The organism is Prauserella cavernicola (assembly GCF_016595675.1).
GTDB classification, from domain to species: Bacteria; Actinomycetota; Actinomycetes; order Mycobacteriales; family Pseudonocardiaceae; genus Prauserella_A; species Prauserella_A cavernicola.
In genome coordinates, this window is record NZ_JAENJH010000001.1 from 55896 (window position 1) to 170340 (window position 114445).

General features: G+C 72.0%; 99 protein-coding genes and 1 pseudogene (2 of these 100 only partly in view). 62 read left to right on the forward strand and 38 right to left on the reverse strand.

What is annotated here, in order from left to right:
- The 9 genes from JHE00_RS00280 to ssuE all read left to right on the forward strand — a co-directional run.
- Positions 1 to 127: the 3' portion of a MarR family winged helix-turn-helix transcriptional regulator gene (locus JHE00_RS00280; protein ID WP_372440332.1), read on the forward strand. It extends 413 nt beyond the left edge of the window; 127 of the gene's 540 nt are visible here — the last part of the coding sequence; its start codon lies off the left edge, out of view; it ends in the stop codon at positions 125 to 127.
- 96 nt (positions 128 to 223) lie between these two features.
- Positions 224 to 1423: a homogentisate 1,2-dioxygenase gene (locus tag JHE00_RS00285; protein WP_200313529.1), complete on the forward strand. Its 1200-nt coding sequence runs from the start codon at positions 224 to 226 to the stop codon at positions 1421 to 1423.
- Complete coding sequence (locus JHE00_RS00290) at positions 1396 to 2298, forward strand: hypothetical protein (protein WP_200313531.1); 903 nt, start codon at positions 1396 to 1398, stop codon at positions 2296 to 2298. Before JHE00_RS00285 ends, JHE00_RS00290 begins: the two co-directional genes overlap by 28 nt.
- Complete coding sequence (gene fahA, locus JHE00_RS00295) at positions 2295 to 3473, forward strand: fumarylacetoacetase (protein WP_200313533.1); 1179 nt, start codon at positions 2295 to 2297, stop codon at positions 3471 to 3473. Before JHE00_RS00290 ends, fahA begins: the two co-directional genes overlap by 4 nt.
- Before the next feature lie 416 nt (positions 3474 to 3889).
- Positions 3890 to 5884, forward strand: a complete 1995-nt coding sequence (locus JHE00_RS00300) for an acyltransferase family protein (RefSeq protein ID WP_200313535.1) — start codon at positions 3890 to 3892, stop codon at positions 5882 to 5884.
- 163 nt (positions 5885 to 6047) lie between these two features.
- Positions 6048 to 6839 carry a DUF1684 domain-containing protein gene (locus JHE00_RS00305; protein ID WP_200313537.1) on the forward strand — a complete coding sequence of 264 codons (792 nt, stop codon included), beginning with the start codon at positions 6048 to 6050 and terminating at the stop codon, positions 6837 to 6839.
- A gap of 230 nt (positions 6840 to 7069) precedes the next feature.
- Complete coding sequence (locus JHE00_RS00310; protein WP_200313539.1) at positions 7070 to 7648, forward strand: cysteine dioxygenase; 579 nt, start codon at positions 7070 to 7072, stop codon at positions 7646 to 7648.
- The gene (locus JHE00_RS00315; protein WP_200313541.1) at positions 7645 to 8037 is read left to right on the forward strand and encodes a rhodanese-like domain-containing protein; all 393 of its coding nucleotides are present in this window, start codon (positions 7645 to 7647) and stop codon (positions 8035 to 8037) included. Before JHE00_RS00310 ends, JHE00_RS00315 begins: the two co-directional genes overlap by 4 nt.
- An 87-nt stretch (positions 8038 to 8124) precedes the next feature.
- Positions 8125 to 8676, forward strand: coding sequence for an NADPH-dependent FMN reductase (gene ssuE, locus JHE00_RS00320; protein WP_200313543.1), 552 nt, complete (start codon positions 8125 to 8127; stop codon positions 8674 to 8676).
- 19 nt (positions 8677 to 8695) lie between these two features.
- Here ssuE and JHE00_RS00325 read toward each other — a convergent pair whose 3' ends face one another.
- From JHE00_RS00325 to JHE00_RS00335, 3 genes and pseudogenes are all read right to left on the reverse strand, one after another.
- Positions 8696 to 9265, reverse strand: a complete 570-nt coding sequence (locus tag JHE00_RS00325; protein WP_200313545.1) for a helix-turn-helix domain-containing protein — start codon at positions 9263 to 9265, stop codon at positions 8696 to 8698.
- A 57-nt stretch (positions 9266 to 9322) separates the two neighbouring features.
- Positions 9323 to 10051 carry an SDR family oxidoreductase gene (locus JHE00_RS00330; protein ID WP_200313547.1) on the reverse strand — a complete coding sequence of 243 codons (729 nt, stop codon included), beginning with the start codon at positions 10049 to 10051 and terminating at the stop codon, positions 9323 to 9325.
- Positions 10052 to 10055: 4 nt separating this feature from the next.
- Positions 10056 to 10299: pseudogene (locus JHE00_RS00335) on the reverse strand (Atu4866 domain-containing protein).
- Between the two features lie 101 nt (positions 10300 to 10400).
- Here JHE00_RS00335 and JHE00_RS00340 point away from each other — a divergent pair.
- Positions 10401 to 11237 (forward strand): helix-turn-helix transcriptional regulator, encoded by an 837-nt coding sequence (locus JHE00_RS00340; protein ID WP_200313549.1) that lies wholly within the window; start codon positions 10401 to 10403, stop codon positions 11235 to 11237.
- On the opposite strand, the gene JHE00_RS00345 is transcribed toward JHE00_RS00340, so the two are convergent.
- From JHE00_RS00345 to JHE00_RS00365, 5 genes are read right to left on the reverse strand one after another with little or no spacing between them, the layout of a single operon-like run.
- Complete coding sequence (locus JHE00_RS00345) at positions 11234 to 11437, reverse strand: twin-arginine translocation signal domain-containing protein (RefSeq protein ID WP_200313551.1); 204 nt, start codon at positions 11435 to 11437, stop codon at positions 11234 to 11236. The genes JHE00_RS00340 and JHE00_RS00345 overlap by 4 nt on opposite strands.
- A gap of 48 nt (positions 11438 to 11485) precedes the next feature.
- The gene (locus JHE00_RS00350) at positions 11486 to 12280 is read right to left on the reverse strand and encodes an enoyl-CoA hydratase-related protein (protein ID WP_200313553.1); all 795 of its coding nucleotides are present in this window, start codon (positions 12278 to 12280) and stop codon (positions 11486 to 11488) included.
- Complete coding sequence (locus tag JHE00_RS00355; protein ID WP_200313555.1) at positions 12277 to 13371, reverse strand: CaiB/BaiF CoA transferase family protein; 1095 nt, start codon at positions 13369 to 13371, stop codon at positions 12277 to 12279. The genes JHE00_RS00350 and JHE00_RS00355 overlap by 4 nt, the downstream gene beginning before the upstream one ends.
- A 59-nt stretch (positions 13372 to 13430) precedes the next feature.
- A complete protein-coding gene (locus JHE00_RS00360; protein ID WP_200313557.1) occupies positions 13431 to 14591 on the reverse strand; it encodes an acyl-CoA dehydrogenase family protein in 1161 nt (386 codons plus the stop codon).
- Between the two features lie 2 nt (positions 14592 to 14593).
- Positions 14594 to 15460 (reverse strand): HTD2 family dehydratase, encoded by an 867-nt coding sequence (locus tag JHE00_RS00365; protein ID WP_200313559.1) that lies wholly within the window; start codon positions 15458 to 15460, stop codon positions 14594 to 14596.
- Positions 15461 to 15566: 106 nt separating this feature from the next.
- Between JHE00_RS00365 and JHE00_RS00370 the strand changes: the two genes are divergently transcribed.
- The 3 genes from JHE00_RS00370 (at position 15567) to JHE00_RS00380 (ending at position 22875) form a co-directional block, all read left to right on the forward strand.
- Positions 15567 to 16280 (forward strand): GntR family transcriptional regulator, encoded by a 714-nt coding sequence (locus JHE00_RS00370; protein ID WP_200313561.1) that lies wholly within the window; start codon positions 15567 to 15569, stop codon positions 16278 to 16280.
- Positions 16281 to 16474: 194 nt separating this feature from the next.
- Positions 16475 to 21994, forward strand: coding sequence for an ATP-binding protein (locus tag JHE00_RS00375; protein WP_200315693.1), 5520 nt, complete (start codon positions 16475 to 16477; stop codon positions 21992 to 21994).
- Complete coding sequence (locus JHE00_RS00380; protein ID WP_200313563.1) at positions 21991 to 22875, forward strand: MurR/RpiR family transcriptional regulator; 885 nt, start codon at positions 21991 to 21993, stop codon at positions 22873 to 22875. Before JHE00_RS00375 ends, JHE00_RS00380 begins: the two co-directional genes overlap by 4 nt.
- A gap of 56 nt (positions 22876 to 22931) precedes the next feature.
- Here JHE00_RS00380 and JHE00_RS00385 read toward each other — a convergent pair whose 3' ends face one another.
- On the reverse strand, positions 22932 to 23852 hold the full coding sequence (locus tag JHE00_RS00385) for a sulfite exporter TauE/SafE family protein (protein WP_200313565.1): 921 nt from the start codon (positions 23850 to 23852) through the stop codon (positions 22932 to 22934).
- Between the two features lie 328 nt (positions 23853 to 24180).
- Between JHE00_RS00385 and JHE00_RS00390 the strand changes: the two genes are divergently transcribed.
- The gene (locus tag JHE00_RS00390; RefSeq protein WP_200313567.1) at positions 24181 to 25368 is read left to right on the forward strand and encodes an ROK family transcriptional regulator; all 1188 of its coding nucleotides are present in this window, start codon (positions 24181 to 24183) and stop codon (positions 25366 to 25368) included.
- Positions 25369 to 25809: 441 nt separating this feature from the next.
- Here the strand turns inward: JHE00_RS00390 and JHE00_RS00395 are convergent, their stop codons facing one another.
- Entirely contained in the window at positions 25810 to 26928 is a 1119-nt protein-coding gene (locus JHE00_RS00395; protein ID WP_200313569.1) for an acyl-CoA dehydrogenase family protein, read from the reverse strand.
- Positions 26925 to 28757 (reverse strand): AMP-dependent synthetase/ligase, encoded by a 1833-nt coding sequence (locus tag JHE00_RS00400; RefSeq protein WP_307831755.1) that lies wholly within the window; start codon positions 28755 to 28757, stop codon positions 26925 to 26927. The genes JHE00_RS00395 and JHE00_RS00400 overlap by 4 nt, the downstream gene beginning before the upstream one ends.
- A 492-nt stretch (positions 28758 to 29249) precedes the next feature.
- Between JHE00_RS00400 and JHE00_RS00405 the strand changes: the two genes are divergently transcribed.
- Positions 29250 to 30443, forward strand: coding sequence for a TetR/AcrR family transcriptional regulator (locus JHE00_RS00405; protein ID WP_200313573.1), 1194 nt, complete (start codon positions 29250 to 29252; stop codon positions 30441 to 30443).
- On the opposite strand, the gene JHE00_RS00410 is transcribed toward JHE00_RS00405, so the two are convergent.
- The 4 genes from JHE00_RS00410 to JHE00_RS00425 all read right to left on the reverse strand — a co-directional run bounded on the left by JHE00_RS00410 (position 30440) and on the right by JHE00_RS00425 (position 33148).
- Entirely contained in the window at positions 30440 to 31024 is a 585-nt protein-coding gene (locus JHE00_RS00410) for a TetR/AcrR family transcriptional regulator (RefSeq protein ID WP_200313575.1), read from the reverse strand. The genes JHE00_RS00405 and JHE00_RS00410 overlap by 4 nt on opposite strands.
- Before the next feature lie 53 nt (positions 31025 to 31077).
- Positions 31078 to 31971: an esterase/lipase family protein gene (locus JHE00_RS00415; protein WP_200313577.1), complete on the reverse strand. Its 894-nt coding sequence runs from the start codon at positions 31969 to 31971 to the stop codon at positions 31078 to 31080.
- Between the two features lie 96 nt (positions 31972 to 32067).
- Complete coding sequence (locus JHE00_RS00420) at positions 32068 to 32319, reverse strand: hypothetical protein (RefSeq protein ID WP_200313580.1); 252 nt, start codon at positions 32317 to 32319, stop codon at positions 32068 to 32070.
- Between the two features lie 76 nt (positions 32320 to 32395).
- Positions 32396 to 33148 carry a TetR/AcrR family transcriptional regulator gene (locus tag JHE00_RS00425; protein ID WP_200313582.1) on the reverse strand — a complete coding sequence of 251 codons (753 nt, stop codon included), beginning with the start codon at positions 33146 to 33148 and terminating at the stop codon, positions 32396 to 32398.
- A gap of 97 nt (positions 33149 to 33245) precedes the next feature.
- Here JHE00_RS00425 and JHE00_RS00430 point away from each other — a divergent pair, with 97 nt between their 5' ends.
- The 9 genes from JHE00_RS00430 to JHE00_RS00470 all read left to right on the forward strand — a co-directional run bounded on the left by JHE00_RS00430 (position 33246) and on the right by JHE00_RS00470 (position 42421).
- On the forward strand, positions 33246 to 34190 hold the full coding sequence (locus tag JHE00_RS00430; RefSeq protein WP_200313585.1) for an ATP-binding cassette domain-containing protein: 945 nt from the start codon (positions 33246 to 33248) through the stop codon (positions 34188 to 34190).
- A complete protein-coding gene (locus JHE00_RS00435; RefSeq protein ID WP_200313587.1) occupies positions 34187 to 34987 on the forward strand; it encodes an ABC transporter permease in 801 nt (266 codons plus the stop codon). Before JHE00_RS00430 ends, JHE00_RS00435 begins: the two co-directional genes overlap by 4 nt.
- Positions 34988 to 35066: 79 nt before the next feature.
- Entirely contained in the window at positions 35067 to 35579 is a 513-nt protein-coding gene (locus JHE00_RS00440) for a DinB family protein (RefSeq protein WP_200313589.1), read from the forward strand.
- A gap of 133 nt (positions 35580 to 35712) precedes the next feature.
- Complete coding sequence (locus JHE00_RS00445) at positions 35713 to 36897, forward strand: MalY/PatB family protein (protein ID WP_200313591.1); 1185 nt, start codon at positions 35713 to 35715, stop codon at positions 36895 to 36897.
- Positions 36894 to 38132 (forward strand): MFS transporter, encoded by a 1239-nt coding sequence (locus JHE00_RS00450; RefSeq protein WP_200313593.1) that lies wholly within the window; start codon positions 36894 to 36896, stop codon positions 38130 to 38132. Before JHE00_RS00445 ends, JHE00_RS00450 begins: the two co-directional genes overlap by 4 nt.
- The gene (locus JHE00_RS00455) at positions 38129 to 38707 is read left to right on the forward strand and encodes an ASCH domain-containing protein (protein WP_200313595.1); all 579 of its coding nucleotides are present in this window, start codon (positions 38129 to 38131) and stop codon (positions 38705 to 38707) included. Before JHE00_RS00450 ends, JHE00_RS00455 begins: the two co-directional genes overlap by 4 nt.
- A gap of 72 nt (positions 38708 to 38779) precedes the next feature.
- A complete protein-coding gene (locus JHE00_RS00460) occupies positions 38780 to 39574 on the forward strand; it encodes a PPOX class F420-dependent oxidoreductase (RefSeq protein ID WP_230422767.1) in 795 nt (264 codons plus the stop codon).
- A gap of 77 nt (positions 39575 to 39651) precedes the next feature.
- Positions 39652 to 41070, forward strand: a complete 1419-nt coding sequence (locus JHE00_RS00465; protein ID WP_200313597.1) for an APC family permease — start codon at positions 39652 to 39654, stop codon at positions 41068 to 41070.
- Positions 41071 to 41422: 352 nt separating this feature from the next.
- The gene (locus tag JHE00_RS00470; protein ID WP_200313599.1) at positions 41423 to 42421 is read left to right on the forward strand and encodes a chitinase; all 999 of its coding nucleotides are present in this window, start codon (positions 41423 to 41425) and stop codon (positions 42419 to 42421) included.
- Here the strand turns inward: JHE00_RS00470 and JHE00_RS00475 are convergent.
- Positions 42410 to 42916, reverse strand: a complete 507-nt coding sequence (locus JHE00_RS00475) for a hypothetical protein (RefSeq protein ID WP_200313601.1) — start codon at positions 42914 to 42916, stop codon at positions 42410 to 42412. The two genes, JHE00_RS00470 and JHE00_RS00475, sit on opposite strands and share 12 nt — an antisense overlap.
- Before the next feature lie 151 nt (positions 42917 to 43067).
- Between JHE00_RS00475 and JHE00_RS00480 the strand changes: the two genes are divergently transcribed.
- Positions 43068 to 45095: a PQQ-dependent sugar dehydrogenase gene (locus JHE00_RS00480; RefSeq protein WP_307831756.1), complete on the forward strand. Its 2028-nt coding sequence runs from the start codon at positions 43068 to 43070 to the stop codon at positions 45093 to 45095.
- 38 nt (positions 45096 to 45133) lie between these two features.
- Here JHE00_RS00480 and JHE00_RS00485 read toward each other — a convergent pair whose 3' ends face one another.
- The gene (locus JHE00_RS00485) at positions 45134 to 46285 is read right to left on the reverse strand and encodes an MFS transporter (protein WP_200313605.1); all 1152 of its coding nucleotides are present in this window, start codon (positions 46283 to 46285) and stop codon (positions 45134 to 45136) included.
- Between the two features lie 89 nt (positions 46286 to 46374).
- Between JHE00_RS00485 and JHE00_RS00490 the strand changes: the two genes are divergently transcribed.
- Positions 46375 to 47211, forward strand: a complete 837-nt coding sequence (locus JHE00_RS00490) for an ArsR/SmtB family transcription factor (RefSeq protein WP_200315697.1) — start codon at positions 46375 to 46377, stop codon at positions 47209 to 47211.
- A 59-nt stretch (positions 47212 to 47270) separates the two neighbouring features.
- Here the strand turns inward: JHE00_RS00490 and JHE00_RS00495 are convergent, their stop codons facing one another.
- Positions 47271 to 48278 carry an ABC transporter substrate-binding protein gene (locus JHE00_RS00495; protein ID WP_200313606.1) on the reverse strand — a complete coding sequence of 336 codons (1008 nt, stop codon included), beginning with the start codon at positions 48276 to 48278 and terminating at the stop codon, positions 47271 to 47273.
- Positions 48279 to 48715: 437 nt separating this feature from the next.
- On the reverse strand, positions 48716 to 49387 hold the full coding sequence (locus tag JHE00_RS00500; RefSeq protein ID WP_200313608.1) for a phosphoribosyltransferase: 672 nt from the start codon (positions 49385 to 49387) through the stop codon (positions 48716 to 48718).
- 157 nt (positions 49388 to 49544) lie between these two features.
- Between JHE00_RS00500 and JHE00_RS00505 the strand changes: the two genes are divergently transcribed.
- Together JHE00_RS00505 and JHE00_RS00510 are read left to right on the forward strand one after the other, a co-directional pair.
- On the forward strand, positions 49545 to 50603 hold the full coding sequence (locus JHE00_RS00505; protein WP_200313610.1) for an NAD(P)-dependent alcohol dehydrogenase: 1059 nt from the start codon (positions 49545 to 49547) through the stop codon (positions 50601 to 50603).
- Positions 50604 to 50727: 124 nt separating this feature from the next.
- Positions 50728 to 51324, forward strand: a complete 597-nt coding sequence (locus JHE00_RS00510) for an Rv1733c family protein (RefSeq protein WP_200313612.1) — start codon at positions 50728 to 50730, stop codon at positions 51322 to 51324.
- 23 nt (positions 51325 to 51347) lie between these two features.
- On the opposite strand, the gene JHE00_RS00515 is transcribed toward JHE00_RS00510, so the two are convergent.
- Positions 51348 to 51653 (reverse strand): dsRBD fold-containing protein, encoded by a 306-nt coding sequence (locus JHE00_RS00515; RefSeq protein WP_200313614.1) that lies wholly within the window; start codon positions 51651 to 51653, stop codon positions 51348 to 51350.
- 702 nt (positions 51654 to 52355) lie between these two features.
- Here JHE00_RS00515 and hpnC point away from each other — a divergent pair.
- From hpnC to hpnH, 7 genes are read left to right on the forward strand one after another with little or no spacing between them, the layout of a single operon-like run.
- Positions 52356 to 53219, forward strand: a complete 864-nt coding sequence (gene hpnC / locus JHE00_RS00520) for a squalene synthase HpnC (RefSeq protein WP_230422768.1) — start codon at positions 52356 to 52358, stop codon at positions 53217 to 53219.
- Positions 53216 to 54073 (forward strand): presqualene diphosphate synthase HpnD, encoded by an 858-nt coding sequence (hpnD, locus tag JHE00_RS00525; protein ID WP_200313618.1) that lies wholly within the window; start codon positions 53216 to 53218, stop codon positions 54071 to 54073. The genes hpnC and hpnD overlap by 4 nt, the downstream gene beginning before the upstream one ends.
- Positions 54070 to 55407 carry a hydroxysqualene dehydroxylase HpnE gene (gene hpnE, locus JHE00_RS00530; RefSeq protein WP_200313620.1) on the forward strand — a complete coding sequence of 446 codons (1338 nt, stop codon included), beginning with the start codon at positions 54070 to 54072 and terminating at the stop codon, positions 55405 to 55407. Before hpnD ends, hpnE begins: the two co-directional genes overlap by 4 nt.
- Positions 55404 to 56414 carry a polyprenyl synthetase family protein gene (locus JHE00_RS00535; RefSeq protein ID WP_200313622.1) on the forward strand — a complete coding sequence of 337 codons (1011 nt, stop codon included), beginning with the start codon at positions 55404 to 55406 and terminating at the stop codon, positions 56412 to 56414. The genes hpnE and JHE00_RS00535 overlap by 4 nt, the downstream gene beginning before the upstream one ends.
- Positions 56411 to 58321 carry a squalene--hopene cyclase gene (gene shc, locus JHE00_RS00540; RefSeq protein ID WP_200313624.1) on the forward strand — a complete coding sequence of 637 codons (1911 nt, stop codon included), beginning with the start codon at positions 56411 to 56413 and terminating at the stop codon, positions 58319 to 58321. The genes JHE00_RS00535 and shc overlap by 4 nt, the downstream gene beginning before the upstream one ends.
- Positions 58305 to 59816, forward strand: a complete 1512-nt coding sequence (locus tag JHE00_RS00545) for a 4-hydroxy-3-methylbut-2-enyl diphosphate reductase (protein ID WP_200313626.1) — start codon at positions 58305 to 58307, stop codon at positions 59814 to 59816. Before shc ends, JHE00_RS00545 begins: the two co-directional genes overlap by 17 nt.
- Positions 59813 to 60823, forward strand: coding sequence for an adenosyl-hopene transferase HpnH (gene hpnH / locus JHE00_RS00550; protein WP_200313628.1), 1011 nt, complete (start codon positions 59813 to 59815; stop codon positions 60821 to 60823). The genes JHE00_RS00545 and hpnH overlap by 4 nt, the downstream gene beginning before the upstream one ends.
- A gap of 635 nt (positions 60824 to 61458) precedes the next feature.
- On the opposite strand, the gene JHE00_RS00555 is transcribed toward hpnH, so the two are convergent.
- The 4 genes from JHE00_RS00555 to JHE00_RS00570 all read right to left on the reverse strand — a co-directional run bounded on the left by JHE00_RS00555 (position 61459) and on the right by JHE00_RS00570 (position 66825).
- On the reverse strand, positions 61459 to 62199 hold the full coding sequence (locus JHE00_RS00555) for an SDR family NAD(P)-dependent oxidoreductase (protein WP_200313630.1): 741 nt from the start codon (positions 62197 to 62199) through the stop codon (positions 61459 to 61461).
- Complete coding sequence (locus JHE00_RS00560; RefSeq protein ID WP_200313632.1) at positions 62169 to 63131, reverse strand: DMT family transporter; 963 nt, start codon at positions 63129 to 63131, stop codon at positions 62169 to 62171. The genes JHE00_RS00555 and JHE00_RS00560 overlap by 31 nt, the downstream gene beginning before the upstream one ends.
- A complete protein-coding gene (locus tag JHE00_RS00565; protein WP_200313634.1) occupies positions 63128 to 65512 on the reverse strand; it encodes a wax ester/triacylglycerol synthase domain-containing protein in 2385 nt (794 codons plus the stop codon). Before JHE00_RS00565 ends, JHE00_RS00560 begins: the two co-directional genes overlap by 4 nt.
- Before the next feature lie 89 nt (positions 65513 to 65601).
- Positions 65602 to 66825: a PucR family transcriptional regulator gene (locus tag JHE00_RS00570; RefSeq protein ID WP_200313636.1), complete on the reverse strand. Its 1224-nt coding sequence runs from the start codon at positions 66823 to 66825 to the stop codon at positions 65602 to 65604.
- 157 nt (positions 66826 to 66982) lie between these two features.
- Between JHE00_RS00570 and JHE00_RS00575 the strand changes: the two genes are divergently transcribed.
- Genes JHE00_RS00575 through JHE00_RS00595 form a run of 5 tightly spaced genes read left to right on the forward strand, consistent with a single transcriptional unit; the run spans position 66983 to position 71828 of the window.
- Positions 66983 to 67816, forward strand: coding sequence for an ABC transporter ATP-binding protein (locus tag JHE00_RS00575; protein WP_200313639.1), 834 nt, complete (start codon positions 66983 to 66985; stop codon positions 67814 to 67816).
- Positions 67809 to 68540 carry an ABC transporter ATP-binding protein gene (locus JHE00_RS00580; RefSeq protein ID WP_200313641.1) on the forward strand — a complete coding sequence of 244 codons (732 nt, stop codon included), beginning with the start codon at positions 67809 to 67811 and terminating at the stop codon, positions 68538 to 68540. Before JHE00_RS00575 ends, JHE00_RS00580 begins: the two co-directional genes overlap by 8 nt.
- 26 nt (positions 68541 to 68566) lie before the next feature.
- A complete protein-coding gene (locus JHE00_RS00585) occupies positions 68567 to 69445 on the forward strand; it encodes a branched-chain amino acid ABC transporter permease (RefSeq protein WP_200313643.1) in 879 nt (292 codons plus the stop codon).
- Positions 69445 to 70494: a branched-chain amino acid ABC transporter permease gene (locus tag JHE00_RS00590; protein WP_200313645.1), complete on the forward strand. Its 1050-nt coding sequence runs from the start codon at positions 69445 to 69447 to the stop codon at positions 70492 to 70494. The genes JHE00_RS00585 and JHE00_RS00590 overlap by 1 nt, the downstream gene beginning before the upstream one ends.
- Positions 70491 to 71828, forward strand: coding sequence for an ABC transporter substrate-binding protein (locus tag JHE00_RS00595; protein WP_200313647.1), 1338 nt, complete (start codon positions 70491 to 70493; stop codon positions 71826 to 71828). Before JHE00_RS00590 ends, JHE00_RS00595 begins: the two co-directional genes overlap by 4 nt.
- A gap of 354 nt (positions 71829 to 72182) precedes the next feature.
- On the opposite strand, the gene JHE00_RS00600 is transcribed toward JHE00_RS00595, so the two are convergent.
- The gene (locus JHE00_RS00600) at positions 72183 to 73328 is read right to left on the reverse strand and encodes a class I tRNA ligase family protein (protein WP_200313649.1); all 1146 of its coding nucleotides are present in this window, start codon (positions 73326 to 73328) and stop codon (positions 72183 to 72185) included.
- Positions 73329 to 73450: 122 nt separating this feature from the next.
- On the opposite strand from JHE00_RS00600, the gene JHE00_RS00605 reads away from it, so the two are divergent.
- Positions 73451 to 74644: a CaiB/BaiF CoA transferase family protein gene (locus JHE00_RS00605; RefSeq protein ID WP_200313651.1), complete on the forward strand. Its 1194-nt coding sequence runs from the start codon at positions 73451 to 73453 to the stop codon at positions 74642 to 74644.
- Positions 74641 to 75414, forward strand: coding sequence for an enoyl-CoA hydratase/isomerase family protein (locus JHE00_RS00610; RefSeq protein ID WP_200313653.1), 774 nt, complete (start codon positions 74641 to 74643; stop codon positions 75412 to 75414). The genes JHE00_RS00605 and JHE00_RS00610 overlap by 4 nt, the downstream gene beginning before the upstream one ends.
- 15 nt (positions 75415 to 75429) lie before the next feature.
- On the opposite strand, the gene JHE00_RS00615 is transcribed toward JHE00_RS00610, so the two are convergent.
- Together JHE00_RS00615 and JHE00_RS00620 are read right to left on the reverse strand one after the other, a co-directional pair.
- A complete protein-coding gene (locus JHE00_RS00615; RefSeq protein ID WP_200313654.1) occupies positions 75430 to 76194 on the reverse strand; it encodes an IclR family transcriptional regulator in 765 nt (254 codons plus the stop codon).
- 78 nt (positions 76195 to 76272) lie between these two features.
- Entirely contained in the window at positions 76273 to 77622 is a 1350-nt protein-coding gene (locus tag JHE00_RS00620) for an SLC13 family permease (RefSeq protein ID WP_200313656.1), read from the reverse strand.
- 144 nt (positions 77623 to 77766) lie between these two features.
- On the opposite strand from JHE00_RS00620, the gene JHE00_RS00625 reads away from it, so the two are divergent.
- Both JHE00_RS00625 and JHE00_RS00630 read left to right on the forward strand, forming a co-directional pair.
- The gene (locus JHE00_RS00625; protein WP_200313658.1) at positions 77767 to 78942 is read left to right on the forward strand and encodes a pyridoxal-phosphate-dependent aminotransferase family protein; all 1176 of its coding nucleotides are present in this window, start codon (positions 77767 to 77769) and stop codon (positions 78940 to 78942) included.
- Positions 78939 to 81812 (forward strand): FAD-binding and (Fe-S)-binding domain-containing protein, encoded by a 2874-nt coding sequence (locus JHE00_RS00630; RefSeq protein ID WP_200313660.1) that lies wholly within the window; start codon positions 78939 to 78941, stop codon positions 81810 to 81812. The genes JHE00_RS00625 and JHE00_RS00630 overlap by 4 nt, the downstream gene beginning before the upstream one ends.
- Before the next feature lie 9 nt (positions 81813 to 81821).
- Here the strand turns inward: JHE00_RS00630 and JHE00_RS00635 are convergent, their stop codons facing one another.
- The gene (locus JHE00_RS00635; RefSeq protein WP_200313661.1) at positions 81822 to 82673 is read right to left on the reverse strand and encodes a LysR family transcriptional regulator; all 852 of its coding nucleotides are present in this window, start codon (positions 82671 to 82673) and stop codon (positions 81822 to 81824) included.
- A 69-nt stretch (positions 82674 to 82742) separates the two neighbouring features.
- Here JHE00_RS00635 and JHE00_RS00640 point away from each other — a divergent pair, with 69 nt between their 5' ends.
- Together JHE00_RS00640 and JHE00_RS00645 are read left to right on the forward strand one after the other, a co-directional pair.
- Positions 82743 to 83681 carry an EamA family transporter gene (locus tag JHE00_RS00640; RefSeq protein ID WP_307831757.1) on the forward strand — a complete coding sequence of 313 codons (939 nt, stop codon included), beginning with the start codon at positions 82743 to 82745 and terminating at the stop codon, positions 83679 to 83681.
- A complete protein-coding gene (locus JHE00_RS00645) occupies positions 83587 to 84954 on the forward strand; it encodes a pyridoxal phosphate-dependent decarboxylase family protein (protein WP_200313663.1) in 1368 nt (455 codons plus the stop codon). Before JHE00_RS00640 ends, JHE00_RS00645 begins: the two co-directional genes overlap by 95 nt.
- Here the strand turns inward: JHE00_RS00645 and bluB are convergent.
- Both bluB and JHE00_RS00655 read right to left on the reverse strand, forming a co-directional pair.
- Positions 84861 to 85589 carry a 5,6-dimethylbenzimidazole synthase gene (gene bluB, locus JHE00_RS00650; RefSeq protein WP_372440333.1) on the reverse strand — a complete coding sequence of 243 codons (729 nt, stop codon included), beginning with the start codon at positions 85587 to 85589 and terminating at the stop codon, positions 84861 to 84863. The two genes, JHE00_RS00645 and bluB, sit on opposite strands and share 94 nt — an antisense overlap.
- Positions 85586 to 86098 carry an ATP-binding protein gene (locus JHE00_RS00655; RefSeq protein ID WP_200313665.1) on the reverse strand — a complete coding sequence of 171 codons (513 nt, stop codon included), beginning with the start codon at positions 86096 to 86098 and terminating at the stop codon, positions 85586 to 85588. The genes bluB and JHE00_RS00655 overlap by 4 nt, the downstream gene beginning before the upstream one ends.
- Positions 86099 to 86435: 337 nt before the next feature.
- Between JHE00_RS00655 and JHE00_RS00660 the strand changes: the two genes are divergently transcribed.
- From JHE00_RS00660 to JHE00_RS00685, 6 genes are read left to right on the forward strand one after another with little or no spacing between them, the layout of a single operon-like run.
- Positions 86436 to 87731, forward strand: a complete 1296-nt coding sequence (locus JHE00_RS00660) for a sensor histidine kinase (protein WP_200313667.1) — start codon at positions 86436 to 86438, stop codon at positions 87729 to 87731.
- Positions 87728 to 88171, forward strand: a complete 444-nt coding sequence (locus JHE00_RS00665; RefSeq protein ID WP_200313669.1) for a roadblock/LC7 domain-containing protein — start codon at positions 87728 to 87730, stop codon at positions 88169 to 88171. The genes JHE00_RS00660 and JHE00_RS00665 overlap by 4 nt, the downstream gene beginning before the upstream one ends.
- A 55-nt stretch (positions 88172 to 88226) precedes the next feature.
- A complete protein-coding gene (locus JHE00_RS00670; RefSeq protein WP_200315703.1) occupies positions 88227 to 88568 on the forward strand; it encodes a DUF742 domain-containing protein in 342 nt (113 codons plus the stop codon).
- A complete protein-coding gene (locus tag JHE00_RS00675) occupies positions 88543 to 89190 on the forward strand; it encodes a GTP-binding protein (protein ID WP_200313671.1) in 648 nt (215 codons plus the stop codon). Before JHE00_RS00670 ends, JHE00_RS00675 begins: the two co-directional genes overlap by 26 nt.
- Positions 89183 to 90415, forward strand: coding sequence for a styrene monooxygenase/indole monooxygenase family protein (locus JHE00_RS00680; protein ID WP_200313673.1), 1233 nt, complete (start codon positions 89183 to 89185; stop codon positions 90413 to 90415). Before JHE00_RS00675 ends, JHE00_RS00680 begins: the two co-directional genes overlap by 8 nt.
- A gap of 34 nt (positions 90416 to 90449) precedes the next feature.
- A complete protein-coding gene (locus JHE00_RS00685; protein WP_200313675.1) occupies positions 90450 to 91682 on the forward strand; it encodes a styrene monooxygenase/indole monooxygenase family protein in 1233 nt (410 codons plus the stop codon).
- Positions 91683 to 91824: 142 nt separating this feature from the next.
- On the opposite strand, the gene JHE00_RS00690 is transcribed toward JHE00_RS00685, so the two are convergent.
- Entirely contained in the window at positions 91825 to 94923 is a 3099-nt protein-coding gene (locus JHE00_RS00690) for an AfsR/SARP family transcriptional regulator (RefSeq protein ID WP_200313677.1), read from the reverse strand.
- Positions 94924 to 94948: 25 nt separating this feature from the next.
- A complete protein-coding gene (locus JHE00_RS00695) occupies positions 94949 to 97780 on the reverse strand; it encodes a patatin-like phospholipase family protein (RefSeq protein ID WP_307831758.1) in 2832 nt (943 codons plus the stop codon).
- A gap of 189 nt (positions 97781 to 97969) precedes the next feature.
- Here JHE00_RS00695 and JHE00_RS00700 point away from each other — a divergent pair, with 189 nt between their 5' ends.
- The 7 genes from JHE00_RS00700 to JHE00_RS00730 all read left to right on the forward strand — a co-directional run bounded on the left by JHE00_RS00700 (position 97970) and on the right by JHE00_RS00730 (position 105767).
- Positions 97970 to 98878, forward strand: a complete 909-nt coding sequence (locus JHE00_RS00700) for a universal stress protein (RefSeq protein WP_200313679.1) — start codon at positions 97970 to 97972, stop codon at positions 98876 to 98878.
- 224 nt (positions 98879 to 99102) lie between these two features.
- On the forward strand, positions 99103 to 99690 hold the full coding sequence (locus JHE00_RS00705; RefSeq protein ID WP_200313681.1) for an Rv1733c family protein: 588 nt from the start codon (positions 99103 to 99105) through the stop codon (positions 99688 to 99690).
- A 79-nt stretch (positions 99691 to 99769) separates the two neighbouring features.
- On the forward strand, positions 99770 to 100822 hold the full coding sequence (locus JHE00_RS00710; RefSeq protein WP_200315707.1) for a zinc-binding alcohol dehydrogenase family protein: 1053 nt from the start codon (positions 99770 to 99772) through the stop codon (positions 100820 to 100822).
- Positions 100823 to 100846: 24 nt separating this feature from the next.
- Positions 100847 to 101824 (forward strand): DUF3048 domain-containing protein, encoded by a 978-nt coding sequence (locus JHE00_RS00715; protein WP_200313683.1) that lies wholly within the window; start codon positions 100847 to 100849, stop codon positions 101822 to 101824.
- A 13-nt stretch (positions 101825 to 101837) separates the two neighbouring features.
- Positions 101838 to 104471 carry an ABC transporter permease gene (locus tag JHE00_RS00720; RefSeq protein WP_307831759.1) on the forward strand — a complete coding sequence of 878 codons (2634 nt, stop codon included), beginning with the start codon at positions 101838 to 101840 and terminating at the stop codon, positions 104469 to 104471.
- Positions 104458 to 105144, forward strand: a complete 687-nt coding sequence (locus tag JHE00_RS00725) for an ABC transporter ATP-binding protein (protein ID WP_200313685.1) — start codon at positions 104458 to 104460, stop codon at positions 105142 to 105144. The genes JHE00_RS00720 and JHE00_RS00725 overlap by 14 nt, the downstream gene beginning before the upstream one ends.
- Positions 105141 to 105767 (forward strand): ATP-binding cassette domain-containing protein, encoded by a 627-nt coding sequence (locus JHE00_RS00730; protein WP_200313687.1) that lies wholly within the window; start codon positions 105141 to 105143, stop codon positions 105765 to 105767. The genes JHE00_RS00725 and JHE00_RS00730 overlap by 4 nt, the downstream gene beginning before the upstream one ends.
- A gap of 4 nt (positions 105768 to 105771) precedes the next feature.
- Here the strand turns inward: JHE00_RS00730 and JHE00_RS00735 are convergent, their stop codons facing one another.
- The 3 genes from JHE00_RS00735 to JHE00_RS00745 are packed head-to-tail and all read right to left on the reverse strand — an operon-like array spanning position 105772 to position 108542.
- Positions 105772 to 106263, reverse strand: a complete 492-nt coding sequence (locus tag JHE00_RS00735; RefSeq protein WP_200313689.1) for a MarR family winged helix-turn-helix transcriptional regulator — start codon at positions 106261 to 106263, stop codon at positions 105772 to 105774.
- A 42-nt stretch (positions 106264 to 106305) separates the two neighbouring features.
- On the reverse strand, positions 106306 to 107205 hold the full coding sequence (locus JHE00_RS00740; protein WP_307831760.1) for a universal stress protein: 900 nt from the start codon (positions 107203 to 107205) through the stop codon (positions 106306 to 106308).
- Positions 107202 to 108542, reverse strand: a complete 1341-nt coding sequence (locus tag JHE00_RS00745) for a wax ester/triacylglycerol synthase domain-containing protein (RefSeq protein WP_200313691.1) — start codon at positions 108540 to 108542, stop codon at positions 107202 to 107204. The genes JHE00_RS00740 and JHE00_RS00745 overlap by 4 nt, the downstream gene beginning before the upstream one ends.
- Before the next feature lie 226 nt (positions 108543 to 108768).
- Here JHE00_RS00745 and JHE00_RS00750 point away from each other — a divergent pair, with 226 nt between their 5' ends.
- Both JHE00_RS00750 and JHE00_RS00755 read left to right on the forward strand, forming a co-directional pair.
- Positions 108769 to 109521 carry a hypothetical protein gene (locus JHE00_RS00750; RefSeq protein ID WP_200313693.1) on the forward strand — a complete coding sequence of 251 codons (753 nt, stop codon included), beginning with the start codon at positions 108769 to 108771 and terminating at the stop codon, positions 109519 to 109521.
- Between the two features lie 88 nt (positions 109522 to 109609).
- Complete coding sequence (locus tag JHE00_RS00755; RefSeq protein WP_200313695.1) at positions 109610 to 111352, forward strand: GAF domain-containing sensor histidine kinase; 1743 nt, start codon at positions 109610 to 109612, stop codon at positions 111350 to 111352.
- A 14-nt stretch (positions 111353 to 111366) separates the two neighbouring features.
- Here the strand turns inward: JHE00_RS00755 and JHE00_RS00760 are convergent, their stop codons facing one another.
- Positions 111367 to 112026 (reverse strand): response regulator transcription factor, encoded by a 660-nt coding sequence (locus JHE00_RS00760; RefSeq protein WP_307831761.1) that lies wholly within the window; start codon positions 112024 to 112026, stop codon positions 111367 to 111369.
- A gap of 136 nt (positions 112027 to 112162) precedes the next feature.
- Here JHE00_RS00760 and JHE00_RS00765 point away from each other — a divergent pair, with 136 nt between their 5' ends.
- The gene (locus JHE00_RS00765; RefSeq protein ID WP_200313699.1) at positions 112163 to 113188 is read left to right on the forward strand and encodes an Acg family FMN-binding oxidoreductase; all 1026 of its coding nucleotides are present in this window, start codon (positions 112163 to 112165) and stop codon (positions 113186 to 113188) included.
- Here JHE00_RS00765 and JHE00_RS00770 read toward each other — a convergent pair.
- Positions 113170 to 113817 carry a response regulator gene (locus JHE00_RS00770; protein ID WP_200313701.1) on the reverse strand — a complete coding sequence of 216 codons (648 nt, stop codon included), beginning with the start codon at positions 113815 to 113817 and terminating at the stop codon, positions 113170 to 113172. The two genes, JHE00_RS00765 and JHE00_RS00770, sit on opposite strands and share 19 nt — an antisense overlap.
- Positions 113818 to 114063: 246 nt before the next feature.
- Positions 114064 to 114445: the 3' portion of a pyridoxamine 5'-phosphate oxidase family protein gene (locus JHE00_RS00775; RefSeq protein WP_200313703.1), read on the reverse strand. It continues 8 nt past the right edge of the window; the window shows 382 of its 390 coding nt (coding positions 9–390); its start codon lies beyond the right edge, outside the window — the gene reads right to left on this strand; its stop codon occupies positions 114064 to 114066.

Genomic DNA, 114445 nt, shown 5'->3' on the forward strand with positions numbered 1-114445 from the left:
TGAGCAGAACGAGCGGGAGCACGAGTGGGTCAGCGTGCTCACCGAGGCCGAGCAGCGAATTCTCGTGCTCCTGCTCGACAAGCTCGTCAGCAACCGGGACCAGTTCGACGTCCGCGGCCGGAACTGACGGCCGACACCGCTGCCTCTTGACGCGAGGTAGTAAAGACATGAACTATATGAACGGGTGCAGCTCTGCCCGTTCGTCGACAGCGAGGAGGCAGTCATGGCGTACTACCGACAGGTCGGCACCGTGCCCCCGAAACGTCACACCCAGCACCACACCGACGAGGGCGGCCTCTACTACGAGGAGCTGATGGGGGAGGAGGGCTTCTCGTCGGACTCGTCGCTGCTCTACCACCGCGGCCTGCCCTCGGCGATCGTCGACTCGCAGGTCTGGGAGCTGCCCGACCAGACGACCACACCGAACCACCCGCTCAAGCCCCGGCACCTCAAGCTGCACGAGCTGTTCCCCAAGGAGGTCTGGGCCGAGACCGACGTGGTCACCGGGCGCAGGCTGGTCCTCGGCAACGGCGACGTCCGGATCTCCTACGTGGTGTCCACACAGGACTCGCCGCTGTACCGCAACGCGGTGGGCGACGAGATCGTCTACGTCGAGTCCGGTCAGGCCACCGTGGAGACGGTGTTCGGCGCGCTGGAGGCGAAGCCGGGCGACTACGTGATCATCCCGACCTCGACGACGCACCGCTGGCTGCCACACGGCGAGGGCCCGCTGCGGGCCTACGCGATCGAGGCCAACAGTCACGTCGCGCCGCCCAAGCGCTATCTCTCCCGCTATGGCCAGCTCCTGGAGCACTCGCCCTACTGCGAGCGCGACCTGCACGGTCCCACCGCGCCGGTCAGCGGCGAGGGCACGGACGTCGCCGTGCTCGTCAAGCACCGGGCGGGAGGCGCGATCGTCGGCACGCGCATGGTGTACCCGACGCATCCGTTCGACGTGGTCGGCTGGGACGGCTGTCTGTATCCCTACACGTTCAGCATCCACGACTACGAGCCCATCACCGGGCGGGTGCACCAGCCGCCGCCGGTGCACCAGGTGTTCGAGGGCAACAACTTCGTCGTGTGCAACTTCGTGCCGCGCAAGGTGGACTACCACCCGCTGTCGATCCCGGTGCCGTACTACCACTCCAATGTGGACTCTGACGAGATCATGTTCTACTGCGGCGGCGACTACGAGGCCCGCAAGGGCTCGGGCATCGGTCAGGGCTCGATCTCCGTGCACCCGGGCGGCTACGCACACGGCCCGCAGCCCGGCGCGTACGAGCGCAGCATCGGCGCCGAGTTCTTCGACGAGCTGGCCGTCATGGTCGACACCTTCCGCCCGCTCGAACTGGGCGAGGGAGGCCTGGCCTGCGAAGACCCGAACTACGCGTGGACATGGGCGGGCCGGGGACCGGCGCAGTGATCGCCCCGGACTCGCCGAACGCACTGCCCGCCTTCGCGCGTGGCCTGTGCGACGACGCGGCGGTGTTCCCGCCCGGGCTCGTGCCGCTGGAGCGCGCGGTGCCCGCCCATGTGCGGCATCGCGCGGCGGACTACGGCGAGCTGGTGGGCCCGTTGGTGCTCGCCGAGCCCGCGCTGGCCTCGCTCGGCCCGCTGCTGCCCGCCGGGCGGCGGCTCGCGCTCTCGGTCACCGCGCCCGAGGGACCCGCCCAGGTCTCCACCGCGCTGGCCACGGCGAACGGACTGGCCGTGGACGTGGTCGCGGTCGAGGTGGCCGTGCCCGCGGGCGTCCCGGAGTTCCTGGCGGCGCTCGACACGGCACTCGCGGGCGCGCACGACGTCACGGTCTACGTCGAGGTGCCCCGGGACGAGCGCCGTGCCGAGGTCGTCGCGGCGCTCGCCGAGACCGGGTACCGCGCCAAGCTCCGGACCGGGGGAGTGCGCGCCGAGCTCTACCCGGATGAGGCGGAGCTGGCCTCGGCCATCGCCACCGTGGTCGGGGCGGGGGTGCCGTTCAAGGCCACGGCCGGGCTGCACCACGCCCTGCGCAACACCGACCCGGCCACTCGCTTCGAGCAGCACGGGTTCCTCAACCTGCTGCTCGCCACCGCCGCCGCGCTACGCGGCGCGGACGAGCCCGCGCTGCGCGCCCTGCTCGCCGAGCGCGACGGCGCCAGGGTCGCCGCCGGGGTCCGGGACCTCGGTGAGGCCGGTGTCACCGCGCGACGGGCCTTCGTGTCCTTCGGCACCTGCAGTATCACCGAGCCGCTCGAGGAGCTGGCGGGACTGGGACTGGTCCCGCCGGCTCTGGTGAGTGGAGAAGGAGTCACCGCGTGACCAGGATCGACATCCCGGAGGGCTCGCTCTTCGGGCTCGCCAACCTGCCCTACGGCGTGTTCTCGACGCCGGGCACCGCCCCGCGCGTCGGCGTGCGCGTCGCCGACTCGGTGGTGGACCTCGCCGCCACGCTGGGCGACGACGTGTTCGCCACGCCGAGCCTCAACGCGTTCATGGCGCAGGGCAGGCCGCGCTGGGAGGAGGTGCGCCGCCGGGTCACCGAGCTCATGTCCGGCGACGTGCCGGACGAGGCGGTGCACCCGGTCGGCGAGGTGACGCTGCACCTGCCGGTCGAGATCGCCGACTACGTGGACTTCTACGCCTCCGAGCACCACGCGTCGAACCTGGGCAGGCTGTTCCGGCCGAACGCCGAGCCGCTGATGCCGAACTGGAAGCACCTGCCCGTCGGCTACCACGGGCGCTCCGGCACCGTCGTGGTGTCGGGCACCGACGTCGTGCGGCCTCGCGGGCAGCGCAAGGCGCCCGACGAGGACACACCGACGTTCGGTGAGTGCCGCCGCCTCGACATCGAGGCCGAGCTGGGCTTCGTCGTCGGCACCGCCTCCGAGCTGGGCTCGCCGGTGTCTGCGGATGAGTTCGCCGACCGCGTGTTCGGCGCCGTGCTGGTCAACGACTGGTCGGCGCGCGACATCCAGGCCTGGGAGTACGTGCCGCTCGGTCCGTTCCTCGGTAAGAGCTTCGCGACGTCGGTCTCACCGTGGGTGGTGCCGATCCTCGCGCTGGAGGCGGCGAGGGTGCCCACGCCCGTCCAGGACCCCGAACCGCTGCCGTACCTGCGGGAACGCGAGCCGTGGGGGTTGGACATCGACCTGTCCGTGGTCTGGAACGGCGACGAGGTCTCCCGCCCGCCGTATCGCGAGATGTACTGGTCACCGGCCCAGATGCTGGCGCACCTGACCGTCAACGGAGCCACCACGCGCCCCGGCGATCTCTTCGCGTCCGGCACGATCTCGGGCCCCGCCCAGGACCAGCGCGGCGCGTTCATCGAGCTGACGTGGGGCGGCAAGGAGCCGGTCGAGGTGGCGGGTGAGCAGCGCAGCTTCCTGCTCGACGGCGACGAGGTGGCGATCTCGGCCACGGCGCCCGCCGCGGGCGGCGGCCGCCTCGGCTTCGGCGAGGTCCGCGGCCGCATCCTCCCGGCACGACCCGACTGACAACCCGCCCCGCGAGTCCCGCACCCGGCCCCGCGAGTCCCCCGCTCCGGCACGCGAGTCCCCCGCTCCGGAGTGTGAGTGGCGCGCCCGGGCACCAGCCGTGCCCCGCGCTCACCGCCACCCGGCGGTGAGCGCGGGTGGCATGCCTCACAGGGTGCTGGTGGCCGGTGATCTCCGGGCGCGCGACGAGACTCGTCGGCGACGTGGGAGCACCGGTACGCCGCCTTCGGCGTCTCGAGCGCCCAATTCGGCGTCCGGAGTGCACGATTCGCGGTCTAGACCGCACGACTCGTGGGCCCAGTGCACGACTCGCGGATTCAGTGCAGTCCTGAAAGGAACGGCCTGCCTGACAGACGGTGTCAGGCCGCCGGTACTCTGCCCGGGTGCTGAGCGGGACGGACAAGAGTGTCGAACGTGTGACCCAACCTACCCGTTTTCGTCCGGAGCTGCAGGGATTGCGCGCGCTCGCCGCCGCGCTCGTCGTCATCTACCACGTGTGGCTGGGCCGGATCTCCGGCGGCGTCGACGTCTTCTTCCTGGTGACCGGGTTCCTCATCACCGGCCAGCTGTTCCGCGCGACCCAGCGCGGCGGGATCAAGTTCCAGCCTATGTGGGGCCGCATGATCAAGCGGCTCTTCCCTGCCACGATGACCGTGCTGCTCGCCACCGTGGTGCTCGGCTACCTGCTGCTGCCCGAGGGGCGCTGGTTCCAGACCATCCGCGAGGTCGTCGCGGCCGCCCTGTTCGTCGAGAACTGGCAGCTGGCCGCGGACTCCGCCGACTACTTCGCCCAGCACGACCAGGCCAGTGTCGTTCAGCACTTCTGGTCGCTGTCGATCCAGGGCCAGTTCTACCTCGTCTGGCCGCTGTTCATCGCGTTCATCGTGTTCCTCGGCCGCCGCATCGGCTGGGAGCTGCGCCGCTCGCTGGTCGTCGCCCTCACGGTGGTCTCGGCCGCCTCGCTGGCCTACTCGGTGTGGTTGACGGCCGTGGACCAGCCGTTCGCGTACTTCACGTCGCTGACACGCGTGTGGGAGTTCGCCTTCGGTGGACTGCTGGCGCTCGCGATCGACGCTCTTGTCCTGCCGCGCGCCGTCCGCGTCGTGCTGGGCTGGCTGGGCGTGGTGGGCCTGGTGTCCTGTGGTCTGGTCCTCCAGGTCGGCACGGTCTTCCCCGGGTACGCCGCACTGTGGCCGATCATCTCGGCGGCGCTCGTGCTCGTGGCCGGGTCCACGGGGAGCAAGATCGGCGCCGACCGGCTCCTCGGCTCTCGCCCGCTCGAGTACCTGGGCAACATCAGCTTCTCGCTCTATCTCTGGCACTGGCCGGTCCTGCTGTTCTACTTGATCGCCCGTGACCAGGAGGAAGTCGGCCTGCGGGGCGGCGCCGTGGTGATCGCCGCCTCGGTGGTGCTCGCGGTGCTGACCTACCACCTGGTCGAGAACCCCGTGCGCTACTCGAAGGTCGAGGTCAAGCACCGCTGGGGCGCCTACCGCTTCGGCGCGATCGCGCTGGTGCCGGTGCTCGTCGCGGCGGGTGGCTGGCAGTTCGCGAGCCAGCAGAAGTCGGCGTTCGCGTTCATGCCAGAGGACCCGGCGTACCCGGGCGCCAAGTCGATGCTGCCCGGTGCGGCGACGGTCCCGGAGACGGGCAAGCTGATGCCGCCGTTCGCGGCGTTGCAGGACCAGTTCGCGTTCTTCGAGGAACACGAGTGCCAGGACTCCGACAAGCACGCCGAGCTGCTTGTGTGCGCCACGCAGACGATGGGGGAGCCCGAACGCCGCATCGTGGTGGCGGGCGACTCGCATTCGCAGCAGTACAACGCGGCCTTGCGCCCCATCGCCAAGGAGCGCAACTGGCAGATCATCTCGATGGGCCGCGGTGGCTGCCCGTTCTCCTCCGACGGTGAGTCCGCTCCCGAGGACGCCGAGTGCGCGTCGTGGAACGCGGCCGTGGCGGACGAGATCATCGAGATGCAACCCGACGCCGTGTTCACCATCGGCACCAGGGACGTCCGCGTCGGTCTGACCGAGTGGACGCCGCCGGGCTACGTGGAGCAGTGGCGCAGGGTCGCCGATGCCGGGGTGCCCGTCGTCGCGGTGCGGGACAACCCGCGCTACGACGATGGTCCCTCGGACTGCGTCGAGACCAACGGCGCGCAGGCACCGGAGTGCAGCACCCCGCGCGCCGAGCTGCTCGCACCCGAGGCGCCCTACGCCGAGCTGACGGACCTGCCGCCCAACGTCCACTTCCTGGACTTCAGCGACTACTTCTGCACCGTCGAGGTGTGTCCTCCGGTGATCGGCAACGTGCTGGTCTACCTGGACAACAACCATGTCACGGCGGCCTACATGGAGACGATGTCCTCCATTCTCGACGAGCAGCTGATCGACACCCTGAACTGGCAGTAGAGCACTTTCCTCGCTCATTCACCGTTCCGGCAACGGTGTCCACACTTCGGACACCGTTGCCGGAAATTGTCTTCCGCGTGCATTGTCGCCGTCAGTGATTGGTGAACCAGAAAGGTTCGCCAATACATTCATGACGCAATTAATCACCCGACGCGGAAAGTGAATGATGACGACGACACTCGACACCGGTCTCGCCGGTGAATGGCTCGGCTGGCGCGCGGACCGTGAGCAGGGCCTGCGGGATCCCTACGGCTGGCTCAGCCTCGCCGGGCTGCACTGGCTCGACGAGCAGGCCAGGACCTTCGACGGCATCCCCGGCGCGTGGAGCGCCAGCCCGAGGGCGGCGCGCGTCACCGCGACCGCCGACGAGGGCCTGATCGTGGAGGATCTGCTGCTCGACGGCACCACGCAGCTCAGCACCTCCGAAGGCGCGTCGGCGCTGTTCGCCGAAGCCGGTGGCCTGCGGCTCGAGCTGCTGCGCCGGGACGGTCGCTACGCGATCAGGGTGCGCGACCCGCACTCGCCCGCGCTCGGCGCGTTCTCCGGGGTCAGCGCGTTCGCCTACGACCCCGGCTGGGTCGTGCCCGCGCGGTTCGTGCTGTTCACGCCGCCCCCGGTGATGCGGGCCGAGACCGCTCAGCCGGGTCTGCGGCGGCGCCGGGAGGTGGTGGGGGAGCTGCGCGTGGAGCTCGGCGGCACCGAGTACGCGCTCGCGGCGACCGCGGGCAGGGGCAGCGACCTGTCCGTCGCGTTCACCGACGCCACGCGCGGATCGGTCACGGCGCCCTGGCGCACCCTCGCCGTGCGCAGGCCGAGAGCGGGCCGCGCGGTGCTCGATTTCAACCGGGCGCTCAATCCGCCCTCGGCGTTCACCCCCTTCGGTACCTGCATCCGCCCGCCCGCCGGAAATGCGCTGCCCTTCGCGGTCGAAGCCGGCGAGCGAGCGCCGTCCTGACGATTCCTTTTTTGTTCGGAAAGAAATGATCCGTCGCCATGAGAATTCCCGGGAGCTGGGACCGTATGCACGCCACAATCGACTTGTGGCATCATCTCGGTGTGCTACCCGTCCGCTACTTCTGGAGAGACCGGACCATCGAGCTCGTCCTGGTGGCCTCCGGTGAATGTCCGCGCGAGAGCCGTTTCTCGCGCGCCCGCATTCACTGAGCACCAGGGAGCAGAATCTTCATGAGCACGACGACGGCGGACGTCGACGTCCACCCGGCCCTGCACGCATGGCTGCCGCACCGGCAGCTGCACCCGGAACAGCCGCTGTGGACACCTCAGCAACTGCGGCACCTCACCGAGAGCACGGCCCGTGACCTGGCCGCGCCTCTGTCCGAACTGGTGCGTTACGTATCCGAACAGCGCTGGTGGTCGCGGCTGGCGCTGACCCGAGGGGTCGAGCTGTGGCTGCTGAGCTGGCTGCCCGGGCAGGGGACCGACCCCCACGACCACGGCGGTGCGGCCGGCTCGTTCACCGTGTTCACGGGCACGCTGGATGAGACCTACCGCTACCCGGGCAGCCCGCTGCGCAGGGCGGTGCGCACCACCGGCTCGGCGCTCGGATTCGGGTCCGGGCACGCCCACCAGCTGCGCAACGTCAGCGACGCGCCTGCGGTCACCGTGCACGCCTACTCGCCGCCGCTGGTGCCTACCCGCCAGTACGAGAGCCTGAACGACATCCCGGCGGAGATCCCGCCGCTGCCGGCGCTGGACATGCCGTTCTCAGAGCTGCTGGCCCGCACCGAGGAGGAGGGCCCATGAGCATCGAGACCGTTCTCGCCGAGGCACGCACGGGACTGCGGCGCGTGGAGCCGCACGAGGCGCTGCGCCTGCAGGACGACGGTGCTCTGCTCGTCGACATCCGGCCGCGGCACAACCGCGAGGCCGAGGGAGAGATCCCCGGCTCCGTCCCCATCGAGCGGATCGTGCTGGAGTGGCGGCTCGACCCGCGGGGTGAGCACCGGATCGAGGGCGTCACCGAGCAGACGACCGTGATCGTGTTGTGCAACGAGGGGTACGCCTCGAGCCTCGCGGCGCGTGATCTGCAGCAGGTCGGGCTCCCCGCCGCGACCGACCTCGTCGGCGGTTTCCGCGCGTGGGCCGCGGCGGGGCTGCCGGTGCGCGCCGAGGTGACTCCAGCCATCACATGAGGTGGTCGCCGGAGCTCTCCGGCGTACCGGTCGACACGCCGCCGCGTTCCGCGCGGCGGCGGCAAGTACCCTCCGGGAGATGATCTCGTGGCCAGAATCCTCGCGCTGACCGGCAGCCCGTCGGCGACCTCGCGGACCGAGGCCGTGATCGAGCACGTGGCCGCGCGCCTGCGCGGTCAGGGGCATCGGATCGCGCTCGTCCCCGTGCGGGACCTGCCGCCGGGAGCGCTGCTGTCCGGCGACGCGACGCAGCCCGACATCGCCGCCGTCGCCGACGCGCTCGCCAGTGCCGACGGGATCATCGTCGCCTCGCCCGTGTTCAAGGCCTCCTACAGTGGCCTGCTGAAGTCGCTGCTCGACCTGCTGCCGCAGTTCGCACTGGACGGCAAGGTCGTGCTGCCGCTGGCCACGGGCGGCAGCCTCGCGCACGTACTCGCGATCGACTACGCGTTCCGGCCCGTGTTGAACTCGATGGGCGCCGAGCACGTGGTGCAGGGCTACTTCCTGCTCAACCAGCTGGTGACCATGTCGGAACGCGGCGTGACGATCGAGGCCGACGCCGAGGCCCGGTTGCTGTCCGTTGTGGACGGTTTCTCCGAGGTGCTGCACCGGCGCACCCGCCTGGCCGCCGCCTCCTGACGGAGGTGGCGAGCCGGGCTCAGTGCTTGTGCTTGGCCCTGACGTGCATCTGCTCGCCCTGCTTGCCGAACAGGCTCAGCAGCTCCACGGGTTCGGCTCGCGCGCTGGCGAACCAGTGCGGCACGCGGGTGTCGAACTCGGCGGCCTCGCCGGTCTTGAGCACCACGTCGTGCTCTCCGAGCACCAGGCGCAGCTGTCCGGAGAGCACGTAGAGCCATTCGTAGCCCTCGTGGGTCCGGGGCTCGGGTTCCTCGCCGCGGTAGGGCACGATCAGCTTGAACGCCTGGAGCGGCCCGGGATAGTTGGTCAGCGGCAGAGCGGTCATCCCGTTCATCCGGATCGGCACCGGGCGCACGCGGGGATCGCCGACGGCGGGCGCGCCGACCAGTTCGTCGAGCGGGATCCGGTACGCCTGCGTGATGGGCAGCAGCAGTTCGAGGCTGGGCCTGCGCTGCCCGGACTCCAGCCGCGACAGGGTGCTCGTGGAGATGCCGGTGACCCCGGCCAGCTCGGTGAGCGTGACCCCGCGTTCGGTGCGGAGTCGTTTGAGCCGGGGTCCGACCTCGTCCAGTGTCGCGCTGTGGTCCATGCCGTCCATCCCAGTTTCGGCAACGGCATTTGTCAAGCTGGCACAGCGCGCCCTGGGCTACGCGGCCGTCGGCCTGACCACGATCTCGCTGATGTCCACAGTGGCCGGTTGCGCCACCGCGAACGCGATCGACTCCGCCACCGCCGACGCGGGGATCGACACCGCGCGGAAGACACGCATCTCCTCCCGCCCCACCGGATCGGCGATGCTGTCGGCCAGCTCGGACTCGGTGACGCCGGGGGAGATCACGCTGACGCGGATGTCGGGTCCCACCTCCTGGCGCAGGCCCTCCGACAGCGCCCACACCGCGAACTTCGTGGCGCAGTACACCGCAGCGGTGGGACTCACCTGGTGCGCGCCGATCGAGGCGACGTTGACGAACTGCCCGTGTGCCTGCGCCTGGAACACGGGCAGCACCGCCGCGATGCCGTTGAGCACCCCGCGCACGTTGACGTCGATCATGCGGTCCCACTCCTCGACGCGGCCCGCCTCGAGCTTCGACAACGGCATCACTCCCGCGTTGTTCACCAGGACGTCGATCCGGCCGTGCGCGGCGAGGGCGGCGTCGGCGAACTCCCGGACGTTCGCGGCGTCGGTGACGTCGAGCGCGTGGAACTCGGCGGTTCCTCCCGCGTCGTGGATGTCCTTGGTGAGCGCGCGCAGGCGGTCGGTGCGTCGGGCGCCGAGCACGACGTGGTGGCCGCGGGCGGCGAGCAGGCGGGCGCTCGCCTTGCCGATGCCGCTGCTGGCGCCGGTGATCAGGACAATCTTGCTCTCGGTGGTCATGTGCTCAGCTCTCCCGGTAGAGGACGAGGTGTTCGTGATGGAGCACGCCGTCGCGCAGGTCCCCGGTGGCGGTGAACCCGGTGTCGTCGACGTAGTCGAGGTGATCGCCAATGACGGGTGTAGGAGCCGGTGTAGGCGCTCGCGCGGTTCCCGCGGGCCTCGTCGTAGCGGCCGTCGGCGCGCAGTTCCTGACGGATGTGGCCGTCGGCCGTCACCCACATCCCGATCACGTGTGCGTTGCTGGTCATGGCACCGACTCTCGATGGGTCGCGAGGGCCGGGCCAGGACGCGGTGTGCCTGGGTGCGCGGCACCCAGGCACGCGGGGCCGTGCGTTCGTAGAGTGACGGCATGGCCGACAACGAGCTGGGTGAGTTCCTCCGCGCGCGGCGCGCCCGCCTGCGTCCCGCCGATGTCGGGCTGCGCGAGCACGGCCAGCGGCGGGTCGCGGGCCTGCGGCGCGAGGAGATCGCGGTGCTGGCCGGGGTCAGCGCCGACTACTACACGCGCCTGGAACAGGGCAGGGAGCGGCATCCGTCCGGGCAAGTGCTCGACGCGCTCAGCCGGGCGCTCGACCTGGCCGACGACGCGCGCGAGCACCTCTACCGCGTGGCGGGAGCGGGTCCCGGCACGGGCCGCTCGCGCGGGCGCGAGGTCGTGGGCCCCGAACTGCTCCAGCTGCTCGACACGTGGACGGCCAGCCCGGCGTTCGTGCTCAACCGCACGCTCGACGTGCTGGCGCGTAACGCGATCGCCGCCGAGCTGTTCTCGCCGTTCGCCGAGGCGGACAACCTGCTGCGCATGACGTTTCTCGACCCGGCGGGCCGGACGTTCTACGCCGACTGGCATCGGGCGGCGGAGGCCACGGTCGCGAACCTGCGCGTCGCCGCGGGCCACGACGCCCACGACCCGCGGCTGGTCGAGCTCCTCGCCGAGCTCGGCGAGGGCAGCGTGGAGTTCCCGGCCCTGTGGCACGCCCACGACGTGCGCGGCAAGACCCACGCCGCCAAGGAGCTGGCGCACCCCGACGTGGGCCCGCTGTCGCTGACCTACCAGGCTTTCGAGGTCCGTGCGGCGCCCGGCCAGCAGCTCATCGTGTACCAGGCCGAGCCGGGCAGCCCGAGCGCGCAGGCGCTGAGCCTGCTGGGCAGCCTCGCGGCGACCCGGCGCGGGGCGAGTTCCCGCTAGCGGTTCCGTCCGCGCTGCACGGCGTAGCCCACCCAGAACGCCACGGCGCTGCCCAGCATCAGTGCGCTGCACAACCACAGCACCGGCGAGGGCTCGAACGACACCAGCATCACGACGAACAGCACGCACGCGAGCACGGTCATCGAGGCCATGGCGAGCAGCTGTCGCCGGGATAGATCGGCTCCGGGCATGCGGTCCATCCTGCCAGCGTCCACTACGGACGCCCGCGCCCCCTCGGCGCCGACGGCTCAGCGACCCTCGAATGCCGGGGGTCGTTTGGTGCGGAAGGCGGTCACGCCCTCGGCGAAGTCGGCGCTGTGGAACAGGGCGTTCTGGCCTTCGCGTTCGGCTTCGAGGGCCTGGGGGAGCCGGTCGAGGACCGTGGTGTTGAAGGCGTGTTTGGTCTGCGCGAACGCCGCTGTCGGGCCCTCGGCGAGCCGGGTGGTGAGGCGCTGGACCTGGTCGTCGAACTCGTCGTCGGGCACCGCGAACGCGATCAGGCCCCATTCCGCTGCCTGTGGTGCGGGGATGCGTTCGGCGAGCATCGCCATGCGGGCCGCTCGCGCGTGCCCGATCGCCGCGGGCAGGAGCGCGGTGGCTCCGCCGTCGGGCATCAGTCCGGCGTTGGCGAAGGCGAGCAGGAAGAATGCCGACTCGCGGGCCACGGTGAGGTCGGCCGCGAGTGCGAACGAGCACCCGACGCCCGCGGCGAGTCCGTTCACGGCGGCCAGCACGGGTTTGGGCACGGTGCGCAGTGCCGTGGTGAGCCGGTTCGCCGCGTCGAGCGTGGCTCCCGGCGCCGTGCCCTGGCCCGTGCCCGTGAGGTCCGCGCCGGAGCTGAACGCCCGCCCGGCTCCGGTCAGCACGATCACGCGCACGCCGGTGTCGCGGCCCGCCGCCTCCACCGCCTCGGCCGCAACGGTGAGCATGTCGGCGGTGACCGCGTTGAGGCTCGCGGGCCGGTTGATCGTGATCCGCAGGACCGCCCCGGTTCGCTCGACGAGGACGTCCTCGCCGCGGGGCCGTGCGCTCGGGCCGGTCATCCGAGCCAGTCCCGCAGGACCGCGTCGGTGTCGGCGCCGGGTGCGGGCGGTGGGCTCGGTTGTGCGGGGACCGTACGCGAGAACCGGGGCGCGGGTTTCGGCTGCACGATGCCGTCGATTTCCGTGAGCGTCTCGCGCGCGGCCAGGTGCGGGTGCTGCGCCACCTCGTCCATGGTGAGTACGGGGGTGAGGCAGGCGTCGGTGTCGGCGAACACCTGCGCCCACTCGTCGCGGGTGCGGCTGCAGAACAGCTGGGTGAACCTCGCGCGCAGCGCGGGCCAGCCCGCGCGGTCGAGCTGTGCGGGCAGGTCGGCGGGGTCGAGGCCGAGGCCTTCGAGTAGCGCGGCGTAGAACTGGGGTTCGAGCGCGCCGACCGCGACGTAGCGGCCGTCGGCGCAGACGTAGGTGTCGTAGAAGGGTGCCGCGCCGTCGAGCAGGTTGCTGGCCCGTTCGGTGTTCCAGATGCCGATGCCCCGCATCGCCCACATCATCTGCGCGAGCACGCTCGCACCGTCGACCATGGCGGCGTCGACCACCTGGCCCTGGCCGGAGCGCTCGCGCTCCCACAGCGCTGAGAGCAGGCCGGTGAGCAGGAACATCGACCCGCCGCCGAAGTCGCCGACAAAGTTCAACGGCGGCACGGGCGGCTCGTCGTGGCGGCCGATGTGGTGCAGTGCCCCGGTGAGGGAGATGTAGTTGATGTCGTGGCCGGCGCGCTGGGCGAGTGGGCCGTCCTGGCCCCAGCCGGTCATCCGGCCGTAGACCAGCCGTGGGTTGGCGGCCTGGCAGTCGGCGGGGCCGATACCGAGCCGCTCGGCGACGCCGGGCCGGAATCCCTCGATCAGCACGTCGGCCTTGGCCGCCAGGCGCAGCACGAGGTCCCTGCCCTCCTCGGATTTGAGGTCGGCGGCGACGGAGCGCCTGCCGCGCAGCAGGTGGTCCGGTTTGTCACCGGAGAGATTCAGTCCACCGGAGGGTCGCTCGATGCGCACGACGTCGGCGCCGAGATCGGCGAGGATCATCGCCGCGTGCGGGGCCGGCCCGATACCGGCCATCTCGACGACCTTGAGCCCGCTCAGCGGTCCAGCCACATTTCCTCCACCTCACTCGGGTCCTCTGCGTGTCACCGTAAGCGCTCGGCGTCGCGGTCTCACAGTCCGCCGCGCGCGACCAGTTGGGACACGATGACGTTGCGCTGGATCTCGTTGGTGCCCTCGCCCACGATCATCAGGGGCGCGTCGCGGAAGTAGCGTTCGACGTCGAACTCGGTGGAGTAGCCGTAGCCGCCGTGCACCCGCACGGCGTTGAGCGCGACCTCCATGGCGACCTCGGAGCAGAACAGTTTGGCCATCCCGGCTTCCAGGTCCGAGCGCTCGCCCGAGTCGTATCTGTTCGCCGCGTGCAGCAGCAGCCTGCGGGCCGCGGTGAGCTTGGTGCCCATGTCGGCCAGGTGGTTGCCCACCGACTCGTGCTTCCAGATGGGCGTGCCGAACGCTTCGCGCTGCTGGGCGTAGCGCAACGCGTCGTCGAACGCGGCCCGTGCGACACCCGTGGCGCGCGCGGCCACCTGGATGCGGCCGATCTCCAGCCCGCGCATCATCTGCCCGAACCCGGCGCCCTCGACACCGCCCAGCAGCGCATCGGCGGGCACCCGGCAGTCGGTGAACGACAGCTCGCAGGTCTCGACGCCCTTGTAGCCGAGTTTCGGCAGGTCCCTCGACACCGTGAAGCCCGGCACCTTCTCCACCAGCAACACGCTGATGCCCTTGTGCGCGGGCGAGGCCGACGGGTCGGTCTTGCACAGCAACGCCACCAGCCCGGCGCGGCGGGCGTTGGAGATCCAGGTCTTGGAGCCGTTGATCACATAACCCCCGGAACCCCCGGCGTCGCGCGCGGCGACGGTGCGCATCGCCTGCAGGTCCGAACCGCCGCCCGGCTCGGTCAGCGCCATCGTGGCGCGCAGCTCTCCGGTGGCCATGCGCGGCAGGTAACGCGCCTTCTGCTCCTCGGTCCCGTAGTCGAGCAGCAGCTTCGACACCACCGTGTGACCGCCCATCGCCCCGGCCAGGCTCATCCAGCCCCGGGCGAGCTCCTCGGTGACCAGCGCGTAGCACGGCGTCGACACCCGAACCTCACCATAAGGCTCCGGGATCGCCAGCCCGAAGACACCGAGCTGCTTCATCTGCTCGATCAACGCCTCCGGATAGGTGTTCGCGTGCTCCAGCTCCCTGACCACCGGGCGGACCTCGTTGTCCACGAAATCCCGCACCGTCTCCACGATCGCCCGCTCATCGACATCCAGCTCAGCCATACTCACCGCCCCAACCCCCCCAACCGCACCGACGCCGTGGCATGACGCCCCTCAGCGGCGCTCGCCACCGCCAGTTCCGCGCCATCGTCGCCCGCGGGTCCGCCCGTGACCACGACCCGGTCGCCCGCGAACACGGGACGGCGCAGCCGGAAGCTCAGCGACGCCACCGGCCGGGAGGTGTTGCGCCGCACCAGCTCCAGCATCAGCACCGCCAGCAGCGGCCCGTGTACCACGAGCCCCGGATAGCCCTCGACCCCGGTGGCGTAGGGGAGGTCGTAGTGGATGCGGTGCGTGTTGGCGGTCAGGGCGCTGAACCGGAACAGCACAGTGGGATCGGTCGCGGGGGTGAGCCGCCACGGCGCCTCGTCCGCGGGTGGCGGCTCGGTGGTGGTCGTGAACGCGCGGGGCGCGTCGTCGCCGCTGCGGTAGACGTAGTCGAGCTCCTCGGTGAGCCTGAGCTCGCCGCGCTGCCGGTACTCGGAGCGCACCGTCACGAATGCCAGTTCGCCGGTACGGCCGTGTTTCACGGTCTTCTCGGCCACAGTGGACACACGTTCGGTGTCGGCTCCCGTCTCGAGCGGGGTCGCGATGGTGAGCCTGCCGCCCGCGAACATGCGGCGGCGATCCGGGATGGGCGGCAGGAAGTGCCCGTCGAGGGGATGACCGTCCTCGCCGAGTTCACGCTGCGGCGGCCAGTCGAGGAAGTGCAGCCAGTGCCACAGCGGCGGCAGCTCCTCGCCCGCGTGCGCGGCGACGGGCTGGTCGAGCACCCCGGAGAGCGCGGCGACGGGCGCGGCGGCGACCACGCCGGTCTCGGCGCGCGGCTCCGGCCGCCAGTGCCGCAGGTACTGCTCGAGCGGGTCGGCCATCGATACCTCCGTGGAACCGTCGGACGTCGTCATCCGCCCTGCATTCTATAGAATCCTCGCGAGGCGGCGGAGTGAGCCCGGTCGCAGGGCCGCATAGAATATAGAAATGCCGACCGTCGCGAGAGATCCTGAACGGCCGGGCGCGCAGCCGCAGCGCCGCGCCGCGTTCGGCGGCAAACAGCAGCTCAGCGAACGGGTCGCCGCCTACGTTCGCGAGGGCATCATGGTCGGCCAGTTCCCCGCGGGCGAGTTCGTGCGCACCGAGCATCTCGCCGCGGAGCTCGGCGTGAGCCAGACCCCCGTGCGCGAGGCGCTCATGATCTTGCACAGCGAGGGTTCGGTGCGCTGGGAGCCCCGGCGCGGCTACCGGGTCGTGCCACTGACCCGCCGCGACGTCCAGGACCTCTTCCAGGTGCAGTCCTTCATCGCCGGTGAGCTCGCGGCCCGCGCCGCGGCCGGTCTCGACGACGCCGAGCTCGACCGGCTCGACGAGGTGCAGGCCCGGCTGGGCGTCGCGGAGCGGCGCGGCGACACCGAACTGGTCGACAGCCTCAACCACGAGATCCACCGCACCATCAACAAGGTCTCCGACTCGCTGCGCATGGCCTCCCTGCTGAACCTGACGGTGAGCTACGTGCCGCTGCGCTTCTTCGGCAGGATCGACGGCTGGGCCTCGGCGTCGGCACACGACCACGCGGCGATCTTCACGGCGCTGCGCGCCCGCGACGCCGACGCCGCGCGCGAGGCGATGCGGGGGCACATCCAGCACATCGGCGAGCTGCTCGTGGAGCACCTCGCGCGGCAGGGCATCCTCCGCTGATCCGCGAGCTCCTTAGCCGGGGGCCGCGGCTGCCGCGTTTGGCGACACCCTACAAAGCTGGGTCGCGGCACGTGGCGAGTCCGATCATTTGCGGACCCGCCGGTAACCGGAAGAGTACGAGGCAAGGTGCAGGCGACGGCCGCGAACCGGCCGTCGCCTTTCGTGATGCTCGTAGGTTGTGAGGTTTGCCGGTTTTGTTCAGTCGCATCGCCATCGTCAACCGGGGAGAGGCCGCGATGCGGCTGATCCACGCCGTCCGTGAGCTCAACGCGGAGGGCGGGCCGCGCCGGGAGACCGTCGCCTTCTACACCGATGCCGACCGCACCGCCACCTTCGTGCGGGAGGCCGACCACGCCTACCTGCTGGGCCCCGCGTCCGAGCGTCCGTACCTCGACCTCGCCGTGCTCGAGCGCGCGCTGGTCGAGAGCGGAGCCGACGCCGCGTGGGTCGGCTGGGGCTTCGTGGCCGAGGACCCGGCCTTCGCGGAGCTGTGCGCCCGGCTCGGTGTCACGTTCATCGGCCCCGACGCCGAGGCCATGCGCAAGCTCGGCGACAAGATCGGCGCGAAGCTCATCGCCGAGGAGGTCGGCGTCCCGGTGGCGCCGTGGAGCAGGGGAGCGGTCGAGAGCCTCGACGCCGCGCTGCTGGCGGCCAAGGAGATCGGCTACCCGCTGATGCTCAAGGCGACCGCGGGCGGTGGCGGGCGGGGCATCCGCGTCGTCACCTCCGACGACGAGCTGGCCGACGCCTACGAGCGCACCAGCCAGGAGGCAGCCCGCGCGTTCGGCAGCGGCGTCGTGTTCCTGGAGCGCCTGGTCACCGGCGCCCGCCACGTCGAGGTGCAGGTGATCGCCGACGGTCAGGGCACGGCGTGGGCGCTCGGCGTGCGCGACTGCTCGGTGCAGCGCCGCAACCAGAAGGTCATCGAGGAGTCGGCCTCGCCGCTGCTGAGCGAGGAGCAGACCCGCGAGCTCAAGGCCTCGGCCGAGCGGCTCGCCGTCGCGGTCGGCTACCGCGGCGCGGCCACCGTCGAGTTCCTGTACCACCCCGGGCAGAAGCTGTTCGCCTTCCTCGAGGTGAACACCCGCCTGCAGGTGGAGCACCCCATCACCGAGGCCACCACCGGCATGGACCTGGTGAAGGCGCAGCTGCACGTCGCCTCCGGTGGCGCGCTGACCGGCGAGATCCCGCGCGAGCTCGGCCACGCCGTGGAGGCCCGCCTCAATGCCGAGGACCCCGACCGCGACTTCGCGCCCGCCCCCGGCCGCATCGCGCTGCTCGGCCTGCCCGCGGGCCCCGGTATCCGGGTCGACACCGGCGTCAGCGAGGGCGACACGATCCCCGCCGACTTCGACTCCATGATCGCCAAGATCATCGCCTACGGCCGCGACCGGGACGAGGCGCTGGCCAGGCTCCGCCGCGCGGTCGCCGAGACCACCGTGCTCATCGAGGGCGGCGCCACCAACAAGAGCTTCCTGCTCGACCTGCTCGACCAGCCCGAGGTGATCGACGCCAGCGCCGACACCGGCTGGATCGACCGCGTGCGCGGCGAGGGCCGCCTCGTGTTGTCGCGCCACTCCGGCGTCGCGCTGGCCACCGCCGCGATCGAGGCATACGAGGAGGAGGAGCGCACCGAGCTGCAGCGCCTGCTGTCCACCGCGTACGGCGGCAGGCCGCAGGTCCAGCACGAGAGCGGCCGCCCGATCGACCTCAAGCTGCGCGGCGCGGGCTACCGCGTCACCGTGGCGCGCACCGGTCCCCGGCGTTTCCGGGTGTCCGTCGACGACGGAGCCGAGGCCCGTCCCGTCGACGTCGAGATCGACCGGTTCGACCCGCGCTCAGGCCAGGTCGCGGTCAACGGACGGCGGTTCCGGTTCGTCACCGGCACCCACGGCCCGATCCACCTCGTCGAGGTCGACGGCGTCACTCACCGCATCAGCCGCGACGAGGGCGGCGTCGTGCGCTCGCCCGCGCCCGCGCTCGTGGTGGCCACGCCCGTCGAGGTCGGCGCCGAGGTCGAGGCCGGTGCGCCGGTGCTCGTGCTGGAGAGCATGAAGATGGAGACGGTGCTGCGCGCGCCGTTCCGCGCGACGCTCAAGGAACGCCCCGTCTCCGTCGGCAGCCAGGTGGAGACCGGCGCGCCGCTGCTGCGCCTGGAGCCGCTCGCCGACGACGACGCCGAGGACAGCGCCGAGGCCGCGCCCGGAGCCGACCTGGAACTGCCGCTCGAGCCCGCTGGCGTCACGGCCCAGGACCGTGTGCGCCACGGCCTGGCCGATCTGCGCAGCCTGCTGCTCGGCTACGACGCCGACCCGCACGACAAGGGCCGTGTGCTGACGGACTACCTCGCCGCCAGGGCCGAGCTCGCCGAGCGTCCGGTCGGGGGCGAGGTGGAGCTGCTCCGCGTCTTCGCCGACCTCTCCGAGCTCACCCGCAACCGCCCCGCCGGCGAGGAGGAGCGCACCGACACTCGCGTGCACAGCGCACGCGAGTTCTTCCACACCTACCTGCAGAGCCTCGATGCGGAACGGGCCGGACTGTCGGACACGTTCCGCACCCGGCTCTCGCGTGTGCTCGCCTACTACGGCGTCACCGAACTGGAGCGCACCCCGGAGCTGGAGGACGCCGTCTTCCGGATCTTCCTGGCGCAGCAGCGCTCCGCGTCCGACGTGGTGGTGGTGACGACTCTGCTGCAGCAGTGGCTCACCGAGCCCGCGCCGGGCCCGGCCGTGCGCGAGGCCGTCGGCCAGGCGCTGGAACACCTCATCGTCGCCACGCAGCTGCGGTTCCCCGTGGTCGGCGACCTGGCGCGCAGCCTGGTGTTCCGCTGGTTCGCCCAGCCGATGCTGCGCCGCAACCGCGCGCAGATCTACGCGGGCGTGCGCAAGCACCTGAGCCACCTCGACGAGCACCCGGGCGCGCCCGACCGCGAGGAGCGCATCGCCGAGATGGTGGCGAGCCCCGAACCGCTGGTGCGCGTGCTCGCTCAGCGCATCGGCAGGCCGGGCGCGGACCAGGGCCCGTTGCTGGAGGTGCTGAGCCGCCGGTACTACCACAGCCGCAGGCTCGAGAACGTCCGCAGCGTCACGGCTGCGGGCCGGTCGTGCGTCACCGCCGAGTTCGACCTCGACGACAGCAGGCTGCGGCTGGTGGCCACCGCCACCGACTTCGCGGAGCTGACCGACGCGCTGCAGGCCGTGGGCGAGGTGGCGGGCGAGGGCACGTCGCCCGCGTCGCTCGTGGCCGACATCTACCTCACGTGGGCGGAGCAGCCCTCCGACGTCGACGCGATGTCGGCGCGGCTGCGCGAGGTGCTCGCCTCGGTGCCGCTGCCCGGGCAGGTGCGGCGCATCACGGTGAGCGCCGCGGGCAGTGGCGGAGCGGCGATGCACCACCACTTCACGTTCCGGCCGTCGGCGGAGGGCCTCACCGAGGAACGCCTCATCCGCGGACTGCACCCGCTCATCGCACAGCGGCTGCAGCTCACGCGCTGGCAGAACTTCGACCTCACCCGGCTGCCGTCGGCGGACGAGGAGGTGTACCTGTTCCGGTGCGTCGCCCCGCAGAACCAGTCGGACGAGCGCCTCGTCGCGATGGCCCAGGTGCGGGACCTGACGCCGCTGCGGGACTCCGAGGGCCGGGTCCTCGCCCTGCCCGCGGTCGAGGGCACGCTCGACGCCTGCCTCGACGCGATCAGGAAGGTGCAGGCGCGGCGTCCGGCGAAGAAGCGCTTCGACACCAACCGCGTCCTGCTCTACGTGTGGCCGCCGAGCGAGCTGACGATGGACGAGCTCAAGGCCATCGCCCGCCGCGTGCTGCCCACCACCGCGGGCGCGGGCCTGGAGGAGGTGCTTCTCCTCGGCCGCCAGCGCGACGCCGAGACCGGTGAGCTCGCCGACATCGCGGTGCGGATCTCCTACCACGTCGGCTCCGGCGTGCGCGTGAGCGTGGACGAGCCGCCCACGGAGCTCATCGCGCCGCTCGACGACTACGGCCAGAAGGTGCTGCGCGCGCGGCGCCGCGACACCGTCTACCCGTACGAGCTCACCGGGATGCTCGCCGGTCGCGACGGGGAGTTCACCGAGTACGACCTCGACGACACCGGCGTGCTCGCAGAAGTGGACCGGCCCAAGGGACAGAACAAGGCCGGCATCGTCGCGGGCGTGATCACCACGCCGACGCCGCGCCACCCCGAGGGCGTCACGCGCGTGGTGCTGCTGGGTGACCCGACCAAGGCGCTGGGCGCACTGTCCGAACCGGAATGCGCGCGGGTGATCGCCGCACTGGACCTCGCCGAGCGGCTGCGGGTGCCGGTCGAGTGGTTCGCCATCTCGGCCGGTGCGCGCATCGCGATGAACTCCGGCACCGAGAACATGGACTGGGTGGCGGCGGCGCTCAAGCGCATCGTCCACTTCACCCAGGACGGCGGCGAGATCAACGTCGTGGTGGCGGGTATCAACGTCGGCGCCCAGCCGTACTGGAACGCCGAGGCCACGATGCTCATGCACACCAAGGGAATCCTGGTGATGACACCGGACTCCGCGATGGTGCTGACCGGCAAGCAGTCGCTGGACTTCTCCGGCGGAGTGTCGGCCGAGGACAACTACGGCATCGGCGGCTACGACCGCGTGATGGGCCCCAACGGTCAGGCGCAGTACTGGGCTGCCGATCTCGCCGGTGCGCGGGACGTGCTGATGTCGCACTACGACCACACCTACGTCGCGCCGGGGGAGAGCGCCCCGCGCCGGGCGCCGAGCACCGACCCGCACGACCGGGACGTGTCGGACTTCCCGCACAACGTGGTGGACAGCGACTTCACCACCGTGGGCCAGATCTTCTCGCCCGAGTTCAACCCCGACCGCAAGAAGGCGTTCGACATCCGGACCGTGATGCGCGCGGTCGCCGACCAGGACCACCCCGTCCTGGAGCGCTGGGCCGGGATGGCCGACGCCGAGACCGCGGTGGTGCAGGACGTGCACCTGGGCGGTTATCCGGTGTGCCTGCTGGGGATCGAGTCGAGGTCGGTGCCGCGCCGCGGCTTCCCGCCCACCGACGGCCCCGACACCTACACCGCGGGCACCCTGTTCCCGCGCTCGTCCAAGAAGGCGGCGCGTGCGATCAACGCGGCGAGCGGCAACCGGCCGCTCGTGGTGCTGGCGAACCTGTCCGGGTTCGACGGTTCTCCCGAGTCCATGCGCAAGCTCCAGCTGGAGTACGGCGCCGAGATCGGGCGCGCGATCGTGAACTTCTCCGGTCCCATCGTGTTCTGCGTGATCTCGCGCTACCACGGTGGCGCGTTCGTGGTGTTCTCCAAGGCGCTCAACCCGGCGATGACCGTGCTGGCCGTGGACGGGTCGTTCGCGTCGGTGATCGGTGGCGCGCCCGCGGCGGCGGTCGTGTTCGCGGGCGACGTCAACACGCGGACGGCGGGCGACGAGCGCGTGCGGGAGCTCGAGGCACGCGTCGCCGAGGCGAGCGGAGGGGAGCGGGCCGTGCGCAGCGCCCAGCTCGCCGACGTCCGGGCCTCGGTGCGGGCCGAGAAGCTGGGCGAGGTGGCCACAGAGTTCGACGGCGTGCACAGCATCCGGCGAGCCGTCGAGGTCGGCTCCGTCGACGCCGTGATCCGGCCGCAGGACCTGCGCCCGGAGATCATCGCCGCCGTCGAGCGCGGGTCTGACCGGGTGATGCGCGGTGACGGCAGAATGAAGGTATGACGACTGAGGCTCCCGCGACGTTCGACGACCTCGCCGGACGGTTGCACCGCACCCTGCCGGAGCTGTCGCGCTCGCACCGGCTGCTCGCCGAGCGAGTGCTGGCGGATCCGGAGGGCGTCGCGTTCATGACCGTGTCCGACCTCGCGTCGGCCGTGGGCGTGAACGAGGCGACCGTGGTGCGCTTCGCCACGGCGGCGGGGTTCAAGGGCTTTCCCGAGCTCAAGCGGGTGTGCCGGGAGCGGCTGCGCGAGCAGGCGCAGCTGCTCCGCCGGTTCGACAGCCTCGAGCAGCGGGCCGGCGACGCCGAGGGCGGGCTGCCCCGCCACGCCGCCGAGCTGGACGCCGCCAACATCGCGAGGACGTTCGCGCGGCTGGACGGGGGGAGCTGGGACGCGACGGTGCGCCTGCTCGCCGAGGCGCCGCGCATCCACGTGCTGGGCCTGCGCAAGTGCCACGCCCCGGCGTACCTGCTCGGCTACCTCCTGCGCATGGTGCGGGAGGAGGCCGAGACGATCACCGGGGAGGCCGGGTCGCTGGCCGACAGTCTGCGCCGGGTGCGCGAGGGCGACGCGTTCGTGGCGATCTCGATTCACCGCTACAGCGCCGACACGGTCCGTGCCACGGAGTGGGCCAGCAAGCGCGGCGCCCGGTGCGTGGCGCTGACGGACAACGCGTCGTCACCGTTGGTACCGCTGGTGGAGCAGGCGTTCTTCGTCGACGCGGCCGGCCCGTCGGTGCTGCGGTCGGTGACGGCGTTCACCGCGCTGGTGCAGGCGCTCGTGGCGGGTGTCGCCCAGGTGCTGGGTCACGAGGTGCGCGACACCCTGTTGCAGGACGAGGCGCTGTTCGACGAGTTCGGCGTGTACGAGCAGCGCGGCTGACACGGCAGACGCCGACGGGCCCCACCGCTGTGGCGGCAGGGCCCGTCGGCTCCGGCTCAGGTGGTGGTCTGGTGCTCGGAGTCGGGGTCGGTCTCCCCGGCGAGCGCGTTAATGCGCCGCTCCTCGCGGATCGAGCGGATCGCCGCCGTGAGGCCGATGGCCCACAGCACGCCGACGGCGGTGAGCACGACCGTGCTGAGCGTGGTGTCCGCGTCGAACTCGCTGAGCAGTGTCCTGCTGTTGGTGAACACGATGAGCCCACCGGCCGCCGCGCCGAGAATGCGAGGCGGCATTTTGCGGACCAGCCACGCGGCCAGCGGGGCGGCCAGGATGCCACCGATCATCAGCCCGGCGACCACGGTGTAGTTCAGCTCGTCCTCCTCCGACAGCGCGAAGAGGAAGCCGATGCTGGCGGCCAGTGCCACGATGAACTCGGAGGTGTCGACCGAACCGACCACCTTGCGCGGTTCGAGCCTGCCGGAGGAGAGGAGGGTCGTGGTGGCGACCGGGCCCCAGCCGCCGCCACCGCTGGCGTCGACGAAGCCGGCCACCAGGCCGAGCGGCGCGAGCATGCGCGCGCCGGGACGTTTCGAGGTGATCAGCTTGCCGAGCTTGAGGAACGCGAACCGGATGAGCACGTACAGGCCGAGCACGAGCAGGATCGTGGTGATCCAGAGCGTGGCCCCCTCGGTGGACAGCGAGGTCAGCACGTACGCGCCGAGCACCGCGCCGATCGCGCCCGGCAGCGCGAGAATGCCCACCGTGCGCCAGTCGATGTTGCGGAACTTCCAGTGGGAGATGCCGGAGGCCAGTGACGTGCCGACCTCGGCGAGGTGGACCGCGGCCGAGGCCACCGCGGGCACGGTGCCCACGGCGATGAGCGTCGTGGTCGCCGTCACGCCGAACGCCATCCCGAGCGACCCGTCGACGAGTTGCGCGAGAAAACCGGCGAGTCCGAACAGCAGGAGTGTTTGCATGCTGACCTCAGGATCGAAGGAAGCCGCGCGCTCAGGGCCGCGGCGAGGGCGGGATGGGTGTCAGAAAGCGCGGCACAAAGCCGAACAAACCCACAACAGATCGATGTGCCGACGTTCAACAAGCACGGTCGGATGCCCTCCCATGTCCCCGATCGTGGCAGACGCCCAAGGGCTGGTCCACCATTTCTCACCATTTGAAAGGAACGCCACTGAATCGCTTTTTGTAACCCCATGAAAATAAGTACGCCTCGTGTCCCGGGTATCGGAACGGTTTGACAGCACGGCGCCTGGCATATTGATTTCATCCCAGAAGAAAGCGAGGTTGGGTGTGGCGAAGAGGTTGCCTGCGGCCGTCCGCGACGTCCCGGGAGCGGGTGGGGTCCGGGAGTCCAACGCGGCGGCGGTGCTGGGTGCGATCAGGACCGACGGTCCGCTCTCGCGTGCGGCGATCGCACGGCGGACGGGCCTGAGCATGCCGACCGTGAGCCGCCAGGTGAGCGCGCTCGCGGAGCTGGAACTCCTGCGCGAGGTCTCCGGTCTGCCGCCCACGCGCGAGGTCGGCAGGCCCACGGTTCCGGTGGACCTCAACGACGACGTCATCGCCGCCTGCGGCGTGCACATCGGCATCACCACCACCACCTACGGCCTCACCAACCTGCGCGGCGGTCTGCTCGGCAGTGAGCGCATCGCGACTCCCTCGGGCGACCCCGAGGACGTGCTCGCCAAGATCGCCGACGAGGTCGGCGCGTTCCTGCAGGGCTGGCCGGAGCGCACGATCATCGGCGTGGGCCTCGCCATTGGTGGCCAGGTCGACGCCGAGCACGGCCTGCTGCACCACGGCCCGCTTGGCTGGAACGGCGTGCCCGCCCGCGCGGTGCTGGAGCGCGCCACCGGACTTCCCGTGCACCTCGACGGGCACGTGCCCGCGATGGCCAGCGCCGAGCTGCTGTTCGGCTCCGCGGGCCGCGCCCAGAGCTCGCTGTACTTCTACGCACGCGAGATGGTCGGTGTCGCGATCGCCGTGGACGGCGTCCTGCACCGGGGTCCGGGGCAGTCCGGCAGCATCGCCCACCTGCCCGTCGGCGGCGCCGTGCCCTGCTCGTGCGGCCGTACCGGCTGCCTCGAGGCGACCGTCGCCGAGCGCGCGGTAGTGGAGCAGGCCGTGCATGCCGGGGTGATCGCCGAACCGGACTTCCGGCTGCTCCTGGCCGCCGCCGAGTCCGGCGACCCCGAGGCCGATCGCATCCTCGCCGAGCGCGCCAGGGCGCTGGGCCGGGCCGTGGCCCTCGTCCGCGACGTCGTCAACCCCGACCTGGTGGTCCTGGGCGGGCAGGCCGTCACCGACGCGCCGGCCTACCTCGGTGAGCTGTTGAACGCCTTCGCCGACGCCAGCGCCCTGCCGGGCGCCGACCTCGTCGAGGTGACCAAGTTCGGTCCCGATGTGCAGGCCATGGCGGCGTGTACCGGATTGCTCACCGAGCTCTACGCCCACCCGCTCTCGATTCTCGGGGCATAGCCGGCGCCATTCTTTTCAGGGTGATTGCAAATATGCTGAAATGAATTGCCGGATTTTCGAGTGTGTGCGGTTGTCGCCGCGTGGTGCCGACGAGAAACCTCCGCCCGAAAAGTCCGAAACCGGCTCCCGCCGATGCCGGGAAAACGCCCGACCATTCCGGCGCGATCCGGGCACCCGGCCCTGCCACCCGCGAGTCCCCCGCCCGGGACGTCGAGTTGCCCGCTCGGGCACGCGAGTTGCCCGTTCCCGCGCCGAGGTGCCCGCTCGGGACCCGGGCTGTCGGCGCCGACGGGCGAGCGCCGGACTCGCGGACCTGAGGGGGCAACTCGCGTGCTTGGGCGGGGGACTCGCGCACCCCGGCGGGGGACTCGCGGGCCTGAGTGGGGGACTCGCGCGCCCCGGCGGGGGACTCGCGGGCCCGTGCGGGGGACTCGCGTGGGGTTACAGGCCGTAGGACTTGCCGATGATGTCTCGTTGGATCTCGCTCGTGCCGCCGTAGACCGTCGACACCACCGTGGAGCGCAGGAGCGACTCCATGCCGTACTCCGTGGCGTAGCCGTACCCGCCGAGCATCTGCATCCCGTCCAGCGCCATCGCCTTGGCGAACTCGGTGGCCTTGAGCTTGGCCATCGACGCCTCGCGGGCGAACAGCGTGTCCGGGGCGGCGTCGATGCGCTCGGCGACGTCGTGCACGAGCAGGCGCGTGCACTCCAGTTCGGTCGCGTGATCGGCGAGCCGGTGCCGCAGCGCCTGGAACGACCCGACCGGGCGGCCGAACTGCTCCCGTTGGCGCACGTAGGCCACGGTGTCGTCGAAGGCCCTGCGCGCGGTGCCGAGCATCACCGCCGCGAGGATCATGCGCTCGGTGTTGAGGCCGGTCATGAGCTGCGGCCATGCTTTGCCCTCGGTGCCGACCACGGCGTCCTCGCCGAGTTCACAGTCGGTGAAGAACAGGTCGTTGACCTCCTTGCCGCCCATCGTGTCGATGCCGCGGACGGTCAGCCCCTCGGCGTCGGCGGGCACGGAGAACATCGTCAGCCCCTCGTGCTTGCCGCCCTCGCCGGACGTGCGTGCCACGAGCAGGATGTGCTTGGCGATGTGGGCGTTGGAGCACCAGGTCTTCTGGCCGTTGACCACCCAGCCGCCGCCCTCCCGCTGCTCCGCCCGGCAGGTCAGCGCCCCGACGTCGGAGCCCGCGCCCGGCTCGGACATCGAGATGGAGAGCACCTCACCGTCGAGGAAGTCGGTGAGCACGCGCCGCCGCTGTTCGTCGCTGCCGAACTTCTCGTACGTCGCCGCCGTGATCACCGAGGTCGCGAAGCCGCCCATCGGCGCGCGGTGGTAGGCCGTGGTCTCGAGGAACAGCACGAGGTCGCGCATGCCGCGGCCCGCGCCGCCCTCGGACTCGGCGGTCGCGATGCCGAGCCACCCGAGCGCGGCCAGCTTGCGGTAGAAGCCGTCGTCGTGCGGACGCTGTGGCGTGCCGGCCAGCTCCCGGCTGCAGAAGTCGCCCACGGCCTCGACGAGGTCCCGCTGATCCTGGGTGAGGGTGCTGCTCACTGCTGTCCTTCCTGGTCGTAGAGCGAGGCGATGTCGGTGGCATAGCGGTCGGCGATCACGCGGCGTTTGAGCTTGAGCGTCGGGGTGAGCTCGCCGGTCTCCGGCGTCCACGGCTCGGCGAGCACCGAGTAACGCTTCACCTGTTCCGGCCGCGACAGCTCGCCGTTCGCGGCCTCGACGGCGCCGTCCAGTTCGGCCCGCACGTCGGGGTGCGCGGCGAGTTCACCGAGGTCGGTGGTCTCGAGGCCGCGGGCCTTCGCCCACGCGGGCGCGGCCTCGTCGTCGAGGGCGAGCAGTGCGGTGAGGTAGGGCCGCCGGTCGCCGATCACCGCCGCGTAGCCGATCAGCGGGTGGGCGCGCAGCAGGCCTTCCGCCCTGCTCGGGGCGATGTTCTTGCCGCTGGCGGTGATGATCAGCTCTTTCTTGCGGTCGGTGATGCGCAGAAAGCCGTCATCGTCGATGGTGCCGATGTCGCCGGTCGCGAGCCAGCCGCCCGCGTCGGTGTCCGGCTCGACCCTGCCGTCGGCGTCGAGATAGCCGGGGAACACCAGGGGCCCGCGCACCTCGATCTCGCCGTCCTCGGCCAGCCGCAGCTCCATGCCCGGCACCGGCATGCCGACCGTGCCCGCCCGGTAGCGGTCGACGAACGTGGTGGTGGCGGCGCCGGTGGTCTCTGACAGGCCCCACACCTCCATGATCGTGATGCCCAGGCTGCCGAAGAACTCCAGTACCGACGCCGGGATGGGCGCCGCGCCGCTGCCGAAGCGGGTGGCCTGGTCCAGGCCGAGCTGCTCACGCAGCGGCCGCAGCACTCCGGCGTCTGCCTGCTCGTAGGCCGACGCGAGTTCGGCGGGCGGTTCGCTGCCGTCGGCCTTGATCGCGTAGACGCGGGCGGCGACGTCGCGGGCCTTGTCGATCGGCGCGCGGTTCTCCTCCGGCAGTGAGCCGAGAATGGCCTGGATGCCGGCCGCCATCTTCTCCCACACCCTCGGCACACCGAAGAACCCGTGCGGGCGCACGGCTTTGAGCGTGGGCAGCAGCTGGGTCTGGTCGGGACACACGGTGACGTGCGCGGCCGAGAACACGGGAAGGTACATGCCCAGCACGCGTTCGGCGACGTGGGCCAGCGGCAGGTAGGCCACCAGCCGCGGGTTGGGCTCGACCGGGTTGAGCAGTTCCTGTGCGGCGGCCTGGTAGAGCACGTTGGCGTGGCTGAGCACCACGCCCTTGGGTGCGCCGGTGGTGCCGGAGGTGTAGATCATCGTCACCGGGTCGGCTGCCCGCACGGCGTCGGTCCAGCGCTCGAGCTGCGCGCGGTCGCCGCGGTGCAGTTCGGCACCGCCGAGCATCAGGTCGTCGTAGCCGACGAAGCGCGCGTCGCCCCCGGGGGCCACGGCCCCGTCGAGCACCACTACCGCGCGCAGTGCGGGCAGCGAGTCGAGCACGGGACGCCAGCGGCGCAGCTGGGCCTCGCCCTCCAGCACGACGACGGTCGCGGCGCTGTGGGTGGCCACGTGCCGGATCTGCTCGGTGCTGAGCGTGGCGTAGGTCGTGCAGGGCAGCGCGCCGAGGTGCGTGGCGGCGAAGTCCGCGATCCAGTGCTCCGGGCGGGCCGAGACGTCGATGAGCATGCGGTCGCCGGGGCCCAGCCCGGCGGCCCGCAGGCCGTGGGCGGCCGCGGCCACGGCGTCGCGCAGTTCCGCCCAGCTCGTCGTACGTCCCGAGCCGGTGAGGGCCGGGGCGTCGCCGTGCTCCTCGGCGTTGCGGCGGATCAGCGACGGGATCGTCCACGTGCCCGCGCTCTCGCGCACCTGGGCTGCGGTGGTCACAGAAGTGCTCCTCTCACAACGGCATTCGGGGATCGAGGATCGACGCGCTCCCGCGACGCGATCCCGTGGGTGAATCGGCATTCGCGTCGGATGCTCGTCGCGTGAGCACCCGTGGCAGGGACCCGGCTCCCGCTGATCACCCTCGGTAGATGGCGATCCACAGTGGACATTAAGTGCGTCAAGGTCGCCGCATCGACCGCCTGGCGAACGCGGTCTGCGCGAGGTTCTTCGCCGCATCTCATGGATTCCGGCCAACGTCCTGGGGGAGTGGCACGGCACGAAGCGTCCGTCATTTCCGCTCCGGTGCCCGGCGTCCTGGGGCCCGGCCGGGTGTGGTGCCGTCGTCCATCGCCGCCTCCGTGCGCCAGCGCCGTTGCGAATCTTGATTAACCTAGCGTTCTGACACCGGTCGTTGTCAAGCCTGCGGCGACCTCAGCGGGGTAGAGTCCGATTCACCGGTCAGCAACGACGGAGCACGGCGGAGGTCATGCGATGAAGCAGCCGCAAGCGCGTCCCACCGCGTCGCGGCGTCGTCGGAGTGACCGCAAATCGCAACTCGCCACCATCGCCGCCGAGCTGTTCTGCGAGCGCGGCTACTACACCGTGGGCCTCAGTGAGATCGCGACCGAGGCCGGCATCACCGGCCCGGCGATCTACAAACACTTCCGCAACAAGCAGGCGATCCTCGCGCACGCGGCCGCCGAGATCTCCGGTGCGATCGACACGGTGCTGGCGGACGTGCCGTCGGACGGCGCGCCGTGGGAGCGGATCGACCGCGTGGTGCGCGACCTGTGCGCGCTCGTGGTCGAGCGGCGGCACGGCGTGCAGCTCTACCAGTGGGAGCGCCGGTACCTCGACGAGCCCGAGCACGCCCGGTTCACCGCGACCATCACGGCGCTCGTGGCCAGGGTCGCCGACCTGCTGGGCGAGGCCCGGACCCATCTGCCCGCCGCCGACCGCACCACACTGGCGGCCGCGGCGTGCAGCGCGATCGCGAGCCTGTCGACCCACCGCACCCAGATCTCGCCCCGGGCGGCGTCGGCGGGCCTGCGCTCCCTCGCACTCGGCGTGCTGGCGACAGGTCTGCCGCCGCGGCTCACCGGCGCGGTGACCGAACCACCGCACCCCGGCGAGCTCGGCGAGTTCGTGACCCGGCGGGAACGGCTGCTGGTCTCCGCGCTGCGGCCCTTTCGGGAACGCGGGTTCCACGCGGTCACCATGGACGACATCGGCGCCGCGGCCGGCATCGGCGGGTCCAGTGTGTACCGCCACTTCCCGAGCAAGGCGGACCTGCTGGCCGCCGTCTACTACCGCGCCGCCGAGCGGCTCGCCGTCGCCACGAGCACGGCCATCGAGGGCGCGCGGGAACCCGGCGAGGCGCTGCGCGGGCTCGTCGACGCCTACGTCGGGTACGCCTACGGCGACAGTGACCTCGCGGCGGTGTACCTGTCGGAGTACGGGAACCTGCCCGCGGACGACCGGCGCGCGCTGCGGAAGGTGCAGCGCGAGCACGTCGAGCAGTGGGTGCGGTTGGTGGTGGCGGTGCGGGAGGACACGCACGCCGCGTCGGCGCGGCTGGCGGTGCACGCGGCGCTGAACATCGTGCACGACCTCTCGATGGCCCGGCGCAGGCACGCCGACGCCGACCAGCTCAAGCATCTGGTCTTCGCCGCGCTCGCCGCCTAAGGCCGCTGCCCGAACAGCAGCTCCGCGGCCGCCCGGAAGACCTCCTCGGGCGGGCGCCGCCCGGCGAGCCGGCCGAGGTTGTCCCCGCGCCACAGGCTCGCGAACCCGTGGGCGAGTGACCACGCCGCGATGGTCGCGAGCTCGGTGTCCTGCCCGCGCCGGTCCGCCGGTACCGCGGCGACACCCGCGCGCAGCAGGCCACCGGTGCGTTCCTGGGCCGCCAGCAGTTCCGGGGAGTCGCGACGGTGCAGGTCGGGGCGGAACATCACCTCGAAGTGGGCGGGATGCTGGAGTGCGAAGCGCACGTAGCGCACCCCGAGCTCCTGCAGCTGCGCCGGTCCCGCGTCGAGCACGTCGGCGAAGGCGTCGCCGAGCAACTCGTGACCTTCCACCGCCAGCGCGGTGAGCACCCCGGCCTTGTCCGTGAAGTGGTGCGCGGGCGCGGCGTGCGAGACACCGGCGCGGCGAGCGAGGTCGCGCAGGCTGAGCGAGCCCGGCCCCTCGGTGGTGATCACGTCGATGGCGGCGTCGAGCACGGCGCGCCGGAGGTCGCCGTGGTGGTACGAGCGGGCTCCGGGCATGGCGGCATCGTACCCGCGATCTTGGCATCGACTAGTTGGTGCCCGGGGCCGGGTCAGCAGGCGGGCGCGCTCGCGTCGTCCGGGTCGAGCGCGTTGAACACCAGCCGGTGGACCGCTGGATCGAAGGCGACTCCGACGTGCTCGGTGAGCCTGCCAGGGCAGCTGTCCTGCAGGGTCTGGTTGTCGACGTTCGGCGCGGATTCGAGGTACGAGGACGTGTACGGCGTCACCACCTCGTCGAGCGTCGTGGCGATCACGGTGTAGTCCACGGCGGGGTCGGTTTCGCCGCCCGCGTTGAGCTCGGTCAGGAAGTCCGAGCCCGCGAACTGCTGCCGGCACGCCGTGCACAGCACGTCGACCAGGTCGGAAGGGAACACGCCCAGCAGGGCACTGAGCCCGAGCAGTGTGGTGCCGTGGTTGGACGGCGCCAGCGCCACGAGCGTACCGACCTTCTCCGCACCGCCGAGGTTCTTGAGGTAGTAGCGCGGCATCATCCCGCCCTGCGAGTGGCCGACCAGGTCCACCTCGTCGGCGCCGGTCGCGGCGAGCACCTCGTCGACGAACCCGGCCAGCTGCCCCGCCGACGTCGGGATGTCGCCCGTCGCCTGGATGACGTTGCCGGGCGTGCCGCCGTAGTTCAGCGCGAAGACGCAGTACCCCTGATCGGCCAGCCGCGGCGACAGCGACAGCCAGTTGTTGAACCGGTTCGCGAAGGTCCCGTGCACCAGTACCACCGGGTTCGGGTGCTCCTCGCCGGGGCGGCACGAGAAGTCGTTGGCGCCGGGCGGTGGTGCGGTGGGGTCCAGCAGCGACTGCTCGAACGCGGAGCCGAAGTCCTGCTCCTGCTCCTCCTCCGCCGCGCCGGTTGTCGCGGCTCCGATCAGGAAAAGGGCGGTGAGCGTCAAGGCCGTCAGCGCTCGGCGGAGGGACTGCGCCGTTCTCGTCATCGAGCCACCTCGCTCGTCGGGGCCGGGCACGTCGTCCGAGAATCGGTGACGCGTCGTGTCGAGTTCAATACCCCGTCCGGGTGGAGCGAGATCGGCTCACGCGACGGCGAGCTGAGTGGTCAGCAGTTCCCGGCCCGTCTCCGTGAGCTCCGCGGGCACGCGCTGGCCGGTGCCGCCGGGTCCGGCCGGGCGGATGAGCCCGTCATGGCTGAGCGCGTGCGCGGTGAACTGGTCGCAGCATGGCACGCCGTCGATGAACAGGTCGGGCTCGCTGCTGCACGTGAGCTGCGCGCGCCCGGAGGCGACGGCGCGGAGCATGGCCAGTGACCGGCGGTTCGCGGAGATCATGTCGGGCTCCTTCCGGATTCCTCTACTCCTATGTCGAGCGAGGCGCCCGAAATTCGACACCGTCGGCGAAGCGCGTTCAGTTCTGTTGTGCGGCCAGATAGGACTCGAGGCCGTCGAGCACGCGCTGCACGCCGAAGTCGAGGTCGAGGTCGATGCCCTCGCCGGAGTCTCCGGAGGCCGCGAAGCCCCCTCGGCCGACCAGCGCGGTGAGCGTGGGGAAGCGCTGGGGGTCGACGAACTCGCGCAGCGTGGTCTCGTAGCCGGTCTGGGCCTCTTCGGTGGTGACGTTCGACTGTGCGCGCGCTCCGCTGATGTCGATCTCGAGCAGCGCCATCTGGCGGACCGCGCCCATGAGGAACATGACGGTGGCGACGAGTTCGTCGTCGGCCAGCCCGGCATGGGCGAGCGGTCGCAGTGCGGCCTCGAACCACGCGAGCTGTCCCGGACCCGAGGGCGGGCCGCTGACCTGGACGCGCAGGCTCCACGGATGGCGCAGGTACACGGCCCACAGCTCGCGCACCCACACCTGGATCTCGTCGCGCCAGTCCCGCACCTCGCCGGTGAAGCGTGGCGGGTCGCCCGCCGCGCGGTCGAGCATCACCTCGACCAGCTGGTCCTTGCCCGGCACGTAGCGGTACAGCGACATCGTCGTGTAGCCGAGCTCGGCGGCCAGCCGCTGCATCGAGAGGCCGTCGAGACCGTCGGCATCGGCGATCGCGATGGCGGTGGTGGCGATCTGGTCCAGCGTCAGCTTGGGCTTGGGGCCGCGGCTCGGCCGCTGCGCCCCGTTCCACAGCAGTTCGAGGCGTTTCCTCGGATCGGTCGTCATCACACCCCAACTCGTCGTGCTTGACGCCCATCCTAGAACTGTGTATCACTTACACAAAACCGCGTATGCGATACACAGTTATGGAGAGGGGTGCCGGATGGATCCGGGACACGCGATCGACGTCCGGGGATTGCGCAGGTCCTTCGGCGAGGTGGACGTGCTCAAGGGCATCGACCTGCGGGTGGAGCGCGGGAGCCTCGTCTCGCTGCTCGGCCCGAACGGCGCGGGCAAGACGACGACCGTGCGGATTCTGAGCACGTTGCTAGAACCGGGTTCGGGCGTGGCGCGGGTCAACGGCTTCGACGTCGCGACGCAGGCGGCGCGAGTGCGGGCCTCGATCGGGCTTACCGGGCAGCAGACCGCCGTGGACGACCTGCTCAGCGGCTACGAGAACCTGGTGCTGATGGGCAGGCTGTTCCGCCTGGGTGCGGGTTCGGCGCGCAGGCGCGCCCGCGAGCTGCTCGAGCTGTTCGACCTGGCCGCCGCGGGCCGCAGGCAGGTCAAGACCTACTCCGGCGGCATGCGCCGCAGGCTCGATCTCGCGATCAGCCTCGTCACCGCACCGCCGGTGCTGTTTCTCGACGAGCCCACCACCGGCCTCGATCCCCGCAGCCGCGGGGACGTGTGGACGACGGTGCGGGGGCTGCTCGCCGACGGCGTGACGGTGCTGCTCACGACGCAGTACCTCGAGGAGGCCGACCAGCTCGCCGACCGTGTCGTGGTGATCGACGGCGGCGCGGTCGTCGCGGACGGCACACCCGCCGAGCTCAAGCGGCAGGTCGGCGCCGAACGGCTCGAGCTCACCTTCTCCGACGCCGGTGCGCTCGCCACCGCCCACCGCGTGCTCACCGCCGACCGCCCACGCGGCGACGGTGATCTCACCCTGAGCGTGCCCGTCGAGCACGCCAAGGACATCAAGCGGGTGCTCGACCAGCTCGCCGGGTCCGGGGTGGAGCCAGGCGAGCTCTTCGTCGCCAAGCCCACGCTCGACGACGTGTTCCTGACCCTGACCGGACAGACCGCCACCGGAGGCGCCCGATGACCACCGTCCCCGCCGACGTGCGGCGATCCTCGCTGTACTGGGCCGTCAACGACTCCCGGGTGCTGATCGGCCGCTGCCTGCGCCACATCGCGCGCAGCCCCGAGCAGCTCGTGCTGATGCTGTTTCTTCCGGTCATGCTGCTGGTGATGTTCCGTTACCTCTTCGGAGGCGCGATCGACACCGGCGACGTCACCTACGTCAACTATGTGATCTCCGGGATCGTCGTGGTGGCGGTGATGGTCAACACCACCGCCACGAGCGTCGCGGTGTGTCACGACATGCTCGAGGGCATCGTCGAACGGTTCCGCTCGATGCCGATGCGGGGCACGGCCGTGCTCGTCGGCCACGTCGCCGCCGCGATGACCCGTCACGCGGTCTCGATCGCGGTGATGGTCGGCGTCGGCCTGCTCATCGGGTTCCGGCCCCGGGCCGGGTTCCTCGACTGGCTGGTAGCGCTGGGGCTGCTCGCCGTCTTCGCACTGGCGGTGTCGTGGCTCGCCGCGATCCTCGGCCTGTTGGCCAAGACCGTGGAGGGCGCCAGCGGTCTCGCGATGCCGCTCGTGTTCATCCCCTACGTCGGCAGCGCGCTGGTGCCACCGAGCACCATGCCCGACTGGCTGCGGGTCTTCGCGGAGAACCAGCCGGTGAGCCTCGTGGCCGACAGCGTGCGCGCGCTGTTCATGGGCACCCCGCTGGGCAACACGGGCTGGCTCGCACTCGCGTGGTGGGGCGGAATCATCGTCCTGGCGGTGCCGCTGGCGGGCAGGATCTTCCGTCGCAAGGCCACCCAGCGCTGACCCGTTTTATTGAGGTCGAAAAGTGGCCGGAATGGTTCCTAGAGTCGTTCTCGTCAGCCCGGTACGAGAGGACGAGATCATGACGACGGCTACCGACCAGGTCACCACCGGCGAGCGCGCGGACCTGCTGGAGGCCCTGGCCAAGCACCGGTTCTTCCTGACCTTCCCCGCGCGGGGACTCACGGACGAGCAGGCCGGGCAGCGGACCACCGCCAGTGAGCTGTGCATCGGCGGGCTCATCAAGCACGTGACCGCCACCGAGCGGAGCTGGCTCGACTTCATCGAGCGCGGTGCGGAGGGAATGGGCGGGAACGAGGAAGGCTGGCAGGACAACTTCCGCATGCTGGAGGGCGAGACGCTCGCCGGGCTGCTGGAGGCGTACGAGCAGGTTGGCCGCCGGACCGCGGCGCTCGTGGCGAGCCTGCCCGACCTCGACGTGTCGCACCCGCTGCCGGAGGCGCCGTGGTTCGAGCCGGGCGCGCGCTGGTCGGCGCGGCGGGTGCTGCTGCACCTGATCGGGGAGACGGCCCAGCACGCCGGGCACGCCGACATCATCCGCGAGGCGATCGACGGGGCCAAGTCGATGGGCTGAGCCGTTCCGCAACCGTCCTCTGTGGACAGTTGTGGCCCCTCTCCGGTCCCGGCGACCGCCGAACGCGCTTGTATCGGCGGTCGCCGGGGTGCCACGATCGCTGCCGGCAGGCATCGATGGAGGGAGAACGCCCGTGAGTCACCCGTTCGACGCGGTCACCGCCGAGCACTTGCGGGCCCGTGGCGGTGTCAAGTGGACACTGCACGACGAGGACCGGCTCGGCGCGTTCATCGCCGAGATGGACTTCGGCACGGCCCCGCCGGTGCTCGACGCGCTGCACTCCGCCGTCGACGCGCTCGCCTTCGGCTACCTCTCGCCGGTGCTGAAGCGAGAACTGGCGCAGGCGTGCGCGAGCTGGCTGGAACACCGGCACGGCTGGAGCGTGCCCGCCGAGCGCATCTTCCCGCTGCCCGACGTCGTCAAGGGCCTCGAGGCGGCCATCGAGCACTTCAGCGCTCGCGGCAGCGCCGTGATCCTGCCGACTCCCGCCTACATGCCCTTCCTCGACGTGCCGCGGCTGCTCGGCAGGCAGCTCAGCACGGTGCCGATGGCCGAGGACGCGGGCCGGGCGGTTTTCGACCTCGACGCGCTCGCGGCCGCGTTCCGTGCCGGCGGGAACCTGCTGGTGCTGTGCAACCCGGCGAACCCGCTCGGGCGCGTGTTCACCGAGTCCGAACTCGCCGCGGTGTGCGAGGTCGTCGACCGGCACGGCGGGCGCGTCTTCGCCGACGAGATCCACGCCCCGCTCGTGTACCCGGGACACCGGCACGTGCCCTACGCCTCGCTGTCGGACACCGCCGCCGCGCACTCGATCACCGCCGTGTCGGCCTCGAAGGCGTGGAACCTGCCCGGGCTCAAGTGCGCGCAGCTGATCACCACCAACGCCGCGGACACCGCCCGGTTCGCCGAGGTCGGGGAGCCCGCGATGCACGGCGCGAGCACGCTCGGCGTGGTCGCCAACACCGCCGCCTACACCCGCGGCGGACCGTGGCTCGAGGACGTGCTCCGCTATCTCGGCGACAACCGGGCCGCGCTCGGCGAGCTGCTGGCCGAGCACCTGCCCGGCGTGCGCTGTGCGCTGCCCGAAGGCACCTACCTCGCGTGGCTCGACTGCCGCGGGCTCGGTCTCGGCGAGCACCCCGGCCGCTTCTTCGCCGAGCACGCGGGTGTGGTGCTCGTCGACGGCCCCGAGTGCGGCGAGCCGGGCCGCGGCTTCGCCCGGTTCAACTTCGCGACGCCCCGGCCGATCCTGGAACGCGCCGTCGCCGGAATGGGCGCCGCGGTCGCCTCGGCCGCGGCGACCGGAACCACGCTGTGAGTGCGGTGGTGCCCGCCGACCGGGCCGCCGTGCAGCGGCGCACCGTGCTGGTGCTGTCCGTGGCCCAGGTGCTCGGCGGACTCGGTGTCGCGGTCGGCATCGCCGTCGGCGGGCTCATCGCCGCCGACATCGCGGGCACCGAGGGCGTCGCGGGGCTCGCGCAGACCCTCGGTGTGCTCGGCGCGGCGCTCGCCGCGGTGCCGTTGGCGTGGCTCACGCGCACGCGCGGCAGGCGGGCGGGACTGGTGAGCGGGCTGCTCACCGGCGCGGCCGGCGCGGCGCTGGTGGTCACGGCCTCGGCGGTGCGCTGGCTGCCGTTGCTGTTCGCGGGGCTGTTGCTGTTCGGCTCGGCCACCGCCGCGGGGCTGCAGGCCCGCTACGGCGCCACCGACCTCGCCGAACCCCGGCACTCGGCGAGAGCGCTGGCGACGGTGGTGTGGGCGACGACGGTCGGCTCCGTGCTCGGGCCCAACCTCACCGAGCCCGCCGGCAGGCTCGGTGAGGTGGTCGGGCTGCCCCCGCTGGCGGGACCGTTCCTGGTCACCCTCGCCGCGTTCACCGTGGCCGGGCTCGTGCTGTTCGCGTTGCTGCGCCCCGACCCGCTGCACCTGGCCGGGCTGGGCACCGCGGGAGGACAGCCGCACACCGGGCTGCGCGCGTCGCTGCGGGACCTCGCGGCCCGGCCGCGTGCGCTCGTCGGACTGTGCGCCATCGCGGCGTCGCACGTGGCCATGGTGTCGGTGATGGTGATGACCCCCGTGCACATGCACCACGTGGACGTCTCGCTGACCGTCATCGGGCTCGTGATCAGCGTGCACATCCTCGGCATGTACGGCTTCTCGCCGATCGTGGGCCACCTCGCCGACCGCGCCGGGCGGGTGCCCGTGATCGTCGCGGGTGCGGCCCTGATGGCGCTCGCCGCCGTGGTCAGCGGCGCGGCCCCCGCCCACGACGCGGTGCAGCTCGGCATCGGGCTGTTCCTGCTGGGGCTGGGCTGGTCGTGCGGCCTCGTCGCGGGCTCGGCGCTGCTGTCGGAGTCGGTGCCCGCGGCCACCCGCACCGCCGCACAGGGTGTGTCGGACCTGGTGATGAACGGCGTGGCCGCGGTCGGAGGGTCGCTGGCCGGTGTCGTGGTGGCCCTGGCCTCCTACGGCTGGCTGGCCGCGGGTGCGGCGGTACTCATGCTCGGCATCGGCGGGTACGCGGCGGCCCGGGTGAGGGGAGTGCGCACGTGATCCTGACCAGAGCGGTCCACGAGGGCATCGCCGACGGCACTATCACGGTGGTCTTCCGCCGCTGGGCGAAGCCCAACGTGCGGCAGGGCGACACGCTCACCACCGCGCTGGGTGTGGTGCGGATCGACTCGGTCGAGGTCGTGGAGCCCTCGGCGATCACCGACGCCGAGGCGGCCAGGGCGGGACAGCGTTCCGCCGGCGCCGTGCTGGCCTCGTTGCGCGGGCCCGAAGGTGTCCCGGTGTACCGGATCGGCGTCAGCTGGGCGGGGCCCGATCCCCGGCACGCGCTCAGCGCCGAGGCCGACCTCACCGACGACCAGCTCGACGACATCGCGGCCCGGCTGGAGCGGCTCGACCGCCGCGGCGCGCACGGCCCGTGGACCCACGCCGTGCTGCGGCTCATCGAGGCCAACCCGGCGCGGCGAGCCGGTGACCTCGCCGCGATGCTGGAGCGCGAGACGCAGCCGTTCAAGCTCGACGTACGCAAGCTGAAGAACCTCGGTCTCACCCACAGCCTCGACGTCGGCTACCGCCTGTCTCCGCGCGGTGCCGCGTACCTCGCCCTCCGCGGCTGAGCTGTCACCTTCCCAGTCGCCGTCTCGTCCACCACTCAGAAACTCGGTCGAGACGGTGGAAGGTGACCGACGATGGAGATGGGGCAACGCGGGACGCGGGTGTTCGTGACGGCGGCGACCGGCCTGATCGGGGTGAGCGTCCTCGCGGTCGGGATCTGGGCGCTGCTCGGGCCGTACTCGTTCGCCGACTACATGGGCTTCCCGGTGCACGTTCACTTCTCGCACGATGCCGGGGCGTTCCAGATCGGCATCGGAGCGGGCCTGCTGCTGGCGCTGATCTGGGCCGACGCGCTCGCCACGGTGCTGGCGGGATTTCTGCTCGCCAATACGATCCACGTCGTCAACCACATCGTGGACAGCCACCTCGGCGGCAACGCCTACCAGACCTGGCTGCTGGTGGTGCAGTCCGTGCTCGCGGCCATCGCGCTGGTGCTGCGGTTGCGGGCGCGCGGTTACGTCGTCGGTCCCGTCGCCCCGGCGACCGTGTCTGCCCTGGCGCCGTTCGTCGGCCAGAAGACCGTCACCCTCACCACGTTCCGGCGCGACGGCAGACCGGGCAGCAGCCCCGTGAGCATCGTCGTCGACGGCGACCACGCCTACGTCCGCAGCTTCGAGACGTCGCTCAAGACCCGGCGCCTGCGTCGCGACCGGCGCGTGGAGGTGGCTCCCTCGACGGGTCGCGGCGTGCCGACCGGACCCGCCGTGGCAGGCAAGATGCGGTTGCTGGACGGTGCCGAGAACCGGCGCGCGGCCCGCGCGCTGCGGCGCAAGCACCCGCTCCTGCACGGAGTCGTGGTGCCGCTGGCGCACCGGCTGGGCAGGTCGAAGTCCGGCCGCACCGTCCACTTCGAACTGACGCCGATGTGACACCACGGCCTTGACGCGCCCCGCTGGGATCAGCACTCTGTTGATCTCCGGCGACGGCGCGGAAGGGACGTGAGCTCATGACCGGCCACGACAACGGCGGCTTCGTACGGGTGCTCGGCAGACTCGACATCGTCGCACTGGCCTTCGGCGCCATGATCGGCTTCGGCTGGATCGTGCTCACGGGCGGTTTCCTGGAGGACGCGGGCAGCCTCGGCTCGGCACTCGCGTTCGTGCTCGGCGGCACGGTGGTGGCGCTGGTGGGCCTCACCTATGCCGAACTCGTCTCGGCCATGCCCTCGGCGGGCGGCGAGCACAACTACGCCTTGCGCGCACTCGGCTCACGACCCGCGTTCGTCACGTCCTGGACGTTGGTCCTCGGCTACGTCTCGGTGGTCGCCTTCGAGGCCGTCGCGTTGCCGCAGACCCTGCTGTACCTGATTCCCGACCTGCCGGCGGGCCGGTTGTGGTCGATCGCGGGCTACGACGTCCACCTCACGTGGGTCGCCGTCGGCGTCGTGGGCGCCATCGTGATCACGGTGCTCAACTACGTCGGCGTGCGTCCCGCGGCGGTGTTCCAGACCGTCGCCGTGCTGTTCCTGCTCGCCGTGGGGGTGCTGCTGACCCTGGGGGCGTTCGTGGGCGGTTCCGTGGCCAACATGCAGCCGCTGTTCTCCGGTGGTGTGTCCGGGGTGCTGGTGGTGCTCGTCGCGACACCGTTCCTGTTCGTGGGCTTCGACGTGATCCCGCAGTCGGCGGAGGAGATCAACCTCCCGCCACGCCGGATCGGCACGTTGCTGCTGGTCTCGGTGCTGCTCGCCATCGCCTGGTACGTGATGATCATGCTCACCGTCGGTGCCGGGCTCGGTCACGGAGAGCGCGCGGACGCCGAACTGCCCACCGCCGACGCGATGGCCTCGCTCTGGAACAGCCCGGCGATGGGCACGGTGCTGGTCCTCGGCGGCATCGCCGGGATCGTGACCAGCTGGAACGCCTTCCTGATCGGGGCGAGCAGGTTGCTGTTCGCGATGGCGACGTCGGGGATGCTGCCGCGGTGGTTCGCGCGCCTGCACCCGCGGTTCGGCACGCCGTCCAACGCGGTGCTGTTCGTGGGCGGGCTCTCGATGCTGGCGCCGCTGTTCGGTGAGCAGATGCTGACGTGGCTCGTCGACGCGGGCAGTCTGAGCATCATCGCGGCGTATCTGATGGTCGCTCTGTGTTTTCTGGTGCTGCGTGCGCGTGAACCGCGGATGCCGCGCCCGTTCCGCGTGCCCGCGGGGCGCACGATCGGCGTGCTCGCGATCGTGTTGAGCCTGGGCACGGGTGTGTTGTTCCTACCGGGGATGCCCGCCGCGCTGACGTGGCCCTGGGAGTGGGCCATCGTGGGCGTGTGGTGGCTGGCCGGGCTGGTGCTCGTGCTGCGCCTGCCCCGGGTGGGGCCGGGGCCCGACGCCGAGGACCACCTGATCGTCGCGGTCCGGATGGGGGACAAACACTGACTAAACGCGACGTCTTTTCGCGTCTCTCTTGCGGCAGGCACGGTCGGTGCGCATATTGGTTCGGACCACTTTGACACCGACGAAGGGTTTCGTTCCATGTCCGGTCGCAGAGCCGCCGCGCGGGCCACGCTCCCGCCGGTGATCGGCGTGTTCGCCGGTGACTCCCACTCGCTCCGCGTCGCCGGAACCGGCCTCCCCTCGAACATCCATTCCGGACTGACTTCCGGCGGCGGTGCCGTCAGAACCTGTGCTGCAACACAGTTCTGCCGGCATCGCCAGTCCCGCCTGCGTCGAGGGACTCCCGCCGAGCGCTGTCTCGGCCACCCCACCCCGTTCCAGGAAAGGACAAACCATGCGCCGACTCGCCCGGCTGTTCACGGCCTCGGCCGCGGCAGCCACGGTCCTGCTCACCGGGGCCGTCGCCACCGCGGGCGCCGACTCCTCGCCGGAGACCGCCGCCCTGCCAGGTAAGCAGCTCACCGGTTACTGGCAGAACTTCGTCAACGACGCCACCCCGCTGCGGGTCGCCGACGTCCCCGACTCCTACGACCTGCTCGTGCTCGCCTTCGCCGAAGCCGACCCCGCGCAGCCGGGTGCCGTGACCTTCGGTGTCGACCCCGAGCTCGCCGACGCGCTCGGCGGGTACAGCGACGACGAGCTCAAGTCCGACATCGCCGCCAAGCAGTCCGAGGGTGACTCCGTGGTCCTCTCGATCGGCGGCGAGCTCGGCAACGTGGACCTGAGCAGCCCCGAGAACGTCACGCGCTTCGTCGACTCGTTCGCCGCGATCGCCGACGAGTACGGCATCCAGGGGCTCGACGTGGACCTCGAGCACGGCTTCGACGTCCCGAACATGGCGAGCGCCATCGAGCAGCTGCGCGAGCGCATGGGCGAGGACTTCCTGCTCACCATGGCTCCGCAGACCCTCGACGTGCAGCCCGGCGGCACCTACCTGGAGCTGATCGAGCAGGTCGGGGACCTGATCACCGTGGTGCACACGCAGTACTACAACTCGGGATCGATGAACGGCTGCGACGGCCAGGTCGTCACGCAGGGCACGGTGGACTTCATCACCGGGCAGGCGTGCATCCTGCTCGAGCAGCTGCGGCCGGACCAGGTCTCGCTGGGGCTGCCCGCCACCAGCAACGCGGCCGGCAGCGGCTACGTCAGCCCCGACGTGGTCACCGCGGCGCTCGACTGCCTCACCAGCGGCGAGAACTGCGGCTCCTACGTGCCCGCCGAGCCGTCGCCCGAGCTCAGCGGCGTGATGACGTGGTCGATCAACTGGGACGTCAGCGACGGTGAGTCGTTCTCGGGCCCGGTGCGCTCGCACCTCGACTCACTCGGCTAGCGGTACCACCCCGACGTCGCGCAGGCGTGGTGTGCACGGTGCCGACTGGTCGGCGACCAGCAGCACCTCGGTGACCAGCCAGCTCGCGTCCACGGCTGCCCCGGCCACGTGCCGGGGCAGCCGTCCGCGCGCGAGCACCAGCTCGCCGCGGAACGGTTGCGGATGGGTCACCGGCACCAGTGGCGTCGTCGCCGCGAACACGTCGGCGGCCAGCTCGTCGAGTCCGCTCACCGGAACCGACAGCCACTGACCGGCGAGCCGGTGGGTCGCCGGGCCGAGCCTGGCCCGCGTGGCCGGAGCGCCGTCGAGTGCCGCGGCGGCGGCCTCCAGCAACGGTACGCGCAGTGATCCCGCGACGTGGCCGAGCGGGCGCAGCTTGACGATCCACTGCTCCGGCACGGACCAGGTCGCGCCGGGCAGCGCGGGCCGGGGGAGTGCGGCCACGACCTCGCGCACCGCCTCTGGCGGCCGGACGGCGAACGCGAGCCGGACCATTCGCCCATCATGCCAGGTATGGGCGTCACTGCTTGCTTACCCGCGTCCACGCATTGTAGAGTCTGCAAGCGCTTTCAGGAAAGCGCTTTCAAGGCGGACGGACTCGAGGATGAGTGTGATGTCAAAGCCGAGATGGTCTTTAGTGGCAACGGTGGCACTGACCGCGACGTTGCTCACCGGTACGCAGGCGGCCGCGCAGGCCGACGACCCGATTCTGGATCCGATCCCGGAGGACCCGGTCACGTCCGGGCTCGGGCTCACTGTGGAGGAGGTCGCGCAGTTCCCGAAATCCGAGACGACACCGGAAGCCACTGATCCCCGGATCATCCGGCACGCGCGGATCAACCACCTCGGAGAGCTGCCGGACGGATCGGGTCGCAAGTACGTGCCGGATCTCAATGGCAACCTGTACTTCCTCGGCGGCGAGGGCAACGGCGACGAGCCGGAGGTGTACCTCGATGTCAAGGCTCAGTTCCCGGACTTCTTCTCCGGCAAGGGAATGGGGCAGGGATTCGGGTTCGTGACGTTCGACCCCGAGTTCGAGAGCAACGGCGTCTTCTACACCGTGCACACCGAAGCCGGTGCCGCGCTGGAGAAGGAGACCACCTACCCGGAGCAGCCGGGTACCCAGTTCCACGGCATCGTGACACAGTGGACCGCGGACGACCCGGCCGCCGACGAGTTCAGCGGTTCCAGTCGCGAGATGCTGCGCTTCGGGTTCGCCCAGCAGATCCACGGGATCCAGCAGATCGACTTCAACTCGACGGCCGCACCGGGCGACGAGGACTACGGGCTGCTCTACGTCGCGGTCGGCGACGGAGGGCTCGGGGTGTCGAGCACCGAGCCGCAGGAGCTGAACACTCCGCACGGAAAGATCCTGCGGATCGACCCGGACGGCACGGACGGGCCCAACGGCCAGTACGGCGTTCCCGACGTGAACCCGTTCGTCGGCCAGGACGGCGCGCTCGGGGAGATCTTCGCCTACGGCATGCGTGACCCGCACCGGTTCAGCTGGGACCCGCAGAGCCCGCACCGGATGTATCTCGGCCACATCGGACAGCGCGCCATCGAGTCGATCTACGAGGTCCAGGAGGGCGACAACCTCGGCTGGAGCGAGCGGGAGGGCACGTTCCGCTTCAAGCGCGACGACGGCTGCTACCTCTACGCACTACCCGAGGACGACGACCAGTACGACTACGTCTATCCGGTGGCGCAGTACGACCACAACCCGCCGCCCGACTGGGACTGCGGTGACGTCGGCCGTGCCGTGAGCGGTGGATTCGTGTACCGGGGCGAGATTCCGGAGCTGCAGGGCAAGTACCTCTTCGCCGATCTGGTGGACGGCAGGGTGTTCTTCACCGAGTCCGGCGAGATGCAGCGCGGGCAGGACCCGGCCACCATCAGCACGCTGATGATCTACGACGAGGACGGCAACCGCGTCAGCATGCCGGAACTCGCCGGCGACGACCGGGTCGACCTCCGCTTCGGCCGCGACGCCGACGGCGAGCTGTACCTGTTGTCGAAGGCCAACGGCAAGCTGTGGAAGGTCACCGGCGCGAAGAACTTCGCCGACTGCACCACCACGGGCACGAGCGTGAACGGTGCGACGGGCAAGGGCAGCTGGGCTCCCGTGACGCCGGAGAAGTGGCGCTTCCCCGGCCGTGAGGTGGTACTCGCCGAGGCCGGTGACGAGCGTCCCGGGCCGCGCAGGCCGTACGAGTACGCGGTGCTGAGCAAGGGCAAGGAGTACGGCTCCGTGCGGCTCGACGTGAAGGTCCGGCTGGACACGCCGGTCGAGGAGACCAACCGCGACGTGGTGCTGGTGTTCGGTCATCGCTCGGACACGGAGTTCTACTACGCGCACCTGTCCACCGACAACTCGATCTACGCGCACAACGGGATCTTCAAGGTGGACAACGGGGACCGGGAACGGCTCGACGACCAGTGGAACGAGACGTTGTCGCGGGGCGCGGCCCCGGCGATCACCGATGCCGAGTGGCACGACGTCCGGGTGACGCACTGCGCGTCGACCGGGGAGATCGCGGTGTACGTGGACGGTGAGCCGGAGCCGGTCATGACGGCGGTGGACTCCACGTTCACCTCGGGCCGGGTCGGGTTCGGCTCGTTCGACAACGTCGGGCGGTTGAAGGACCTGCACGTGACCGGAACGCGGTCGTGACGGTCCTGACCACGGGGCACTGAAACCGAGGGGCGCCGCTACGATCCTGCCGCGCGCAGGGTGTAGCGGCGCCTTCCCGTTGCCGCGACGATGGTGAGCGGAACCGCGGCGGCGAGGGCGAGCGCGAAGATCAGGCCGAAGCGGCCCTCGTCCACGAGCGGTCCCGCGACGGCGGCGCCGAGCGCGCTGCCACAGAACAACATCGTGGCGAACAACGACACCGCGGTGGCCCGCGCGCCGGGTGCGACGTCGGTCGCCCACGTCTGCATCGTCGAGTGCAGGAACGCCCAGCCGCCACCGAGCAGCACGCAGGCCGCGACCGTCGGCACCACGCTCTGGTCGAGCGTCAACCCGGTGTAGGCGGCGATGGCGAGCAGACCGCCGATGAGGATCAGCCGCGCGGGAGCCGTGGAGCGGGAACGGCGTTTGACCACGCGGGCGAACACGAGCACGGCGATCCCGTAGGCCGCGGTCAGCAGCCCGGAGAGGGTCACGCCGAGCCCCGCGGCCTGCAGGGTGCTCGGGAAGAAGGTCAGCGGGCCGAGCAGGACGAATCCCTCGGTCAGCGCCAGCATGAGCACGAGTGCGCCCCACCTGTCGCCGAGGACGGCGCGCAGTGAGGCGCCCACCGGCGCCGGGGCCGCGAGGTCGGGTTCGGCGAGCTTGCGCAGTAGCACCGCGAGCACCCCGGCGGCGACTCCGGTGAGTGCGAACGCCACGCGCCAGCTCGTGAAGTCGGCGAGCGCGCCCGCGCACACCGTGGCGGCGGTGATGCCGAGCGCGGTGCTGGTCATGAGATCGGTCAGCGGAGCCTGGCGCACGCGCACCGGCACCGTGTCACCGATGTAGACCAGTGCGCTCGGGATGGCCGCGGCGAAGCACGCGCCGGTGACCCCGCGCGCGGCGATCAGCCAGTCGATCGAGGGCGCGGCGGCCGAGGCGAGCCCGCCCACGGCGGCCAGGAGCATCGCGAGGCGCATCGTGCGGACGCGGCCGAGCCGGTCGGAGACGATCGCCCAGCCGAACTGCGCGATGCCGTAACAGAGAAAGTACGCGGCGGCGGCGCGGCTGACCTCGTCGACGGACGCGCCGACGCCGGTGGCGATGACCGTGAGCATCGCGGCGATCGTGAGCCGGTCGACGGAGCTGGTGAACGCGGCGACCTGCAGCAGGCGAAGACCGGATGTCACGAGCGCACGCTACGGGGGTTTACAGGCAACCGAATGGTTGCCTATGGTCGAGACATGCAACTAAAGGGTTGCCCGATCCGATGAGTGACCTGGACGCGGTGTTCAAGGCGCTCGCCGACCCGAGCCGGAGGGCACTGCTCGACCGTCTTCGGGCGGACAACGGGCAGAGCCTGCGTGAGCTGTCGGTCGGGCTGGACATGAGCAGGCAGGCCGTCACCAAACACCTCGCGGTGCTCGAGGCGGCCAACCTGGTCAGTGCCGTGCGCACCGGCAGGCAGCGGTTGCACTACCTCAACGCCGCACCGATCTCCGACATCTCGCAGCGCTGGATCGGTCACTACGACCGCGACCGGATCCACGCGCTCGCCGACCTCAAACTCGTCCTGGAGGGATCACCGATGAGCCACACCAGCGCTGTCGACAGCACTGTCGCGCCAGAGTTCGTCCACACCAGCTACATCCGGACCACGCCGGAGCAGCTCTGGCGAGCGCTGACCGAACCGGAGTTCACTCGCCGCTACTGGGGTGGCACGGCGCTGCGCTCGGACTGGACTCCCGGCTCGCCCGTGCTGTGGCAGCACGGTCCGGATCAGGAGTTCCGAGATATCGGCGGGGAGGTGCTGGAAGCCGATCCGTACCGCCTGTTGTCGTATCGCTGGCACAACTACCAGCCCGAGCACGCGGAGCACTTCGGGTGGTCCGCGGAGCGGCTGGCGGAACTGCGCGAGGAGCCACTGTCGGTCGTCACGTTCACGCTCGAACCGGCGGGGCAGAACGTCAAGCTGACCGTCGTGCACAACGGGTTCGCGGGCGAGACCGAGATGTTGCGAACCGTCAGCGGGGCGAACGAGAGGAGTGGCGGCTGGCCGGAGCTGTTGTCGAGTCTCAAGACCCTGCTGGAGACGGGGGAGCCGTTGCGGGAGTAGCGCGCTCGTGCTCGGTGCCAGGCGCGCCGGCGCCGGATCGCGTCGTCAGCCGTCAGCCGTCAGCCGTCAGTCGCGGGGAAGCGCAGCGGAGCCTGCGCCCGATCCGGCGGCCACACCACCCGGCGTTCGCCGTCCTGGCACTGCACCGTCAGCACGCGGTGGCCCGCCTGCTCCCCGGTGCGGGGGTCGAGCCGGAACGGCGCGAACATCGTGGTGCAGTCCAGGGATCGCGCGGCGGCGAGCACGGCGTCATCGTCGGTGGTGCCCGCGTCCCGCACACAGCGATCCGCGATCACACCCGCCGCGAAGGCCTGGGCGGCCGGGTACGGAGGTTCGTCGCCCGTGGCCCGGCGGTAGGCGGTGACGAATCCGGCCGCGGTGGGGCCGTCGGTGGGTGAGGGCGCCGCCTCGGGCAGCCACTGTGCGGGTCCGATCAGGCCCTCGCGGTCCGGGCCCAGTTCGGCGAGCACCTCCTCCACGCCCGCGCCGACGAAGCCTGCCAGGCTCCAGGGACCGGGCAGCAGTTGCCGGGCCGCGGCGAGCTCGTCGGAGAAACCGCCCGCGACGAGCAGCACGTCGGCGTCCGGTGGGTGCTGCGGCAGCACGGTGGTCGCGGCGGAGAGCCCGAGCCGCCGGGCCTCGGTCTCCGCGCCTCGCGCGACGGCTCGCCCGAATCCGGTGGGGGAGTGCGCGATCGCGACCGCGCGTACGGCACCGCCGGCGTGGCAGGCGAGCCGCACGGCGCCGGCGAAGTAGGTCTCGGCGGGCGCGAGCACCGGCACCACTCGGTGGCCCGCGCGCAGGCGGGCGCCACCGTGGTTGAAGACCAGCCGCGAGGTCGCCGCCGTCACCGCACGCGCGGGGCCGCTGCCGTACGGGCCGAACAGCACGTCGGGGCTCATGGTCTCGGCACGGGCAACGGCGTCGGCGGCGCCGGGATGGGAGTCGACGACGGTCAGCTCGGTGTCACCGCGCCACTGCGACCACAGGTGGAGCGCGAGCGCACCCGCCCGCCCGTATCCGGCCAGCGGGCCGGACAACGGGGTGACGAGAGCGGCCCTGAGCATGACGACACTCCTCCACACCGGTGCGGCTCCAGTATCGCCGCCGAGCGGCTCCCGCCGCGCGCGCGACCGTGGTGGTCCGTTCGTGGTCCGCGCTGGGATGCACCGGGTCGCACCGGGTCGCACCGGGTCGCACCGGGTCGCACTGTGGTGCCGACGGGAGGCGGCCGGTGGCGACGTCATGGTGCGCGGTCGAACCGTGGCGTGCCCAGGCAGATCGACTCGAGGGAGGCGCTGCCCGGTCCCGGCCGGGCAGCGCCTCCCTCGAGAAGGTCGACGAGCTGGACCGCGTTCCCGGTTCTGTGGCGCCGGTGTCACTCCCGACGGGGCCGGGCCGTAGCCGACAGGCGGCCTCGGCCGCGATCGGCAGCGCGGCGCGAGCGGCGACTCGGGTCAGTGCCCGGTCGCTCTGGCCCGGGCCGTGATGTGCGCGCCTGCGCTCACCGGTCGCCGGAGCGCCCGGAGAACTGCTCCGGTGCGTCGGCCCGTTCGTCGAGCAGCGCCAGCACGTCTCGCTCGGAGACCTCGGAGAAGTCGCGGTACCAGTTGCCGACGGCCCGCATCCACACCCGGGGATTGGGGCAGATGGTGTGGTCGGTGTCGTGGGAGAGCTCCTCGAGCACGTCGGCGGGGGCGACAGGGACGGCGAGCACGATCCGGCTCGCGCCGCGGGCGCGCAGCACCCGCAGTGCCGCCCGCACCGACGCGCCGGTGGCGATGCCGTCGTCGACGAGCACCACGGTCTTACCGCTCACCGGCAGGGGCGCCCTGCCCCGGCGCAGTACCGCGGCCCGGAGATCCAGCTCGGTCAGTGCGCGGCTCACGGCCTCGTCGACCTTGCGCGGAGACAGTCGCAGGCGCCGGAGGATGTCGGCGTTGGTCACCACCACGCCGCCCTCTCCCACGGCGCCGATGGCGAGCTCTTGCCTGCCGGGGGCGCCGACCTTGCGGACGAGCAGGACGTCGAGCGGTGCGCCGAGCGCGTCGGCGATCTCCCTGGCCACCACCACACCGCCGCGGGGAAGCCCGAGCACGATCGGGTGCCGGTCCGCGAGGGGGGCCAGCCGCCGGGCGAGTTCGCGGCCGGCTTCCCGGCGGTTCTCGAACTCCATGGCCGTACGTCCCTCCGGTGGGTTACCGCCGATGGTCGGCCCGCCGGCCCGCCGGGTGAAGGGTCGAAGGTCCCTGGTGGCGAGCGGGGTGGCGAGCGGGCAAGTGTTGTCCCATGGTGGGAGGACGACCCTGCTCCACCACGTGAAAGGTGCTCGCATGCGCGCGTTGCGTCTGCCGGACTGGAAGTCGGAACCGGTGTTCGCCGATGTCGAGGAGCCGGTCCCTGGCCCAGGGCAGGTCGTCGTACGCATCGGCGGTGCCGGCGTGTGCCACTCGGATCTGCATCTGATGCACGACTTCGAGGCGGGACAGACACCGTGGGGGCCGCCGTTCACACTCGGCCACGAGAACGCCGGGTGGGTGCACGCCCTCGGGCAGGGCGTCACCGGGCTCGAAACCGGCCAGCCCGTGGCCGTCTACGGGCCGTGGGGATGTGGCTCGTGCCGCAACTGCAGGCTCGGCATCGAGACCTACTGCGAGAATCCCGCCGCCGCTCCCGCGCCCGGCGGTGGCGGCGGGCTGGGGCTCGACGGCGGCATGGCGGATCTCATGCTCGTGCCGCACGCCCGCCACCTCGTGCCGCTTCCCGACGGACTCGACCCGGTGGTCGCCGCGCCGCTGACCGACGCGGGACTCACGCCGTACCACGCGGTGCGCCGGTCGTGGCCGAAGCTGGTGCCCGGCTCCACCGCGGTGGTGATCGGGATCGGCGGCCTGGGTCACCTGGCGCTGCAGATCATCAAGGCCACCACGGCCGCCAGGGTGATCGCCGTGGACGCGCGCGAGGACGCGCTGGCCCACGCGCGCGAGCTGGGCGCCGACCTCGCGCTGCCCTCGGGTCCTGAGACCGCGTCCCGGATCAAGGACGCGACACGCGGCGTCGGAGCGGACGTGGTGATCGACTGCGTCGGCAACGACGCCACGCTCGCGCTGGGCGCCGCCAGCGGGCGCCAGCTCGGCGACCTCACCATCGTCGGCATCGGCGGAGGCAGTCTGGGTGTCTCGTTCTTCGCGGTGCCCTACGAACTGTCGGTGCAGACGACGTACTGGGGCAGCAGGCCCGAGCTCATCGAGGTGCTCGACCTGGCCGCGAGGGGGCTGCTGCACACCACCGTCACGCGCTTCGCCTTCGACGACGCGCCCGAGGCGTACCGCATGCTCGCGCGAGGCGAGCTCACCGGCCGTGCCGTCGTCACACCAGGAAACAGAGCGTGACCGCGATGCTCCACTGTGGAACCGGCGCGCGCGTTTCCGCTCGCGGATGAGGCCGAAGGACTCTTCGCGCGGACCCGGCCCCCGGTCATCCTTGAAGGCGAGACACGGGAGGAGGTCGGTCCCGATGAGCGCGCTCACGACCTGCCTGACCCGGCTGCTGCGCAGGCTGTTCCCCGGCCGCAATCCGCTCGCCCGCTCCTCGGACCGGGTCGAAGGTGCGGTGCTCCTCCTCGCGCTCCTCATCCCGCTGGTCGCGGTGCCGTTCGCCGTCACGCTGGGCTCCGACGCCTACGCCAGGGAGTCCCGGGTGGCCGCGGTGGAGGCGACCACCCGCCACGAGACCACGGCCGTGTTGCTGGCCGACGCCACGATCACCGAACCGGGCGCGTACTCGGGCGGCAGGCAGACGGTCACGGTGCGGGGTGAGTGGCGGCTGCCGAACGGCAACCACCGCACAGGTCGGGTGGTCGCCGATGTGGGTCTGCGCAAGGGCAGTCACGTGCCGGTGTGGCTCGACCGCTCCGGTCAGCGCGTGGACGCTCCCCGCACCGCGACGATGGTGACCTGGAACGCCATCGCCGTGGCGATCACGGTCTGGCTGGGCATCGTGGTGGTGTCCGCACTCGGGTTCTGGGGTGTGCGGGTGTTGCTGGACCGGGCCCGATGGCTGCGCTGGCAACGCGAATGGCATCTGGTGGACCAGCAACGGCACGGGCTCTGACGGTTTTTCCGTCACTTCTGTCGTTAGTGGACGATCATCACGGCGGGCGAGGTGCCGAGCGTCAGCTCGCCGGGCGTCGCGTCGTCGAACGTCGACTCGATGTCGGCGGCCACCGCGGTGAGCAGTTCCTCGGTCAGGTCGGTCAGCGCGCGGGCGACGGCCAGTTCTCCTGCCACCTGGGGGACGCGAGCGACGTCCACGCCCCGGTGCGCGAGCCCGATGCCGTCGAAGTGGTTGCCCCGGTCGTCTCCCAGCCTCACCCGGGCGCGCGTCGTGCCGTTGGTCTCGTCGAGGACGACGGACATCGTCCACTCGGTCAGTCGTGCCATGTCTCTCCTTCGAACCGCGGCATCCACCCTCGCAGTCGCGCCCGCCCGGGGCCTAGGGCCGTTCGTCCCTATCCACGCCCACCCGGCCGGAATGCGACCGCGGTGGTGGGTATTGCCGTAAATTCCCGAGGCGGGGAGCGGTCGATGTGGACAGTTCGAAAAAACCACAGTGGATGCGGAGCGGACCAATTCCGGCCGCGCGCCGGTGTTCGCGCTGCTCGGCGAGGCGCGGGGCCGCAGTGGGGAAGACTTGACGCAGTATACCCGTTTCCCGGTTGAGCGTGACCACTTCGTTAACACATTTCACCGCTGCGAAAGTTCGCTCGCTCGGCCTCCGGAAAACTGTTGCGCGCACCAGCCCGGAAATAAGATCATGGTCGGTGAAACTCGGTAGCCGGAATAATGGTGGGGCTCGCCGGAGCAACCGCCGTCGCCGGATATCGCGGTGCCGACCGGGGCGCGAGGAGAGTTGCCCGTAGTCGCGGCACTGACAGACAATGGTGTCTTCCAAGCTCAGACGCTCGGAGCGCCGGCCGAACGGGACGAGGCGGATCGTATGGACGCGCTCGGCGAGATCCACCCAGGACAGGACACCAGGGTCACGGTGGTCCAGTACCTGCGGCCCGTTCCCGCGTCGTCCCCTCCGGACGGCACCGCGAGGGCGCCGCTCACCCGGAGCCCTGTCTCGTGTTGGAGGCGTGCTTGACATCCGCGCACTCACCGGTCCGGGACCGCGCCGCACTGCGGGGCGTGCTTGCCAAGGCCCACAGCGAGAACTTCCCGGTCGCGCTGCGGCTGCTCCCCTCCGCGCAACGCGCTCATCTGCTCGCGCTGTACGGCTTCGCCCGGATGGTCGACGACCTCGGCGACGAGGCCCAGGGCGACCGGCCCTGGCTGCTGGACGAGGTGTCGCGGGACCTCGGGCGGATCTACACGGGCGCGCCGCCCGACGGTGAGCTGTACCAGCGCCTCGCCACCACGGTCTACGCGTGCGGGCTGCCGCGCGCACCGTTCGAGCACCTCGTCGAGGCGGGCCGACGGGACCAGACCTCCCATCGCTACGGCACCTTCGACGAGCTGCGCTCCTACTGCGCGCTGTCCGCGGAACCCGTGGGGCGACTGGTGCTCGGGGTGTTCGGCGTCGCGACACCGGAGCGCGCCCGGCTGTCGGATCTCGTCTGCTGCGCGCTGCAGGTGCTGGAGCACTGTCAGGACGTCGTCGAGGACGCCAGGGCGGGGCGGATCTACCTGCCCGCCGAGGATCTGCGCCGTTTCGGCGTCGCTGAGCGCGATCTGCTGGCCCCTCGCGCGACCCGGGAGGTACGCGCGCTCGTCGGCTTCGAGGTGCAGCGGGCCGTGGCGTTGCTCGACGAGGGAGCGGCGCTGGTGGCCACGTTGCGCGGCGCGGCGAGGGTCGCCGTCGCCGGATACGTCGCGGGCGGGCGGGCCACCGCGGTGGCGCTGGCCGAGGCGGGGTTCGACGTCCTCGCCGCGACGCCAAGACCCACGCGGGCACGCACGGCCGCCGAAGCGGGGCGGCTGCTGGTGAAAGGCGGTGCGCGATGATCGTGACCGAGGCCTACGCGGAGTGTGAGCGGATCACCCGGCGGCAGGCGCGCAACTTCTCCTACGGCATCCGGCTGCTGCCGCCGCCCCGCCGCAGGGGGCTCAGCGCGGTGTACGCGTTCGCGCGGCGCATCGACGACATCGGCGACGGTGAGCTCTCCCGCGAGGTGAAGCTGGAGGAGCTGGAGAACGCGCGCAAGCAGCTGCACTCCCTCGACGAGCCCGGTGACGATCCCGTCCTCGTCGCGCTGGCCGACGCGGCGTGGCGTTTCGCGCTGCCGCTGACGGCGTTCGACGAGCTGATCGACGGCTGTCGCGCCGACGTGCTGGGCACCCGCTACGAGACCTTCGCCGAGCTGCACCACTACTGCCGCTGCGTCGCCGGGTCGATCGGCAGGCTCTCGCTCGCGGTGTTCGGCAGCACGAACCGGGCTCGTGACGAGCGGCTGGCCGACGACCTCGGCACCGCGTTGCAGCTCACCAACATCCTGCGCGACGTGCTGGAGGACCGGCGCGCGGGCCGGATCTACGTGCCGGGCGAGGAGCTGCGCAGGTTCGGGTGCACGCTCGACCTCGACGACACCGGCGCGCTCGCCGATCCGCCCGAGGCACTGCTGCCGCTACTCGAGTACCAGGCGGCCAGGGCGGAGGAGTGGTACGCCAGCGGGCTGCGGTTGCTGGCGTCTCTCGACCGGCGCAGCCGCGCGTGCTGCGCCGCGATGGCGGGCATCTACCACCGGCTGCTGCGCCGGATGGCGTTGCGGCCCGCGCTCGTGCTGCGTGGCCGGACCTCCTTGCCGGACTGGGAGAAGCTCGTGGTCGCCGCGAGAGCACTGGCCGGGGCACGGCCATGACGGGGCGGGTGGTCGTCGTCGGAGGCGGGCTGGCCGGGCTCACCGCCGCGTGCGACCTCGCCGACGCGGGGTTTCGGGTGACACTGCTGGAGTCGCGCAGCAGACTCGGGGGCGCCACGTTCTCGTTCCGGCGCGACGGTCTCGTGGTGGACAACGGGCAGCACGTGCTGTTGCGCTGCTGCACCGAGTACCGGGCGCTGCTGGAGCGGCTCGGCACCACGGAGGGAATCGACCTGCAGGACCGGTTCCGGATGCCGGTGTTGCTGGCGGACGGGCGGCTCACCGGGCTCGGCCGGACCTCGGCGCCCGCGCCGCTGCACCTCGTGCCGGGGCTCGCACGCTACGGAGCGCTGTCGCCGGCCGACCGGATGCGCGTGGTGCGCGCCGCCGCCGCGCTGCGGCTGCTCGACCCCGACGACCCCGCCCTCGACGAGCAGAGCTTCGGCGACTGGCTCACCCGCCACGGCCAGAACAGTGCCACGTTGTCGGCGCTGTGGAACCTGATCTCGGTGGCGGCGCTCAACTGTGACGCGCACGAGGCCTCGCTCGCACTGGCGGTCACGGTGTTTCGCACGGCGCTGCTCGACCGCGCCGACGGCGCCGACATCGGCGTGCCCCGGTGGCCGCTGGAGGACCTGCACGTCCGCCCCGCCGAGAAGTACCTGATCGCGCGCGGCGCCGAGATCCGGCTGCGCAGCGCGGTGCGGGCGGTGGAGCGCGGGCGCAGCGGGTTCACCGTGCGGCTCGACGACGAGAACCTGCCCGCTGACGCCGTCGTGGTCGCCGCACCGCCCGACGCCGCCGCGCGGATGTGCCCCGACGCCGCGGGCGTCTCGGCCGCCCGGTTGTCCGGGCTCGGCGCCGCGCCGATCGTGAACGTGCACGCCGTCTTCGAGCGGCCCGTCACCGATCTGCCCTTCGCCGCGACCGTCGGCTCCCCGGCACAGTGGATCTTCGACCGGACCGAGGTCGCCGGGCTCACCGAGGGGCAGTACCTGGCCGTGTCGCTGTCGGCGGCGCGGACGTGGCTGGACGCGCCCGCGCCGGTGCTGCGCGAGGTGTTCCTGGCCGAGCTCGGCAGGCTGCTGCCCGCCGCCGCGGCCACCCCCTGCACACAGTTCTTCGTCACCCGCGAACGGCGGGCCACCTTCCGGCAGGCGCCGGGCACGGGGCGGCTGCGCCCCCGGCCGGAGACCCGGCTGCCCGGGCTCGTGCTCGCCGGGTCGTGGACCGCCACCGGGTGGCCCGACACGATGGAGGGTGCCGTGCGAAGCGGACACCGAGCGGCCGATCTCGTCCGGGACAGAGCCCGAGCCGGAGGTGGTGCCGGGTGACCGCGACGCTGCCCGCCGAGGTCACCGCGACCCAGGTCCTCGTCCAGCCCGCGCTGCGGGAGGCCGTGGACCGGTTGCGGCCACCGATGCGCCGCCTCGTCACCTATCACCTCGGCTGGACCGACGAACGGGGTCACGCCGTCGACGGCGGTGACGGCGGCAAGGCCCTGCGGCCCGCGATCGCGTTGCTCGCCGCGGAGGCGGTGCGGGTGAGCCCGGAGGCCGCGCTGCCCGGCGCCGTGGCGGTCGAACTGGTGCACAACTTCTCGCTGCTGCACGACGACGTGATGGACGGCGACCTCGAACGCAGGCACCGGCCCACGGTGTGGCGCCAGTTCGGTACCCCGGCCGCGATCCTGGCGGGCGACGCGCTGCTCACGCTCGCCATGGACGTACTGGACCGGGCCGCCGACCCCGCCGCGACGCGCTGCCTCACCACCACGGTGCAGGACCTGATCGTGGGCCAGAGCCAGGACGTCGAGTTCGAGCAGCGGGTGGACGTCAGCGTGGCGGAGTGCCTGGAGATGGCCGAGGGCAAGACCGCGGCGCTCATGCGCTGTGCCGCCGAGGTCGGGGCACTGCTCGGCAGGGCGAGCCCGGTCGCGGCGGAGCTGCTCGCCGAGTTCGGCCGCTGCCTCGGCATGGCGTTCCAGCTCGTCGACGACCTGCTCGGCATCCGCGGGCACCCCGAGGTCACCGGAAAACCGGTGCTGGCCGATCTGCGGATACGCAAGAAGTCGGTGCCCGTCGTCGCCGCGCTCGGCTCCGGAACCGCGGACGCCGCGGTGCTGCGGGAGCTGTACCGGCGACCCGAGCCACCCACCGAGGAGGAGCTTCGCACGATGGCACAGCTGATCGAGCGCTCCGGTGCGCTGGACTGGACTCGCGACCGGGCACAGGGCTACGTCGCCGAGGCGCGCGCGTGCCTCGACCGGCTCGGCCCGCCCGTCCCCATCCACGCCGCGCTGAGCGAGCTCACGCGCTTCGTCGTGGAGCGGGACCGATGAGCGGGCTCGCCACGCGCGCGTCCGCGCCCGCCGTGGCCCGCGTGGCGGCCGGGAAGGCCCGCGAGTACCTGCTGTCCCTGCAGCACGGCCAGGGCTGGTGGAAGGGCGAGCTCGAGACCAACGTGACGATGGACGCCGAGGACCTGATGCTGCGGCGCTTCCTCGGCATCCTCGACGAGCCGACGCTGGCCGAGTCGGCGCGCTGGATCCGGTCGTGTCAGCGCGAGGACGGCACGTGGGCCACCTTCCACGGCGGGCCCGGCGACCTGTCCACCACCGTCGAGGCCTACGTCGCGCTGCGCCTGGCCGGCGACGATCCCGAGTCACCGCACCTGCACCGCGCGCGCGAGTTCGTGCTCGCCGAGGGCGGGCTCGAGGCCACCCGGGTCTTCACGCGAATCTGGCTGGCGCTGTTCGGCGAGTGGTCGTGGGACGAGCTGCCCGTGCTGCCGCCGGAGCTGGTGCTGCTGCCGGACTGGTTCCCGCTCAACATCTACGACTGGGCGTGCTGGGCACGCCAGACCGTGGTGCCGTTGACCGTCGTCGCCGCCGCGCGGCCGCGCAGGGCGCTCGGTGTGAGCGTGGCCGAACTGCGCACGGGCAGGCCCTCACCGGAACCGGCGTCCCCGCTCAGCTGGGCTGGCGCGTTCCAGCGGCTCGACGGTGTGCTGCACGCGTTCGAACGCCTTCCGGTGAAGCCGTTGCGAGGGCTCGCTCTCCATCGCGCCGAACGCTGGATCCTCGACCGGCAGGAGGCCGACGGTGGCTGGGGCGGTATCCAGCCGCCGTGGGTGTACTCGATCCTCGCGCTGAGCCTGCGCGGCTACGACACCGACCACCCAGTGCTGCGCAAGGCACTCGACGGGCTCGACGGGTTCACGGTTCGTGAGCGCACACCGCGGGGCATGGTGCGCAGGCTCGAGGCGTGCCAGTCGCCGGTGTGGGACACCGCACTCGCGATGATCGCCCTGCTCGACTCTGGCCTGCCGCCGGACGACCCCGCGCTGGTGCGTGCCGCGGACTGGATGATGGCCGAGGAGATCCGCGGCGCCGGTGACTGGCAGGTGCGCAGGCCGTCGCTGCGGCCGTCCGGCTGGGCGTTCGAGTTCGCCAACGACCACTACCCGGACACCGACGACACCGCGGAGGTCGTGCTCGGCCTCCAGCGCGTGGCCCACCCCGAGCGAGCCCGGCATGCCGCGGTACTCGAGCGTGCGGTGGAGTGGACGGCGGGCATGCAGTCGCGCGACGGCGGCTGGGGCGCCTTCGACGCCGACAACACCAGGACACTGCCGGAGAAGCTGCCGTTCTGCGACTTCGGCGCCGTGATCGACCCGCCGTCGGCCGATGTCACCGCCCACGTGGTGGAGATGCTCGCCGCGAGAGGGCAGGCGAACGGGGTCGCCGCGCAGCGGGGGGTGCGGTGGCTGCTGCGGCACCAGGAACGGGACGGTTCGTGGTTCGGGCGCTGGGGCGCCAACCACGTCTACGGCACCGGTGCCGTGGTGCCCGCGCTCGTGGCGTGCGGGATCGAGCCGGGCCATTCTGCGATCCGGGCGGCGCTGGACTGGCTGGCGCGGCACCAGAACGCGGACGGCGGCTGGGGTGAGGATCTGCGGTCCTATGTGGATCCAGAATGGGTCGGCCGCGGTGAGTCGACGGCGTCGCAGACGGCGTGGGCGCTGCTGGCATTTCTGGCCGCGGGGGAGCGCGGCGAGGCCGTGACGCGCGGCGTCGAGTGGCTCGCCCGTACCCAGCGCGAGGACGGCGGCTGGGACGAGCCGCAGTTCACCGGCACCGGCTTTCCCGGCGACTTCTACATCAACTACCACCTGTACCGGCTCGTCTTCCCGCTCACGGCGCTCGGGCGATACGTGGAGGTGACCAGCGATGACCACACCGGATGACGACCTGATCGTCGTTTCTCCGCTGCTGCTGGAGGCCCTCAGCGTCCGCCGTGGACTGTCCGGGGGCCGCGTCGTGCTCGCGGGCCCGCACGCGCGCCGCTCGTCGCGGGTGGCCCGAGCCCTGCGGCAGTACCCGGACCGGCCGGTGGCCGTCGCGGGGGTGGCCGGGGCGCTGGTGCACGACCTCAAGCCGGGGGATCTCGTGGTGGCCAGCGAGGTGCGCTCCGCGCAGGGGACCCACCACTGCCGCTCGGCGCCACTGGTCGCGGCGCAGCTGCGCGCACTGGGCCTGACCGTCCACGTCGGACCAATGGTGGAGACCGACCACGTCGTGTGGCAGCCGGAGGGTGCGCGGCTCGCGCTCGACGGCGCGATCGCCGTGGACATGGAGTCGTCGCGGCTGCTCGACCTGATCGGCTCGCGGCCGGCGGCCGTGGTGCGGGCGGTGGTGGACACGCCCACCCGGTCGCTGCTGCACCCCGCGACCGTGCCCGGCGGGATCGCGGCGTTGCGCTCGCTGCGCGCCATCGGCCCCGCGCTGCACCGGTGGGCGGCCGCGACGGGCGACCGCGACGTGCTGCTGGCGGGACCGCGCTCGTTCTGCGCCGGGGTGGAGCGTGCGGTGGAGATCGTGGAGCGGCTGCTCGACCGGCACGCCCCGCCCGTCTACGTCCGCAAGCAGATCGTGCACAACTCCCGGGTGGTGGGTGACCTCGAACGCCGGGGCGCGGTGTTCGTCGACGAGCTCGACGAGGTGCCCGAGAACGCGACGGTGGTGTTCTCGGCACACGGGGTCTCACCCGCGGTGCGGGACGAGGCGGACGAACGCGGTCTCGACGTGGTGGACGCTACCTGCCCGCTCGTGGCCAAGGTGCACGGCGAGGCTCGGCGCTACGCCCGCGACGGCGACACCGTGTTCCTCATCGGCCACGCCGGACACGAGGAGGTGGAGGGCACCCTCGGCGAGGCCCCCGACCGCACCGTGCTCGTCGAACGGCCCGAGGACGTCGCCGGGCTCGAGGTGGAGGACCCCGGCCGGGTCTCCTACCTCATGCAGACCACGCTCGCGCTGGACGAGGCGGAGGAGGTCGCGGACGCGCTGCGCGACCGCTTCCCAGCCTTGCGGGGGCCGGGTTCCGACGACATCTGCTACGCCACCACCAACCGGCAGGACGCGGTGCGGGCGGTGGCGCGCGAGTCGGAGCTCGTGCTCGTGGCGGGTTCGGCCAACTCGTCGAACTCGCGCCGACTCGTGGAAGTGGCGCAGCGGGAGGGCACCAGGGCCTACCTGGTGGACAGCGTGCACGAGATCGACCTCGCATGGCTGGCGGGTGTCCGAACCATCGGACTGTCCGCCGGAGCGTCGGCACCGACAGTGCTGGTGGACGAGATCGTCGACGCGTTGGCCGGTCTCGGAGCGGTGGAGGCGAGGGAGCGCACCACCGCGACCGAAACCGTGAACTTCAGCCTTCCCAAGGAGGTGCGTCACCGATGAACATGCCCCTGCACCAGGCGGTGCGCGTGGCGAGGCACGTCGTGACCCAGAAACTGCGCGGCCGCGACAAGTTCCCGTTCATCATGGAGCTCGAACCGATCCTGGCCTGCAACCTCAAGTGCGGCGGCTGCGGCAAGATCCAGCACCCCGCGAACATCCTCAAACAGCGGATGCCCGTGGAACAGGCCGTCGCCGCCGTCGAGGAGGCCGGCGCGCCGATGGTGTCGATCGCCGGTGGCGAACCGCTGATGCACCCCGACATCGACCGGATGGTCAACGAGCTCGTCAAGCGCAAGAAGTACGTGTTCCTGTGCACCAATGCCGTGCTGCTGCGCAAGAAACTCGACAAGCTCGATCTGAAGCCGTCGAAGTACTTCGCGTTCACCGTGCACCTCGACGGCCTGCGTGAGCGGCACGACGCGGCTGTGGCGAAGGAAGGGGTGTTCGACGAGGCGGTGGCGGCCATCCGCGAGGTGAAGCGGCGGGGCTTCCGCGTCACGACCAACACGACGGTGTTCAACACCGACACCCCGCAGAGCGTGATCGACGTGCTCGACTACCTCAACGACGAGCTCGAGATCGACTCGCTGATGCTCTCGCCCGCCTACGCCTACGAGAAGGCGCCCGACCAGGAGCACTTCCTCGGCGTGCAGGAGACCAGGGAGCTGTTCCGCAAGACCTTCGCGGGCGGCAACCGGAAGCGGTGGCGGCTCGTGCACTCGCCGCTGTTCCTGGACTTCCTCGAGGGCAAGGTCGACTTCGAGTGCACGGCGTGGGGCGTGCCGCTCTACACGCTGTTCGGCTGGCAGAAGCCGTGTTACCTGATGAGCGACGGGTATGTGCAGACGTACCGGGAGCTGGTGGAGACCACCGAGTGGGAGCGGTACGGGCGGGGGCGGGACGCGCGCTGCGCCAACTGCATGGCGCACTGCGGCTACGAACCCACGTCGGTCCTCGCGACGATGAGCTCGTTGAAGGAGTCGATCAGAGCGGCCAGGGAAACGTAATCCCCGACCCGCGCGCTGGTAACCCGCGAGTCCCCCGCTCAGGCGCGCGAGTCCCGCGTTCGGGCGCGCGAGTTGCCCGCTCAGGCGCGCGAGTTGCCCGCTCCGGCACGCGAGTTGCCCGCTCGGGCGCGCGAGTCGCGCGTTCGGGCGCGCGAGTTGCCCCCTCCGGACCGGCAGGGCGGCGGCCGGACCCGCGTAGTCCGCTCTCGTCGGCGTCTGCCGGTCCCAGCGCGGCCTACGGGCCGGCCCGCGAACTTCTGCTCGAACTCGCGGGTCGGCCATGCCGGATATCGCAGTCCGCTCGTGCGTTCCTGTCCAGCCGCGCGGGACTGGGCGGATCGTGGTCCGGCACGGAAGCTTGCGCACCCGACGGGCATTGCGCGCGGGAGTAGGGAGCTCGCGGTCTGGAACGCAGGGCTCGCAGTCCTGGGTGCAGGACTCGCGGGCCGGAGTGCGGGACTCGCGCTCTTGAGTAGGTGACTCGCGCTCTTGAGTGGGGGACTCGCGTGCTGGAGTGCAGGACTCGCGGTCTTGAGTGGGGGACTCGCGTGCTGGAGCGGGGGACTCGCGCACCGGAGCGGGGGACTCGCGCAGCCGGGCGCAGGGCTCGCGGGTCCTCGTGCACGGCTTGTCCGTTACGTTGTTCGGCGTTGGAGGGCGTCCGTGACGGTGGGGGCCACGCCGCGCAGGCGCGCGGGCAGCCGCAGCCAGCGGGGCACGAACACCTGCGACCGGTTCCGCTCCGCCGCGGCCACCAGCGCGGCCGCCACTCGCTCCGGCGGCACCGGCCGCGGCACCCGCCGCGCGTACGGCGAGCCGCGGCGCGCGAAGAACGGCGTGTCCACCACACCCGGCACCACGATCGTCACCCCCACGCCCCGGCCGGCGACCTCGCCCCGCACACTCGCTCCGAGCGCGTCGAGCCCGGCCTTGGTCGCCGAGTACACCGCCTCGCCCGCCACGCTCATGCTGCCCGCGATCGATGACACGAGCACGATCTGCCCGCGCCCGCGCGCCAGCATCCCCGGCAGCGCCGCGCGCACGAGCAGCATCGGCGCGAGCAGGTTCACGCGCACCAGGTCGCCGACGCGCTCCTCCGGCATGACCTCCAACGGGCCGGACCAGCCGACACCCGCGTTGCACACCAGCAGGTCCACCTCACCGGCCTCGGCCAGCACGCGATCCGCCGCGCCGGGCGAGGTGAGGTCCGCGGCGCAGCACCGGGCGCCGGTGCGCCGCGCGATGTCCGCCAGCGCGTCGGTGTCGCGACCCACCGCCAGCACGTCGCACCCGCGGCCCGCCAGCCGCTCCGCCGTGGCGGCGCCGATGCCGGACGAACCCCCGGTCACCACCGCCGTCGTTCCCGCTCCGAACACGCCTCCTCCTCCACCGGACTCCCCGGGCTCACCGGGCTCGCCACAGTCTCCGCGGCCTCCGGAATGCTCACCTGCGGTGCCCGCTGGCTGAGCAGCGCGATTCCCGCGATCGCCACCGCCAGCGCCAGCACCTGCCCCGCGATCGGCCCCCCGCCACCGGGCAGCCGCTCGCCGAGCCACAGTGATCCGACCCCGATGCTGATCAGCGGGTCGAGCGCCACGATCACCGCGAGCGCTGGTGCGAGCGCCACCCCGACCCGGAACGCGTTCTGGCTCAACAGGAAACCGGTCACGCCGCACACCACCACGACGTAGAAGTGCCAGTGCGTCAACAGCGCCGCGACACCGCGTCGCAGGTCGTCGGCGGCGAGTTTCGTGACACCCGCGGTGACGCCGTACAGCACGCCGGTGGCGGTGGCCAGGGCCATCACCCGCGCCCGGCCCGTGCACCGGATGGCCACGCCCACCGCCGCGGCGATCAGCACCGCGAGCCCGGCCGCGAGCGGCAGGACCTCGCCCAGCTCCAGCCGCCCGTGCCCGGCCTTCGGCCTGGCCACGAGGAAGAACGCCGCGAGACCGGCGACGCACAGCGTGGCACCGAGCAGCACCATCCCGTCGGGCCGTTCCCGCCTCAGCGCGCTGCTGCTGAACACCGCGAACACCAGCGAGGTCACCAACAGCGGCTGCACGAACACCAGCGGCGCCGCGCTCAGCGCCAGCCACTGGAACACGATGCCCAGCGCGTTGGCCAGCAGCGACACCAGCCACAGCGGTTGCCGCAGCAGTGCGAACACGAGTCCCCAGCGCACGGGTCCGCCGCCGGGGACGCGCCGCGCGGCCCGGTGCTGCAGCGCGCCGGTGAGCCCGAACGCGGCGGCGGCCAGGATCGCGGCGGGCACCGCGACCTCGAGGGCCGTGTCCCCGCCGGTCATGGTCCCGCGCGGGCACCGGCCAGCTCGGCGAAGACGGCGTCGGTGTGCGCGGCGATGCGGTCGACGAGCTCCGCCTGCTCGGGAGTGCCGGTGAACACCATCGTCACCCAGTGGCCCCACGTCATGGCGCCCCACGCGAGGCCGCTGCCGGGCGCCAGGGCCAGTACGGGATAGGCCTCCGACATCACCGAGCCGTGCCAGCGGATCTCGCGGCGCGGCCCTGGCATCACCGTGCCGATCGCGTTGAACCAGTCGCCGCGGTAGACGGCCCGCGCGGCGCGGGCGTGCAGCCGGGGCGGGAACCTGCCGATGAGCCGGATCACGGCGTGCGCGGCCTCGGGCACTCCGGCGTCGATGCGCTCCCGGAGCGCGGCGGACACCAGCGTGGCCCGTCGCTCGAGCGGCAGGGGGCCGATCGGCAGGTCCACCGACACGGCGCCGGTGTGGTTGCCCGCCGCGCGCATACTGCCCGTCCGGCGCAGCGACCACGGAGCCATGAGCCGGAACCGCGCACCGTCGCGCGCGCCGAGGACGTCGTGCACGGCGTCGGCGAACACCGCCTTGACCAGGTCGGCGGGTGCGACGCCGAGTGAGCGGGCCGCCTGCCTGACCTGCCTGCCGGGCAGCCGCAGCAGGGCGTGGTGCCTGCGCGGACCGGTGATCGCCACGTCGAGCGGGGTCGCTGGTGCCCTGCCCGCGCGCGCCAGCCGCCACAGGCCGTGGGCGAGTAGTCGTGGTGCGGGCCGGAAAACGTTGCCGCCCAACGGAGTCCGTGGCTGAATCGCCCACGACAGTCCCGTAGTGGTGTCGGTGTCGGACAGTAGCGACTGCATCACGGTCAGGCCGTCGCCGAGTGCGTGGTGCAGTTTGACGAGCAGGGCGCGCCGCTGTCCGGGTAGCCCGGTGACGAGCCGTCCGGCACCGGCCGCGCGGGTGGTGTCGAGCGGCAGCGAGAAGAACTCGTCGACGGCGGCGGCGAGGTCCGCCGAGACCACCTCGTCCACCAGGGACAGCGGATCGGCCCGCTCGCCCGGATCCCACCGGGCCCGCCGGGTGAGCGTCGCGGGCACCAGCCTGCCGTCGATGCCGGGCACCGCGGCGAGCATGCCCGCGGCGTCCTTGCGCGACAACGGCGGCCCGGCCTCGAACACGAGGGCGGTGCCGACGTACTGGGGGACGGCCTCGGTGCCCGCGTGCAGGAACAGCGCGTCGGGCGAGGCGAGCGGGCGCGGCCTCGTCGTCGCGGGCAGGTTCGCGAAGTTCCGCAGATCCTCGTCGAGACCGCGTTGCGTGACGTATGCGCGGGCCGCGTCCTCCAGGCCACGCCGCAGCGCGGGCCGCGCCGCGAACTCGCGGACGGTGCGGGCGAGCGAGCCGGGCTCCGCGCACACCCTGGCCAGGCCGGCCTCGGCCAGCAGCCGCGCGTTGGCCCTGCCGTGGCCCGCGATCGGCTCGTGCAGCAGCACGGCGCGTCCGCAGGCGAGCGCCTCGAGCGCGGTCGCGCCACCCGCGTTGGTCACGACCAGATCGGCGGCCGTCAGCAGTGTGGCCATGTCGTCGACCCAGCCGAGCACCGTGACCCGCTGGTCGCCGGCGAACTCGCGCGTGAGCCGGACGCGCAGGCGCGCGTTGTGCCCGGCCGCCACGACCACACCGGCGCTGGGATCGCCGCCGAGCACCTCGCGCACCGTGTCACCGGGAGCCCCGAAGGCGAGCGAACCGCACGAGACCACGGTGAGCGGCCCGGAGGGGGCCAGCCCGAGCCGTTCGCGGGCGGCCGTCCGGTCACCGGGGGAGAAGCCGGGCGGTACCGGGGGAGCCGACACGGCCACGCGCGCGCCGGGCACGCTGCGCCGTGCCGGTTCCGCGGCCACCTCGTGCATCACCAGGTTCACGCTCACGCCCTCGTGCACCCACGACGGGTGCGGTGCGATGTCGGAGACCCACGCGGCGGTCGGTACCGACAGCCCGCGATGGCGCCGCAGCCACTCGAGTCCGGTGGTACCCAGCGGGTAGGTCGAGACGATCGCGTCGGGGCGCGCGGCATCGAGGACGCCTGCGAGCCGCCGTCCGCTCCACGCGCCGATCACCCGCTTGGCGGCCTTCGCGAACCACCGGTGATGCCACAGCGACGCGTAGAAGAACTCGTAGAGCCACGGCAACCGTCGCACGGCCGTCGCGTAGATCCAGCGGAACACCGGGCCCGTGCCGCGCCCCATGGCGTCCAGCACGTCGACCCACTGCACGTCGATGCCCGGCCAGATCCGTCGCGCGGCGGCCTCCAGAGCGCGTCCGGTCGCGTGATGGCCCTCGCCCATGGTCGCCGACACGATCAGCAGCCGGGCGGGCCCGTTCGCCTCCGGATTCGCGCTCGTCGTCACCACCGCCCCTCAGCAGGGAAACCGCGCCAGTACCCGATTCAACCACGACCGCGCCCTCTCGCGCGCCGTCCACAGTGTCCTGCCGTGGTTCAGTGCTGGTGTCTGCGCGCCAGGAGCCCGAGGGTGAGCAGCAGCCGGTCGCGCGGTTCGCCGACCTTGCGCCCGGTGGCCGACTCGATCCGCTGCAGCCGGTAGATCACCGTGTTGCGGTGGCAGTACAGCCGCTGCGCGGCGTGGGTGGGGGAGCCGCCGCTGTCGATCATCGCCTCGAGCGTCTTGAACATCGTCTCCCGCTCGGGCTCGGGCAGGTCGAGCAGTTCGCGGAAGGCGACCTGCTGCAGCCGCGGCGTCAGGTGCGGGTTGCCGACGAGCAAGGCTTCGGGCAGCCGGTCGTCGAGGAACGCGACGCCGGGCTCGCGAAGGGTCCGCGCCGCTGTCTGGGCCAGCGTGTAGGCGTCGCCGACCTCGGCGAGCCGGTGCACCACGGGCGAGGCACCCGCGCGGCCGCACACGGCGGGGGCCAGCGCGTCGAGCACGGCGGCGGGCGCGCGATCGCCGAGCACGACCAGCCCCACGATGTCGGAGGGCCGCACGTGCCACGACGACACGATTCCGTGGCAGGCCAGTACATCGCGCGGTGAGCGCAGCGGATCGTCACGAGGGGAGTCCACGGGGGCCACGACGCACAGCATCGGGCCGCTCGTCGGCAGTCCCAGTGCCGTCGCGGCCTCCTCGGCGAGCGCTGGATCGCCGCCGCGGCCCTCCAGCAGGGCGTTGAGGAACGCGTGCCGCCTGCTCAGTTCCTGGCTGCGCAGCCGAGCCTCCTCGAGCCGGTAGGCGTCGACCAGCGCCGAGGAGCTGGAGTCGATCACGCGCCAGACGTGGCCCGCCGCGTCGAGCAGCGCGTGGTCGTAGTACCCGCCGAACCGTTCGCGCGAGGTCTGGAGCAGGCCCTCCCATATGACCCGGCCCCCGAGCTGGTAGGCGCGCAGCACCGCCTCCAGCGGCACGCGCTGGCGGGCGCGGAGCTTGCCCGTCTCGCGGGAGGTGTCCTGCGGGTCCTCGCCGACGGGCACGGTCTCGCCGAGCGACTGCAGCCCGCGTTCGATGTTGCCGCGCAGGCTCTCGCGCAGGTCGTCGGGAGCGGAGATCCCCAGCTGCGCGTAGGCCGGTTCCCGCTGCAGCACGATGATCGTCAGCCGGTCGGCGAGAGCCTCGAGGTTGCCGAGCAGCACCCGGCTCAGTGTGTGCAGCGCATCCCGCGCGGGCTCGGGGCAGTCGAGCGCTCCGGTGCCCTCGGCCGAGGGTCTCATCCGCCGACCTTGGCACGGACCTCGGTGGAAGGTCCAGCGATTCCGGGCGCGGAGCCCATAAATCGGACACATCTTTGGGCGGGGCGCCTATGGCCGCGATTGGGCGCGGCGCATCACTCTTAGGACCCTCGAAACCCCAACGGTGGGAGGCGCGGTCGTGACGTTGCCGGACACTTCCGAGACGAGATCGCCCAGCGCCCCACCGGATCCGGCGCCCCTGTTCACCGCCGAGGGTGTGACGGTGCGCTTCGGCGGGCTCACCGCGCTCGACGACGTCTCGCTCGCCGCGCGTCCCCGCGAGGTGCACGGCGTCATCGGCCCCAACGGAGCGGGCAAGACCACATTCTTCAACGTCTGCTGTGGATTCGTCCGTCCGGACCAGGGGACGTTGCGCTGGCGGGACGAACCCGTGCGCGGGCTGCATCCGGCGCGGCTGGCCGGGATGGGCATCGCCAGGACGTTGCAGGGGCTCGGGCTCTTCGCCGGGCTCACCGTCGCGGAGAACGTGCTCGTCGGCGCGGATCGCTTCCGCCGCACCGGTTTCGCGTCGTCGCTGTTCGCCCTGCCCAGGGCGGCGGCCGACGAGCGGAGCCTGCGTGAGCGGGCCGACCGCGCGCTGGAGGAGGTGGGCGTCGCCTCCTACACCGGCCGGTATCCGGGCAGCCTGCCCTACCCGGTGCGCAAGCGGGTCGCGCTGGCGCGGGCGCTGGCCGCCGATCCCGAGCTGCTGCTGCTCGACGAGCCCGCGAGCGGGCTGGGCGCGGACGACATGACCGAGCTCGGCGAGCTGGTGCGCGGGCTCACCGAGCGCATGGCCGTGGTTCTCGTCGACCACCACATGGACCTGGTGATGGCCGTGTGCGACCGGATCACCGTGCTCGACTTCGGCCGCGTCGTGGCCGCCGGGAGCCCGGCGCAGGTCCGCGACGACCAGGCCGTGATCGACGCCTACCTCGGAGAGGAAGCGCGGGCGGGAGGCGACGATGACTGAGCGATCCGGCGCGCTCGAGATCAGGGGCCTGTCCGCCCGCTACGGTCCGGTGACCGCGCTCGACGCCGTGGACATCCACGCCAACCCGGGACGGATCACGGCGGTGCTGGGGGCCAACGGCGCGGGCAAGACGACGTTGCTGCGCACGATCTCCGGACTGGTGCGCGGCAGCGACGGCAGCGTGCTGCTCGGCGGACGCGACCTCACCGGCGCGCCCGCGGAGACGATCGCGCGGGCGGGGATCGCCCACGTGCCCGAGGGCAGGGGAGTCATCACCGAGCTGACCGTCGAGGAGAACCTCCGGCTCGGCGCGCTGCTCGGCACCGCCCGGCGCGGCAGCGCGGGCCGGGGCCGGCTCGACGAGGTGTACGACATGTTCCCCGCGCTCGGCGACCGGCGGCGCCGGGAGGCCCACTCGCTGTCCGGCGGCGAACGGCAGATGCTCGTGATCGGCAGGGCATTGCTGTCGGAGCCCGAGGTGCTGCTGCTGGACGAGCCGTCGCTCGGGCTCGCTCCCCGCGTGGTGGCGCAGCTCTTCGCGCTCATCCGCGACCTCGTCGACTCCGAGGGACTCACCGTGCTGCTCGTGGAGCAGAACGCACGCAGCGCACTGTCCATCGCCGACACCGGGTTCGTGCTCAACCTCGGCCGCGTCGTCGCGGCGGCCGGGGCGGCAGAGCTCGCCGCGGACGACGACCTCCGGCACGCCTACCTCGGTTTCTAGCCTTCTGGGAGAGGACCACGCAGACGATGCAACAGTTCGTGAACTTCACACTCGGCGGGCTGAGCCAGGGCGCGATCTACGCGGCCTTCGCGCTCGCACTGGTCCTGATCTGGCGGGCGACGCGGATCATCAACTTCGCCCAGGGCGCCATGGCCATGTTCACCACCTACCTCGCGCTCACCCTCATCGAGAGCGGACTGTCCTACTGGGCCGGATTCGCCGCGGCGCTGGCGGGCGGACTCGTGCTCGGCGCACTGGTCGAGCGGGTCGTGATGCGACCGGTCGAGGGCGGACCCGAGCTCAACGCCGTGATCGTCACCCTGGGACTGTTCGTGGCGTTCCAAGCGCTGGCGGCGATCCTGTTCGGCGCCACCTTCCAGTCGTTTCCGGCGCCGTTCGGCCTGCGTGGCTTCACCGTCGGCGAGATGACCATCGCGTTCACGCCGTTCTCGGTGTTCGTGATCGCCTCCGTGGTCGTCGTGATGCTCGCGCTCACCGCGCTGTTCCGGTTCACCGACCTCGGGCTGCGGATGCGCGCGTCGGCGTTCAGCCAGGAGGTGTCCCGGCTGCTCGGGGTCCGGGTCGGCCGGATGCTGACCCTCGGCTGGGCGCTCGCCGCCGTCGTCGGCTCACTGGCTGGGCTGCTGATCGCGGGCGGCAACCTCGTGCACCCCGCCTACATGGACGCCGTGATCGTGTACGGCTTCGTCGCCGCTGTGCTCGGCGGGCTGGAGAGTCCCGGGGGCGCCGTGGCGGGCGGGCTGATCATCGGGCTCGCACTGTCCTATGTGAGCGGTTATCTCGGCAGCGAGCTGGTGACACTGGCCGCGCTGGCGATCCTCGTCGCGGTGCTGCTGGTGAGGCCACGTGGGTTGTTCAGCCGGGTCGCGGCAAGGAGGGTCTGATGCGCACGCTTCCGCGTCGATTCGTTCCCCGGTCGCTGCTGCTGCGCAACCTGCTCGGCGTGCTCGCCGGGCTCGTCGTGGTGGTGCTGGTGCTGGAGACCACGAGCCCGTTCCGCAACTCGCAGCTCGCCACCATGTCCTACTACGCCATCGCCGCCGCGGGGCTGACCGTCCTCACCGGACTCAACGGGCAGATCTCGCTCGGCCACGGCGCGCTCATGGCCGTCGGCGCCTACACCACGGCGCTGCTGCTCGAGGGTGACGCCGTGCCGTTCTCGCTCGCGATGCTGGTCGCGGCCGCGGTCACCGCGCTGGTCGGCATCCTGGTGGGCGCCGCGGCGTCGCGGCTGCACGGCCCCTACCTCGCGGGTGCGACACTCGCGCTGGCCGTGGGGGTGCCCGGGCTCGCGATCTACTTCGACGGCCTGCTGGGCGGGGAGCAGGGGCTCAGCGTGCGCTCGCCCAGGCCGCCCGACTGGTTCGCCGACGCGCACTACTTCGTCACCGCGGGCGACCTGAGCAGCGCGAAGTACCTCGCCTACATCGGCTGGCTCACGCTGCTGCTGGTCATCCTGCTGCTGGCCAACCTCATGGCGAGCCGGTTCGGGCGCGTGTGGCGCGCGGTGCGCGACGACGAGGTGGCCGCCGAGCTCGCCGGGCTCCGCCTCGGCAGGCTGCGGGTGCTCGCGTTCGTCGTGAGTGCCGCGTGCGCCGGGCTCGCGGGTGCGGTGCTGGCGATGGTGGTGCGGCTCGCCGCGCCCAGCGGCTTCACGATCGTGCTGTCGCTCTCGCTGCTCACCGCCGTGGTCGTGGGCGGGCTCGGCAGCATCGCGGGCGCGTTGCTCGGCAGCGCGCTGCTGGTGTTCCTGCCGCCCGCGGTGACCAACCTCGGCACCGGCGCCGGGCTCACGGGCGTGCAGGCGGCGCAACTCGCGCCGCTCGTCTACGGCGTGGTGCTGGTGGTCGTGATGCTGCTCGCTCCCGGCGGGGCGATGGGACTGCTCCGCCGGTTCTGGCGTCGGGGAATCAACCAAGGAGGAAGCAGATGAGGCGACCGGGACAGCGCGGTCTCGCGGTCGGCGCCCTGGCCACGATCGTGACGTTGCTGATCACGTCGTGCGGTGCGGGCGGACGGCCGGAGGAGGATCAGGGTGGGGGCAGCGCGTCCGACGTGGGCGTGACGGCCGAGTCGGTCAAGGTGGGCGCGCACTTCCCGCTGACCGGTGTCGCGGCGCCGGGCTACAGCGAGATCCCGACGGGAGCCAAGGCGTACTTCGACTTCGTCAACGCGGCCGGCGGCGTGAACGGGCGGCGCATCGACTACGTCTACCGCGACGACGCCTACAACCCGACCAACACCAGCCAGGTCGTGAACGAACTGGTGCTGCAGGACGAGATCTTCGCGATGGTCGGCGGGCTCGGAACCCCGACGCACAGTGCCGTGCTGGACTTCCTCAACAGCTCCGAGGTGCCCGACCTGTTCGTGTCCTCGGGCTCACTGCTGTGGGACCAGCCCGAGACCAACCCGCAGACCTTCGGCTGGCAGCCCGACTACGAGGTCGAGGGCAAGATCATCGGCCAGTACGTGCAGCAGAACTTCCCCGACGCGAAGGTGGGGCTGTTCCTGCAGGACGACGACTTCGGTGAGGACGGCGAGAAGGGCGCGCGGGCCTACATCGACGACCAGATCGTGGCCGCCGAACGGTACGCGCCCGGCAACACCGACGTCGGCCCGCAGGTGGCGGCGCTGCAGGCGGCGGGCGCGGACCTGGTGATCGGGTTCAACGTGCCCTCCTACACCGCGTTGAGCCAGCTGACGGCGATGCGGCTCAACTACGATCCACAGTGGATCTACAGCAACGTGGGCTCCGACCCGGCGCTGGTCGGCTCTCTGCTGAGCCGCTTCTCCGAGGGGCAGGTCACCGACGCGGCGCTGCTGCAGGGCGTCATGACCACCGAGTACTTGCCGGGCGTGGACGCGCCGGACAACGCCTGGACGAAGCTGTGGCAGCGGGTGTGGGACGCCCACGGCGGTCAGGGCCAGCTGTCCAACTACCGGATCTACGGCATGGCACAGGCTTACACCTTCGTGCAGGCACTGCAGGCCGCGGGTCCGGACCCGACCCGTGAGGGCATCGTGACGGCGCTCGAGGAGATGGGCGGCGAGCTGCGCGGACCCGCGTTCGTGCCGTACCGGTACTCGGCGGACTCGCACGCGGGCCTGAGCGGGGTGAAGGTGGTCCGGATCGCGGGCACCGGCGGCACCGAGGACCTCAGCCCGGTCCTGGTCACCGGCAACGGCGACACCGAGATCACCGAGCACACCGAAGAACACGCCGCCCCACCGGAGAACGGCATCCCGAACGTCCAACCACAGAACTAACCGCGAGTCCCCCGCTCCGGCGCGCGAGTCCCCCGCTCCGGCGCGCGAGTCCCCCGTCCAGGCGCGCGAGTTCCCCGTCCGGGACTGCGAGTTGCCTGCTCGGGACTTCGAGTCGGGCGTTCGGTCGCGGGCGGACGGGGTGCTGTCGACGGAGAGCCGCTGTGGCGGCGAGTGGACGCTCGCCGCCACAGTGCTGACCCGCGCGGGAGGCTCCGGACCGGCGACGGTGTCCTGAGCGGGCAACTCGTCGGCCTCGGCGGGGAAGTCGCGGACTGGAGCGGGGGACTCGCGGGCTGGAGTGGGGGACTCGCGGGCTGGAGCGGGGGACTCGCGGTGCGTCGGGTGTCGGGTGGGTCAGCTCAGGCCCAGGGACGCTGTGAGGAGGCGGGCGGCGCTGCCGCCCTCCTCGATCGCCACGTCCAGGGCCGCTGACGTGCCCAGGTCGTCCGCGAGCAGGGCTCGCATCCGCTCGATCGCGGGCTCGCCCGCCTCGATCGGCCGGCCCGCGGCCCGGTGCAGCGCCTCCAGGCGCGTGCCCGCCGCGTCCAGCACCGACGGCGCGTAGTCCCAGGCCTGGGCCCACGGACGATCGATGATCGCCAGCCGCACCACCGACGCCGTGTGGTTGGCCAGTAGCTCCTCCAACAGCACCAGGTTCCCCGCCGACTTCGCCATCTTCGCCCCGTCGACGGCCACCGTGCCCACGTGCAGCCATGCCCGCGCGTACGGGGTCACGCCGGAGAGCGCCTCGGCCATCGCCGCGTGATAGGCGTGGTGCGGAAAGCGCAGGTCGGCCCCGCCCGCGTGGACGTCCACGCCCACCCCGAACACGGACTCCGACATCGCCACGCACTCCGCGTGCCAGCCCGGCCTGCCTGTGCCCCACGGCGAGTCCCACGCGGGGTAGCCGGGTTCGGCCGCCTGCCACACGGCCACGTCGAACGGGTCCTCCTTGTCGGGGTCCTCGGGCCTGCCGCCGTACTCGGCCGCCAGCCGCAGTGCCTCGGCCTCGCCCAGGCCCGCGCGCTCGGCGACCGCCCGGCCCCGGAAGTAGACGCTGCCGCCGCGCCGGTACGCCGCGCCCGCGTCGAGCAGCGCGGCCGCCAGGCGCAGCACCGCGTCGACGTAGCTGTGCGCCCTCGGTTCGAAGTCGGGCGCGGGCACGCCGAGTGCGGCCATGTCGCCCTCGAAGTGGAACTGCTGGAACGCGGCGAGCTGGTCGTAGGGCGAGCCGGACTGCCGTGCGGCGTCGACCAGGACGTCGTCGACGTCGGTGACGTTGCGGCACACGACCGGCTCCACCCCGAGCACCCGCAGCACGCGCCGCAACGTGTCGACCCAGACGAACGTCGACGCGTGCCCGAGGTGCGTCACGTCGTACGGGGTGATGCCGCACGCGTAGATCCGCGCGCGGTCGAGCAGCCGCACCGGCGTCCCGCCGAGCGTCACGGCGGTCGCGCCCGGCACCGGGCGCCTTCTCGTCATCGACTCGAACGTCATGCCGCCACGATGCCCCACGCGAGGCCGGGATGCGACTCCCTTGACCGGCCGCGAGCCACGATCGTAGAGTCGTGCCGTAGCACAACAACCGTGCCGTGGTGCGGCACAGTCAGCGAGGGACTATGGCGTTCGCGCTGGGACACCTGACGGTCGTCGACCTGACCCAGGTCATGGCCGGTCCGTATTGTTGTCAGCTCCTCGGCGACCTCGGCGCCGACGTGATCAAAGTCGAGCCGGTCGGCAGAGGCGACGCCACCCGGCAGGCCACCGGGCACCGGTTACCCCAGGGCGAGAGCGCGGCCTTCGTCGCCGTCAACCGCAACAAGCGCAGCATCGCCCTCGATCTCAAGAGCGACGCGGGCCGGGAGGCGTTCTACCGTCTGGTGCGCGACGCCGACGTGGTGGTGGAGAGCTTCCGCCCCGGCGTCGCGGCGAAGCTCGGCGTCGACTATCCGTCGCTGCGCGCCGTCAACGAGCGCATCGTCTACGCCTCCATCTCCGGGTTCGGCCAGACCGGCCCGTACGCGCAGCGTCCGGGCTACGACCTGATCGCCCAGGCGATGTCCGGCGTCATGAGCGTCACCGGCGATGCCGACGGCGAGCCCGTCAAGTGCGGCGTGCCCGTCGCGGACATGTCCGCGGGCCTGTTCTGCGCCGTCGGAATCCTGAGCGCGTGCCTGTCCCGCGAAGTCACCGGACAGGGCCAGGCCGTGGACACCTCCCTCTACGACGCCGCGCTCGCGCTGTCGATCTGGGAGACCTCCGAGCTGTGGGCCACCGGCGAGGCGCCCGGCCGACTGGGTTCGGCGCATCGCGTCAACGCGCCGTACCAGGCACTGCCGACCCGCGACGGCTATCTCACCATCGGCGCCAACAACGACCGGCTGTGGCGGCGCCTGTGCGACGTCCTCGGCCGCGACGACCTGCTCGCCGACGACCGCTTCACCACCAACTCCGAGCGCGTGCGGCTGCGCGACGTGCTCGCCGCCGAGCTGACCACCACGCTCAAGGAACGCGACACCGACGACTGGGTGGACGCGCTGCTCGACGCGGGCGTGCCCGCGGGTCCGATCCAGGACTACCGGCAGTCCTGCGAAGACCCACACACCCTCGCGCGCGAGATGGTCGTGGAGATGGACCATCCGACCGAGGGGACGGTGCGCGCGCTCGGCATTCCGATCAAGCTCAGCGATACTCCCGGCCAGGTCCGGCGCACGGCGCCCTCGCTCGGTGAGCACACCGACGAGCTGCTGAAGGCGGCGGGCTGCACCGAGAGCGAGATCGCGACACTGCGAGCCGAAGGAGCCGTGGGATGACCGACCAGGTGCTGACCGAGTTCAGCGGTCCCGTCGCGGTCGCGACGTTCAACCGGCCCGAGGCGCGCAATGCCATGACGTGGGAGATGTACGACGCGCTGGTCGAGTTCTGCGAGCGCGTCGACGCCGACGAGGACGTGCGCGTCGTCGTGCTGCGCGGCGCGGGCGGCAAGGCCTTCGTCGCGGGCACCGACATCGCGCAGTTCAGACAGTTCCAGGGCGCCGCCGACGGGCTCGACTACGAGCAACGCATCGAAAGTGTGCTCGACAAGGTCGAGAGCATCCGGGTGCCCACCATCGCGGTGGTCGACGGCTACGCGACCGGTGGCGGATTGTCCATCGCGGCCTGTTGCGACCTGCGTATCGCGAGTCCGAAGGCGAAGTTCGGCCTGCCGATCGCCCGCACCGTCGGCAACTGCCTGTCGATGGCGAGCTACGCCCGCCTGGTGCAGCTGGTCGGGGCGGGCAGGGCGATCCACCTGATCTACACCGCGGGCTTCGTCGGCGCCGAGGACGCCCACCGGATCGGCCTGGTGTCCGAGCTGGTGGAGGAGTCCGAACTGGACGGCCGGGTGACGGCGCTGTGCGACCAGCTCGCCGGCCAGGCGCCGCTGACCATGCGCGCCAGCAAGATCGCGCTGCGCCGGCTGCGCGAGCATGCGCTGCCACCCGGCGACGACCTGATCTCGATGTGTTACGGCAGCGAGGACTTCCGTGAGGGCGTCACCGCGTTCACCGAGAAGCGCCCGCCGCAGTGGCATGGCCGGTGATGGGCCGTGCCGCGCTCACACCGGAAGCCGGTAGCCGAGCGTCGCGCTGATCCGCTGCGCCGCCTCGACGACGAGTGCGCCGTAGGTCTCCCGCAACTCGTCGGTCATCCTGCTGCCCGGAGCCGACACCGAGATGCTCGCGACCGGGCTGCCGTCGTGGTCGAAGATCGCCGACGCGACGGCAGCGATGTCGGTGCGCCACTCGCCGACGTTGGACGCGTAGCCACGGTCGGCCACGCGGTCGAGGTCGGCGAAGAACTGGTCCCAGTCGACGATTGTGTTGCCGGTGTAGCGTTCCAGCTTGCCGCCCAGGATCTCGCGCACGCGCTGCCTCGGCAGGGACGCGAGCATGGCCTTGCCGTTGGAGGAGCCGTGCAGCGGAACCGCGCTGCCCAGCGGGATCACCGCGCGGATCGGGTGCTCGGTCTCGACCCGCTCGATCAGCACGGCACGGTCGGCCTCCCGCACCATCAGGTGGGAGGTCTCGCCGGTCTCCTTGCGCAGTTCCTGCATGATCGCCGCGGCGGCGTCGCGCACGCTGAGGTCCGCGATCGCGCGCTGGCCGATGTGCAGGGCGCGCGTGGTGAGCACCCAGCGGGTCACCTCGGCGCCGTCGGGGCAGATCCAGCCGGCAGTCCACAGTGTCCGGAGCGCGCGCTGCACGGTGCTCTTCGGCAGTCGCAGCCTGCGGGCCAGCTCACCGACGCCGACGGGCTGCGTGTACGCGACCTCTTCGAGCACGCGGAAGGCGGACAGGACCGTGCGCATTCCCTCGCTCATGACCGGAGTCTAACCGGCATCGGCCCGGAAAGAGCCCGTCGGCACCAGAGATGCCGACGGGCTCTCGGGCCGTCGGTGTCAGAGCCAGCCGGGGATCACGAAGATCAGCACGGCGACCACCGGGGCGATGGCGATCATGCTCATGCCCCAGATCATCAGGCGCCGGAACATCGTGTCGCGGTGCTCCTCCGGAGTGCTCGCCACGACGAGCGCGCCGCTGGTGGAGAACGGCGAGGAGTCGACCACCGACGACGAGATCGCGAGCGCGATGATCATGCCGACCGCGCCGACCTGACCGGTCAGCAGGAACGGCACCGCGAGCGGGATCAGCGCCCCGAGGATGCCCGTGGTGGAGGCGAAAGCCGACACCGCCGCACCGATCAGGCAGATGACGAGCGCGGCCAGCAGTGGCACGCCGATACCCGCGACGCTGTTGCCGAGGAACTCGATGGTGCCCACCCGTTCCATCAGGCCCACATAGGTCACCACGCCGCAGATCAGGAGCACGGTGGGCCACGCGACCTGCGAGAAGCACGCCTTGGTGTCCTTGGGCGAGAGCAGGCAGATCACCGTCGCGATGCTCAGGGCGAGCAGGCCCACGTCGAACTCCAGCGCCAGTGCGCCCACGGCGAGCAGGACGAGCCCGAGCAGGGTCACGGAGCGCTGGGTGTTGAGTGTGGTCACCGCGGTGGCCTCGCCCGCCTCCGTGCGCGTCTTGGTGGCGGTCGCGCCGCTTCCGCCGCCCGCACCGCCGCCGACGGGCTCACCGTCGTCCTGCGGTTCCGGGGCGGGCGTGCCGCCCTCGCCGGGCGTCTCGCGACGGCCCAGCAGCTTCTTGCCGCCGAACATGAAGAAGACCACGACGCTGAGCAAGGCGTTGAACAGGAACGAGCTCACCCACAGCAGCACCGGGTTCCCGGGAAGGCCGCTGCGTTCCACGACACCGTTGGTGATGGTGCCGAAAATGCTGAGGGGCGAGAAGCCACCCGCGGTGGCGCCGTTGATGATGAGCAGTCCCATGAGCATCGGGTTGATGCGGTAGCGCGTCGCGAAGTTCAGCCCTATCGGCGCCATGATGGCGACCGCGCCGGGGACCACCGCTCCCACCATGGTGAGCAGGCTCGTGATCAGGAACATCACCCACGGGATGAGCGCGATTCTGCCTCTCACGGCCCGAACTCCGGCATGGATCAACCAGTCGACCGTGCCGTTGGCCTTGGCGATGGCGAACAGCAATGTCACGCCGACGAGTACCACGAAAAGGTCTCCGGGGAATCCGGAGAAGAGATCTTCCGCAGTTTCGTCGTAAATGAAGGTTCCGATCAGGAAGGCGCCGAGAAAGGCTACCGCTCCCATATTCACCGAGCGCAGAGTCGCGAGGAGAAAAATGAGAACCAGGCCGATGATCGAATATAACTGTATGGACATGTGGCTCCTCGAGGCAGGCGTTGGCTCGCGGCCGCGACGGAAATCAGCTATTCCGTAATGCGAAAGCGGGGTCTCGCACCGAGGAAGTATGGCGCGCGACACAAATGACAGTCAAGAGTCCTGAATAGACCCATGGAGAATCCGATGGCACAGCCGATCGGCCGGCACTTCCTGCAAATTCCCGGCCCCACCAACGTTCCCGAGCAGGTACTGCGGGCGATGTCCGCACCCACGATCGACCACCGCGGTCCCGAGTTCGCCGCGCTGACCCTGGATCTGCTGGAGGCGGTGAAACCCGTCTTCGGCACCACCGGGCCGGTGGTGATCTATCCGTCCTCGGGCACCGGTGCGTGGGAGGCGGCGCTGGTGAACACGCTCAGCCCCGGCGACCGCGTGCTCGCCTTCGAGACCGGGCACTTCGCCACGCTCTGGCGGGAGATGGCGGAGAGTCTGGGACTCGAGGTGGAGTTCGTACCAGGAGACTGGCGCCACGGCGCCGATCCCGAGGCCGCCGCCGCGCACCTGGCCGCCGACACGGACCACGCGATCAAGGCCGTCTGCGTGGTGCACAACGAGACCTCGACCGGTGCCACCAGCCGGATCGCGGAGATCCGGCGCGCGCTCGACGACGCGGGACACCCGGCGCTGTTGCTCGTGGACACCATCTCCTCGCTCGGCTCGGTGGACTACCGGCACGACGAGTGGGGAGTCGACGTCACGGTCTCGTGTTCGCAGAAGGGCCTGATGCTCCCGCCGGGGCTGGGTTTCAACGCGGTGAGCGACAAGGCCCTGCGGGCCGCGGAGAGCGCGGGCCTGCGCCGCTCCTACTGGGACTGGCGGCCGGTGCTGGAGGCCAACCGGCGCGGCTTCTTCCACAGCACTCCGGCCACCAACCTGCTCTACGGTCTGCGCGAGGCGCTGACGATGCTCGACGAGGAGGGGCTGCCGCAGGTCTATGCCCGCCACCTGCGCCACGCCGAGGCCACCCGCGCGGCCGTGCGCGGGTGGGGACTGGAGATCCTGTGCCTTGACGAGCGTGAGCACTCGCCCGCGCTCACCGCCGTGGTGATGCCCGAGGGCCACGACGCCGACAAGCTCAGGGAGCTGATCCTCGAGAAGTTCAACATGTCGCTCGGTGCCGGGCTGGGCAAGCTCAAGGGCACCGTGTTCCGGATCGGACATCTCGGGCACTTCAACGACGTCGCGCTGGCGGGCACGCTCTCGGGTGTCCAGATGGGACTCGAGCTCGCGGGCGTGCCGGTGGACGACTCGGGGGTGGCCGCGGCGCTGCGGGTGCTCACAGGAAAGGCGGGAGCATGAGCGGGGACCTGGAACGGCGGCTCAACGCCGACGTCGAGGGCGAGGTCGCCTTCGACGACTACACGCGGCACCTGTTCTCCCGCGACGCGAGCATGTACTCCATCCGGCCGCTGGGCGTGGTCTTTCCGCGCACAGCCGGCGACGTCGCCGCGACCGTGGCCGCCGCGCGCGACCACGACGTGCCGGTTGTGCCCCGCGGCGCGGGCACGAGCCTGGCGGGGCAGACCGTGGGGCCCGGCATCGTGCTCGATCTCTCGCGGCACCTCAACAAGATCCTGGAGCTCGACCCGGAGAGCCGCACCGCACGCGTGGAGCTGGGCGTGGTGCAGGACCAGCTCAACCGGGCCGCGGGGGCGCACGGGCTGATGTTCGGCCCGGACACCTCCACCAGCAACCGCGCCACACTCGGCGGCATGATCGGCAACAACTCGGCGGGCAGCGGGTCGGTGCGCTACGGCATGACGATCGACCATGTGCGCGAGCTGGAGGTGGTGCTCTCCGACGCGACCACGGCGCACTTCGCGCCGGTGGACGAGGCCGAGCTCGCGCGCAGGGCCGCCGCGCCCACGCTGGAGGGCGCGCTCTACCGGGAGCTGCCGAAGATCGTCGAGGAGAACCGCGACGCCATCGCGGGTGGTTTCCCCGAGTTCTGGCGCCGTGCCACCGGATACCGCCTCGACCGCCTCGCCGAGCCGACACCGTTCGACCTCGCAAAGTTCGTCGTCGGCGCGGAGGGCACCCTCGTGGTCGGCACCAGCGCGGTCGTGGACCTGGTGCCCAAGCCGAAGCACACGGTGATCGCGGTGGGGCACTTCGCCTCGACGCCGGAGGCGATCGCCGCCACCGACGACGCGCTCTCGTGCGACCCGGCGGCCGTGGAGCTGATGGACCGTACGATCCTCGACCTGTCGCGGCAGAAGATCGAGTACTCCTCCCTCGGTGACATCCTGGAGGGCGACCCGGACGCGCTGCTCTTCGTCAACTTCACCGGCGACGACCGCGACGAGCTCGTCGGCAGGCTCAAGCGGCTCACAGCGTTGTGGCGCAAGCACGACCACGGCTACCACACGCTGGAGGCCGTCACCCCGCAGCAGCAGTCGGCGCTGCTCAAGGTCCGCAAGTCCAGCCTGGGCCTCCTGATGGCGGCCAGCGTCGGCGCGCGGCGGCCGCTGGCCTTCGTCGAGGACACCGCCGTGCACCCGAAGCATCTGCCGGAGTACACGACGAAGTTCAAGGAGATCCTCGACCGGCACGAGATGGAGGCGGGCTTCTACGGGCACTGTTCCGTGGGCTGCCTGCACATCCGCCCGTTCGTCGACCTGACCGCGCCTGGTGAGGTGGAGAAGATGCGCTCGGTCGCCGAGGAGGTCAAGGACCTCGTCACGGCCTACGGCGGCGTGAACTCCAGCGAGCACGGCGACGGTCTGGCGCGCAGCGAGTTCAACCGCGAGATCTTCGGCGACGAGCTCTACGAGGCGATGCGCCAGGTGAAGCGGCTGTTCGACCCGAGTGGCACGCTCAACCCCGGCAAGATCGTGGACGCGCCGTCGATGACCGACAACCTCCGCGATCCCGCGCTGCCCGAACCGGGACCGCTGCGGACGAAGCTCTCGTTCGAGGTGGTGGGCGGTATGCGCGCGGCCGCCGACCGGTGCATGAACATCGGGCTGTGCCGCAAGAGCGAGAGTGGCGCGATGTGCCCGTCGTACATGGCCACGCTCAAGGAGGAGGACTCCACGCGCGGACGCGCCAACGCGCTCGTGAAGGCACTGTCCGAACCGGACCCCAAGGCCGCGCTCGGCGACGAGCGGCTGCACGAGGTGCTCGACCTGTGCCTGATGTGCAAGGCGTGCAAGAGCGAGTGCCCGCTCGGCGTGGACATGGCCAAGCTCAAGAGCGAGACGCTGGCGCAGCACCACGACGTGCACGGCGTGCCCGCGCGCTCGCGGGTGTTCGGCTCCATCCGCACGCTCAACCGGCTCGGCTCGGCCACCGCGCCGCTGTCCAACCTGCCCGGCCGGATTCCCGTGCTGCGCAAGTTGATGGAACGCTACGTCGGCATCTCGGCGCGGCGTCCGCTGCCCCGGTTCGAACGCCGCAACCTCGGCGCGTGGTTCCGCAAGCACACGCCCGCGAGCCCGGGATCCCGGGGCGAGATCATGTTCCTCGCCGACTCGTTCACCACCTACACCGAGCCCGGCATCGGCCGCGCGGCCGTGGAGCTGCTCGAACGGGCCGGGTACTCTGTGCGGCTGGTGACGCGTGGCTGTTGCGGCCGCTCGAGCCTGTCGAAGGGGCTCGTCGACGACGCCAAGCGCAAGGCTGCGGCGCTGGTCGCGGAGCTGGCCAGTTCGGACGCGCCGATCGTGGGCTGCGAGCCGTCGTGTGTGCTGACGCTGCGCGACGAGACGTTGTCGCTGCTGCCGGACGATCCCGCCGCGCGTGCCGTCGCGGGCAGGGTGCGGCAGCTGGAGGAGGTGCTCGCCGAGGCGATCGACGACGGCGCGCTCGACCTCGACGACGCGGCGTGGCCCTCGGGCAGGCGCGTGCTGTTCCACGGGCACTGCCATCAGAAGGCCGAGGTCGGCACCGCCGCCACGGTGGGGTTGCTCAAGCGCATCCCCGGCGCCGAGGTGGTGGAGCTGGACGCGGGCTGCTGCGGCATGGCGGGCTCGTTCGGGTTCGAGGCCGAGCACTACGACGTGTCGATGAGCGTGGGTTCCGACCGGTTGTTCCCCGCGGTGAAGGCGGAACCGGCCGAGACGGTGGTGGCAGCCACCGGGGTGTCGTGCCGGCAGCAGATCGAGCACGGCACCACGCGCCAGGCCCAGCACCCGCTGGAACTGATCCGCGCGGCGCTGCGTGCCTAGGCAGTGGACCTAGGCGAGCAGTTCGCGCGCCAGCTCGACGAGTGCCGGGACGGCCGGATGCCCGCCCGCACGCGGCCACGCGAGCACCACCGGGATCGGCTCGGCGTCGGTGACGGGCACGAACTCCACACCGGGGTAGGCGTGGACGCGGGCGGTGGCCGTCGAGGTCACGCCCACGCCCCGGCCCGCCGCGATCGCGGCGAGCCAGTCGTCGGTGTTGGCCACTGGCACCAGCCGGGCCGGCCGGATCCGCGGTGGCCATAGTTCCGGCGTCGTCAGCCCCGACACGGTGTTGACCACAACCGGCTCGCCGGAAAGGTCGGCGAGCGTGAGCGACGACCGCGCCGCCAGCGCGCTGCCGGTGGGTACCGCGGCCACGCGCGGTTCGGTGCCGAGCAGGCGGGTGACCAGTCCGCCCTCGGCGACCGGGCCGCGCAGCAGCGCGGCGTCGACCAGACCGGTGCGCAGCCCCGCTGTGCGCTCGTCGACGCGGTGCAGCTCCAACGGGGTGGCGGGGTGGTCGTGTTCCCAGCGCCGCAAAAGGATCGGGGTGGCCTGTCCGAGCGCCGACCACGCGTGCCCGAGCCGCAGCGGCGCGTGGCCCAGCAGCGTCGGATCGAGCGCCCGGTCGACGGCGGTGACCACGGCGGCGGCGCGCTCGCGGAACGCCTCGCCCTGAGCGGTCAGGGTCAGGTGATGGGTCGAGCGGTCGACGAGCCGGACTCCGAGGCGCTGCTCCAGCTGGCGCAGCGTGCGGGACACGGCGGGCTGGGTGAGGTGCAGAACCGCCGCGGCGCGCGTGAGGTTGCGCTCCCCGGCGATGGCGAGGAAGCAGTGGAAGTGGCGCAGCTCGATGGTCATGCGTGCTGAGCATAACCCGAGCTGAATCGGCATTTCACAGCGGTTTTCGCGCTGCCTAGCTTCGGTGGGGTGTCTCGTTCTCCCGCGTCCGCTGTCGCCCTCGTGCTGGGCGGCGCCCTGTCCCTGCAGTTCGGTTCCGCGCTCGCGGCGCTGCTGTTCCCGCGCGCCGGTGCCTTCGGGGTGGTGACCCTGAGGCTCACCATCGCCGCGGCGCTGCTGCTGGCGGTGTGCCGCCCGCGACTGCGGGGCCGCACGCGTCACGACTGGCTGCTCGCCGCCGCCTTCGGACTGACCCTGGGCGGCATGAACATCCTGTTCTACCAGGCGATCGAGCGCATCCCGCTCGGAGTGACGGTGACGCTGGAGGTGCTCGGGCCGCTGGTGCTCTCGGTGGCCGCGTCGCGGCGAGCGCTCAGCGTCGCGTGGGCCGCGCTCGCTCTGGCGGGCGTGGTGCTGCTCGGCCGGGGCGGGTTCTCCGCGCTCGACCCCGTCGGCGTGGCGTTCGCGCTCGGCGCGGGCGTGCTGTGGGCGTGCTACGTCGTGCTGGGTGCCCGGGTCGGCGGGCGCTTCGCCGGAGCCGACGGGCTGGCGTTCGCGCTCGGCATCGGCGCGGTGCTGAGCATTCCGGTCGGCGCGGCGACCACCGGCACGGCCCTGCTGGATCCGGTGACCCTCGGACTCGGCGCCGCCGTGGCCGTGTTGTCGTCCATGCTGCCGTACACGCTGGAGCTCATGGCGCTGCGCAGGCTCCCGGCCGCGACGTTCTCGGTACTGATGAGCCTGGGGCCCGCGGTCGCCGCGTTCGCGGGGTACGTGGTCCTGGGTCAGAACCTGACGGCGGTACAGGTCTGCGGTGTCGTGCTGGTCGTCGTCGCGAGCGTCGGAGCCGTCCGGATGCGTAGAGTCCGACGACATGACGAACACGTGGGATCTGCTGGGAGAGGCGGCCTCGACGGCGATCCGCTACCGCGAGACGCTGCCGGACCGGCCGGTCGCGGAGTCCGGTGACGCCGCGGCGATCCAGGCCGCGTTCGGCGGCGCGCTGCCCGACGCGCCGTGCCCGCCGCGGCAGGTGCTCGACGAGCTGCGCCGCGCCGCCGAGGGCGGGCTGGTGGCCACCGCGGGACCCCGGTTCTTCGGGTTCGTGACCGGCGGGTCGCTGCCGTCGGCCACCGCCGCCGACATCCTCGCGGCCGGCTGGGACCAGTGCGCGGGCCTCACCGTCGCCTCGCCTGCCGCGGCGGCGGCCGAGCAGTGCGCGGGGGAGTGGCTCAAGGACCTGCTCGGTCTCCCCGCGACGGCGTCGACGGGGTTCGTCATCGGCGGACAGTCCGCCAACACCGTCGGACTCGCCGCGGCCCGTCACCACCTGTGCGCCGAGGCGGGCTGGGACGTGGAGCGCGATGGTCTCGCGGGGGCGCCGCCCGTGCGGATCGTGGCGAGCGTGGAACGGCACGCGACCATCGACCGGTCCCTGCGGCTGCTGGGTTTCGGCACCGCCGCGGTGGAGGAGGTTCCCGCCGGGCCGAACGGGGCGCTCGACGTCGCCGCGCTCGCCGGGGTGCTCGCCCGCGGTGGGCCCGCGATCGTGTGCCTGCAGGCGGGCAATGTCAACACCGGTGCGTGCGACGACCTGCGCGCGGGGTGCTCCCTCGTCCGCGACCACGGCGGATGGTCGCATGTGGACGGAGCGTTCGGGCTGTGGGCGGCGGCGAGCCCGCGCACGGCGAGCCTGGTCGACGGCATCGAGCTGGCCGACTCGTGGGCCACCGACGGCCACAAGTGGCTCAACGTGCCCTACGACTCCGGGTTCGCCTTCTGCGCGAGGCCCGAGGTGCACTCGGCCGCCGTGTCCTACACGGCTCCCTACCTCGTGGCCGAAGGGGCCACGATGGGTCCGGCCGACTTCACGCTCGAGTCCTCGCGGCGCGCCAGGGGTTTCGCGGTGTGGGCCGCACTGAGGGAACTGGGCCGCGACGGCGTCGCCGCGCTCGTCGATCGCTGCTGCGCGCTGGCCCGCCGGTTCGCCGCCGCGCTCGCCGCCGGTGGTGCCGAGATCGCCAACGACGTGGTGCTCAACCAGGTGCTCGTGCGCTTCGGCGACGACGCGCGGACCGACCGCATCGCCGACGGCGTCCGCCGCGAGGGCACCTGTTGGCTGAGCGGGACCACCTGGCGCGGGAGACGCTACCTGCGCGTCTCGGTCTCCAACTTCTCCACGACCTCCGACGACATCGACCGTTCGGCGGAGGCCGTGCTGCGCGTCGCCGCGTCGGTGTAGCGCTCCTCGTGCAGTACGGCCTCCAGCGGCCGCCTGCCGCGCCAGCCGTGGCGCTCCAGGTCGGGCACCTCCTCGAGGTGCGTCACGGGGCCGAGGCACAGCCACGCCACCGGCCGCACGGCCTCGGGAATGCCGAGCAGCTCGCGCAGGAACGGCTCCCGGTAGAAGCTGACCCAGCCCACGCCCAGGTCCTCGGCGGTCGCCGCGAGCCACAGGTTCTGGATCGCGAGACACACCGAGTACAGCCCGGCGTCGGCGATCGCGTGCCTGCCGAGCACGGCGGGCGAGCCTCGGCCGGGGTCGTAGGTCACGACCACACCCAGCGTCGACTCGAGGATGCCCTCGACCTTGATCCGCGAGAACGTCTCCGCGCGCTCGCCCTCGAGTTCGCTCGCGAAGACCTCGCGCTCGGCGAGCACGTGGTCGCGGAAGCGGCCGCGGGTACCGGGATCGCGCACCAGCACGAAGTCCCACGGCTGGCTCATGCCCACGCTCGGCGCGGCGTGCGCGGCCGACAGGACACGGCGCAGCACGTCCTCGGCCACGGGTGCGCCGGTGAACTCGCCGCGCACGTCCCTGCGGCGATGGCAGACGTCGTAGAAGGCCGCGCCCAGCGCGTCGAGGGGCGAGCTCACCAGTCGTCGCGCTTGAGGCCGACCAGGACGCGGTCCACCAGCGCCGGGTCGACACCGCCCTGGGCGGGTTCCGGGAGGTCCGCGTCGGCCAGCTGGGAGCGGCGCTCGTCGCGTCTCGGCAGCCGCACGCCCGCGGCGGAGATCCCGCCGGGCAGCGGGATCTCGCACCACACGAGCTTGCCGCGGCCGTCGATGGGCACGGCGCCGGTCTGCCGCCCGTCGACCGTGGGCGCGCGCTCGTGCATGCGCGCCAGCTGGTCGTCCTCCAGCTCGATCACCAGGCAGTCGCCCGCGATGCGCAGCCGCAGGGTCATGAACCCCGGTGCCCTCGGGTTGGTCTTGTCGATCACCGCCTGCACAAGACTGCGGGCCGCTCTCGTCACTTCCTCGCGCAGTGCCGGCAGCGACCACTCGGTCAGCGAGAAACGGACGAAGAGGTCCGTGCAGTTGAGTGCGCTGGGCAGTGCGACGAGCCGGAGGTCGTCCACCTGTGCGGTCTGGGAGTTCACTCAGGATCCTTCCACGGTCGCGTGCCACTCGAGCTGCAAGCTGGCTCCCGGAGGTCCGTATCTTGCCAACACCCATCGCCTGCTGTCGATGCAGGGGGGTTGTGGACCGATCACCCATCGCGACTGCGACATTTGGGTGAGCGCAGGGAAATCCGAGCACCGACGGTGACGACAATTCGGATCGTCCGAGGCCAGCGACGGAGAGCAGGTTCACTGCCAGCGACGAAACCCGGACCGGTTGTGGACAAGGCCCCCAGCGTCTGCTTGCATATCGACCGTTGGCCATCGGGGGTGGCCGATCCACAGGGCCCGTACGCGACGAGAAAGTAGTGGATGCATGGCGAGGCGGGCGAGAGCGCGAGAACTCCTGGACCGCTCCCGTGTGCTGCTTGACCGCTCCCGGGTGGCGGCGGCACACATCCTCGATCCTCCGAGACATGGCTCGGAAAGGCCGGCGCTGGAGGCTGCCCCCGTGCAGCAGGCGACGGGTGAGGCCAGGAACAGCGCACCGGAAGAAGCACTGGTCGACATCTGCGCGAGCATCGCGCTGCGCGACCTCAACCTCGTGGACACCTTGCTCTCCCAGCTCGAGGAGATGGAGAACAAGGAGGACAACGACGACCGCCTGAGCCAGCTGTACCGGCTCGACCACCTCGCGGCGCGGTTGCGGCGCAACGCGGAGAACCTGCGTGTGCTGGCCGGCCGGGACGCGAGCGACACGTCCACCGAGACGTCGTCGCTGGTCGACACCGTGCGCGCGGCGATGTCGTCGATCGACCAGTACTCCCGGATCACCATCGGGCGCATCGTGTCGCTCGGCGTGGTCGGATTCGCGGCCGAGGACCTCAGCCGGCTGCTGGCCGAGCTGCTCGACAACGCGGCGAACCAGTCGCCGCCGAACTCGCCGGTGCGCGTGAGTGCTCACCTGACGGAGCAGGGCAGCGTGCTCGTCCGCATCGAGGACGAGGGCATCGGTCTTCCGCCGGAACGCCTGCGGGAGCTCAACGACCGGCTCGCCAACGCGCCGGTGCTCGACGACGACGCCGTGCGGCACATGGGACTCGCCGTGGTCCGCAGGCTCGCGGGCAGGCACGACATGCGCGTGACCCTCGACCGCAGGCTCCCGCACGGCACCACCGCCACGGTGCTGCTGCCCGCGGGTCTCGTCTCCGAACTGCCCGAGGCCACGTGGTCGGGCACCCAGACCGTGATCTTCGCGCAGGGCAACCGGCAGCGCGTCGCGGCGCCGGGCGCGGGAGAGTCCGTGCCCGCGTCGGCGGTGCTCACCGAACCGGCGGAGGAGCCTGGCGCCATCTCGGGCGAGCTGCCCCGTCGCGGTGCCCACCGCCTCACCGACCAGCCCTCACCCCGTCCTCGTCCGTCCGTTCCCTCGCCCGTCGTGGGCGGGACCACGGCCAGCGGTCTGCCCCGGCGGGTCTCGCGCAGCCTGAAGAACCCCACCGGCGAGGCGGGCGAGGCCCCGGCCGCGCCCGTCGAGAGCACCGAGACGGCGGAGGAGGGGCACGACAAGCTCCTCGCCGACCTCGACGCCTTCTCCGACGGGGAGCAGGCGGCGCGCGACGACCAGCGCGACAGTGGTGACGCGGACTCGAGCTCTGAAGGAAAGCAGTGACAGCCGACATCGACAGCTCCCAGAACCAGAACTTCTCGTGGCTGATCAATGATTTCGTCCGCAAGGTCCACGGCGTCACGCATGCGCTGATCATGTCCTCCGACGGTTTCCCCCTCACGGCGTCGGAGGCCGTCAGCAACGAGGACGCCGAGCAGCTCGCCGCGATCTCGAGCGGGCTGCTGAGCCTCGCCCGCAACAGCGCGACGTTGTTCGACAAGGGCACGTGCGAGCAGATCATCATCCGGCTCACCCACGGATACTTCCTGTTCATGGGCATCGGATCGGGTGCGGGTCTCGCCGTGCTCACCGGTCCTGACTGCGACATGAAGGTCGTCGCGTACGAGATGACACAGTTCGTGCGAAACGCCGGCCACGCGCTGACCCCCGAGATCCGTGCCGACCTGCGACGCGTGCTGACCGCCCGGCGGGCGCAGGCCTGACCCGGGCGAGGAAGTGATCAACGTGTCCACAGAGAACGGATCCGCGCAGAAGAAGATGCGCAGCAAGCGGATCCGCCCCTACGCGCTCACCGGCGGGAGGACCAAGCCCCGGTACGACCTGCTGGTCGAGACTCTGATCTCGGTACCGCACTACGACCCGAGCCTGAGTGACTCGCTGATGCCGGAGTCACGCCTGCTGTACGAGCGTGCGCGCACACGCGTGTCCATCGCGGAGCTGTCGGTCCTGCTGTCCATCCCGCTCGGAGTGGTGCGGGTCCTGGTCAGCGACCTCGCGACGCAGGGTGCGATCTACATCCACCCAACGGCACACGCCTACCAGCACGATCGGAACGTACTCGAGAGGATCCTCGATGGACTCAAGCGGCTACCGGTCTGAGGCAGCGATCGGGGCCTCGGATCCAGACGCCGACGCCGGCCTGCTCACGGTTTCCGCGAAGATCGTGATCGCCGGTGGTTTCGGGGTCGGGAAGACGACGTTCGTCGGCTCGGTCTCCGAGGTTCCGCCGCTCAACACCGAGGCCTGGATGACCGAGGCCGGAACCGGTGTCGACGACCTGCCCCCCGACGGCACCAAGTCCACCACCACCGTGGCCATGGACTTCGGTCGCATCACGCTGCACTCGGACCTGCTGTTGTACCTGTTCGGCACGCCGGGCCAGGCGCGGTTCTGGTTCCTGTGGGACGACCTCTCGCGCGGCGCGCTCGGCGCGATCGTGCTCGTCGACACCCGGCGGATCGACCAGTCCTTCGCGGCGATCAACTACTTCGAGAACGACTCGGACCTGCCGTTCATCGTGGCGGTCAACAAGTTCGACGGGGCCGTGGAGCACGACCTCGACGAGGTGCGGGACGCGCTCGCGCTCGACCCGGCTATCCCGTTGATCACCTGTGACGCGCGTGAGCCCGCCTCCACCGCGGAGGCGTTGCGCTCGCTCGTCACCTACACGTTGTCGCTGGCGGAGCTGACGGAACCGGGAAGGGTGCGGGCGAATGCCTAAGGTTCTGATCGTCGGTGCCGGTCAATCGGGGCTGCAACTGGCCCTGACGTTGCTGGAGCACGACTACGAGGTCACCGTGATGTCGGCCCGCACGCCGGACGAGATCCGCAAGGGCCGCGTCATGTCGACGCAGTGCATGTTCCACGACTCGCTGGAGCACGAGCGCGAGCACGGCCTGAACCTCTGGGAGCAACAGACCGTCAAGGTCGAGGGACTCGGCCTCTCCGTCGCGGGCCCCGACTCGAGCCGCGTGATCGACTGGGTCTCGCGGCTCGACGACTACGCGCAGTCGGTGGACCAGCGCGTGAAGATGGCGGGCTGGCTCGAGCTGTTCGAGCAGCGCGGCGGCAAGCTCGTGATCCACGGTGTCACCACGGCCGATCTGAACAAGCTCGCCGAGATGTACGACCTCGTCGTGGTAGCGGCCGGCAAGGGCGAGCTGGTCGAGCTGTTCGACCGCGACCCGGAGCGCTCCCCCTACACCGCGCCGCAGCGCGCACTGTCGCTGGCATACGTGCACGGCATGACGCCGAGGCCGGAGCACCCGGACTTCTCGGCCGTGCGGTTCAACATCATCCCCGGCGTCGGCGAGCTGTTCATCATTCCCGGCTACACGTTCACCGGGAACTGCGAGATCCTGTTCTTCGAAGGGATCCCGGGTGGTCCGCTGGACTGCTGGGACGACCGGCCCGGCCCGGACGAGCACCTGGCGCGGCTGCTCGGCTTCATCAAGCAGTACCTGCCGTGGGAGTACGAGCGCTGCCACAACGCGGAGCTGACCGACCCCCGCGCGACGCTCGCGGGCGGCTACACGCCGCTGGTCCGCCGCCCGGTCGGCGAGCTGCCCTCCGGGCACGCGGTGCTGGGGATGGCTGACGTGGTGGTGGCCAACGACCCGATCACGGGTCAGGGCTCCAACAACGCGGCCAAGTGCGCGGCGGTGTACCTCGACAAGATCCTGGAGCACGGCGACAAGCCGTACGACCGGCAGTTCATGCAGGGCACCTTCGACGCGTACTGGGACTACGCCCAGCACGTGACACAGTGGACGAACGCGATGCTGCAGCCGCCGCCCCCGCACGTGCTGGAGATCCTGGGGGCGGCCGGACAGCTGCCCGCGGTCGCGAGGCGGTTCGCCAACGGCTTCACCGACCCCTCCGATTTTCAGAACTGGTTCCTCGACCCGCAGAAGGCCGCCGACTACCTGGCGAGCGTCGCGAGCTGAGAGACAACAGAAACCGGGGAGGGGTCACGGTTCCATGCGCAAGATTCTGATCGTCGGATCGGGTCAGTCCGGCCTGCAACTGGCGCTCACACTGCAACAGCACGGCTACGACGTCACGATGATGTCGGCGCGGACGCCGGAGGAGATCAGGGCTGGCTGGGTGATGTCCACCCAGTGCATGTTCCACGACTCGCTGACCATCGAGCGGTCGCACGAGCTGAACCTCTGGGACGGCAAGGCTCCGGCGATCACCCACCAGGGTCTGTCGCTGGCGGGGCCCGGCGGCGACCGGCTGCTCAACTGGGCTGGCGAGTGGATCAGCCCGGCGCAGTCGGTGGACCAGCGCGTGAAGATGGCCGACTGGCTCGAGCTGTTCGAGCAGCGCGGTGGCAAGGTCGTGATCCACGGCGTGACCACGGCCGACCTGAACGCGCTGGCCAAGATGTACGAGCTCACGATCGTCGCCGCGGGCAAGGGCGAGCTCGTGCAGCTCTTCGACCGCGACAACGAGCGGTCGCGCTACACCAGGCCGCAGCGTGCGCTGTCGGTGTCCTATGTGCACGGTGCGCAGCAGCGGCCCGAGCGGCCGCCGGGCTCGATCGACGTGTGGATGAACAACTCGCCGGGCACCGGGGAGAACATCAACATCCCGGGCCTGACGCTCAGCGGCGCGTGCGACATCGTGTTCATGGCGGGCATCCCCGGCGGTGATTTCGACTGCTTCGCCGACCGGCCGGGTCCGGAGGAGATCTGGAGCCGGCAGCTCGAGAACATGCGCAAGCACTTCCCGTGGGAGTACGAGCGGTTCCGCGGCGCGCAGATCACCGACGGGCGCGGCACGCTCGTGGGCGGCTACACGCCGGTGGTGCGCAACCCCGTCGGCGAGCTGCCCTCCGGCCAGATCGTGATGGGCATGGCCGACGTGGTGGTGGCCAACGACCCGGTGACCGGCCAGGGCTCCAACAACGCCGCCCGGTGCGCGGAGTACTACCTGCGGGGGATCCTCGACCACGGCGACGGGCCGTTCGACCGGGACTGGATGCGGCAGACCTTCGAGTCCTACTGGGACCACGCGCAGTGGGTCACGAAGTTCACCAACACCATGCTCGAGCCGCCGCCCGAGCACGTCCAGCAGATCCTGGGCATCGCCCAGGAGAACCAGGCGGTCGCCGACCGTTTCGCCAACGGCATGAACAACCCGGCCGATCTCGCCGAGTGGTTCTTCGAGCCGGAGAAATTCGAGAAGTACCTGGCGAGCGTCAGCTAGAGAACCAACCCGGAGGCCACCCTCGTCGATCGCGGCGAGGGTGGCCTCCGTCGGTGTCGTGACCGGATCGGTCCGCACCAGGTCCCGATTCGGGGCCCGTGAGGCTGCCGGGTTCCCAGACCGGCGGTGTGACCACCTGGCCTCAGGCGCCGAGTCCGGTGAGGAAGTCACAGGCGGCCGGGAAATCCAGCGTACGTCCACTGTGGAACGCGGCGGCGTAGCCCGCCTCACCTAGTGCCGATCCGCAGCCGGCGATGATCGGCGCGACGTCGGGATCGGTGCCGCGCACCGCGCCCCGCAGGCCCTCGGCCACGCCGAGCAGGCGCGCCGCGGCGGCGGGATCACCGGCGCGCAACGTGCCCGCGGCGACGCCCTCGACGGCGTCGGCGATCTCGCTGCGAAAGGCCAGCCCGAGCGCCAGCGACAGCGCCGTACGGAAGTGCTCCGTGGCTCGGCTGCCCTGGTCCTCGGCCAGCGCGATGTGGCCGAGCTCGGTGTGGATCCGGGCGCGGGCCGAGGTGCTGAGCCAGTCGCTGCCGCACAGGCCCAGCGCTTCCTCCGCGCGCAGGCGCGCCCCGGAGTGATCACCGCGGGTGCGCGCGAGCGCGGCGTGGCCGGAGTGGGCCAGCGCCCTGGTGGCGGGAATCCCGGCGCGCCGCGCGAGTTCGGTGGCCCGGTCGAGACAGCGCCGGGCGTCGTCGAGATCGCCGCGCCGCAACCGCTGCCCCGCCCTGCGATACCAGAGGTCCGCCAGCTCCTCGCTGGCGTCGAGCTCGGCGAAAAGCCCGATGGCCTCGTCGGTGAGCCTCAGCGCGCGGACATGGTCGTCGCGGAGCGCGGCGATGGTGGCGAGCCCGTCGAGCGACTGTGCGAGACCCCACCGGTCGCCCACGGCGCGAAACCGCACCAGCGCGTGGTCGAACCGCGTCTCGGCCGCGGCGAGCTCACCGCTGAACAACGCCAGGTACCCCTGGGAGAACTGCGCGAGCGCCTGGCACCACGGATCCGTGCTGGCGAGAAAGGCGCGATGCAGCGGGGTTTCCGGCTGCAGCGGGTCTGGTGGTCCGCTGTGCAGCGCCCACACGATGAGCAGGTGCGGCTGGCGCAACGGCCAGTCGAGCGAGGCGATCAGCTCCTCGGCCGTGCGCAGGTGCGCCTCGAGGTGTGCCTCGCCGGTGGTGCCCGCGTGCATGACGCACAGCACGTACTCCTCCTCGAGCCCGGGCGGCGGTGCCGGGCCGAGGTCGTCCAGCAGCCTGGCGGCGTGCGGAGCGATCTCGCCCCGGACGCCGCGCAGCCGCCAGTACGCCGTGAGCGCGCCGATCAGCTCCAGCGCCAGCCCGCTGTCGTGGGCCACGGCCCAGCGCAGCGCCGCGGTGAGGTTGGTGTGTTCGGCGGCGAGCCCGGCCAGGCGGTCCGGCTGGTCCGGACCACGCAGCTGCGGGTCGGTCTCCCGCGCCAGCGTCAGGAAGTACCGGGCGTGGGCGCTCGCGACCTCCGCGCCGTCGCCCGACTCCGCCAGCTTCGCGGCGCCGAACGCGCGGATGGTCTCGAGCATCCGGAACCGGCCACCGGCCGCCTCGACGAGTGACTTGTCCGTCAGCCCGGCGAGCAGGTGGTCGGCCTCGCCGGGCGGTAACCCGCACACGGCGGCGACCGCGGGCGCCGTGGCACCGCCCGCGAAGACCGAGAGCCTGCGGGCCAGTTCCTGTTCCGGTGCGTCGAGCAGCTCCCAGCTCCACTCCACCACCGCGTGCAACGTGCGGTGGCGTGCCGCTGCGGTCCGGCTGCCCCGGGCGAGCAGCGCGAACCGGTCGTCCAACCGCGCGTCGAGCTGGTCGAGCGGCAGCGAGCGCAGCCGCGCGGCGGCCAGTTCGATCGCCAGCGGCAACCCGTCGAGCGCGGCACAGACGCGTTGCACGACGGGTGCGGTGCTCGCATCGAGCACGAATCCCGGGCGCACGGCGGCGGCCCGGTCGGCGAACATCCGTGCGGCGGGGGAGTCCGCCTCGCCGGACTCCAGCGGGGCGAGCGGGCACAGGTGCTCGCCGGTGATGCCCAGCGCCTCCCGGCTGGTGGCGAGCACGCGCAGTCCGGGAACGGCGGTGAGGAGCCGGTGCACGAGCAGTGCGGCGCCGTCGACGACGTGCTCGCAGTTGTCGAGCACGAGCAGTGGTGCTCGTTCGGCGAGCGCGGCGACGAGCCGGTCGAGCGGCCGCGGCGCGTCGGGCGCGGTGCGGAACAACCCGGTCTCGCGCAGGCCGAGCGCGGTGAGCACGGCCTGGGCCACCTCGCGGTCCTCCGCGACCGAGGTGAGGTCCACGAAGCACGCCTCGCCGCCGCGGTGCGCGACCTCGATCGCCAGGCGTGTCTTGCCCGCGCCGCCCGGGCCCGTGACGGTCACCAGCCGGGTGTCGGTCAGCAGCGCGGCGATCCGTTCGACGTCGGCGTCGCGGCCGACGAAACTGGTGAGCTGCGCGGGAAACGGGGCCGGTTCGGCGGCCGGGCGATGCGCCCGCAGCACCGCGACGTGGGCGTCGGCCAGCTCGGGGGAGGGATCGGCGCCGAGCTCGTCGGCGAGGGTGCGCCGTGCGTCCTCGAACGCCAGCAGCGCCTCGGCGTGGCCGCCCGTGGCGTGCAGCGCGCGCACCAGCAGCACCCTGCTCCGTTCCCGCAGCGGGTGGGCCGCGACGAGCTCGCGCAGGTGCGGCACCAGCCCGGCGGCCTCGCCGAGTGCCAGTGACGCCTCCGCGTGGTCCTCCACGGCGCCCGTGCGCGTGTCGGCGAGCCGGGCCACGACGGCCTCGGCGAACGGAGCCCCGGCGACGTCGGCCAGCGCCTCGCCGCGCCAGAGGCCGAGTGCCTCGCGCAGCAGCCCGCGCGCCACGTCGGGCTCCCCGGCCGCGAGCGCACGGCTGCCCTCGCTCGTGAGCCGCGTGAAACGGTGCGCGTCGACGGTGTCGGGGTCGACGGCGAGCCGGTAGCCCGCTCCGGAGGACTCGACCAAACCCGGCCCGCCCAGCGCCTTGCGGACTCGCGACACCTGCGCCTGCAGGGCGTTGTCGGCGCCGGCGGGCGGCTCGGTGCCGTAGATCCCGTCGGCCAGCCGGTGCGCGCTCACGGGCCGGCCCGCGTCGAGCGCCAGCATCGTCAGCAGGGCACGCGCCCTCGGCCCGCCGACGGCGACGGGCTCACCGGTACCCGCGCGCACCTCCAGCGGGCCGAGCAGACCGATCCACACGGGGTGATTCTCGCGCATCCCGCCGTCAGCGCACGGCCGCCTCGGTCGATGCGGCGGGCGTGGCGGGCACCGCGGGCGTGGCGGGCATGGTCGGGACCGTCGACACCGCGCGGGCCTTGGCTCCGATGTGGCGGCCGAGTTCGGTGTAGGCGGAGAACTTGGCGTCGTCGAACCACTGGTCGCCGGTGCTGTCGTTGGGAAACTCCGGCTGGTGCGCCGCGTACGACAGCAGCTGGTACGGCAGCTCCGGCCACAACACCGCCCTGGCCACCACGAGCCTGCCCCTGACCTCGTCGCAGAGGCCGCTTTCCGGGGGGTAGATGATCGTGCCGGTGATCAGCGGCGAGGCCGACAGCCTGCCCGCGAGCGTCAGTGTGTCGATGCCGGGCACGTGCTCCACCTGGCCGGCCTCGGCCTGCCACGGCTCGTCGAGCTCCACGCGCACGCCGAGTTCCTGGCGCGCCAGGGTGAGCGCCTCGGCGAAGGTGCTGGCCGTCGGCGGTGGGTCGTTGCTCGCGTCGACGCAGTAGATGAGCGTGCAGCGGCGGCGGAACAGTTCGACGAGACCGAGGTTGTCGTAGTGCCCGCCGTCGCTGACGTGCAGCAGCCGATCGCGGTTCGGGTGGATGCCGAAGACCTCCCGCAGCAGGTAGGGCAGCCTGCGTGCCCTCGGCAGCCACGGGTGCGCCCAGTCACCGGCCTCGGCGGCCTCGTGGGCGTGCCGCACGAACTTCGGGTTCGGCAGCCACGCTCCCAGCCGCGCGCCCGAGACGGCGAGCAGCACCTGGAACCAGCGGCTGGCCTTGCCCATGGCCGAGGCGAACGCCGCGCCGCTGATGGCCACCGCGCCCTGCACGGTGAGGTCGCGCCGGAACCGTGGCGTCACCGCGCGTTCGAGGTCCGCCGTGCGCACCCAGCCGACGTCGGGGCCTCCGGTCCAGTCGGCGCTCATCGTGTAGGACACGGCGTTGAGGCCCGGCGGCGTCCGGGCCTCGCCCGTGAGGTTGGCCGCGGCGGCGAACACGACCTTCGGGAATCCGGCCGTCGCGGCGCCGTAGCGCGACAGCGACGTGCGCTCGGCGGGGTCGTAGGGCACGGCGACGACCTGGCCGTCGGCCTGGCGTCGCACGGAGCGCACGGCGAACGCCGAGGCGAGGCGCTGACGGTAGAAGGGATGCAGGCTCAGCGACGTCACGTCGAAACCCGCGCCCAGTACGAGCACCACGGCCGCGACGAGCGCCGCGGTCCACAGTGCCTCCGGATCGCCCAGCGTCGTCGCCGATCCCGCGAACAGCAGCAGCCACACCACCGCCAGCACGCCGGTCGTGACGATCACCAGCAGTCGTTGCAGCACGCCGCCGGGCAGCGCCGCGGGGATGCCGCCCGTGCCGCGCCGGAACAGTCCCGCCGCCTGCCTGCCGAGCATCGCGCGATGGCGCCAGAACATCGAGGCGATCGCGGCGAGGTAGGTCAGCACCACGGTGCCGACCGGACCGGCCACGCCTGCCGAGACCCTGCCGGTGGACTCCAGCAGGGCCGCCGCGGCCCAGACCAGCAGCGGTACGGCCAGCGCGAGCACGGCGAGCGTGAGCGCGACCGTCGCGAGGGGCGCCACGAGCCGCCCGGCCCGCGCCCGGCGATGTGCGTTGCCGCGCGTGAACAGGGCGAGCAGGAACGCCGCCCCGCCGACAGCGCCGAGGGCGACGAGTGCGCCGGGGCGCGGCGCCGGGTAGGTCAGCGGGTCGAGTGTCAGCGGGGTGAGCGGCACGGCGTCGTAGAGCGCGCCCGCCAGCACCCCGAGCACCACCGCCGGCCCGAACAGCACGGCCAGCGACAGCACCAGGCCCCTGGCGATGCGCCCGAGCGCGGCGAGCATCCGGCCCGGGGTGTCGGCGAGGTAGCTCGAGTTGCGGCGCACGTGGTGCAGTTCGGCGGTGCCCTCGGCGAACACCGAGGCCGGGTCGCGGACCGCGTCGCCGGGCAGCGGCGTCGGGGGCCGCGCCTCGGTGAGTGCCTGCTGCAGCGCCCCGGCCGTGTATCCGCCACCGGAGACGGACACGAGGTAGTCGGAGGAGAGCAGCTCCGCGCGCAACGACTGCAGCGCGCCCATCGCGACGCTCGCGGCGCGGATCCCGCCGCCGGACAGGCACACGCCGGTGGTGTGCGTGCCCTCGGCGAATCGGCGGCTCACGGCGTCGGGGTCCACGCCGGGCACGGTGTAGGCGTCGCGCCAGCGGGTGGCCTCCGGATCGCCGTCGCGTGGCGCGGGCGGGTCGTCGGCCTCGACGGGCCTCGGTGCACGGGTGCGCAGCCGCGTCCTGGTGCGGGCGGCCAGCGCGGAGGGGGAGTGGGCGACGCAGCGCCAGAGCAGCGTCACCACGCCCCAGAGCCCGATCGCGACGGCGGGCAGCAGTGCGCTGAACTCCAGCACCGCCGCGGCCGCGGCCAGATCCCGCGCCCACGCGGTGCCGATCAGCAGCAGCACGTTGGCGAGAACGCCCGCGGCGACGGTGATGACGGTCGAGACGCGCGCCAGCCGCGCGGCCTGGAACGCCCGTGGGCCGCACGCGCACCAGTGGGCCGCCCTGGCGGCGAGCCACAGCGCGGTGCCGAGCGCGGCGAGGAACAGCAGATCCCACGCCGCGTCCCCGGCCGTGCCCGCGGGCAGCGGTGTGTCGCCGCCCGCGAGCACCACGTCCGACGGCGGCGCGGGCAGGACGAGCCCGGTGAGCGGGAGAACGAGCGCGGCGAGTCCCGCGCGGGCTGCGATGGTCCTGCTCGGCGCAGGACTCGGCGATGACACGGTGCCCCCAGTGTGTGGTCCCTCGACGGTGACGATCAGCAGTCTGGCCTTCACCCACAGGGGTGTAAAGCGGGGTCCGGTTCCCGAGTGGGCAATTCGGCGTCCTGAGCGGGCGACTCGGGGTACTGAGCGGGGGACTCGCGTGCGGGAGCGGGGGACTCGCGGCGGAATCAGGGCAGTTCGTCCCTAGTCGCTCGCCGGGTGCGCCGGGAGCCTGGGACGCGGAAACACACGAGGTGAGAGATGACCACAGCGACCTTGACCGCGCCCCAGGCCGTGCGCATCGCCGAGTTCGTGCCCCCGCCGCCGATCGTGGTGGGCGTCGACGGCTCGGCCACGTCACTCGACGCCGTGCGCTGGGCGGCCAGGGAGGCCGAGCGCACCGGCGCCGCACTGCGCCTGACCCACGCGTGCGACCTGCCGCCGCTGGAGAGCGAGGTGCCCGAGGACACCGAGGCCGCGTCGTGGGCCGGGTCGGGGCGCTGCTGGCTCGTGACCGCGGCGTCGGTCGCGGCCGCCGAGGCGCCCGGTGTGGAGACCGACTGGAGCGTGCGGATCGGCGACGCCACGGCGGTGCTGACGGCGCAGTCGCGAGAGGCCGGGCTCGTGGTGCTGGGTTCGAAGGGACTGGACGGCCGTCGGCGGCCGGGATCGGTGGCGAGCGCCGTCGCCGGGAGCGCGGCGTGCCCGGTGGTCGTGGTGCGCGACGGCACCGTCGGCGCCGACACCGGACTGGTCGTGGCGGGCACGGACGGCTCCCCGGCCGCGTGCGACGCCCTCGCGTTCGCGTTCGAGGCCGCCGCTGTCCGGAATGCCCGGCTCGTGGTGGTGCGGGCCTGGTGCGGGCCGTGGGCGGCGGAGGCGGGCGACGACCTGGGGCCTGCCGGGCTCACCGCCGCACGGGAGTGCGAGAACCGCAGGCTGAGCGCCGATCTCACCGGCTGGCGGGAGAAGTTTCCCCGGGTGCGCGTCTCGATGTTCGTGGCGAGCGGCGACCGGCCCGCGCCCGCGCTGCTCGCCGCGGCGGCGAACGCGCAGTTGCTCGTGGTCGGGCGCCACGGCCGCGGCGGTGCCCCCGCGCTCGGGTCGGCGAGCGGGGAGCTGCTGCGCGACGCCGGGTGCCCGGTCGCGGTCGTCCGGCCTCCACAGTGAGGTGTTCCACTGTGGACGATTGTGGGAAGGTCGCTTCGTTGGGCCGAATCGGTGACGCGCGACGCACATGTCGCCATTGTCACAGGGAATTGGTGTGGTCCAGGAAACGATGACGTTGAAACATCCACCGCCTCAGCGGGGATAATGCCGGTACCGGATGGAAAACCGGCGACTGACGTGGAAGCCGCCGGGCAAAAGGGGGTCGGTGGCAGGTGGCGTGGCAGATGGCATCGTCTGGAGGCAGAACCGCGCGGCTGTGGCGGCGGGTGCACGTCGGTCGCAATCCACTGGCGCGCCGGGGAGATCGCCTCGAAGCGCGACTGCTCGTGACGTTCCTGCTCGTGGCACTCTTCGCCATTCCGGTCATGGCCTCGCTGGGCAGCGAGACCTACGCGGCGCGGCTCGCGGTGGCCGAACGAGAAGCGGGCGCGAAACACCAGGCGAAGGCCGTGTTGCTCGCCGACGCTCCCGTGAGCATGACCGCCGGGGAGATGGAGAACGTGCGCGTACGGGCGAGCTGGCGCACGCCCGACGGGTTCGACCGTGTGGGTGAGGTCGCCACCTACCGCGGCAGCACCCGGGGCACGGAGATCCCGGTGTGGCTCGACGAGCGCGGCGACCTGACGAGCCCGCCCGTCACGAAGTCGGGCGCCGCCACCGACGCGGTGAGCGTCGCGATCTCGGCGTGGCTGGGTGTGCTCGCGCTGTGCGCGCTCGTGTTCGCCGCCGTGCGCGGACTGCTGTCGCGCCTGCGCGCCGCGCAATGGGCCCGTGAATGGGCGCGGGTGGAACGCGAGTGGAGCCGACGTTGAGCGCTCGCCCGGCGTAGGGTCCTGGTGTCCTGATAGGACCCGCCCGAGGGGGTGAGCCGTGACCGGTGTGCCGTCCTCGATGCGCGCGTGGCGGGTGAGCCACCCCGGGCCGATGACCTCCCGGCCGCTCACCGAGCACGAGATCCCGGTGCCCCGCGCGGGGCCGGACGAGTTGCTGCTGCGCGTGCGCGCCTGCGGCGTGTGCCGCACCGACCTGCATCTCGCCGAAGGTGACCTGCCCGAGCATCGGCGGGCGGTCGTGCCGGGCCACGAGGTGGTCGGCGAGGTCGTCACGGCGGGTGAGGCGGCGGCCGGCGGATTCGTACCCGGCGAGCGCGTGGGCGTCGCGTGGCTGCGCGGCACCTGCGGGCACTGCGACTACTGCCTGCGTGGCGCGGAGAACCTGTGCCCGGAGTCGGTGTACACGGGCTGGGACGCCGACGGCGGTTACGCGGAGTACACCACCGTGCCCGCCGGCTACGCCCACCGGCTGCCGCCGGGCTACTCCGACGCCGAACTGGCGCCACTGCTGTGCGCGGGCATCATCGGCTACCGCGCATTGCGCCGCACCGAACTGCCCGAGGGCGGCAGGCTCGGCGTTTACGGCTTCGGCGCGAGCGCCCACCTCGCCGCGCAGCTCGCGCTCGCCGAGGGCGCCACCGTGCACGTGCTGACCCGCAGTCCGAGGGCGCGGGAACTGGCGTTGCGGCTCGGCGCCGCCTCGGCGAGCCCGCCCGGTGGCCCGCCGCCGGAACCGCTCGACGCGGCGCTGCTGTTCGCCCCCTCCGGCGCACTCGTCCCCGTCGCGCTCGCCGCGCTCGACCGGGGCGGCACGCTCGCCGTCGCCGGTATCCACCTCAGCGGCATTCCGCCGCTCGACTACCAGCGCCACCTGTTTCAGGAACGCAGGTTGCTCAGCGTCACCGCCAACACCCGCGCCGACGCCCGCGAGTTCCTGCGCCTCGCCGGTGAGCACCGGCTGCGGGTCACGACCACGCCCTACGCGCTGGCCCGTGCCGACCGCGCGCTCGCCGACCTCGCCGAGGGCGGGGTCGAGGGCGCCGCCGTGCTGGAGAACCGGCCGAACGGGGGGCAGCGCCGGCCCCCGGGGTCTGCTTCAGTGAAGGGGTGACCGCAGCCGGGAGGAGGCCGCGCGATGCTCACCACGCCGCTGCGTCAACTACTGGCTTCCGTGCTGGTGTTCCTGGTCGTCGGGGCCACCGTGGCCGCGCTGCTGCTGTTCGGCGGTGGTGACGGAGAGTCGGCACGGCCCGCTCCGCCCCGCGCCGAGCCTGGGCAGTCCGAGACGCGGGCTCCCGCGCCCTCCGAACGGGTGCTCGCCGTGAAGATCGACAACGTCGCCGCCGCCCGGCCGCAGACCGGGCTGGCCTCGGCCGACGTCGTCTATGTCGAGCCGGTCGAGGGCGGGCTCACCCGGCTCGCCGCCGTGTACTCGTCGCGGATGCCCGAGGTCGTCGGCCCGGTGCGCAGCGCCAGGGAGACCGACGTGGAGCTGCTGGCCCAGTACGGCCATCCGACGCTCGCCTTCTCCGGGGTGGCGCCCGAACTGCTGCCGATGCTGCGCCGCGCCCCGCTCACGGCCGCCTCCGAGCAGCGTGTGCCCGGTGCGTACTTCCGGGATCCCGCGCGGCCGATGCCGCACAACCTGTTCGTCAGACCGGACCGGCTGCCCACGGGCTCCGGTCCGGGACCGGATCACGTGTTGCCCATCGGCCCCGCGCCCGAGGGCGGCACGCCGCAAGGCCACCACACCGCGAGGTTCCAGGCCGCCACGTACGACTTCCGGTGGGCCGCGCAGCAGCGGCGCTGGCAGGTCTCGCTCGACGGCTCTCCGCTGCTGACCACGGAAGCGGGCCAGGCCTCGGCACACACGGTGGTGGTGCAGCGGGTCGCGACCAGGGCAGGCGCCCAGGTCGAGGACGCGGCGGGCTCGCTCTCGCCGGTCGCGCGCACGGTCGGCACCGGCGCGGTCACCGTGCTGCGCGATGGCCGGGCGTTCGAGGGCACCTGGTCGCGTCCGTCGGCGGGCGAGGGCACGACCTTCACCACCGCGGCGGGCGACCCGCTGCCGCGGGCCACGGGGCCCGTGTGGGTGCTGCTGGTGCCGCGCTGACAGACTCGGCCGGGTGAGTCGCTGGGGGATGCCGACGCCGTGGTCGCGCGCGCCGCTCATGCTGCTGCGCAGGCCCGTCGTCGCGCTGGCCGTCGCCGCGGCGGCGCTGCTCGTGGCGTTGCCCGCCGCCGCGGCCCCGTTGTTCCTCGCCTCGGCGGGCAACGCGACACTGCGGCAGCTCACCGACGCGTCGTGCTCGTGGCAGTCCGGACTGCAACTCTCGGCCGCCGTGCCGATGTCGCCGACCCCCGAGGCGCCCGATGACCCGACCGGAGCCGAGCTCGTCGACCGGCGCGTGGACACCGTGCGCGAGCAGACCCGGGACCTGCCGCACCTGAGCGAGCCCGTGGTGACGCTGTCCACCGGGGCGGCCGTGTCGCCCGCGGCGGACCCCGACCAGTCGGTGGTGACCCTCGTGGCGCGCGACGGCTTCGCCGGGCACGTCGATGTCGTCGAGGGCGGCGACGGGCCCGGTGTGTGGCTGCCGGACCGGTTCGCGCGCACGCAGGGGCTTTCCGCCGGGGACCGCGTAACGCTGTTCGGTGAGGACGGGGGAACGAGTACGCGCGTGGCCGCGGTGTTCCGAGACCTGCGCTCGGTGCCCGAGCAGCCGTACTGGTGCAGCCTGCGCGAGACGATCCACGGCACGCCGCTCGGCAACGCCCCGGTGTACCCGGTGGCACTCGCGCCGCGCGACGAGGTGCTCTCCGTCGCCGAGAACGGCGACGCGGGGATGCGCATCGAGCGGGCCGTCGACACCGAGGGACTCACCACCGTCGGCGGGCGGCCGACCGCCGAGGGGCTGGACCGGCTGCGCGCGACCACCGTCGCCTCGCCGGAACCCGGCATCTTCGACGACTCCGCACCGTACGGCGCCGCGTTCACCTCGTCGCTGGGCGACATGGTCAACCGCTCCGAGCTGGTGCTGGCCGCGCTGACCGGAACGGTGGTGCCACTCGCGGCGGCCGGCACGCTCGCCGGGCTGGTGATCGCCGCGGCGGCGGGCGCGTTCTGGGCCGACCGGCGGCGGGCGGAGCTCACCGTGCTCTCGGCGCGCGGGGTGGGGCCGGTCGCGCTCGGCGGCAAGGCGGCGCTGGAGACGGCGGGTGCGGTGGTGCTCGGCGCCGTCGCGGGCTGGGCGGGCGCGCACGGACTCGTCGCGGCCGTGGGGCCGAGCCCACTGGTGACACCGGGAGCCACGAGGGCGTCGCTCGTGGCGGCCGCGGTGGCTCTGGTGGCCGCGCTCGCGGCGGTCGCGGGTGTCGCCGGGTTCCGGGCCGGGCGGCTGCACGACACGCGGCCTGCACGGCACCGGCGCTGGGCGCGTGTGCCGTGGGAGGTCCTGCCGCTGGGCGCGGCGGTGGCGTGCTGGTTCGCGCTCGACTCCGACGTGCAGGTGCGTGCCGCCGAGGCCGTGGGCACGGTGGCCCGGATCCCGCCCCGGCTCATCGTCGCGCCGGTGCTGCTGGCCATCGGGCTCGCGATGCTCGGCGCCCGGCTCGTCCGGTGGGTGCTGACGAGGCTGCGCACCCGCGCGCTGACCATGAACAGACCCGCGGCGTTCCTCGCGCTGCGCAGGGTGAGCGCCGCGCCGCTCGTGGCGTCGGTGCTCGTCGGCGCCGTCGCGGTGCCCGTCGCGCTCGCCGGGTTCGGCGCCACCGTCACCGGCTCGGTCGACCGCACGATGCACGCCGAGAGCCAGCTGATCGTCGGTGCCGACGCCGTGCTGACGCTGGAGGAGCGGGCACCCGTGCCGCCGGAGCTGGCCGGGCGCGCCGGTGTCGTGACGCGCTACGTCGACGCGCGGCTCGGCGACACCACCGTGCACGTGCTGGGCGTGGACCCGGAGACCTTCGCGGCTGCCGCGTTCTGGGATCCCGCTTTGCCGGGACCGGCGCTGACCGAGCTGCTCGACCGCGTGGCCGAGCCGGGCGGCGCCGCCGTCGCCGGGGTGGCGGCCGAGGACGCCGGGAGCGTGCTCACGATCAGGGACGGGCACCGCGAACTGACGCTCACCGCCGTGGCGCAGCTGCCGGGCAAACAGGCGGGCTATCCGCTGGTGCTCGTCGACCGCGCTCTGCTCGAGGAGCTGGCGCCGACGGCCCAGTCTCAGCTGTGGGCACGCGGCGATCCCGACGAGATCGTGGCCGCGGCCTCGGCGGCGGGGCTGCCCGTGAGCGCGGTCGCCCGCGCCGAGGACGTGCAGGCCAGCGGCGTCTACGCCGGGATCACCTACACGTTCGACTTCCTGGCCGCCGTCTCGCTGCTCACCGGGGTGGTGATCGTGGTGGGCCTGCTGCTCTACCTCGACGCGCGCTCGCGGGCCCGGCGCAGTGCCTCGGTGCTGTTGCGCCGGATGGGCGTCGGAGCGGCGGCGCACTGGCGGGCGCTGCTGCTCGAGGTCGGCGGTCTGCTGCTGGCCGGGTTCGCCGCGGGCACCGCGCTCGCCGCCGTCGTGATCGCGCTGACCGCGGCGGACTACGACCTCGACCCGGGCACGGCACCCGGCACGCTCGTGGCCGTGCCGTGGCCCGTGGTCGCCGTGCTGGCGGTGGCGACCGCGCTCACCGCGGTGCTGGCCTCGGCGGCGGCCCAGCGTGCGGCCTCGGCCGCCCGGCCCTCGGAGGTGCTGCGTGACACCCGCTGACCACGCGCTGAGCTGTAGCCGGGTGAGCCACAGCTATCCCGTCGACGACGCGCCGGTGCGCGCGCTGGCCGACGTGTCGCTGACGGCGTCGCGCGGCGCGGTCACCGTGCTGGCGGGCCCGTCGGGTTCCGGCAAGTCCACGCTGCTGCGCATCCTCGGCTGCCTCGACCGGCCCGACGAGGGCAGCGTCGAGGTCGAGGGCGTGGTGACCACGGCACTGTCGACCCGGCGGCGCCGGGCGTTGCGCCGCGCCCGCATCGGCTACGTCTTCCAGGATCCCGCCGACAACCTGCTCGGCTACCTGACCGTCGCCGAGCACGTCGCCCTCGGCGCGCGGCTGCGCGGCGGGGACGGTACCGGCGGCGGCTCGGCCGCGGTGCTGGAGGCGCTCGGCGTCGCCGACCGGGCCGGGCACCGGCCAGCACAGCTCTCGGGCGGCGAGCAGCAGCGCGTCGCGCTCGCCTTCGCCGCGGCGGGCGAGCCGCCCGTGCTGCTGGCCGACGAGCCGAGCGCCCAGCTCGACCGCGCCGCCACCGGGCTCGTCGTGGGTGCGCTGCGTGAGCTCGCCGCACGCGGGCACGCGGTCGTCGTCACGACCCACGACCCGGAGGTCCTCGCCGTGGCCGACGAGGTGATCGACCTGGTCGACGGCGAGCGCAGGGAGCGGGCATGAGCGCGAGGCCGATCCTGACGGTGTCCGGCGTGCGCAAGGACTACGGGAGCACAGCGGCGCTGGCCCCGACCAGTCTCGAGCTCGTCCCCGGTGAGCTCGCCGTGCTCACCGGGCCGTCCGGCTCGGGCAAGAGCACCCTGCTGATGATCGCGGGCGGCTGGGAGACCCCGGACGAGGGCGAGGTGATCCCGCACCCGCCGCTGGCGGACGTGGCGATGGCCGAGCAGCCGTGGGAGCACGTCGGCGTGGTGCCGCAGTCGATCAGCCTGCTCGAGGAGCTCAGCATCGCGGACAACCTCGCGTTCGCCGCCCGCCGCCGCGGCAGTACGGGCGGCGCCGATCTCGCGGCGTTGCTCGCGGCGCTCGACCTGGACGTGCTCGCGGGCAGGCTGCCGGGGGAGACCTCGCGGGGAGAGCAGCAGCGCGCCGCGGTCGGCAGGGCGCTGGCCGCGGGGGCGTCGCTGGTGCTGGCCGACGAGCCCACGTCCCACCAGGACCGCCGCCGCGGCGAACTCGTGCTCGATGTGCTGCGCGCGGCCGCCGACGGCGGCGCCTGCGTGCTCATCGCCAGTCACGATCCGGTGGCCATCGGGCGCGCCGACCGCGAGATCTCGCTGGGCTGAGCGGCTAGGCGATCGCCGATTTCCCCGTGACGGCCAGGAGAACCTGCTTCGACATCGCACCGAGCCGATCGAGGTCGTCGGTGCCGATCACGTCGAGGACCAGCCGGCGTACGGCCTCGACGTGTCCCGGCGCGGTCGCCCGGAGTTTGGCGGCGCCGTCGTCGGTGAGGGTCGCGATCGTGAACCGTCCGTCGTCGGGGCAGGGCCGCCGCTCCACCCAGCCCGCTCGTTCCAGCCTGGCCACCGCGTGGGAGAGCCGGGAGAGCGATCCGTTGGCCAAGGTCGCCAGCGCGCTCATCCGGAGCGTTCGCTCGGGGGCGTCACTGAGACCGGCCAGGACGAGATACCCGAACAGCGTCAGGTCGGCGTCGCGCTGGAGTTGCGCGTCGAGCGCGCCCGGCAGGACCAGGAGCATGCCGCTGAACGCCATCCAGGTGTCGAGTTCGTCCGCGTTCAGCCAGCGGGGTTCGGAGGCGGGGTCGTCATCGAGGTCCATGCCTCGCAACCTAGCGACAACCGGAGCGGCGGTGTGTTCGGCTCAGGCGGACTGGGCCGGCAGCGGCCTGGCGATCATCACCGGGCACTCGGCGTTGTGGACCAGTGCCTGGCTGGTCGAGCCGAGCAGCATGCCGCGGAACCCGCCGCGGCCCCTGCTGCCGACCACCACGAGCTGCGCCCTGCGGCTCCAGTCCAGCAGCTCGTGCCGGGGGCGGTCCTTGGCCAGCACCCGCCGCACGTGCACGTCCGGGTAGCGCTCGCGCCAGCCGGCGAGCCGCTCGGCGAGCCTGCGCTCCTCGGTGTCGCGCACCGGTTCCCAGTCGAAGTGCCTGCGCGCCTCGCTGAACACCGCCGTGTCCGCGTCGCTCCACGTGTGCACGGCCACCAGTTCGACATCGCGGAAGCACGCCTCGTCGAACGCGTAGCCGATGGCGCGCTCGCTGAGCGGGCTGCCGTCGATGCCCACCACCACGGGACGCGGGTCGCCGCGTTCGGGAACCTGCGTCGCGTCGCCGCGCACGGCGACCACCGGGCAGTGCGCGTGCGTGACCAGCGCGAGTGTCGTCGACCCGATGAGCAGGCCGTAGAGACCGCTGTGCCCGGAGGAGCCCAGCACGATCATGCGCGCCGCCCGCGACGTGTGGATCAGCGACGGGATCGGCGGGTCCGGCTCGAACACGGTGTGGATCTCCACCCCGCTGGTCTCGGCGGCGACCTCGCGGGCCGCGTGCAGGAACTCCCACCGCTGCAGGCGCAGGTCCTCGGTGAAGCGCGCGGGCGGCGGCACGCTCTCGCCGGTGTAGAGGTCGGGATAGCCCGCCGCATGCACCAGGTGCAGCGGAACGCGGTGCTGGGCGGCGGTGTCGGCGGCCCACCGCACGGCCCGCAGCGCCGCCGGCGATCCGTCGACACCCGCGATGATCGGCCCGGCGTCGTTCACCCGCGCTCCCTTCCCTCTCCGTTCTCCAGTACCGCCAGTTCGGCGCGCAGCGCGTCCATCAGCACCGGCAGGTCGTCGACCTGCTCGGGGTCGGTGACCGCCGTGACCGTCAGCGTGCCGCCGTAGGACAGTGCCACGAAGGACACGGTCATGTTGCCCTTGACCGTGGAGATCGGGATGACGTCCCGGATCGGCGCCTCGAGGAACGACAGCCGCGTCACCGGCCCGCGCAGGTACGTGATCGACGTCGACAGCACTGTCTGGTGGTCGACGAACCACTGCAGCAGCCGCAGCCTGGCCAGCAGCCGGAACACCGGGCTCACCAGCATGCCTGACGCGCCCCTGGCCTTGCCCACTCGGTGGCGGGTCAGCCAGGAGGTGGTCGCCAGGCGGTCGAGTGTCTCGCCGGCGGCGGGCAGGTCGATCGGCACCGAGAACGCGTGGTTGCCCAGATGGGCTCCCGCGTCCCGACCGCGTGTGGACACCGGCATCGACACCACGAGGTCGTTCACGCGCTCGCCGCGTGCGCGCAGCAGCCGGTGCAGGGCGCCGGTCGAGGCGGTGAGCACCGCGTCGTTGAGCATCCCGCCGTGCGCCCGCGCGGTGGCGCGGACGGCCTTCTGGTCGGCGCGCGCGACGGCGAACCGCCTGCGGGGCCCGGTCGGCCGGTTCAGCGACGAGCGCGGCGCCGCCGACCGCTCCCGCAGCCGTAGCTCGCGCAGCCCGCCCACGATCCTGCCCGGCAGGTGCCGCAGCGCGCGCACCGCGTCGGCGCGGTCCCGGACCATGTCGGTGAACAGCTGGGCCCTGCCCGGGGCGCGGCGCGGGAACGCCGGGTCGTCGTCCACCGGCATGCCGTCGGCCATGCGGGCCAGCGCGGCGAGACCGCCGATGCCGTCGGTGAGCACGTGGTGCACCACGTACACGAGCGCCGCGTGGCCCCCCGCGAGTCCCGTCACGAAGGTGACCGCCCACAGCGGGCGATCCCGGGGCAGGCGTGCGGTGACGGCGTCGGTCGCGACGGCGAGCAGCGCGTCGTCGTCGCCCGGCCGCGCACAGACCACGTGCCGGAAGTGGTTCTCGATCGCGAAACCCGCGTCGTCGCTCCAGTACGGCCTTCCGAGCCCGATCGGCGCGTGCACCAGCCGCTGGCGGAACCGGCGAATGCCCCGCGCGCGCTCGGCCACGGTCTTGCGCACCGTGGTGGGGTCGAGCCCGGAGCCGCCGTCCAGCACCAGGATCCCGGCGATCTGCATGGGCGGAACGCCCAGGTCGGAGGCCAGCGTCATGAGGTCACCCGTCCCCATGCGCTCGACCGAAGCCGTGTTCGCGGTCATCGTCGCCCTTCGTGCACGATCTTCGACGCTCACTACGCACGGTACGTGTTTTCCGGGCCCGGGGCCCGATGGCACGCGCTGACGGGCGCACACCACACCATTGTGGACGGTCGGCCGGCTCGCTAGGGACCTTGTGCCCTGGTGGCCGGGGACGACTGCCGCTGCCCGTGCCCCCGCAGGTGCCCGATCCTGGGTCCGGTGACACCACAGCGGAAGGAGCGTGCCGATGACGTCGACGACCCTGCTCGCCCGCCCCGCACCACACGCGTGGTCGGGACAGGAGCGTGGCGTGCTGGTCCGCGCCGCGATGCACTCCTTTCCGTGCGGGGTCGGCAGTCCGTGGACGCTGCAGGTGCGCGGTCACCGGGCGGAGCTGTCCGAACGGTTCGGCGCGTCGAGCTGGACGCATGACGGCGTCGGCCGGGACCGGGTGATCGCGTGCGGCGCCGCACTGGCGGGCGTGGTCGTGGCCGCCAGGATGCTGGGCTGGCTGACCGAGACGGAGTTGCTCGGTGATCCGGCGAGGCCCGAGCTGGTGGCCGGGGTGGCGGCTACAGGGCGGCACCGGCCGACGAGTGCCGACGTCCGCCGGTTCCAGGCCATCTTCGACCGCGGCGAGCCCGGTGTGCCGGTCGATCCGGCCGAGCTGTCCGAGGAGGTGCTGGCCGAGGTGCTGCGCACGGGCACGATGGCCGGTGTGCGGCTGGTGCCGCTGTCGGCGGGGGCGACGGGGCAGCGCAAGCAGACGCTGGAGGCGGGACTGCTCGTCGTCACGACTTCCGACGGGAGAAGGGATCAGCTGCTCGCGGGGACGGCGATGCAGGAGGCCTCGCTCGCGGCGCGGACTCTCGGCCTCACCGTGGCCCCCAGCATCAGCCCGTTCCAGTTCCGCGAGTTCCGCCAGCGCGTGGTGCGTGCCTGCCGCCTCGGTGGGAGCCCGCAGCTGCTGCTGCGGCTCGGACGCGACGGCGGTGCTTGAGCGGGACGGTTCCTCGGCATAACGTAGTCGCTGCGTTCGATGTCAATGGTGGCGAGAAGCAGGGGGCCATTGCGCGATCGGAGGCGACATGCCCAGAGACCCGACGCCGTCCGAAGACCACGGCCGCAAACCCGAGGCGAGTGCGCTCGCGGGGCTGCGGCTGGACGAGTTGCTGCACGAGGTACAGGAACGCCTCGCCGAGATCGTCAAGACCCGCGACCGGTTGCAGGGTCTGCTTGACGCCGTGCTCGCCGTCGCGACCGGACTGGAGCTGGACTCCACCCTGCAGCGCATCGTGCAGGCTGCGGTGGACCTGGTCGACGCGCAGTACGGTGCGCTCGGTGTGCTGTCCGACGACGGCGGCCTCTCCGAGTTCGTCTACGTGGGCATCGACGAGCCGACCAGAGCCGAGATGGGGCATCTGCCCGAGGGCAGGGGACTGCTCGGGGTGCTCATCGACGACCCGCGCCCGGTGCGGGTCGCCGACCTGTCGAAACACCAGGCGTCCGTGGGCTTTCCCCGCAACCATCCGCCGATGCACAGCTTCCTCGGTGTGCCCGTCCGGGTGCGGGACAAGGTGTTCGGCAACCTCTACCTGACCGAGAAGCGCGACGGTGCCGAGTTCACCGCCGACGACGAGGTGGTGCTGCAGGCGCTCGCCGCGGCGGCCGGGGTCGCCGTGGACAACGCGCGGCTGTTCGAGAAGTCCCGGATGCGGGAGCGCTGGCTGGGCGCGGTGGCCGAGATCAACGGCGAGCTGCTGGGCGGTGCGTCGGTGGACGCCACGCTGGCGCTGGTGGTGCGGCGCGTGCGCGAACTGGCAGGCGCGGAGGACGCGTTCCTGCTGCTGCCAGGTGACGAGTCCCTCGACGTCGTGTCGGTCAGCGTGGTGTCCGGGCAACGCGCCCAGGAACTCGCCGGACTGGCGGTGGACACCAGCGGTGACTCGACGATCGCCCGGATCCTGCGCGAGGGCGATCCGCGCATCCTCACCGACCTGTCGTCAGCGCTGACGGAACCGAGGGTCGCCTCGAGCGGGTTCGGTCCCGCCGTGGCCGTTCCGCTGAGCAGCGCGGCCGGGGCCGGTGGCCTGCTGCTGGTCGCGCGGTCCAAGGGCGCGTCCGCGTTCGTCGCCGAACAGCTGCCGATGCTGGCGTCGCTGGCCGACCAGGCCGCCGTGGCGCTGGAGTTCGCCGACAAACTGCGGAACCAGCGCCTGCTCGACCTGCTCGCCGACCGCGACCGCATCGCCCAGGATCTGCACGACCACGTGATCCAGCGGCTGTTCGCCACGGGCATGAGCCTGCAGGGCACGCTGCGCCGCATCGGCGACGAGTACGCGCGCGGCCGGGTGCAGCACTCGGTGGAACAGCTCGACCGCACGGTCCGCGAGATCCGCACCTCGATCTTCGACCTGCACACCACCGTCGCGGACAAGCCGACGAGCCTGCGGCGCAGGCTGCTCGACGTGGCGGCCGACCTCACGGCCGACTCGGTGGTCTCGCCGTCGATGCGCATCTCCGGCGCGGTCGACACCTTCGTGCCGCCGCAGGTCGGCGAGCACGCGGAGGCGGTGCTGCGCGAGGCGCTGAGCAACGCGCTGCGCCACTCCGGCGGGGACGACGTGTCCGTGGCCGTGGATGCCAACTCCGAGGAGCTGAGCATCGAGGTCCTCGACAACGGCGTCGGCATCCCGCCCGGCGGCAAGCGCAGCGGACTCGACAACCTGGAGCAGCGGGCCCGGCAGTGCGGCGGCTCCGCGGTCATCAGTGGCCGTGGGGGTGGCCGGGAGAGCGGCACCAAGGTGCTGTGGCGGGCGCCGCTGCGCTGAACCTGGCCGCTGCGTTACTCCACCTTCGGCTTCGGGCCCCCCGAACGGCGCAGCTCGGTCGCGAGCACCGCGGCCTGCGTCCTTCGCTGCATCCCGAGCTTGCCGAGCAGGCGGGACACGTAGTTCTTGACGGTCTTCTCGGCGAGGAAGAGCCGTTCGGCGATCTCGCGGTTGGTGAGTCCCTCGCCGATGAGGTCGAACACCGCGCGTTCCTGCTCCGACAACGCCGCCACCGGGTCGGCCTCGACGCGCTCGCGGCGGATCCGGTTCATCAGCGCCGCGGTGGTGCGGCTGTCCAGCAGCGAGCCGCCCGAGCCGACGGTGCGCACGGCGGAGACCAGGTCCGAGCCGAGCACCTGCTTGAGCACGAATCCGGAGGCGCCGGCCATGATGGCGTTGAACAGCGCCTCGTCGTCGGCGTAGGACGTCAGCATCAGACAGCGCAGGCCGGGCACGCGCGACAGCAGGTCCCGGCACAGCTCCACCCCGTTGCCGTCGGGCAGCCGCACGTCCAGCACGGCCACCCCGGCGCCGGAGGAGGGGATCCGGGTGAGGGCCTCGCTCACCGAGGCGGCCTCACCGACGATCTCCATGTCGGACTCGTCGTCGAGGAGGTCGGCCAAGCCGCGGCGCACGATCTCGTGGTCGTCGACGAGGAAGACTCGAATGGACACCCTCATCACGATAGCGCTCCTGGTGGCCCCGTACATCGGGCCGAATGGGGCCTTGTCCAGGCTGAGGGCCGGAAGACCCTAGGGGAGAGGACTTCCGGATGGTGCTGACGGGGCGTGAGTGCGCGATTCTCCAAGCATGGGAACCACGGCGTACGAGTGGTCTGCCGGCGAGATCGACGTCCTCGCCCGAGCGGTCGTTCACGCGCCGTCGGTGCACAACATCCAGCCCTGGGCGCTGGAACTGCCCGACGGTGAGGCGCTGCTGTTCGAGCGCGGCGACCTCGCCGTGCCCTACCACGACCCGCACGGGCGGGATCGCGCCATTTCGTGCGGTGGCGCGATCACCCATCTCCAGCTGGGGATGCGGGTGCTCGGCTGGGCCACCCGGGTCGAGCTGCTGCCCGACCCGGCGCGGCCCGAGCTGATCGCCCGCGTGGCGGTGACCGGCGCGCGGGTGCCCAGTGACAAGGACCTGCACCGCTACTCGGCGATCGCACGCAGGCGCAGTTACCGCCACGCGTTCACCGGCCAGTCTGTCTCCGACTACGACCTCGACGACCTCGTCGCGGCCTCGCCGCTGGCGGGGGTGCGGGCCCGGCCGTTGCGCGGGGCGGAGGAGCTGGCCGCGCTCGCCGACGTCCTGGAGTACGCGGGGGCCGCGCTGCGCCATGACGAGGGCTACCAGCGTGAGCTGGCGATGTGGACGTTCCACGAGGACGAGCTGGGGCTCGGGTTCGGCGCCGGGATCGCGAGCGCGACGCTGGCCGCGTCCACGCTGCCGTGGGCCGGTCTGGTGCGCCCCGGTACCGCGTTGCCGGACCGGGAGACGCTGGCGCGGCGCCTGAGCAGGGAGACGGTGCTCGTGTTCCTGACCCCCGACGACACCCGTGCCGACCACCTGCGCACGGGGATCGCGATGGAGCACACGTGGCTCGCCGCGGTGGACATGGGCCTCGCCGCGGCCGTGCAGACCCAGCCCTTCCAGCTGTCCGAGGCCCGGTCGGCGCTCATCGACGACCTGTGCCTGCCCGGCCACCCGCAGCTGCTGATGCGTGTGGGCCACCCGGCGGAGCCGGTGCCGCAGAGCCCGCGTCGCCGGGTGCGCGAGGTGCTGGAGCGCCGGCACGGTGGTGCGGCGGCGGTTCAGCGGCCGAACGGCTGACGGCGTTTGGTCGCGAACACGGCGGCCTCCGTGCGGCGTTCGAAGCCGAGTTTGTGCAGCAGCGACGACACGTAGTTCTTGACCGTCTTCTCGGCCAGCACGAGCTGTTCGGCGATCTGGCGGTTGGTGAGTCCTTTCGCGACCAGATCGAGCACTCTGCGTTCCTGCGGGGAGAGCGTGGCGTAGCGGGGATCGGGCTGCTGCTCGCCGCGCAGGCGGTTCAGCACCGACTCGGTCAGGTGCGCGTCGAGCAGTGAGCCGCCGCTCGCGACCGTGCGCACCGCCGACACCACCGCCGTGCCGGAGACCTGTTTGAGCAGATATCCCGACGCGCCCGCCATCACGGCGCCGAACAGCGCGTCGTCGTCGGAGAACGACGTCAGCATCAGGCACGCGGGAGGCACCTCGATCGAGGTGCGGATGTCGCGGCACACGGTCACGCCCTCGCCGTCGGGCAGCCGCACGTCGAGGATCGCCACGTCCGGCAGCACCTCCGGGATGCGGGCGAGCGCCTCGGCGGCGGTTCCCGCCTCGCCCGTGACGTGGATGTCGCCCTCGGCCTCCAGCACCGTGCGCAGTCCGGCGCGCACCACCTCGTGGTCGTCGAGCAGGAACACCGAGATCGTCATGGCTCATTCTCCTGACCGCGCGACAGGCGCGCCGTCCGTTCCAGCTTGGTACCGGGGCCTGGCCCGGGCAACACCGTGTTCGCTCCGGTGGGCCGCACGGGCGCGCACCGCGGTGAGCGGGTGGTGGATAACTGGTGTTCTTCACGACGCCCCCAACTCGGCCGGCGCTGTCGTGCTCGAGAAGAGTCTATGCGCGTGGTGTGCCCACCCGGAACCGCGAAAACCGTTGGCAGAGCGGCATCCGCGTCACACCCGGCGCCCCGAGATCCGCTCCAGCGGGATGCGCAGGTACCGGTCTCCGGGGCTGGGCTGCCACGACAGCTCGGGCAGCCCGGTGGTGAGGTCCTCCTCGCGTGGCTCGCCCGCCCGGCCGACCACGGTGACGAACCAGCCGCCGCTGAGATCGGGGGCGAACAGCTCGGCCTCGAACGCGATCACGGTGCCGCGTGCGGCCGCGTACAGCGCGCTGCCGCCGGGCACGGCGCAGAACACCGCTCCGTCCCTGAGCACGAACCGCACCGGTTGCACGGCAGGCAACCCGTGGTGGGTGAATACCACCCGGCCCAGGTCGGCCACGGTGAGCAACGCGACGCATTCGTCGCGGTGGAGTACCTCGAGACCGAACGAG

Coding starts and splice junctions, on each gene's coding strand:
- JHE00_RS00285 (WP_200313529.1), top strand. CDS start 224: ATGGCGTACTACCGACAGGTCGGCACCGTGCCCCCGAAACGTCACACC.
- JHE00_RS00290 (WP_200313531.1), top strand. CDS start 1,396: ATGGGCGGGCCGGGGACCGGCGCAGTGATCGCCCCGGACTCGCCGAAC.
- JHE00_RS00305 (WP_200313537.1), top strand. CDS start 6,048: ATGATGACGACGACACTCGACACCGGTCTCGCCGGTGAATGGCTCGGC.
- JHE00_RS00310 (WP_200313539.1), top strand. CDS start 7,070: ATGAGCACGACGACGGCGGACGTCGACGTCCACCCGGCCCTGCACGCA.
- JHE00_RS00315 (WP_200313541.1), top strand. CDS start 7,645: ATGAGCATCGAGACCGTTCTCGCCGAGGCACGCACGGGACTGCGGCGC.
- JHE00_RS00325 (WP_200313545.1), bottom strand. CDS start 9,265: ATGGACCACAGCGCGACACTGGACGAGGTCGGACCCCGGCTCAAACGA.
- JHE00_RS00330 (WP_200313547.1), bottom strand. CDS start 10,051: ATGACCACCGAGAGCAAGATTGTCCTGATCACCGGCGCCAGCAGCGGC.
- JHE00_RS00340 (WP_200313549.1), top strand. CDS start 10,401: ATGGCCGACAACGAGCTGGGTGAGTTCCTCCGCGCGCGGCGCGCCCGC.
- JHE00_RS00345 (WP_200313551.1), bottom strand. CDS start 11,437: ATGGACCGCATGCCCGGAGCCGATCTATCCCGGCGACAGCTGCTCGCC.
- JHE00_RS00350 (WP_200313553.1), bottom strand. CDS start 12,280: ATGACCGGCCCGAGCGCACGGCCCCGCGGCGAGGACGTCCTCGTCGAG.
- JHE00_RS00360 (WP_200313557.1), bottom strand. CDS start 14,591: ATGGCTGAGCTGGATGTCGATGAGCGGGCGATCGTGGAGACGGTGCGG.
- JHE00_RS00365 (WP_200313559.1), bottom strand. CDS start 15,460: ATGGCCGACCCGCTCGAGCAGTACCTGCGGCACTGGCGGCCGGAGCCG.
- JHE00_RS00370 (WP_200313561.1), top strand. CDS start 15,567: ATGCCGACCGTCGCGAGAGATCCTGAACGGCCGGGCGCGCAGCCGCAG.
- JHE00_RS00380 (WP_200313563.1), top strand. CDS start 21,991: ATGACGACTGAGGCTCCCGCGACGTTCGACGACCTCGCCGGACGGTTG.
- JHE00_RS00385 (WP_200313565.1), bottom strand. CDS start 23,852: ATGCAAACACTCCTGCTGTTCGGACTCGCCGGTTTTCTCGCGCAACTC.
- JHE00_RS00405 (WP_200313573.1), top strand. CDS start 29,250: ATGAAGCAGCCGCAAGCGCGTCCCACCGCGTCGCGGCGTCGTCGGAGT.
- JHE00_RS00410 (WP_200313575.1), bottom strand. CDS start 31,024: ATGCCCGGAGCCCGCTCGTACCACCACGGCGACCTCCGGCGCGCCGTG.
- JHE00_RS00415 (WP_200313577.1), bottom strand. CDS start 31,971: ATGACGAGAACGGCGCAGTCCCTCCGCCGAGCGCTGACGGCCTTGACG.
- JHE00_RS00420 (WP_200313580.1), bottom strand. CDS start 32,319: ATGATCTCCGCGAACCGCCGGTCACTGGCCATGCTCCGCGCCGTCGCC.
- JHE00_RS00425 (WP_200313582.1), bottom strand. CDS start 33,148: ATGACGACCGATCCGAGGAAACGCCTCGAACTGCTGTGGAACGGGGCG.
- JHE00_RS00430 (WP_200313585.1), top strand. CDS start 33,246: ATGGATCCGGGACACGCGATCGACGTCCGGGGATTGCGCAGGTCCTTC.
- JHE00_RS00435 (WP_200313587.1), top strand. CDS start 34,187: ATGACCACCGTCCCCGCCGACGTGCGGCGATCCTCGCTGTACTGGGCC.
- JHE00_RS00440 (WP_200313589.1), top strand. CDS start 35,067: ATGACGACGGCTACCGACCAGGTCACCACCGGCGAGCGCGCGGACCTG.
- JHE00_RS00460 (WP_230422767.1), top strand. CDS start 38,780: ATGGAGATGGGGCAACGCGGGACGCGGGTGTTCGTGACGGCGGCGACC.
- JHE00_RS00465 (WP_200313597.1), top strand. CDS start 39,652: ATGACCGGCCACGACAACGGCGGCTTCGTACGGGTGCTCGGCAGACTC.
- JHE00_RS00470 (WP_200313599.1), top strand. CDS start 41,423: ATGCGCCGACTCGCCCGGCTGTTCACGGCCTCGGCCGCGGCAGCCACG.
- JHE00_RS00475 (WP_200313601.1), bottom strand. CDS start 42,916: ATGGTCCGGCTCGCGTTCGCCGTCCGGCCGCCAGAGGCGGTGCGCGAG.
- JHE00_RS00495 (WP_200313606.1), bottom strand. CDS start 48,278: ATGCTCAGGGCCGCTCTCGTCACCCCGTTGTCCGGCCCGCTGGCCGGA.
- JHE00_RS00500 (WP_200313608.1), bottom strand. CDS start 49,387: ATGGAGTTCGAGAACCGCCGGGAAGCCGGCCGCGAACTCGCCCGGCGG.
- JHE00_RS00505 (WP_200313610.1), top strand. CDS start 49,545: ATGCGCGCGTTGCGTCTGCCGGACTGGAAGTCGGAACCGGTGTTCGCC.
- JHE00_RS00510 (WP_200313612.1), top strand. CDS start 50,728: ATGAGCGCGCTCACGACCTGCCTGACCCGGCTGCTGCGCAGGCTGTTC.
- JHE00_RS00515 (WP_200313614.1), bottom strand. CDS start 51,653: ATGGCACGACTGACCGAGTGGACGATGTCCGTCGTCCTCGACGAGACC.
- hpnD (WP_200313618.1), top strand. CDS start 53,216: ATGATCGTGACCGAGGCCTACGCGGAGTGTGAGCGGATCACCCGGCGG.
- hpnE (WP_200313620.1), top strand. CDS start 54,070: ATGACGGGGCGGGTGGTCGTCGTCGGAGGCGGGCTGGCCGGGCTCACC.
- shc (WP_200313624.1), top strand. CDS start 56,411: ATGAGCGGGCTCGCCACGCGCGCGTCCGCGCCCGCCGTGGCCCGCGTG.
- JHE00_RS00545 (WP_200313626.1), top strand. CDS start 58,305: ATGACCACACCGGATGACGACCTGATCGTCGTTTCTCCGCTGCTGCTG.
- hpnH (WP_200313628.1), top strand. CDS start 59,813: ATGAACATGCCCCTGCACCAGGCGGTGCGCGTGGCGAGGCACGTCGTG.
- JHE00_RS00560 (WP_200313632.1), bottom strand. CDS start 63,131: ATGACCGGCGGGGACACGGCCCTCGAGGTCGCGGTGCCCGCCGCGATC.
- JHE00_RS00570 (WP_200313636.1), bottom strand. CDS start 66,825: ATGAGACCCTCGGCCGAGGGCACCGGAGCGCTCGACTGCCCCGAGCCC.
- JHE00_RS00580 (WP_200313641.1), top strand. CDS start 67,809: ATGACTGAGCGATCCGGCGCGCTCGAGATCAGGGGCCTGTCCGCCCGC.
- JHE00_RS00585 (WP_200313643.1), top strand. CDS start 68,567: ATGCAACAGTTCGTGAACTTCACACTCGGCGGGCTGAGCCAGGGCGCG.
- JHE00_RS00590 (WP_200313645.1), top strand. CDS start 69,445: ATGCGCACGCTTCCGCGTCGATTCGTTCCCCGGTCGCTGCTGCTGCGC.
- JHE00_RS00595 (WP_200313647.1), top strand. CDS start 70,491: ATGAGGCGACCGGGACAGCGCGGTCTCGCGGTCGGCGCCCTGGCCACG.
- JHE00_RS00600 (WP_200313649.1), bottom strand. CDS start 73,328: ATGACGTTCGAGTCGATGACGAGAAGGCGCCCGGTGCCGGGCGCGACC.
- JHE00_RS00605 (WP_200313651.1), top strand. CDS start 73,451: ATGGCGTTCGCGCTGGGACACCTGACGGTCGTCGACCTGACCCAGGTC.
- JHE00_RS00610 (WP_200313653.1), top strand. CDS start 74,641: ATGACCGACCAGGTGCTGACCGAGTTCAGCGGTCCCGTCGCGGTCGCG.
- JHE00_RS00615 (WP_200313654.1), bottom strand. CDS start 76,194: ATGAGCGAGGGAATGCGCACGGTCCTGTCCGCCTTCCGCGTGCTCGAA.
- JHE00_RS00620 (WP_200313656.1), bottom strand. CDS start 77,622: ATGTCCATACAGTTATATTCGATCATCGGCCTGGTTCTCATTTTTCTC.
- JHE00_RS00625 (WP_200313658.1), top strand. CDS start 77,767: ATGGCACAGCCGATCGGCCGGCACTTCCTGCAAATTCCCGGCCCCACC.
- JHE00_RS00630 (WP_200313660.1), top strand. CDS start 78,939: ATGAGCGGGGACCTGGAACGGCGGCTCAACGCCGACGTCGAGGGCGAG.
- JHE00_RS00635 (WP_200313661.1), bottom strand. CDS start 82,673: ATGACCATCGAGCTGCGCCACTTCCACTGCTTCCTCGCCATCGCCGGG.
- JHE00_RS00645 (WP_200313663.1), top strand. CDS start 83,587: ATGACGAACACGTGGGATCTGCTGGGAGAGGCGGCCTCGACGGCGATC.
- JHE00_RS00660 (WP_200313667.1), top strand. CDS start 86,436: ATGGCGAGGCGGGCGAGAGCGCGAGAACTCCTGGACCGCTCCCGTGTG.
- JHE00_RS00670 (WP_200315703.1), top strand. CDS start 88,227: ATGCGCAGCAAGCGGATCCGCCCCTACGCGCTCACCGGCGGGAGGACC.
- JHE00_RS00675 (WP_200313671.1), top strand. CDS start 88,543: ATGGACTCAAGCGGCTACCGGTCTGAGGCAGCGATCGGGGCCTCGGAT.
- JHE00_RS00680 (WP_200313673.1), top strand. CDS start 89,183: ATGCCTAAGGTTCTGATCGTCGGTGCCGGTCAATCGGGGCTGCAACTG.
- JHE00_RS00685 (WP_200313675.1), top strand. CDS start 90,450: ATGCGCAAGATTCTGATCGTCGGATCGGGTCAGTCCGGCCTGCAACTG.
- JHE00_RS00700 (WP_200313679.1), top strand. CDS start 97,970: ATGACCACAGCGACCTTGACCGCGCCCCAGGCCGTGCGCATCGCCGAG.
- JHE00_RS00705 (WP_200313681.1), top strand. CDS start 99,103: ATGGCATCGTCTGGAGGCAGAACCGCGCGGCTGTGGCGGCGGGTGCAC.
- JHE00_RS00710 (WP_200315707.1), top strand. CDS start 99,770: ATGCGCGCGTGGCGGGTGAGCCACCCCGGGCCGATGACCTCCCGGCCG.
- JHE00_RS00715 (WP_200313683.1), top strand. CDS start 100,847: ATGCTCACCACGCCGCTGCGTCAACTACTGGCTTCCGTGCTGGTGTTC.
- JHE00_RS00730 (WP_200313687.1), top strand. CDS start 105,141: ATGAGCGCGAGGCCGATCCTGACGGTGTCCGGCGTGCGCAAGGACTAC.
- JHE00_RS00735 (WP_200313689.1), bottom strand. CDS start 106,263: ATGGACCTCGATGACGACCCCGCCTCCGAACCCCGCTGGCTGAACGCG.
- JHE00_RS00745 (WP_200313691.1), bottom strand. CDS start 108,542: ATGACCGCGAACACGGCTTCGGTCGAGCGCATGGGGACGGGTGACCTC.
- JHE00_RS00750 (WP_200313693.1), top strand. CDS start 108,769: ATGACGTCGACGACCCTGCTCGCCCGCCCCGCACCACACGCGTGGTCG.
- JHE00_RS00755 (WP_200313695.1), top strand. CDS start 109,610: ATGCCCAGAGACCCGACGCCGTCCGAAGACCACGGCCGCAAACCCGAG.
- JHE00_RS00765 (WP_200313699.1), top strand. CDS start 112,163: ATGGGAACCACGGCGTACGAGTGGTCTGCCGGCGAGATCGACGTCCTC.
- JHE00_RS00770 (WP_200313701.1), bottom strand. CDS start 113,817: ATGACGATCTCGGTGTTCCTGCTCGACGACCACGAGGTGGTGCGCGCC.